Source organism: Stutzerimonas chloritidismutans AW-1 (assembly GCF_000495915.1).
GTDB lineage: Bacteria > Pseudomonadota > Gammaproteobacteria > Pseudomonadales > Pseudomonadaceae > Stutzerimonas > Stutzerimonas chloritidismutans.
The window spans coordinates 1-114,775 of the sequence record NZ_AOFQ01000016.1 but is presented as its reverse complement, the minus strand read 5'-3'; the positions used below and the strand labels follow the sequence as shown (position 1 = coordinate 114,775).

Sequence of the window (114,775 nt, the reverse complement as noted above, 5' to 3'; positions counted from 1 at the left end):
TTACACTGCGCGGCCGTTTTTTCAGTACCCGTGGAACACGCCATGCTCAACGCCTCATCCGCCCGCGCCTGCGGCATCGACTTCGGCACCTCGAATTCCACGGTTGGTTGGTGGCGCCCCGGCGTCGATCCGCTGATCGCGCTGGAAGGCGAGCAACCGACCTTGCCGTCGGTGGTGTTCTTCAATCTCGAAGAGCGCAGGCCGGTCTACGGTCGGCAGGCGCTGAGCGAATATCTGGAGGGCTATGAAGGCCGCCTGATGCGTTCGCTCAAGAGCCTGCTCGGCTCCAAGCTGCTGAAAAGCGAAACCACCGTGCTCGGCAGCGCCATGCCGTTCAAGGAAATCCTCGGCCTGTTCCTCGGCACCCTCAAGCAGCGCGCCGAAACGGCTGCCGGCCGGCCATTCGAGGAAGTCGTGCTGGGGCGGCCGGTGTTTTTCGTCGATGACGACCCGCAGGCCGACCGCGAGGCATCGGACACCTTGGCCGCTGCCGCCCGCAAGATCGGCTTCAAGGACGTGTCCTTCCAGTACGAGCCGATCGCCGCGGCCTTCGATTACGAGTCGCGTATCGAACGCGAAGAGCGCGTGCTGATCGTCGATATCGGCGGCGGTACCTCCGACTTCTCGCTGGTGCGGCTGTCGCCCGAGCGCCGGGACGTCGATGATCGACAGGCTGATATTCTCGCCACCGGCGGCGTGCACATCGGCGGTACCGACTTCGACAAGCAGCTCAGCCTGAGCGGGGTGATGCCGCTGTTCGGCTATGGCAGCCGGATGAAGAGCGACGCACCGATGCCGACCAGCACCCACCTCAACCTGGCCACCTGGCACACCATCAATGCGGTCTACGCGCCGGCCTCGCTACGGGCGTTGCAGAGCATGCGCTACGACATCGTCGACCCCACCGGTATCGACCGGCTGTTCCGCCTGATCGAGCAGCGCGCCGGACACTGGCTGGCGATGCAGGTGGAGCAGGGCAAGATCGAGCTGACCGAGGCGGAGCAGTTCGCCATCGACTTCCAGCGTATCGAGCCGCAACTGCAGGTCGAGCTGACCCGCCAGGGCTTCGAAGGCGCCATCGCCGCACTGCTTGACCGTATCGGTGGCAGCATCAATCAGCTGCTGGCGGATGCCGGCGTGCGCCATGATGAGGTCGATACGGTGTTCTTCACCGGTGGCTCGAGCGCCATTCCTGCACTGCGCGACAGCGTTGCCGGGCTGCTGCCCCGTGCACGGCATGTCGAAGGCAATCGCTTCGGCAGCATTGGCAGCGGATTGGCCATCGAGGCGCGCAAGCGCTACGGTTGAAATGGAATCCCGGCGTTGCTGACACAAATCTTCACATTGCCGGGATAACACCCGGCGTGGCGTGCGGGTCTCAATACGGATGCTCCAGCGGAGCGTGTCATTGAGGGATAACGCAAATGGCCTATCGAATACGCCCAGCGCGCAATGCTGCCAAAGAGGTGCGCAAGGCCGCGCTGGGGCGCATCAACAAGGCGATCCAGGCGCTCTGTGTCGAGCCGTCCGAGCGGGCCGAGGGCGTGCACCAGGCGCGCAAGCGCTTCAAGGAAATGCGCGCGCTGCTGCGGCTGGTGCGTGAACCGCTCGGTGCGCGTTTCAGCGTCGACAATCGTCGGCTGCGCGATGCCGGACGACGCCTGGCCGAGTCACGCGATGCCGCCGCTATGCTGGAAAGCTGGGACGCCCTGGCGCGCACCGATCAGCCACTGTTCGTCAGCGATGCGTTCCGCCAGATCCGTCTGCGCTTGCAGCAGCGCGCCGCGCCGGATGGTGAGGTGCATACCGGCTTCGATGTGGAAGTGACGCAGGTGCTGGGTGACCTGCGCGCACTGACTCGAGACGTGCAGCACTGGAAATTGCCGGGCAAAGGCTTCGGCTTGCTCGCCGCGGGCTTTCGGCGAACCTATGCCGACGGTGTGCGGGATCTCGCACGTGCGCAAAAGGCGGACTCGGATGAGTTGCTTCACGAATGGCGCAAGCGGGTGAAGGACCACTGGTATCACTGCCAGCTGCTGTCTCCGTGCTGGCCGGATGCGCTGGAAACTCGCGCGGAACAGCTCAAGCAGGTCGCCGACGCGCTGGGTGACGACCATGACCTGGCGGTGATGACTGAGCTGATGCAGGGCGCGCCCGAGCTGTTCGGTACACCGGATACCCGTGAAGCGGTGCAGCGCTGTATCGAACAGAGGCGGGCGCAATTGCAACAGCGCGCGCTGCGCCTGGGCCGCCGCTTGTATGCCGAACCGCCAAAGGCGCTGGCGGAGCGGGTCGGGGCGTACTGGCGTATCGCACGTAAGGAATCGGAATAATAAGAGCACGCCTCGACGAGGCCGTTCTCGGGGAAGCGCGGACCGCCTCGTTCAGGTCGGGAACGAGGTGGTCCAACCGCTGGCGCGTTGACCTGAACGGATGGTTTGGACACCGCCTTCAGGACACACGGGCAAAGCGCTGCCGGCTCAGCCGGCGACCAGCACCCGTATTGCCTCCAATCGCAAGGCGGCCTTTTCCAGTGCTGCCAGGCCGTCTTCGCGCTGCTGACGCAGGGCTTCGATCTCGCTGTCGCGCACGCTCGGGTTGACTGCCTGCAGGGCTACCAGTCGCGCCAGCTCCTCCTCCAGGCCGGCCTTGAGCTTGCGTTGTGCCTCGGCAACGCGCTCGCTGTGGCGCGGGGCGATCTTGGCTTCGGCGGCGGCGATCTGGGTGGCCAGCACGTCGCGCTGGGCCTGAACGAACTTGTTGGCGCTGGCCCGCGGCACGCTTTCCAGCTGATCGTTGAGCGTATCGAAGGCCACCTTCGAGGCCAGGTCGTTGCCGTTGCCGTCGAGCAGGCAGCGCAGCGCCAGCGGCGGCAGGAAGCGGCTCAGCTGCAGTGCACGCGGCGCCACCACCTCACTGACGAACAGCAACTCGAGCAGTACGGTGCCCGGCTTGAGCGCCTTGTTCTTGATCAGCGCGACCGCGGTGTTGCCCATGGAGCCGGACAGCACCAGGTCCATGCCGCCCTGCACCATGGGGTGTTCCCAGGTGAGGAACTGCATGTCTTCGCGGGCCAGGGCCTGTTCACGGTCGTAGGTGATGGTCACGGCTTCGTCATCGCCCAGCGGGAAGCTGGCATCCAGCATCTTCTCGCTGGGGCGCAGTACCAGGGCGTTTTCCGAGTGGTCTTCGCTGTCGATACCGAACGCGTCGAACAGCTGCTCCATATAGATCGGCAGGGCGAACTGGTCGTCCTGCTCCTCGATGGCTTCGACCAGCGCCTTGCCTTGTTCGCCGCCGCCGGAATTGAGTTCCAGCAGACGGTCGCGACCGCTGTGCAGTTCGGCTTCCAGACGCTCGCGCTCGGCGCGGGCCTCGTCGATCAGCAGCTGATAGGTGTCGTCGTCACCTTCTTCCAGCTGCCCCAGCAGACGCTGTCCGAAGCGGTGCTGCAGGGCGTTGCCGGTCGGGCAGGTGTTGAGGAAGGCGTTCAGTGCCTGGTGATACCACTTGAACAGGCGTTCCTGCGGACTGGTTTCCAGATACGGCACGTGCAGCTGGATGGTGTGCTGCTGGCCGATGCGGTCGAGACGGCCGATGCGCTGCTCGAGAAGGTCCGGGTGCGCCGGCAGATCGAACAGCACCAGATGGTGGCTGAACTGGAAGTTGCGGCCTTCACTGCCGATTTCCGAGCAGATCAGCACCTGCGCGCCGAACTCCTCGTCGGCGAAGTAGGCCGCGGCGCGGTCGCGCTCGAGGATGCTCATACCCTCGTGGAACACTGTGGCCGGAATGCCGGAGCGCACGCGCAGCGCGTCTTCCAGATCCAGGGCGGTCTCGGCATGGGCGCAGATGACCAGCACCTTGTACTTCTTCAGCATCTTCAGCGTGTCGATCAGCCATTCCACGCGCGGATCGAACTGCCACCAGCGGTTGCTCGCCTCGCCGTCGTCCTGCTGGCTCTGGAAGGCGACCTCCGGATACAGCTCGGCATGCTCGCCCAGCGGCAGTTCGAGGTATTCGGCCGGGCAGGGCAGCGGATAGGGATGCAACTGACGCTCTGGGAAACCTTGCACGGCGGCACGGGTGTTGCGGAACAGCAGACGGCCGGTGCCGTGACGGTCGAGCAGCTCGCGGATCAGCCGGCTGCTGGCCTCGATGTCTCCATCGGTGGCGGCGGCCAGCAGGGCTTCGCCCTCGGCGCCGAGGAAATCGTGGATAGTCTGGTGTGCCTGCTGCGAGAGACGGCCCTCGTCGAGCAGCTCCTGCACGGCTTCGGCCACCGGCTGGTAGCTGGAGCTTTCGGCGCGGAAGGCATCGAGGTCATGGAAACGATTCGGATCGAGCAGACGCAGACGGGCGAAGTGGCTGTCCAGACCGAGCTGTTCCGGAGTTGCAGTCAGCAGCAGCACGCCGGGGATCACTTCGGCCAGCTGTTCGACCAGTTTGTATTCGGCGCTGGCACCTTCCGGGTGCCAGACCAGGTGGTGCGCTTCGTCCACTACCAGCACGTCCCAGCCTGCGGCGAAGGCAGCGTCCTGGGCACGCTCGTCTTCCTTCAGCCATTCCAGCGATACCAGTGCCAGCTGGGTGTCTTCGAACGGGTTGCTGGCATCGCTCTCGATGAAGCGCTCGGCATCGAACAGTGCGACTTCCAGGTTGAAGCGGCGGCGCATCTCCCCCAGCCACTGGTGCTGGAGGTTTTCCGGAACCAGGATCAGCACCCGGCTGGCGCGGCCTGAGAGCAGTTGGCGATGGATGATCAGGCCGGCTTCGATGGTCTTGCCCAGGCCCACTTCGTCGGCCAGCAGTACGCGGGGGGCGATGCGGTCAGCGACTTCCTTGGCGATGTGCAGCTGGTGCGCGATGGGCTGCGCACGCACGCCACCGAGGCCCCATAGCGAGGACTGCAGCTGGGCGCTCTGGTGCTGCAGGGTGTGGTAGCGCAGGCTGAACCAGGCGAGCGGGTCGATCTGCCCGGCGAAGAGGCGGTCGCTGGCCAGGCGGAACTGAATGAAGTTCGACAGCTGGGTTTCCGGCAGGGTGCGGGCTTCGTTCTGCGCGGTCAGGCCGTGGTAGACCAGCAGGCCGTCGACGTCGTCGACCTCGCGCACGGTCATCTTCCAGCCTTCGAAATGGGTGATCTCGTCACCGGGCACGAAGCGCACCCGCGTCAGTGGGGCGCTGCGTGTCGCGTACTGGCGCGTTTCGCCGGTCGCCGGATAGAGCACGGTGAGCATCCGCCCATCCTGGGTCAGGATGGTTCCGAGGCCGAGTTCTGCCTCGCTGTCGCTGATCCAGCGTTGCCCCGGTAGATACTGCTGCGCCATGCTGCCTCCCGCTGTGAAAAAGCCGGCTATGGTAACGGAACGTCGCCAGCAGAGCGACGGCCGATGGCGACTGCGTGACGCATGAAGTGTAGCGGTCCTGTTAAAGTTGGCCGGTGCCGCGCCGATTCATCGGTAAAGAGGGGTAACCAGCATGCTGCCACCCATCCCATCAGGCGTATTCCCGGTCAACGCCCAGCAGGACGTGGTCAAGCCGCGCCCGGAGATCGCACCGGTGGCACCCGTGCAGCCGAGCTCGGACGAAAGTGCGGTTACCCTCGACCGACGTCATCCGCAGGAGAGCGCCGAGATGCTGCGCGACGAGCAGCGGCGGCGTCAGCGCCGGGGGTATACCCCGGAGGAACTGGCGACCGGCGAGACTGATGAACAGGACCAGGCCGAGCTCGAAGAGCTGCCGCGCCAGGGACTCTGGGTTGACGTCGAGGTCTGAGGTGTTCACGAACGACCCGAGCCACGCTTCATCGATCGAGTTGCCGGACGCCGCACTGGACTACTACCCGGGGTGGGTCGACAGCGAAACCGCCGATGCCTGGCTGGAGGACCTCGTCAGCGCCACGCCCTGGTCGCAACCCGAAATCCGAATCTATGGCCGCCAGGTTGCAGTACCACGCATGGTCGCCTGGTTCGGCGACGCGGACGCCGGGTATCGCTATTCCGGCCTGCGACATGATCCGCTGGCCTGGACACCGCTGTTGCGCGACATCCGTGAGCGTCTGCAGCACGAGACCGGTCAGCGCTTCAACGGTGTGTTGCTGAACCTGTATCGCGACGGACGCGACGCCATGGGCTGGCACAGTGACGATGAGCCCGAGCTGGGCGATTGCCCCACTGTCGCTTCGCTGAGCTTGGGCGCTGAGCGACGTTTCGATCTGCGGCGCAAGGGCAGTGGGCGGATTCAACACTCGCTCGTCCTCGCACATGGCTCGCTGCTGGTCATGAGGGGCACGACGCAGCATCATTGGCAACACCAGATCGCGCGGACCAGCAAGGTGCTGCAGCCGCGCCTCAACCTGACCTTCCGCCTGATCGAGACGAGGCCGAGCAAATGAGCAGCGACGAGAAGTTGATCGACTTCAGTGCCGAGCGCGCAAAGCGTATTCACGACCTCAACGACAAGCGCCTCGAGGAGATGCGCAAGACCTTCGAGCAGGTCCTGCCGCTGGGCAAGGCGAAGAAGAAGGGCAAACGCTCCCCGAAGAAGCGTTAATCGCGCCCCCCTTCAACATTGCACAGATCGATTCGCTATTAGCCGCTCGGCTAGCACCACACTTTTGCTCCTATCCTGCCGTTTTCCGCCTCAAACACCCCTGTTTTCTTGACCTGGATCAGTCGTTGCTCACGGCTGTGCGCGCTGCTTTGTGGCCATTGACCCGGGTCAATTTTTTTAGGGGGGAGCGGGTTTAACTTGAACCCATCGAATAGCGAATCAGGTTTCGGAGGTAGGTCTCATGTTTGTCGATGATGTGGTGCTCGCAGGGGTGGTCACGGTCGGCCTGATGGTCGCCTTCCTCGGAGGCTTCGGATATTTCATCTGGCGGGATGCGCACAAGAAGTAAGCGATTCCCGGCAGATTCAAAGAGCACGCAAGGCATTTAGGCGACCTATGGTCGCCTTTTTTTTTGCGCGCGATTTACAGACGTGTCTGAGGTTGGACGAATACGATCGTCGTGAACGCCGGTACCTCGAACTCCCCACTAGTGACCTTGGCCTGGCGGCTGATCGGGTCGACCGAACCATTCAGCACCGGGTGCAACTCGTAGCCGTCCGCGCCCGGCAGGCGAACCGGCCTGTCCGAGGCATTGATCACCACCATCAGCGAGCTGTAGCGGCGGTCCAGATCGCGGCCGTCACGCGGACCATCGGCCAGACTGAAGGCGATCACGCCGGGCTGCTGTTCGGGTCCAGTGTTGTGAAACTGTAGGCGCCGTTGCACCTCGCGGGCGCTGTCGAGCTGGAACAGTGCGCTGTCGCTACGGATTTTCAGCAGCTCGAGGAAACGTCGTTTCGCCGCGATGATGTCGGTGGTGCCCGGTTTGGCCTGCGGGTCGACAATGATCCTGCGAATCAGCGGCCAGTTGTCGCCGTCCTTGTCCGCGCGCGGCAGGCCCTTGTTCCAGTTGTTGTCCTGGTAGCTGAAATCCACCGCGTTGAACCAGTCGCCCGAATCGTAGCTGTCGCGCTGCATGGACTTCGATCGCAGGATGTCCGAGCCGAGATGGATGAACGGCACGCCCTGGCTGAACAGCGGCACCGACAGCGCCACCATGTGCAGGCGCACCCTGTCGGCAACCGACAGGCTGCTGGCCAACTTGTACTGGTTGTTGTCCCACAGCGTCTGGTTGTCGTGCTTGGAGACGTAATTGACGGTTTCCTGCGGGTCCAGCGTATAGCCGGCGGGCTGGCCGTTGTAGTCGATCTCGCTGCCTTTGCGCGTGCTGCCGTCGGCGGTCACGAATTGGAAGTCGCGTAGCCCGCCAGCAATACCGACGCGGATCAAATCGGTGGCGTGCAGCAGTTGCGCTTTTTCCTGAGCCCCGGCGCCGCTCAGCTCGTTGGGTCGCAGATAGAGGCCGTTGGCGAAGCCCTGGTTGCGGCGAATGCTGTCGCCGCCGTCGAAGGGGCTGCCGCCACGGACTGCATCACGTTGCCGATCATTGAAGGTACCGACGCCGGTGCCGGCCATGTTCAGTTGATTGGCGTTGATACCGCGTGCGTTGCCGGCAACCTCGCCGAATTCCCAGCCTTCTCCGTAGAAATAGGTGTCGCGATCGATGCGGCGAACGGCGTGATACGCATCGACGATCTGCTCGCGCATATGGTGACCCATCAGGTCGAAGCGAAAGCCGGCGATCTTGTAGTCGCGGGTCCAGACCTTCAGCGAGTCGATCATCAGCTTGGCCATCATGCGATGTTCGCTGGCTGTGTTCTCGCAGCAGGTCGAGGTTTCCACCGCGCCGGTCGTCGGGTTGCGGCGGTGGTAGTAGCCGGGTACGACCTTGTCCAGAACGGATTTGTCGGCCAGGCCGGAAGCGTTGGTGTGGTTGTAGACCACGTCCATCACCGTGGCGAGGCCATTGCCGGCCAAGGCCTGCACCATCTGGCGGAACTCGATGATGCGCTGCACGCCTTCGGCATCGCTGGCGTAGCTGCCCTCGGGCGCGGTGAAGTGGAAGGGGTCGTAGCCCCAGTTGAAGTCATCCAGGCCGCGCAGGTCGTTGTACAGCGATTGCGCCTGACCGCTGGCCGGGTCGAAGCCCTCTAGCACCTGACGGATGCTCGCCGCGCTGCAGTATTGCGCCCAGCGCTGGCGGGCCGCATCCGACAGGTCGCAGAGCTTGGCGAAGGGGGCGTCCAGGTTGATCCGCCGAGCGGGGTCTTCGTCGATGGTTGCGATGTCGAACACCGGCAGCAGCTGCACGTGGGTGAGCCCGGCCTTCTGCAGGTCGCGCAGGTGCCGCATGCCGTTGCTGTCATGTCGGGTAAACGCGGCGTAGGTGCCGCGCAGCGCGGCTGGCAGGCTGGCGTCGCTGGCGCTGAAATCGCGCAGATGGGTTTCGTAGATCACGTTCGCTTCGGGGTGCGCCGGGCGTGGCGGACGTACGGCATCCCAGCCGGCGGGCTTGAGATCGTCGGCGTTCAGGTCGACCACCTGGGCGTACTGGCTGTTGCGTGACAGGCTCAGGGCATAGGGATCGCTGACCAGCGTCGTCTCGACCCCGCCGGTGCTGGGTCGGTAGGCGGTGATTTCGTACTGGTAGTACTGGCGATCCAGTGAGCGCGGGCCTTCCAGACTCCAGACGCCGAGCCGCTCCCGCATAGGCTTCGGATAGCCGGGTAGCAGTCGTTTGGACGCATCGAAGACGTGCAGGCGAACCCGCTGCGCGGTCGGTGCCCAGAGCTTGAAGGACACACCGCTGGCATCGAGCGTCGCGCCCAGCTCACCGTTGTAGGCGAACAGCATGTCGAGGATGCCGGCGGTCTGCACTTCGGTGGCATCGATGACCCGGTCGTCCGCGTCGTAGGCGATCACCACCAGCTGACTCATCACGGCGTGGCGAATGTCTTTCACACCTGCCGTGATTCGGTAAGCAGAGGCATCGGCCAGATGCGGGTGTTGGCGCTTGAGTCCATTGCGCAGGCTGGACGGCTGCATCGCCAGGGCCTGCCCGCCGCTGACGGTTCGCGCCTCGCTGTCGATGCGGATGCTGGCGTCGCGGTCATAGCGCAGTTCCAAGCGGCTGGCGCCCGGCGCACCGCCCACCAGTGCGAGCGTGAACGGATCAAGCCAGTGCGCCCGCGCGCCCTTGATCGCCACGGCACTGCCACTCAGCGGCGTGCTGGACAGCTGTGGGTTGCCGCTGACCGTGAAGGCGCGACGGCCCAGTTCGTCGAAGCGCCAGGTCAGGTCGCCACCGCCCAGGTCCTTTTCGTCGCCCTTGTGCATGATCAGATTCAGGCAGCTGGCATTGGCGCTCAATGGAATGCGGTACAAGGCGCCGTACCGCGGGTCGGTATCCACCGCCGCGAGCGGTTGCGCCCAGCTGGTTTCAGTCGCGCTGCCGTTGCAGCTGGGGGTGTTCCACAGGTGCGGACCCCAACCGTTGTAGTCACCATCGGCGCGCTGATAGTAGAGCAGGGCCTCGTCGGGGCCAGGGTCGAGCGGGGTAGCCGAAGCGGATTGCATGGCCAGCGCGAAGCCGGCAAGGGCGAGCGCCGCCAGGCGTCGATAAGTGATCGAGCGAGTGAGCATGGGTGAGGGTCCCGTTGTTGTTCTTCTTGTACTGCTCGCTGGATGGTCGGCGCGGGGTATCCGATACGCATCCTCCGTTGGGGAACTGCTCGGGGCGTAGGCCAAGGCCTTAATGGCGTTCTGCTTGTCGCCCGTGCCGGGCAGACGGAGGGATTGCTGGAAATGAAGAGGGCGCCAATCAGGCGCCCTCAGCTTGCCTCCGTCACGCGACGGGACACTGAACGTGGAAAGGCTCAACCGATGGTGATCGGCGGCAACTCCTTCAGTTCTACGGTCTCCTGCTTGCGTGGCGCGAGCACTTCCGCCTCGCCATCGACCACCTGCTCATCGTTCTGGTTGAACACGCGGGTGGCGATGCGCACGCGGTTCTTCGGCAGCTTCTCGAGGATTTCCAGGCGCACGGTCAGGGTGTCACCGATCTTCACCGGGCGGGTGAATTTCATGGTCTGGCCGAGATAGATGGTGCCCGGGCCCGGCATGGTGCAAGCCACGGCGGCGCTGATCAGCGCGCCACTGAACATGCCATGGGCGATGCGTTCCTTGAACAGCGTACCGGCCGCGAACTCGGCATCCAGGTGGACCGGGTTGCGGTCGCCGGACATGGCCGCGAACAGCTGGATGTCCTTTTCCTCTACGTGTTTTTCGAAGCTCGCCTGCTGGCCGACTTCCAGTTCGGCGTAGGGCGTGTTGCTGATGGTGCTCATGGACAGTCCTCAGATGCTGGGGCGGGGCGCGTCAACTGCTGCGCCTGATCGAATCAGGTTCCGCGCAACCGGCACAGCCCGGTGCTTGCGCGCTGGGGCTGCATTCTAGAGGCATGCAGCACGATTGTCCCGAGTGCAGGCCGTCCCGGCAGCGTGACGAAAGATTCACGGCAGTGATTTGTGCGGCTTGGACTGTTGCGTCGCGACGCTGACCTGATAAGTTCGCCAGAGCCCGCTGTGCGCGGGCCAGACACTCTCAGGTAAAGAGGCCAATAACAATGCAGCCTGAATTCTGGAATGACAAACGCCCTGCTGGCGTGCCCAACGACATCGATCTAGGTGCTTACCGCTCGGTCGTCGAAGTGTTCGAGCGAGCCTGCAAGACCCATGCGGACCGCCCCGCATTCAGCAATATGGGTGTTACCCTCAGCTACTCCGATCTGGAGCGCCACTCCGCCGCTTTCGCCGCCTGGCTGCAGCACCACACCGATCTGCAACCCGGCGACCGCATCGCCATTCAGATGCCCAACCTGCTGCAGTATCCCATCGCGGTGTTCGGTGCGCTGCGTGCCGGCCTCATCGTGGTCAATACCAACCCGCTGTACACCGCGCGGGAGATGCGCCACCAGTTCCAGGATTCCGGCGCGCGGGCGCTGGTGTATCTCAATACCTTCGGCCACCACGTGCAGGAGGTGCTGCCCGATACCGCCATCGAGCACCTGATCGAAGTGCGCATCGGCGACATGTTGCCGCCGCTCAAGGGCGCGCTGGTCAACGCGGCGGTCAAGCACCTGAAGAAAATGGTGCCGGATTACAGCCTGCCGCAAGCCGTTTCCTTCAAGGATGTGCTGCGCGACGGCGCGCGCCACAGCCACAAGCCCGCGCCGCTGGAACTCGACCACGTCGCCGTGCTGCAGTACACCGGCGGTACGACAGGTGTGGCCAAGGGCGCGATGCTGACCCACGGCAACCTGGTGGCGAACATGCAGCAGGTGCGGGCCAACATGCAGCAGCTGGACGATCAGGGCCACCCGGTCATCCGTGAAGGTCAGGAAGTGATGATCGCGCCGCTGCCGCTGTATCACATCTACGCCTTCACGGTTAACTGCATGTGCATGACGGTGACCGGCAACCACAACGTGCTGATCACCAACCCGCGGGACATCAATGGCTTCGTCAAGGAACTGCAGCGCTGGCAGTTCTCCGCGTTCCTCGGGCTCAACACACTGTTCGTCGCGCTGATGGCTCACCCGCAGTTCAAGAAGATCGACTTCTCCCGACTCAAAGGCACCAATTCCGGCGGTACAGCCCTGGTATCGGCAGTCGCCGAACGCTGGAAGAGCCTGACCGGCTGCACCGTTGTCGAAGGCTACGGCCTGACCGAAACCTCGCCGGTCGTCTGCGCCAATCCTCATGGCGAACATTCGCGCCTCGGCACGGTGGGGCTGCCGGTGCCCGGTACCACGGTCAAGGTCATCGACGACGAAGGCAACGCCTTGCCGCTCGGCGAGCGCGGCGAGCTGTGCGTCAAGGGGCCGCAAGTGATGAAGGGCTACTGGCAGCGTCCCGAAGCTACGGCCGAGGTGCTGGACGAGGAGGGCTGGCTGAAGACCGGCGACGTCGCGGTGATCGACGAGGACGGGTTCGTCAGCATCGTCGACCGCAAAAAGGACCTGATCATCGTCTCCGGTTTCAACGTCTATCCCAACGAGATCGAGGACGTGGTGATGGCCCACCCGAAGGTCGCCGCCTGCGCCGCTATCGGTGTCGCGGACGAGAAATCCGGCGAGGCGGTCAAGCTGTTCGTCGTGCCCAGCGATCCGACCCTCACCCAGCAAGAACTGCAGGCTTATTGCCGGGAGAATTTCACCGGCTACAAGATGCCGCGGCACTACGTTTTCCGCGATGCATTACCGATGACGCCGGTGGGCAAGATCCTGCGCCGCGAGTTGCGTGAAAGCGCCTGATAACGACAGGCGCAGCCCGCAGAGGGCGGCTCAAATTGAGTGACCGGGACATATGTTCCGGTCACTTTATGTCGAATCAACGCGTTCCGGACTCTGTTCGCTCCTGGGCAAAGCTGCTAACCTCGGGCACGCTTTTAGCCCGATTAGTGGTACAAAAGTTAACAAATCACAACAAAACAGCTGCCATCGCGCAGTAATAAAGCTGTTGCTTAGGAGTGGGGTTCATGACCGATAACTTCTGGAAGGATAAGTATCCTGTTGGTGTCTCCAGCGAGATCAATCCCGACGAGTATCAGAACATCCAGGCTGTGCTCAAGCAGTCTTGCGAGCGTTTCGCCGACAAGCCGGCCTTCAGCAATCTCGGCAAGACCCTGACCTATGGTGAGCTGTACAAGCTGTCCGGCGATTTCGCCGCCTATCTGCAGCAGAACACCGATCTTCAGCCCGGCGACCGTATCGCCGTGCAGCTGCCCAACCTGATCCAGTACCCCATCGTGGTGTTCGGGGCCATGCGCGCCGGCCTCATCGTGGTCAACACCAACCCGCTGTATACCGCGCGGGAAATGGAACACCAGTTCAACGACGCCGGCGCCAAGGCGCTGGTCTGCCTCGCCAACATGGCGCATCTGGCCGAGGAAGTGCTGCCCAAGACCGGCATCAAGCACGTGGTCATCACCGAAGTCGCCGACATGCTGCCGCCGCTCAAGCGCATGCTGGTGAACGCGGTGGTCAAGCATGTGAAGAAGATGGTCCCGGCCTACAGCCTGCCGAAGGCGGTCAAGCTCAACGACGCGCTGGCCCTGGGTCGTGGCAAGGCAGTGCGGGACGTATCGCCGAGCAGCGATGAAGTCGCCGTGCTGCAGTACACCGGCGGTACCACGGGCGTTGCCAAGGGCGCGATGCTGACCCACCGCAATATTGTCGCCAACATGCTGCAGTGCAAGGCGCTGATGGGGTCGAACCTCAATGACGGCAGCGAGGTGCTGATCGCCCCTCTGCCGCTCTACCACATCTACGCCTTCACCTTTCACTGCATGGCGATGATGCTCAGCGGCAACCACAACATCCTGATCTCCAATCCGCGCGACCTGCCGGCGATGATCAAGGACCTGTCGAAGTATCGCTTCAGCGGCTTCGTCGGCCTCAACACGCTGTTCGTGGCGCTGTGCAACAGCGAAGACTTCCGCAAGCTGGATTTCTCCGCGCTCAAGGTCACCCTGTCGGGCGGTATGGCGCTGCAGCTGGCTACGGCTGAGCGCTGGAAGCAGGTGACGGGTTGCCCCATCTGCGAAGGCTACGGCCTGACCGAAACCAGCCCGGTGGCCTCGGTCAATCCGATAGAGCACATCCAGATCGGCACCATCGGCATTCCGGTTCCTTCGACGCAGTTCAAGGTCATCAATGACGATGGCCAGGATCTGGCGCAAGGCGAGATCGGCGAGCTGTGCATCAAGGGCCCGCAGGTGATGAAGGGTTACTGGCAGCGCCCCGAGGCCACTGCCGAAGTGATCGACGCCGAAGGTTGGTTCAAGTCGGGCGATATCGGTGTCGTTCAGGAAGACGGCTACATCCGCATCGTCGACCGCAAGAAGGACATGATTCTGGTCTCCGGTTTCAACGTCTATCCCAACGAGCTGGAAGACGTGCTTGCCGGTCTGCCAGGGGTGCTGCAGTGCGCCGCCATTGGCGTGCCGGACGAGAAGTCCGGTGAGGCGATCAAGCTGTTCGTGGTGGTCAAACCGGGGGAGAGCCTGACCAAGGAGCAGGTCATGCAGCACATGCACGATAACCTGACCGGCTACAAGCGCCCGAAGTCAGTGGAGTTCCGCGACAGCCTGCCGACCACCAACGTCGGCAAGATCCTGCGTCGTGAGTTGCGTGATGAAGAGTTGCGCAAGCTGGGCCACAAGAAGTAGTACTCGTACCTCGACGAAAAAAACCCCGCCTCGGCGGGGTTTTTTCGTTTTTGCGAACAACGTTCATCGGCAGCGCGCCGCGCGGCTTGAATTATCACTTGGTAGCGTTCTCCTCGTGATGTAGTCGGTGGCACAATGGCACTACTTAACCGCGTTTTTCATGGGGGATTACCAGATGCTGTCATCACTACGATTGTGAGTGAAGCTGCTCTTGCTTGCCCTTGGCCCGATTCTGCTGCTCGCTGTTCTGCTCAGCGGCGTTGCGGTGATCGAGCTGCAGGATCTGGCTGACCAGCAGGAAACGCAGACCCGCGCCAGTCTCATCCGCGACCGACGCGTCGAACTCGAAAGTTACGTGCAGCTCGCCCGCAATGCGATTGCGCCGATCTATGAGCGCTCCGCCGAAGGCGACCTGCAGGCCCGCGATCAGGCCGTGGCGCTGCTGGAAGGGCTGACCTACGGCCGCGAGGGCTACTTCTGGGGTTACGACGGGCAGTCCGTTCGCGTGTTCCAGGGCGCGACCCGCGAGCGTATCGGTGAGAACTTTGCCGACTTCAAGGACCCGAATGGCGTGTATGCGATTCGTGAACTGGTCAAGGTGGGTCAGAACGGTAGCCACTACGTCGACTACAGTTTCGCCGTGCCGGGCAGCAATGCACTGGTGCCCAAGGTCGGCTATGCCGAGTACCTGCCGAAATGGAACCTGGTATTCGGCACTTCGCTGAACCTGGATGACGTCGAGCGCGATGTCGGTGAGGCTCGGGCAGCCTTCCAGGCGCGCATCGACAGTCTCACGCTGATCATGCTTGGATCCGCGCTGCTGCTGCTCATCCTCGTTGCCGTGCTCGCGGTGCTGATGAGCAATGCCATTCTGCGGCCGCTGCTGCAGATCAAGCAGAACCTCGACGACATGGCCGAGGGCGATGGCGACCTGACTCATCGCCTGCCGGTTACCAGCCGTGACGAGCTGGGTGAGCTGTCGGCATCGTTCAACCGCTTCGTCGAGAAGATCCACGTGCTGGTGCAACAGGTCGCCGGAACCACCGCGCAGCTGACCGGCCTGGTGGGTGAAGTCGCCAGCCAGGCGCAGCGTTCGGAGCACGCCATGGCCGATCAGCGCAGCGAAACCGACCAGGTGGCCACGGCAATCAACGAGATGTCGGCCGCTGCCCACGAAGTGGCGATGAGCGCCCAGCGTGCCGCCGAGGCCGCGCGCGAAACCGATCAGCAGGGCGTTGCGGCCAAGCAGGTCGTAGACCAGAGCATTCACCAGATTCATGAACTGGTGGGCGAGCTGCGCGGCAGCGGCGAGTCACTGGAGGGGCTGCAACAGGACGTGAAAGGCATCGTCGGCGTGCTCGACGTGATTCGTGCCATTGCCGAGCAGACCAACCTGCTGGCGCTCAATGCCGCCATCGAGGCGGCCCGTGCCGGCGAGGCGGGGCGTGGGTTCGCGGTGGTGGCTGACGAGGTAAGGGCGCTGGCCAGCCGCACGCAGCAGAGCACCGGCGAGATTCAGGGCATGATCGATCGCCTGCAGAACGCAACTTCGAACACCGTCAGCACCATGCTGCGCGCCGGTGAGAAAGGCGAGAGCACTCGTGATCATGCCAATCAGGCCTGGGAGTCGCTGGATGCCATCTCCGCACTGATCGGCACCATCAATTCGATGAACGCGCAGATCGCCGCCGCCGCCGAAGAGCAGACCGCCGTGGCCGAGGAGATCAACCGCAGCGTGCACCATATCGCCGACGCGGTGGACGGTGTGGCCAGCGATGCCGCCCAGGGCGCGCAAACCGCACGTGAACTCAATGGTCTGGCGGAACAGCTCCAGCGGCTGGTGGGACAGTTCCGCATCTGATCGACAAGCCGCTCTAGGACGGGCTATCGCGAAACCCTGCCATGCAGGGTTTCGTCGTTCATGGGGTAAAGAAAGCTCCCGTCAGGTCGACAACCGAAGGTACTTGCGCAATTGGTGCTTAAGTGGCGCCTTTTTTTTGTCGCAATTTCTCTTGCTACAAGTACCTAAAGGGATCGATCAGAATGCTCTCCAATCTTCGTTTACGAATGAAGCTGCTGTTGCTCACGCTGGGCCCGATTCTACTGCTCTCCATCCTCCTCAGCGGCATCGCCGTCTATGAATTGCGCGCACTGGCCGAACAGCAGGAAGAGCACACCCGCAAGAGCCTCATTCAGGATCGGCGTGCCGAGCTCAAGCATTACGTCGAGCTTGCGCGCAATGCCATCGGGCCGATCCACGAGCGCTCCGCCGAAGGCGACATGCAGGCGCGCGATCAGGCGGTGGCCATTCTCGAGCGGATGTCCTATGGCAAGGACGGCTATTTCTGGGGCTATGACTCCCAGGCCGTGCGCATCCTGCAGGGCAACACCAAGGACAAGATCGGCCAGAGCTTCTACGACTACCGTGACCCGAACGGTGTCTACGCCATTCGCGAGCTGGTGCGCGCCGGCCAGGACGGCAGCCACTACGTCGACTACAGCTTCGTGCTGGGTGACAGCAGTGTGCTGGTGCCCAAGGTCGGCTATGCCGAATTCCTGCCCAAATGGAACATGGTCTTCGGCACATCGTTGAACCTGGATGGCGTCGAGCGCGACGTGCAGGCCGCGCGGGCAGAGTTTCAGGAGCGCATCGACGGGCTGGTAGCCATCATGCTGGTTTCGGCGTTCGCGCTGCTGGCGTTGATGGCGCTGCTAGCCGTCTTCATGAGCAATGCCCTGCTCAGTCCGCTGGTGCTGATCAAGCGCAATCTGGATGACATGGCCCAGGGCGACGGCGACCTGACCCAGCGACTACCGATCACCAGCCAGGATGAACTGGGTGAGTTGGCCATGTCGTTCAACCGCTTCGTCGAGAAGATCCATTCGCTGGTACAGCAGGTTGCCGGCACCACCACGCAATTGAGCGGGCTGGTCGGTGCGGTGGCCAGCCAGGCGCAGCGCTCGGAACAGGCTATGGCCGACCAGCGCAGCGAGACCGATCAGGTCGCCACAGCGATCAACGAGATGTCGGCCGCGGCCCACGAGGTCGCGATGAGCGCCCAGCGTGCCGCCGAAGCGGCGCAGCAGACCGATCAGCAGGGCGTTGCGGCCAAGCAGGTAGTCGATCAGAGCATCCACCACATTCACGAACTGGTGGGCGAGCTGCGTGGTAGCGGTGAGTCGCTGGAAGGGCTGCAGCAGGACGTGAAAGGCATCGTTGGTGTGCTTGACGTGATCCGCGCCATCGCCGAGCAGACCAACCTGCTGGCGCTCAATGCGGCCATCGAGGCAGCCCGTGCCGGTGAGGCAGGTCGCGGTTTCGCCGTGGTCGCCGACGAAGTACGTGCCCTTGCCAGCCGTACCCAGCAGAGCACCGGTGAAATCCAGGGCATGATCGACCGTCTGCAGAGCGCCACTTCCAACACCGTCGCCACCATGTTGCGCGCTGGCGAGAAAGGCGAGAGCACCCGTGACCAAGCCAACCAGGCCGGTGAGTCACTGGATGCCATCTCCGCACTGATCGGCACCATCAACTCGATGAACGCGCAGATCGCCGCCGCCGCCGAGGAGCAGACCGCCGTGGCCGAGGAGATCAACCGCAGCGTGCACCACATTGCCGATGCGGTGGACGGTGTGGCCAGCGACGCCGCTCAGGGAGCCCAGACCTCCCGCGAGCTGAATGGACTGACCGTGCAACTGCAGCAGCTGGTCGGTCAGTTCCGAATCTGATTCGACGTTCTCCGGCGGCAGGTGCAACGCCTGTCGCCGTTGCTGAACGGCGCTGTTTCCAGCGCCGCTCCGCCAAGAGTCAGTAAAGCGCCTTGATGAAGTTCCCTGCAACCCGATCAACGGTGCTACCGGCGGGCGGCTGTCTCAGAACCGAGACGGCGGCCGTTCGGTCTAGCTCCCTATGGCCGCGTCCGCTGAAAGCAGTAGGGGACGATGGCGCAAGCCACAGGCGGCCTGCCCATCAATCCGTTGCAAGGATGAGTTACCCATGCACAAAAAAAACAATGCTGTTCGGGTAGTTGCTTCTCTCGCATTACTTACCGGAAGTGTCGCTTTCGCGGCGCCGCAGGTAGACACCGCTCAATTCAATGACTTCTGGACGCCGGATAAGCCGAACGCCGCGCTTTGCCGTTCGCCCTTGCTGGTCGGTACGCCGGTCGGTTTGCCGCGCTGCATGCAGGCGAGCAATGTCATGAAGCACCTGGAGGCGTTGCAGGACATCGCCATGATGAACGACGGCAATCGTGCGTCCGGTCAGCCCGGTTATCAGGCGTCGATCGACTACGTGCGCAGCCGCCTGCAGCGCGCCGGTTATCGCGTCGAAGTGCAGGCCTTCCCGTTCCTCGCCTTCTATCCCGTCAGCCCCGGCACGCTGAGCGCCGTGGCGCCGCAGCCGGCCCAGTACGTCTGGGAGGAGGATTTCACCTACGCCGATCAGACCGATCCGGGCAATGTCACCGCACCGGTGGTGCCGGTCGACCTGGCTCTCGGCGCTGGCAACACCTCCACCAGCGGCTGTGAGCCCGAGGACTTCGCCGGCTTCCCGGCCGGTGCCATTGCCTTGATGCAGCGCGGCACCTGTCCGTTCGGGCAGAAGGCGAGCAATGCCGCGGCGGCCGGTGCGGCAGGCGCCATCATCTTCAATCAGGGGGACACCGAGGACCGCAAGGGGCTGCTGGTCGCAACCCTGGGCGAGGACTACAGCGGCGGCATCCCGGTGATGTTCTCGACCTACGATAACGGCGTGGCCTGGTCGCAGACCGCGGGGCTGCAACTGAGCATGAACGTCGACGTGGTGCGCGAGCAGACCGAGACCTACAACCTGCTGGCTGAAACGCGCCGCGGCGATCCGGGCAACGTGGTCATGGTCGGCGCGCACCTGGACTCGGTGTTCGAAGGGGCGGGCATCAACGACAACGGCTCGGGCAGCGCCGCGCTGCTGGAAATGGCCCTACTGATGAGCAAGGCGCGGCCGGAAAACAAGGTGCGCTTTGCCTGGTGGGGCGCGGAGGAGTCCGGCCTGGTGGGCTCGACCTACTACGTCACGCAGCTCCCGGACGAGGAGAAACAGCGCATCAAGGCCTATCTGAACGTCGACATGATCGGTTCGCCGAACTACGCCAACTTCATCTATGACGGCGATGGCTCCGACTTCGGCCTGCAGGGGCCACCCGGCTCGGCCGCCATCGAACGCCTGCTGCGCACCTACTTCCAGCTGCGCAATGCGCCGTCTGAAGGCACCGAGATCGATTTCCGCTCCGACTACGCACAGTTCTTCGAGGACGGCATCGCCTTCGGCGGTCTGTTCACCGGTGCCGAGGACATCAAGACCGAGGAGCAGGCGCAGCGTTACGGCGGCGCAGCCGGCCAGCCGTTCGATCCGTGCTATCACAACGAATGCGACAACCTCGGCAACATCTCCACCGAGGCGCTGGAGTTGCACGGTGATGCGCTAGCCTTCGCCACCAGCTGGCTGTCACTGTCGACCCGGATGATCGATGACGAGATCGCCGCAGCGGCGGAGCAGAGCATTGGTAGCATGCGCATCCAGCAGGTACAGGAGAAGTCGCGCTGGGGTCACTGGATCCGTTGATCGGCTGAACACCGCGCCGGCATGCCGGCGCGGTCCCTGCACAAACCCTTTCCCTTCGGCCGGCCGGGCAAATCTGCGACAATCGCGCCTTCTCGAATTGCCCCACGGCTGTCCATGACCGACGCAACGCTCGCTATCGATACCCTGCTGAAGAATCTCGACCAGGCCCTGTTCGCTGATCGCCACCGCCTGCGCCGGCAGCTGCACGAGCTGAGAAAACAGCCGGATGAGGCCAAACTGGCCCAGTGGCTGGAGCGTTTTCAGGCGTCCGCCGCCAAGGTCGAGGCGCGCAGGCAGAGTGTGCCGCGCATTCGCTACGACGATAGCCTGCCAATCGCCGCCAAGCGCGACGAGATCAAGGCCGCGCTGGAAAAGCACCAGGTGCTGGTGATTGCCGGTGAGACCGGCTCCGGCAAGACCACTCAGCTGCCGAAAATCTGTCTGGAAATCGGCCGTGGCGTACACGGGCTGATCGGCCATACCCAGCCGCGCCGGCTCGCAGCGCGCAGCGTCGCCACGCGGGTGGCAGAGGAAATCGGCACGCCACTCGGTGAACTTGTGGGTTATCAGGTGCGTTTCGAGGATCAGAGCAAGGACAGCTCGCTGATCAAGCTGATGACCGATGGCATCCTGCTGGCCGAGACGCAGCACGACCGCTTCCTCGAGCGTTACGACACGATCATCGTCGACGAGGCCCACGAGCGTTCGCTGAACATCGACTTCCTGCTCGGTTTTCTCAAGACCCTGCTGCCGCGCCGGCCGGATCTGAAGGTCATCATCACCTCGGCGACCATCGATCTGCAGCGTTTTAGCGAGCACTTCGACGGTGCGCCCATCGTCGAGGTGTCCGGGCGTACCTACCCGGTGGAAACCTGGTATCGGCCACTGGCGGCTGAGATCGACGAGGACGGCAACCGGGTCGAGGACGACCTGACCGTCGACCAGGGCATCCTCGCCGCGCTGGATGAAATTACGACCCACGAGCAGAGCGTCGGCAAGCGCCCCGGCGACGTGCTGGTGTTCCTGCCCGGCGAACGCGAGATTCGCGACGCGGCCGAGGTGCTGCGCAAGGCCAACTTGAAGTTCACCGAGGTGCTGCCGCTTTATGCGCGGCTGACGCCGGCCGAGCAACAGAAAATCTTCCAGCCGCGACCGGGGCGCAAGATCGTGCTGGCCACCAACGTCGCCGAGACCTCGCTGACCGTGCCCGGTATCCGCTACGTGATCGATTCCGGTACTGCGCGCATCAGCCGCTATAGCTACCGCGCCAAGGTTCAGCGCCTGCCGATCGAGGCGGTGTCCCAGGCCAGCGCCAACCAACGCAAGGGGCGCTGCGGGCGGGTCGAGCCGGGTATCTGCATTCGGCTGTACAGCGAGGAAGACTTCCTCGGCCGGCCCGAATTCACCGATCCGGAGATCCTGCGCACCAACCTCGCCGCGGTGATCCTGCAGATGCTGCATCTGCGCCTGGGCGACATCCAGGATTTCCCCTTTATCGAGCCGCCGGATGGCAAGGCCATCAGCGATGGCTTCAACCTCTTGCAGGAACTTTCGGCGGTCAACCGCGAGAATCAGCTGACCCCAATGGGCCGCCAGCTGGCACGCCTGCCGATCGACCCGCGACTGGGTCGCATGCTTCTCGAAGCCGCACAGCAGGGCAGCCTGGCCGAGGTGCTTATTGTCGCCAGCGCACTCTCAGTGCAGGACGTGCGCGAACGTCCGGCCGACCGCCAGCAGGCCGCCGATCAGGCCCATGCGCAGTGGAAGGACCCCGACTCGGACTTCGCCGCGCTGATCAATATTTGGCGCGGTTTTGAGGAAAAGCGCCAGGAGCTGGGCTCCAACCCGCTGCGCAGCTGGTGCCGGAAGAATTTCCTCAACTATCTGCGTCTGCGCGAGTGGCGTGACGCGCATCGCCAGCTGACCCTGATTGCCCGAGAACTCAAGCTTGGTTCGGGCAGGTCGGTGGATGGCTCCGGCCAAACACCGCGTGCCGATAAGGCACGTAGGGTGGAAGACGGCGAAGCCTCTTCCACGCGTCCGGCCGGGGCCAGCGCCCAACCCACACCAACCAAGGACACCAAGGTCAACGTCATCCTCCGCCAGCAGGCCGAAGCCAGCGATGAGGCGCAGAAGGCCAAGGGCTACGCGGCGGTGCACAAGGCGATCCTCGCCGGCCTGCTCAGCCAGATCGGCAACAAGACCGAGGAGGGCGACTTCCTCGGCGCGCGCCAGCGGCGCTTCTGGGTGCATCCCTCCAGTGTGATCGGGCGCAAGAAGCCCAACTGGCTGATGGCCGCCGAGCTGGTGGAAACCACCAAGCTGTTCGCGCGCATGGTCGCCAAGATCGAGCCCGACTGGATCGAACCGCTGGCCGGCCACCTGATCAAGAAGAATCACTTCGAGCCGCACTGGGGGAAGAAGCGCGGCCAGGTGGTGGCCTACGAGCAGGTGACGCTCTACGGCATGATCGTCGTCGGCCGCCGACCGGTGCATTACGGCCCCATTGATCCGCCAGCAGCGCGAGAGCTGTTCATCCGCGAAGGGCTGGTGCGCGGCGAGATGCACAGCCGCGCCCGCGCCCTCAGCGCCAATCGCGAGCTGCTCGAGCGTCTCGACGAGCTGGAAGCCAAGGCGCGCCGCCGCGACATCCTCGCCGATGAGGAAACCCTGTTCGACTACTACGCTGCGCGGCTGCCGGCGGACATCTACCAGACCGCCAGCTTCGAGAACTGGTACAAGCGCGAAAGCCAGAAAGACCCGCAGCTGCTGATCATGCGCGAGGAAGACGTGCTCGCCCGCGAGGCCAGCGAAGTCACCGCCGCGCAGTACCCGGACCACCTGAGTATCGGCGAGCTGCAGCTGCCGCTGGAATACCATTTCGAGCCCAACCACCCGCGCGATGGCGTGACCTTGCACGTGCCGGCGCCGCTGTTGCCGCAATTGCGCAGCGAGCGGCTCGACTGGCTGGTACCGGGGCTGCTGGAAACGAAGGCGGTGGCGCTGGTGCGCAACCTGCCCAAGGCACTGCGCAAGAACTTCGTGCCGGTGCCGGATTTCGTCGGCGCCGCGCTGGCCAAGATCACCTTCGGTGAAGGCGCGCTGCCGGAGGCGCTGGGACGTGAACTGCTGCGCATGACTGGTGCACGCGTATCGGACGACGCCTGGGCCGAGGCGGCAGCCGGTCTGGAAAGCCATCTGAAGATGAACATCGAGGTGGTCGACGCCCGCGGTAAGTTCCTCGGTGAGGGGCGTGATCTGGCTGAACTCACCGCGCGCTTCGCCGAGGCCAGCCAGGCCGCCCTGGCGCCGCAGCAGCAGAAGGCCGAACAGAAGCCGGTCGAAGCCAAGGGTTTTGCCCAGGTCGCAGAAAAGGCCCAGGCGAAGATGGCCGGGCTGTCGATGACCGTCTACCCGGCGCTGGTGGAAGAGGCAGGGGTGGTCAAGGAAGGGCGTTTCCCGACCCAGGCCGAGGCCGAGTGGCAGCACCGCCGCGCCCTGCAGCGCCTGTTGTTGCAGCAGCTGGCGGAGCCGGCCAAGTACCTGCGCAACAAGCTGCCGGGGCTCACCGAACTGGGCCTGCTCTACCGTGACATGGGCAAGGTCGATGCGTTGGTCGAGGACATCCTGCTGGCCAGCCTCGACAGCTGCATCCTCGACGGCGAAGCCCAGCTACCGCGTGACGGCGCCGCCCTGGCGTCACTGGCCGAACGCAAGCGCGGCGACTGGACCGCGCATGCCGAACGCCTGGCGCGCCTGACACTGGAAATACTCAAGTACTGGCACGGCCTGCAGAAGCGCTTCAAGGGCAAGATCGACTTGGCCCAGGCGGTGGCGCTCAACGACATCAAGGCGCAGCTGGGCAACCTGGTCTATCCGGGCTTTGTTCGCGAAACGCCTGCCGAGTGGCTGAAGGAGTACCCGCGCTACCTCAAGGCCATCGAGCAACGCTTCGAGAAGATCGGTGCGCAGCTGCAGCGTGATCGCGTCTGGTCCGGCGAGCTGGCCGGCTACTGGGAGCAGTACCAGACACGCCTGAAGAAGCACCTGCAGGAAGGCAAGCGCGATGCCGAGCTGGCGCTGTATCGCTGGATGCTCGAGGAATATCGCGTCTCGCTCTGGGCACAGCAGCTTGGCACCAGGATGGCGGTTTCGGACAAGCGCCTGAACAAGCAGTGGAGCCAGGTCGAGCCCTGAGGTCGGGGCTGGCACGAATCGTCAATCGCAGGAAGCCCATGGAAACTCGCAACAGGCTGGCGGGCGTCGCCGGCTCGCTCGCCGCATCGACGCTCTTCGCAACGCTGTATTACTACACGTCGCTGCTCGAGCCGCTGAGTGGCCAGCAGATCTACGGCTGGCGCATTCTGCTCACCGCACCCTGCCTGGCGTTGCTACTGCTCGCCATCGGTCGCTGGGGCGAGGTCCGCGAGATCCTTGTGCGCGTACCGGCAGAGGCGCGACTGTGGCTAGCGCTGCCGCTGTCTTCGGCGCTGGTCGGTTTGCAGCTGTGGCTGTTCATGTGGGCGCCGATCAACGGCCACGGGCTGGACGTTTCGCTCGGCTACTTTCTGCTGCCGCTGACACTGGTACTTACCGGGCGCCTGGTTTTCGGCGAAACGATCAGTCGCTTGCAACGCCTGGCCTGTCTGCTGGCGGCTGTGGGCGTGGGCAACCAGCTGCTACTGGCTTCGTCACTGTCATGGCCGGTACTCGCCGTTGCCCTGGGCTACCCGTGCTACTTCGTTCTGCGCCGCAAGCTCGGCACCGCCAGTCTTGGCGGGCTCTGGGTCGACCTGGTCATCAGCCTGCCGGTTGCTGCGCTGTTCGTCCTCGGCAGCGGTGACACGTTGAACCTGCTTGCCGGCAATCCCCGCCTGCCATTGCTGATCGCCGGCCTGGGCGCGCTCAGCGCGCTGGCGCTGGGGCTGATGATCAATGCCAGTAAGTACCTCAGCCTGACCCTGTTCGGCCTGCTCAGCTATGTCGAGCCGGTACTGTTGGTGGTCGTGGCGCTGCTGCTTGGCGAGAGCATCGCGCCGGACCAGTGGCTGACCTACGGGGCGATCTGGGCGGCGATTGTGGTGTTGGTCCTCGAAGGATTGCGGGCGCTGCGTCAGGGGCGAGGGTAGCGTTCGGTAGTGATTGATCAGCTGCCGAGGTTTCATCGGGCAGGCGCCGGCTGCTAGGGCAGAAAGCGGCACTGCATGGCCGCCGCTCAAGCCTGTTAGTTGCTAGATCATCTGCTGTGCAACCAGCCCGGCGACAATGGCCAGCCCCAGCGCGCCGAGCAGCATGCCAAGGCGCCATGCGGATTTACCTGGCTCACGAGCAGGAGCGGCGGCAACAGGTGCCGCCGCGTGCAGCGGGTTCGGCGTGGCAGGGCGGGGGCGGGAAGGTTTCGGCTGGGGGGCAACCGTGGCGGGCAGGTCGGTGGCGCGGACGAATACGGTAGCGTCTTCGTCGACGACTTCCGGGGTGCTGACCTTGGGCCCGATCACCAGCAGTGTGGTATTGCCCAGCTGGATCTGGTCTCCCGGCTGCAGCACAGCGGTCGTGACCTTCTCGCGGTTCACCAGCAGGCCGTTGGCTGAGGCCAGGTCCTTCACTTCCAGCACATCGCCCTTGAGGTAGAACTCGGCGTGGCGGCGGGACAGTTCCGCATCGCTGAAGCAGAGTTCGCATTTGACCGAGCGGCCGAAGGTCATCGAGCCAGTGATGTGGTACTTGTGGCCCTGGTTCTCGCCCTTGACCACCTGCAACAGCCAGCGCGGAGCGCTCGCCAGCTTGGTGCCGGCCTTGGCCGGATCGACGATCTGCAGTTCCAGCGCGCCCAGGCGCAGGCGGTCGCCGGAACGAATCTGGTAGCGCTCGCCGACCTTCTCGTCATTGACGTAGGTGCCGCCAGGCGTGCCGAGGTCGGTGAGGTAATAGAAGCGGTTTTCCAGCAGCAGTTCGGCGTGAAATGGCGCGACCCCGGCGTCGTTGGCCACCAGCTTGTTGCTGCGGTCCGAACCGAGGGTGAAGCGTTCATCGGCAAGCCAGACCGGACTCTGGCGATTGTCAGCGAAGTGGATCCTGAGCATGGCGCGGTACCTTTTAGCGGAGCGGGCGACGGTCTGAGCCGAACGGCACTCGGCGAATTATTGGTTGAATATCCGGTTCCACAGGCGCTTGACCGGGTTGGCTGGCGCTTGCGAGGTCTGCGTGTTGGACGGCGCGGCGCGTGAGGTGCTGGCCGTTGTGCGTTTCACCGGGCGCGGCGCCCGGGCCTTGGCAACCCGCTGAGCATGCGCGTCGTGCAGCGCGAGCAGGGGCGCATAGTCCGGGGTGGCTTCCAGCCCCTGCTGGATGTACTCCAGCGCCAGGGCGAACTCGCGGCGCCTGTAGGCTGCTTCGGCTAGCTCGACATACCGCTTGCTGACCTGCACCAGGCCGTTGCGGGCCACCTCGTTTTCAGGCAACCAGCCCAGCACCTGCTGGTAGTAGTGCACCGCGCTGTCTTCGGCGGGTTGCAGCAACTGATCGTTTGCCAGCCGTTGCGCCGCCAGTTCCAGTGCCTGGGCGATGCGTGCATCGAGCACGCGGCGTATGCCGTCGAGGGCCTCGACATTGTCCGAATCCAGGCGCAGGGCCTGGCGGTAGTAGTAGTCGGCATTGTCGAACGCCGGTGCAGTCAGTTGCCCCTCATCCAGGCGTGCCTCTGCGCGCGTGAGGTAGTCGTTGATGCGGCTGTATTGCAGCCACTGGTAGCCGCCGGCGGCCAATGCGGCGACTGTCACGATCAGCGCCGCGCCGATCACCGCCCAGCGGCCGATGCCACGACGGCGACGGCGGCGTCTGGTCGGCGCCTCGATGAATGCCGCCGGTGCGATGCGGGTCTGGTCCATGTCCGGCTCGGTGAGCGTGTCGATGGCCGCCAGCAGCTCACGGCAATTGCCGAAGCGCTCATCCGGCTGCTTGGCCAGCATGCGGTCGAGCAGTGGCTGGTAGGGCGCGAGCGCCGGCGGCAGTTGCGGCAAGGGCATCTGCAGGTGATTGAGCACGGTTTGCGGATAGCTGCTGGCGCGGAACGGGTTGGTCCCGGTGAGCATCTCGGCGAGTATCACGCCGAGGCTGTAGATGTCGCTGCGGGCATCGAGTGGCTGGCACTGCGCCTGCTCCGGGCTGCTGTAGGCAGGGCTGCCGACGGCGATGCCGAAGTGGGTGAGCTCGTTATCCAGCTCTACGGCCTTGGCTACGCCGAAGTCGGTGAGCACCACGCTGCCGTCGTCACGGAAGAGGATATTGGCTGGCTTCACGTCTCTATGGACTAGCCCGCCGTCGTGCACCACCGCCAGGCCGCCGGCCAGCTGACGGATGATGTCCAGCGCGCGCGATGGTGAGAAGACGATGCCGCGGTGTTGCGCCAGGTCGCCCCCGCCGAGGTACTCCATGGCCAGGTAGTGCCGGCCATCGGCGATCTGGCCGATGTCGTGGATGGTGATGATGGCCGGGTGGCGCAGCGAGGCGACGATATGGCCTTCCTGGATGAAGCGCTCGGTGAACGCTGCATCTTCCGTGCGCAACAGCACCTTGACGGCCACCTCGCGATCCAGCGACAGCTGGGTGGCCAGATAGACCTCGGCCATTCCGCCTTTTCCGAGCCGCTTGTGCAGGCGATAGCCCGGTATTTCCAGCATCCGATGCATTGTAGAAACTCGCGCTTGCTTACGACTTGAGGGGTTTTAACAGCATGTTGATGAAGCGCCGCCCGCGGGACTCGGCCGCCGGGAGGGGGGCGGTGCGGCCGATCACGATGCAGGAGATGTTGTCGCGGCCGCCGTGTTCATTGGCCTGGTCGATCAGCTGTTCCACCAGGTTCTCGAGGGTATCGGCAAAGGTGCAGCTGGCATGGATCTGCGCGTCGGTCAGCTCGTTGGTCAGGCCGTCACTGCATAGCAGCAGCAGCTCGCCGGGCTTGAGGGTGGCGCTGTGGGCACCGACTTCCAGCGGCGCCTCGCGTCCCAGGCAGCGCAGGATGATGTTGCGCCAGGCGTGGCCTTGAGCCTCGGCCGGCTTCAGCTCCCCGGCGTCGATCATCATCTGCACCCAGCTATGGTCCCGCGTAAGCTGCTCGATACCGTTGGAGGTGACCAGATAGGCGCGGCTGTCGCCGACCCAGGTGAGTTCGAAGTCGGCACCCTTGAAATGTGCTGCGACCAGCGTGGTGCCCATGCCGTCGTCCACAGCCGCGTCAAGTACTGCCTGGTTGGCGTGCTGAACCGCTGTCTGCAGCGAATCGCCGCCCTCGATCGCCTGCTGCAGTGCAGACAGTGCCAGGCTGCTTGCAACCTCCCCGCATTGATGCCCACCCATGCCGTCGGCGATGGCCCAGAGCCCCAGCTCCGGCGCGCAGAGCAGTGCATCTTCATTATGGCTGCGCCTGCGGCCTGGCGAGCTTTGCCCGGCGTAGTCCAGCAATGAATCAGAAAGGGTAGGTTGCATGCGAGGGCCCTGCGGCACGACGTCGAGCGAGCATGATGCGTGGGGCTCGTAGGGCTGTCATCGACCGGCACCGCGACAAGCGCAAAACTGTTAACTCGCGCAAAGGGCAGCTTTATTTTTCGGCTGTTATCCGCGAATGCTGGTAGCCCGATATGAGCAAGCGCGTTCACGCAAACCGGCCGGCTAAAAGTTACTACTGCTGGCGCTGCTTCCCTGTAGTCTCGGCTTCCGCTCCTCACTGACACACCTGTCGTCGCTACAACCATCCGTTTCAGTCACGAGGAGCAAACCATGCGCTTGGCCGATTTCATTCTGGAAAACATCGAACCCGTCCTTCAGCAGTGGGAAGACTTCGCCAAGACGATGACACCCGCCGCCAACGGCATGGATTCGGTGGCGTTGCGGGACCATGCGGAGCAGATGTTGCTGGCGATCGCCGCCGATCTGCGCACGGCCCAATCAGTGAAGGCGCGGATCGCCAAATCCCATGGGAAGGCGTCGCCGTCACGAGATGCCACTCCCGCGGAAACCCACGCCGACATCCGCTACTCCTCGGGCTTCACGATCGCGCAGGTCATTGCCGAGTACCGGGCATTGCGCACCAGTGTGCTGGTCCTGTGGATGTCGTCCGATGCAACGTCGAAAGAGCACGAGATTTCGGACATCATCCGCTTCAATGAAGCGATCGATCAGGCCCTCGCCGAGTCTGTGGTCTGCTATGCGGACGCCGTGGATGCCGCGCGAAATGTCTTTCTCGGCATATTGGGCCACGACCTGCGAAGCCCCCTCGGCGCCATATTGCTGAGTGCTGACGTACTGTTACGCACAGGGGATCTGCCTCCAAAGCCGACCATAAACGTGTCGCGTATCTATACGAGCGTGAAACGCTCGATCAAGATCGTCGGCGACCTGTTGGACTTTACCCGCACGCACTCAGGCGTAGGCATTCCGGTGCGCATGGACAGCGAAGATCTGGCGCACGCGTGTGAAGGCATGGTTGAAGAGGCGAGGGCGTTCAACCCCGACCGACAGATCGTCCTGCAGTCGGAGCCGAGCCTTCCTGGGCAGTTCGATAAATCGCGAATGGAGCAGGTGATTGCCAACCTGATTGGCAACGCCGTCGAGCATGGCGAGGCGGGGACACCGATTACGGTCAGCCTGAAAAGCGATGAGGGGATCGCCGCGCTGACGGTTCACAACGTCGGCCGGCCCATTGCCGAATCGGCAAAAAGCAGCCTCTTCAATCCGATGGTGCGTCACATCCAGAGCGGTAACGCCGAGTACGGTGCGGGTGCGGGGCTCGGCCTTGGACTGTATATCGCATCTGCCATAGTCGATGCTCACCACGGCAGTATCGAGTTTGAGTCGATGGCCGGTAGCGGCACCACGTTCACGGTGCGCATACCTCTGGGCGGCGAGCAGGCTGCATAGTGCAGCCCACCTCAAGCAGCGGCTATCTGCTCAATTCGTACGCGCACATGTTGACTGTTGCCGCCAGATTCAGCGATTCGATGGCGCCACACCCGGGAATCGTGAATGGCTGGGCTTTGAGTGAGGCCAGCTGTTCGCGTGGCACGCCGCGGGCTTCGTTGCCGAACAGGTAGCAATCGAAGGCGCGGAAACTCGCCGATCGCACCGACTCGCCGCTCATATCCAGGCAGGCGATGCGCTCGAAGCGGGTGTGCAACGAATCCAGTCCAACATCCAGCTCCATCGGCGCATGAAAGATAGCGCCCATGCTCGAACGCACGACCTTTGGGTTGTACGGGTCGACGCTGCCGGGGCTGAGCAGGCAGCGGAAACCACCGAACCACGCCAGCGTGCGCAGGATGGTGCCGAGGTTGCCCGGGTCCTGGATTTCATGCAGGTAGATGGCGCGCTCGCCCGCGAGGGGCGCAGCAACCGGCGCGCCTGTCGCTGGCATCGGCACCAGCGCAACGATGCCTTGGGGGGTTTTGGTATCGGCGATCTGCGCCATCTGGCGATCGCTGATCAGGTGGGTCTTGAACGGGCTTTGCCAGTGCTCGTAGGCGCTGGTCACATACAGCTCGCTGCGTTGCAGCAGTGGGTTATGCAAGCCCGCCTTCTGCAGCTCCAGCACCAGATGCTCGCCCTCCACCAGAAAATGCCCGAACTCGGCCCGGTACTTTTTCTGGTGCAGCTTCTTGATGTCGTCGAGTTTCATCAGGGCGGCGCTCAGTTGCTCTGCACTTCGGTGTGTTCCACTTCAGCCAGCATTGACTTGGCCAGCGCCTCGGCGACCTTGATGCCATCCACGCCTGCCGAAAGGATGCCACCGGCGTAACCCGCGCCTTCGCCGGCCGGATACAGGCCGCGCAGGTTGAGGCTTTGCAACGTCTCGTTGTCACGGGTGATGCGCACCGGCGACGAGGTGCGGGTTTCGATGCCGGTAAGCACCGCATCAGCACGATCGAACCCGCGGATCTGCTTGCCGAACGCCGGCAGCGCTTCGCGGATGGCCTCGATTGCATACTCGGGCAGCGACGGCGCCAGATCGCCCAGGCGCACGCCCGGTTTGTAGGAGGGCTCGACCTCGCCGAACGCGGTAGACGGCACGCCGCGAATGAAGTCGCCGACCAATTGCGCGGGTGCGCAGTAATCGCTGCCACCCAGCTCATAAGCGCGCGATTCCAGGCGCTCCTGCAGCTCCACGCCGGCCAGCGGGTCGCCGGGGAAATCCTGCTCAGGGTTGATGCCTACGACGATGCCGGCATTGGCATTGCGTTCGTTGCGCGAGTACTGGCTCATGCCGTTGGTCACCACGCGGCCCGGCTCGGACGTGGCGGCCACCACGGTGCCGCCCGGGCACATGCAGAAGCTGTAGACCGCACGGCCGTTCTTGGCGTGGTACACCAGCTTGTAGTCCGCAGCACCCAGCTCCGGATGGCCGGCGTACTTGCCCAGCCGGGCTTGGTCGATCATGCCCTGCGGGTGTTCGATGCGGAAACCGATGGCAAACGGCTTGGCCTCGATGAACACGCCCTGGCGATGCAGCATGCGCACGGTATCGCGGGAGCTGTGCCCCAGCGCCAGCACCACATGGCGACTCTTGATCGTCTCGCCGCTGGCCAGCACCACGCCTTCGAGCTGGCCATCGTTGATCACGAGATCGGTCACTTTGCTCTCGAAGCGCACTTCGCCGCCGAGGGCGATGATTTCCTCGCGCATGGTCGAGACCACACCGGTGAGCCGGAAGGTGCCGATGTGCGGCTTGCTCACATACATGATCTCGGCCGGTGCGCCGGCACGAACGAACTCGTGCACAACCTTGCGCGCGTAGAACTTGGGGTCCTTGATCTGGCTGTAGAGCTTGCCGTCGGAGAACAGCCCGGCGCCGCCCTCGCCGAACTGCACGTTGGATTCCGGCGTCAGGACCTTCTTGCGCCACAGTGCCCAGGTGTCCTTGGTACGGCTGCGCACATCCTTGCCGCGCTCCAGCACGATGGGCTTGAAGCCCATCTGTGCGAGCAGCAGCGCGGCGAACAGTCCGCAGGGGCCGAAGCCCACCACCAGCGGTCGCTCGCTCAGATTGGCTGGCGCCTGGCCTACCGGGTAGTAATTGGTGTCTGGCGCTGGACGCACGTTGTGGTCATCGGCAAAACGCGCCAGGATCGCCGCCTCGTCGCGGGCCTCCAGATCGATGATGTAGATGAACAGAATGACGCTGTTCTTCTTGCGCGCATCGTAGCTGCGCTTGAATACGGTGAAATTCAGCAGATCGGCGTCGCTGATGTTCAGGCGTTTGACGATGGCCTGGCGCAGCTCATCGGCGGAATGATCGAGGGGCAGGGACAGCTCGTTGATGCGAATCATGACGGTAATCCTGGCCGGTGACTCCGGCAGAGGAAGAAGAAGGGGCGGGGAGTAGGGCGCGGATTGTACCCGTCGCCGCTCGTGCCTGTCAGGCTGCGCTGATGGCCTTCCACGGCCTGTGTGCTGCGACCAGCGCCCGCGGGGCGGCATTATCGGCTTATAATCGCGGCCACTTTGCGTCCAATGGTTGTGCCTTGCTGCGCCTGTTGGTCCGCGTCTTACCTTGATTCTCCGTGGTTGGCTCTATCATGAAACGATCCAAAAGCAGCCGTCGTTGGCTGGATGAACACGTCAACGATCCCTTCGTCAAACGCGCCCAGAAGGACGGCTTGCGCTCGCGCTCCAGCTACAAGCTGATCGAGCTGAACGAGAAGGACAAGTTGATACGCCCCGGCATGCTGGTCATGGACCTCGGCTCCGCTCCCGGTGGCTGGTCGCAGGTGGCCGGCGGTATCGTCGGTGAAAAGGGCAGGGTGCTGGCGACCGACATTCTGCCGATGGGCGGGCTGGATAACGTCGACTTCGTGCAGGGCGACTTCACCGAGGATGCCGTTTTTCAGCAGATCCTCGACATGCTCGACGGCCGGCAGCCCGATCTGATCGTCTCCGACATCGCGCCGAACATCAGTGGCGTCGCCGCCGCTGACCAGGCCGCTTCGATGTACCTGGTCGAGCTGACCCTCGACATGGTTCGCCAGGTGCTCAAGCCCGGCGGCAACTATGTGGTCAAGGTCTTCCAGGGCGAAGGCTCGGACGACTTCCTCAAGGATGTGCGCAGCTCGTTCGAGAAGGTGTCGATCCGCAAACCGGAAGCATCGCGCCCGCGATCGCGTGAGGTCTATCTGGTGGCGAAGGGGTTCAAGGGCTAAGGGCACTTTCAGTGCCCTGCCGCGCGTTCCGCTCCCGCTACATCTGAGCTGGCTGATACATCGATGGGCAATCAATGCTGACCTACCTCGTGCGTTATCCCTCGGCAGCGCTGCTGTTTGTCCAGCTGCTCGGCATCCTGCTGTACCCCTTCATGGAAAACACCCCGCTCGGCCGCGCTGCCTTTGGTGCATTCGGCGTTGTAGTGCTGGTCCTGGCGTTGCGCATCGTCAACCGGAGCCCGACGCTGCATTCGCTGGCGTTCCTGATGGCCGCTGCGATCCTCGGACTGACGCTTGCCGTCGAACTGACAGCCATGCCCGGCCTGCACCTGGCGTTGGTCGTGACCGAGTCGATGTTCTACTTCTACGCGGCGGCTGGCCTGATCGGCTACATGATGGAAGACCAGCGCACGACGACGGACGAACTGTTTGCCGTCGGTGCCACCTTCACGCTGCTGGCGTGGGCGTTCGCCTACGCCTATGCGGCCTGCCAGCTCGTTGCCCCGGGCAGTTTCGTCGCTATCCTGCAGCCGGATGAGCCTCGCTCGTGGATGGAACTGCTGTTTCTCAGTGTCACCGTACTCTCCGGTGTTGGCCTCGGTGACATCCTGCCGCTGCGGCCTGTGGCGCGGGCGCTGGTCATGCTCGAGGAAATTGCAGGGCTGATGTACATCGCCCTGGTCGTCTCGCGGGTAATCGGGCTGACCATCCGCCGTTAATGACGCCTCCTGCAACGCCGCCCTTCCGAAGGCCCTGTCGCCGAGAGAAACGCCAGGCAAGGCCTTAGCCGATCGCCCGCAAGAACCGTCCAACCCGCTCCAGCACTACGTCCGGCTGCTCGCGATGCGGCACGTGGCCGACGTCGGGCAGCAGCGCCTGTTCGACATGGCCGCCGGCGTGCCGGGCGATCAGTTGCGGGTGGCGTTCGGAGCCGAATTCGTCGTTGTCGCCATGGATGGCCAGTGCCGGGCAGCGGACTCGAGGCAGGGCGTGGGCGAGGGTCCAGGAGGCGAAGTCGGGCGCGAGCCAGGTGTCGATCCACGCGCTGAGTACCCAGTCGCTGCGCTCGCCGTGGTAGCGGCGCAGGCGTTCGCGCTGTGCGGGGTCGGAGAACCAGCTTCTGGCCTGGCGGATGCCTTCCAGCGTGCGGGGTTCGACGAAGGTGACCGCCGACATCGTGATCATCGCCTGGCAGGCTGCGGGATATTGCGCGGCGCAATGCACCGCCATGCTGCCGCCGACGCTGTGACCGACCACCACAAAACGCTCGATACCCAGATGGTCCAGCACTTGGGCGAAGCCATGCGCGGCTTCATCCTCGACGAAGGTCGGCGCAGGCGGAGCGGTCAAGCGGTCGGAGCGACCGAAGCCCAGCCGGTCATAGGCGACCACCGTGCGGCCGGTAGCCTGGGCGAGCGCGGCGGGGAAATCCTTCCATTGGTCGATGCAGCCGAGCGACTCGTGCAGCAGCAGGATCGGTGCGCAGTTCGGGCGCAGCGCGCCGGCGTCGGGGAACCAGCTGCGGACGAACATCTGCCCATGCGTGCTCTGTACCCAGAGGTCTGCCGGGACGTTGCCGAGCGTTGCGCTAGTGGTCATGGAGGGCTTTCCTGAGCGGTGCGGACCACATAGCAGTACTGTTCTTTTACGTAAACGTCAACATGCAGTGACGGATGTATCGACAGTATGCTGCAGCCTTCGGGCAGGCAATGCAGCCGAAAGCCGCACTGATGCGCGGGACAACGCGCGGGCGTTCTGGAGGCAAATCAGGTCAGCGCAGGGTTGGAGCCTGGCGGCATGGCCCGCTACGGCAGGAGCACATCAGCGCAGATAACGCTGGAACCAGGCGATGGTGCGTTGCCAGGCCAGCTCAGCCGCCTGCTCGTCGTAGCGCGGGGTGCTGTCGTTGTGAAAGCCATGCTGGGTGCCCGGGTAGATGTAGGCCTCGTAGTGCTTGCCGGCCGCCTTGAGCGCGGCTTCATAGGCGGGCCAGGTTTCATTGACGCGCTCGTCGTGTTCGGCGAACTGGAACAGCAACGGTGCCTGAATCTTCTCCACATCCGCCGGATTGGCCTGACGGCCATAGAACGGCACTGCCGCCGCCAGTTCCGGGTATGCCACCGCGGCGGCATTGGCCACGCCACCGCCATAGCAGAAGCCGGTGATACCGACCTTTTCGGTGGTGGCTTCGTGGGCCATCAGCCATTCGATGGCGGCGAAAAAGTCGTTCATCAGTTTCTGCGGATCGACCGCGGCCTGCAGTTCGCGGCCCTTGTCGTCGTTGCCGGGATAGCCGCCGACCGAACTCAGCCCGTCCGGTGCGAGGGCGACGAAACCGGCCTTGGCCACGCGCCGTGCGACGTCTTCGATGTACGGGTTGAGGCCGCGATTCTCGTGGACGACAACGATGCCTGGCACCTTGCCCTCGGCCTTGGCCGGACGGGCCAGGTAGGCGCGCACCTCACCGTGGCCGTTGGGCGATGGGTAGCTGACGTATTCGGCGATGATGTCCGGATCGGTGAAGGCGACCTGCTGGGCCAACGCATAGTTGGGCGTGAGCGCATCGAGCACCGCCACGGCGGCCGTGCTGCACAGCGTGAAGGCCGCGGCGCGGTCGAGGAATTCCCGGCGGCTGAGCTTGCCGTGGACGTAGAAGTCGTAGAGCTCGAGCAGTTCGGGGGCGAAGTCTTTCGCGGTAAGACGTTCCATCGGCGGCTCCGTCGAGTATCGAAAGCGATGCTGGGTGTTTGCGCTGACAGCGGGTGCAGCAGCCAGTGTAGTCAGCCGGGCTGCAGGCGCTGCGTTTGCAGACGATCTTTACGGTTCAGCGCGGCGGGCGTGGGCGAGGTGGCTCGACGGGCGTCAGCTGGCCGTCCTTGCCGAGGTGCAGGCGCATGAAGTCTTCTGCAAGCAGCAGCTTACCGGCGTAAAGGGCGCTGGCTTCGGCGCACAGGTCGTCGATCGAGTGACCACGCCCGGCGTTCTTCTGATAGCGCGCGCTGAAGTGGGTCAGCACAAGATTCGGCAGGCCGACCGTTTGCGCAAAGCGCGCCACCGATGCCGCCGTGCTGTGGCCGAAGTCATTGCGCGCGTCGTTGGCCACCGCTTCGGTGTAGGTCGCCTCGTGCACCAGCAACTGGGCGCCGCGGCAGGCGTCGGCAAGCAGTTCGGGACGATCATTGTCGCCGCCGATGACGATGCGTTGCGGCGCACGGCTGAAGCTCAGGTAGTCGTCGCTGCGCAGTTTCCGGCCTTCGTGCTCGACATCGAAGCCGCGTGCCAGCTGGCCCCAGAGCGGCCCGCGGGGCACGCCGTCGCGTTCGAGGCGGTCGATGTCCAGCCGCGGATCAGGCCGGGCCTCGGTGAAGCTGTAGCCGTAGCAGGGCACACGGTGGGACAGGGCGGTGGCCTCGATGCGCATGTTCAGGTTGCGCCACTCGCCCAGCGATTCGACCGCGTGAAAGTCGAGGTCGTAGCCCAGCCAGCTCTGGCTCATCTCCAGCGTGGCGCGCACCCAGGTTTCGATGCCCTGCGGCGCGATGATCGTCAGCGCGGCCTTGCGTCCCATCATTCCGGCGCTGGCGAGCAGGCCGGGCAGGCCGTAGCAGTGGTCGCCATGTACATGGGTTATGCAGATGGCGCGCAGGTCGTGCAGAGACAGCGGCGTGCGCAACAGCCGGTGCTGGGTGCCTTCGCCGCAGTCAATCAGGTACCAGCTCTTGCCGGTGTCCTCCAGCAAGGCCAGGGCGGTGACATTGCGCGCGCGGGTGGGGGTGCCGGATGAAGTGCCGAGAAATAACAGATCCACGCCGCCGTTCCTTCCTGCCGTTCAACTGATCCGAGAAAGGTTGAGCCTTTGCCGGCGCCGCTGCAATTGCATTTTTGCGACGCCGCGGCCCTGACCAGCTGGCTGGCCGAGCGCCGCGGACCTCGCACTGTCGCAGGGCCGCTTCAGAGGTACTTCAGCCAGGCAATGTCCCTGCGCCGTGCCTTGAGTTCGGCGAACCAGCGCACCGCCGGGAACAGCAGCACCGCCAGCGCCAGGGTACACAGCCACAGCGGCCACACCGCATCGAAGCCGAAGTGATTGCCGCGGTTCAGACCCCAGATCGCCACGGCGGCGATGTAGAGTAGCTTCAGCACGTACAGGTGCAGCAGGTAGAAGAACATCGGGGCCGCGCCGAACACGCTGAGCGGTCGCAGCCAGGCGCGGTCCTGCTTGCGTTCGAAGTAACGCAGGAGCAGCAGGCTGCAACCCAGCGTCAGGCACAGGAACAGCAGCGACGGTGGGTACTTGGTGACGTTGAGCAGGCTCATCAGCGTACGCAGGCCGTCCTCGCCAACGACCCAGGGCTGCTCGCCGTAGCTGTTGATCAGCCGCAGCAGAACGAAGGTCAGCAGGGCTCCTTGAGCCCAGCCGCCCAGGTAGCGCTGGCGTCGCTCGGGGTCGGCGTTCCTGGCGAACCAGGGCCCGACAGCGTAGCCAAGGGCGATCACGCCGATCCACGGCAGCAGCGGGTAGGAAGTGCGCAGCCGCAGGTTTTCCGAAACCTCGATCCAGCCGCGGTCGTGCAGGATGGCCCAGGGGACATGCAACGTTGAGTCTGCGGAGAACTGCAGCGGGTCGAGCAGGTTGTGGCCGCCAATGATCACCAGTCCCAGCACGATCAGCGCAGGGCGCGGCAGCCAAAGCAGTGCAGAGAGCGCCAGCATGCTCAGGCCGATCGCCCAGATCACTTGCAGATAGATCACCTGCGGCGGGAACTGGAACGTCCAGGCGAAGTTGACCAGGGTGAATTCGAGCGCCACCAGAAACAGCCCTCGTTTGAGCAGAAAGCTCGACACTGCACGGCGGTCCTGGTGCTTTTCGCCATAAAGAAAGGCCGACAGGCCGGTCAGGAAGATGAATACCGGCGCGCAGAGATGCGCCAGGGTGCGGCTGAAGAACAACGCCGGCTCGGTGACCGCCACGTCCATCGGGTCGGACACCTGCATATGCAGCAGGAAGGTTTCGCGGACATGGTCCAGCAGCATGAACAGGATCACCAGGCCGCGCAGCGCGTCGATGGATTGCAGACGCGCCGCGGCTGGCGGAGTGAAATCGAGGGAGGGCATGAGCGGCTCACAGCAGGATGATCGCAATGCAGGCGCAGACTCGCTGCGCCCGCCGAAAGGTACGATACGTTATAACAAAAGTCGCTGCCTCTCCAGATGCGAATCAACCACGATAGTCCCCGGCGTAAAAGGGCTGAATGCTTCAGCCCTGCTCGCAGTTAACCATCCACGACACGCCGAAGCGGTCGGTGAGCATGCCGAAACGCTCGGCCCAGAAGGTTTTCTCCAGCGGCATGATCACCGTGCCGCCCTCGGCCAGTGCGGCGAACAGCCTTTCGCTTTCGTCAACGCTGCTCGGATGCAGGGAAACCGAGCAACCCTTGATGCCTTCGTACGGCCCGCCACCACAGGTGTCGGGCAAGGAGTCGGAGGCCATCAGCACACCATCGCCGAGGTTCAGGCAGGCGTGCATGATCCGCTCGCGGTACTCGGCGGGAAACTGCTCGGCATCCGGCGCCTGGGCAAAGGTCATCATTTCCAGCGTGCCGCCCAGCACATCCTTGTAGAAGGTGAACGCTTCGCGGGTGGTGCCGTCGAGGGTGAGGTAGGTGGTGATCTTCATTGCTTGCTCCTTGCTGTCATTGATTGAGTTGCGCGCGCAGGCGGTCTTCCTGCTCGCGCAGTTCGGGGGTGAACTCGGCGCCGAAATCTTCCGCTTCGAATATCTGGCGAATCTCGATTTCCGCATCGCCGATGGCCGACTGCGGGCAACGCTTGACCCAGTCGACGGCCTCCTGCAACGAGGCGGTCTGGAACAGCCAGTAGCCGGCGATCAGCTCGCGGGTTTCGGCGAACGGGCCATCGGTGACGCTGCACTGGCCGTCGTTGAAACGGATGCGCGCGCCCTTGCGGCTTGGCTGCAGGCCCTCGCCGCCGAGCAGCACGCCGGCATTGGCCAGTTCTTCGTTGTAGCGGCCCATCGCCGTGAGAACGTCCTCGCTGGGCATCTCGCCGGCTTCGGTTTGTGGGGTGGCCTTGATCATCACCATGAAACGCATCGGTGGACTCCTTCAGTGGAATGGAAAGAGCCTAGACGGGCATACGGCAATTTCCGCCGGCTCCGATCATTGGTCGAACGGGCGCCGGAGGAATCGACAGGTCGTTGAAAAAATATTGCTTAGCGCAGGGGATAGGTCAGCAACAGCAGGTGCAGGCTGTTGACCGCACCGTGCAGAAACACCGCGACCCACAGGCGATCACTGGAGTAATGGAAGGCCAGGCCGTAGCCCAGACCTGCCAGCGCGGCGAGTCCGGCGAAACCGAAGCCGGCCGGCAGGTGCGCGGCGCCGAACAGGGCGGTCGCCAGGCCGATGCCGGCGACCGCACCGAAGCGCCCGACTAGTGCACGCTGCAGCAGGCCGCGAAAGATCAGCTCTTCGGCCAGGCAGGTGATGCCCAGGTTGATCAGCAGCCAGGGCAGGAACAGCGCCGGCCCTTTCGGTTGCCAGCCCAGCACGCCAGAGGCCAGCGCCAGCAGCGGGACGAGAATCAGGCAGGCGCCTGACGCAAGCAGGGTGAGTCTGATCGAGCGCCAATCCGTTCGTGGCTGGCCCAGCCACCAGGCCAGCAGCAGTGCCGCGACCATTGCCTTGTCCGGGCTGATGCGCAATTGCCAGGGCGAGGCACCGCCCAGATCCTGCGGTGGGCCGAGCGGCAGCGGGCTGAAGCCGGGCAGCAGATGTGCGGCGAGCAACAGGGCGCCGAGCAGCGTACCGAACAGCCACGGCGAGTTGGGGATGTGCGGCTGAGCGACAAGCCAGCCAGCGAATAGCAGAACGGCCAGCGCGCCAACCGGCTCGATCATGCCGAGGGCCAGGCCGAGCGATAGCGCGACGACCGGAATGCAGTAGTGCAGCCTGCGAATCACACTATTGCAGCCGATAACGCGCGAGCTCCTTTGGCGTGAGCACGCGCATGCGCCACGGTTCGATCAGCTGCATGTCGTCCGCCAGCCGCGTATTGACGCCCATGTCCCGCAAGTAGATGCGTGGTGCGCGGTGTGGTCGCTGGCTGATGGACTGCGCCGACTCGCCATTGGCGACGTAGGGCCGATGCAGGCCGACATAGCCGCGCACGGTGCGCTGCCGTCCCGCCGCCAGCAGATAGATGCAGCTGCCCTGGCAGACCGCGGTCGCCGGCACCAGGGCGTCGAAGCCCGTCTCGCGCAGCAGATAGCCCATGCGCATGGCTTCCGCTGCGCTGCCGCCGATGTTGTCGAGGATCAGCAGCTTGCGCGCGTGTTTGCCAGGGTGGGCCATGATGCCCTTGAGCAGCGCCTCGTAGTCACCCGGCGCAATCTGTTCGGTAACGCGCGCGACCAGCACCAGGCCCTGATCTTCATGTTCCAGCGGCAGCACCTCGACCTTGGCGTGGGCAGTGCAGGCGAACAGCGCCAGTGCGCAGAGGGTGGCGAAGCGAAGCATCGAGCGGGCAGTCCTGAAATGGGAGGTGGCGAAGATACCCGCAGCGCCGGCTTTCGCCTACTGCGACCTTCGCCCCCCGCTCGGGCCTGGATAGCGTGTCAGCGTGCGGCGTCTTCGGCGGACAATGCGCGAATCATCGCCGTCGTCAGATACAGCCGCGGCGCGATGCTCGACAGCTCGATGTACTCGTCTTCCGAGTGCAGCCCGGCACCGACCACACCCATGGTTTCCAGCACGGCCGGCTTGTCGCTGTCCGGCACGTAGGCGTAGCCGGCGTCGGTGCCGAAGCGCATGGCGATCGGCTCGATACGCTGGTCGATCTCGCCGTACAGGCGCTGCGCGGTCTCGGCCAGGCGCTCCGATGCCGGGTTTTTCGCCAGCGGTGGGCGGCCCTTGTCGACGCGCAGCTCGACGCGGGTGTCGTCGATCAGCTTGTTCTCGATGATCTTCTGCGCATCGGCGAGCACGCGTTCGGTCTCGCTGATGTCGGAGTAGCGCATGTCCGCCTCGGCAGTCGCCTTGTTCGGGATGATGTTGCGCTTCTCACCGCCGGCGATCATGGTCCAGCTGACCGTGGTGCCCTTGTCCGGGTTGCCCAGGTCCTTGAGCTGCACCAGCTGGTGCGCCAGTTCCAGCACGGCGTTGCGGCCTTCCTCAGGTGCGGAACCGGCGTGGGAGGATTTGCCCTTCACCTCCAGCATCACCGCATTGATGCCATTGGTGGCGGTGGTCACCGCATCGCGATCCGGCGGCTCGTAGGAGAAGACGTAATCATGCTTGCGGGCCAGCTCGGCGATGATCTTCTTCGAGCCGGCTGAGCCCATTTCCTCATCCGGGTTGAACAGCACGGTGATCGTGCCGTAGGCGTCGAACTGCTGCGCCTTGAGCAGCTCCAGCGCGTGCAGAATCATCGCCACGCCACCCTTGGCATCGGCCACGCCGGGGCCGTAGGCGCGCTGTTCGTCCATGCGGAACGGGCGCTCCGCGGCGGTGCCTTCGGCGAACACCGTGTCGTAATGCACCATCAGCAGGAAGTCCTTGCCGCCGCTGCCCTTGAGGGTGCCGACGATGTTGTCGCCGGCCGATGGCGCGGCCGGGCTGGTGCTGACCTCGGCACCCAGTGCCTGCAGGCGCTCGACCAGCATCTGGCTGACCGTGGCCAGACCCTCGGCCTGGCCGGTGCCGGTATCCACCGCCACCAGCTGTTTCACGGTTTCGATATAGGCGCTCTGTTCGGCCTTGGCCTGTTCGAGCAGCTCGGCAGGTTTGATTTCGGCGGCCATGGCGGACAGCGATGAAAGGCAAAGCGCGACTGCAGCAGCAATCGGGGCGACGGCGCGTACGTGCATCGGAATAACCTCGGATCGCGGGGGTGATGAGCTTGAGAGCGCGGCCAGGCCCGCAACGTTCCGAAGCATCGCTGCACGGGTCGCAGCCGCACGGAGAATGCTAATGTCTGCCTTTTCCACTTGCCGGAGAACTCCAGGTGTCCCTGACCACGCCCTACGATCCGCAGAACATCTTCGCCCAGATCATTCGCGGCGATGCGCCCTGCTACAAACTCTACGAGGATGACGACGTACTGGCCTTCCTCGACCTGTTCCCGCAGTCCTTCGGCCACACGCTGGTGATTCCCAAGCGCTCGGCGGCCTGCAACATCCTCGATGTGGATACCGAAGCGCTGGCCAAGGTCATGGCCGTGGTGCAGAAGCTCACCCGTGTGATCGTCGACGAGCTGCAGCCGGATGGCGTGCAGGTCGCGCAGTTCAATGGTGCGCCGGCGGGGCAGACGGTGTTCCACATCCACGTGCATATCGTGCCGCGCTACTCGGGCGAGGGGCTCGGCATTCATGCCGCCGGCAAGGCCGATCCGGCCGATCTGGAACAGCTCCAGGCGCGCTTGCAGCAGCGTATCGCCACGCAGGGCTGAGCCAGGCTGCGATGTAGTGGCGGGGTCAAGCCCGCTGCGACCATCGCAGCAGCCAACAGACACCAAAGTACAATTCGTGCCCGCCTGGGGGCTTCGTACCCTGCGGGCATGATGCTTTCATTGCCCTTCCTCACCCCGTTCATTCTGCGCACTCGCCGTGCGCTGTTGGCGCTTGTATTGCTGCCCCTGTGGGCACAGGCGCAGGAGCTGCCGGTGCTGACCCTCAGCGTGCTGCAGTTCGGCACGCCGCACTGGGAGCTTGAGCATCTCAAGCGCCAGGGACTGGACCGTGCCAACGGTTTCGAGCTGAAGGTGCGACTGGTGGCCGATGTGCCGGCCTCGCGACTGGCATTGACCAGCGGTAGCGTCGACGGTGCGGTGAGCGATCTGCTCTGGGCGCAGGCGCGTTACCAGGCCGGCACGGCTTATCGCTACGTACCTTTCTCCTCCCAGATTGGTGAGGTGCTGGTGCCCGAAGGCAGCGCCATCCGCACGCTGGCCGACCTGCGCGGCAAGCGCATCGGTGTCGCTGGCGGGCCGGACGGGCTGGGCTGGCAGTTGCTACAGCATGCCGCGGCCCAGGACGGAATCGATCTGTCCAAACAGGCAACTGTTCAGTACGCCGCACCGCCACTGCTCAGCCAGGCGCTGCGCCGCGGTCAGGTGGATGCGCTGCTGACCTTCTGGCATTTCTCCGCGCGCATGCGTGGCGAGGGTGGTGTGCAGGTGGCGTTCAGTCTCGATGATCTGCTCCGATCATTGGAGCTTGATCCCCACCTGCCGGTGCTCGGCTATCTGTTTCCCGAATCCTGGGCCGTCGAGCATGAGGCGCTGCTGCAGCGCTTCGCCACGGCGTTGGGCCAGACCAAACACGAACTCGCCAGCGAGCCCGCGCACTGGCAGGCGCTGCGGCCGCTGATGCGTGCCGACGAGGATGGCGTGTTCGCCGCCCTGCGCGACAGTTTCCTCGCCGGCATCCCGCAGCCGCTGGATGAGCGGCGTATCGCCGACCTGCAGCGACTGCTGATCCTCACCGGTGCCGATCCGGCGAAACTGATGCCGGCCGCGTCGTTCCAGAGCACGCCATGAACGGCTCGCGCTGGGCCTGCTGGATCGCCCTGCCATGCGCGGTGGCACTCTGGACGCTGATTGCGCTGGTCGTGCAGACGCCGCTGCTGCCGAGTCCGGCCGCCGTGCTCGACACCTTCTGGCAGGCCACGCAGAGCGGTGAACTGCCCGAACATCTGCTGGTAACCCTACGCCGCGTGCTGTTCGCCTTCGTACTGGCGATGGCGCTGGGCACGCTGCTAGGCGTGTGGATGGGCCGCTCGCGGCTGGCCAATGCCGTGCTCGATCCGCTGCTGGTGCTGTTTCTCAACCTGCCGGCGCTGGTCACTATCATCCTGCTCTACGTCTGGTTTGGTCTGGTGGAAGCCGCGGCGGTACTGGCGGTGGTGATCAACAAGGTGCCGAACGTGGCCGTCACCGTGCGCGAGGGCGCACGCAGTATCGATCCCAAGCTGGAACAGATGGCGCTGGTCTACCGCTTCACCCGCTGGCAGCGGATCAGGCATGTCTGGCTGCCGCAGCTGTTTCCCTACCTGATGGCCGCCACTCGCGGCGGGCTGGCGCTGATCTGGAAGATCGTGCTGGTGGTCGAGCTGCTCGGTCGCTCGGATGGCATCGGCTTTCAGCTGCATATGGCCTTTCAGGTGTTCGACGTGGCGAGCATCCTCGCCTACAGCCTGGCGTTCATCGCCGTGGTCCAGCTGATCGAACTGGCGCTGTTGCAGCCGCTGGAGCGTCGCGCATCGTCCTGGCGCGAAGCGGGTGTACGCCATGCTTGAGCTGCGCCTGGATGGCCGTCATCCCGTGCTGGGCGTGATCGCTGCGCAGGTGCGCGAAGGCGGTCGCATCTGTCTGCTCGGGCCGTCCGGTGTCGGCAAGACGACGCTGCTCAACGGCATCGCCGGGCTCGATCCGCAGCTGCGGCCGATGATCGAGCAGCGCGCCGGCTTGCGCGTCGGCTACCTGTTTCAGGAGCATCGCCTGCTGCCCTGGCGCACGGTGCGACAGAACCTGGCGCTGGTCGGCGCGAGCGCGGCGGACATCGATCGGCTGCTGGCCGAGGTCGGGCTGAGTGGCGCGGCCGATAGCCTGCCGGATCAGCTCTCGCTGGGCATGGCGCGCAGGGCGGCACTGGCGCGCTGCCTGGCGATCAAGCCGGATCTGTTGCTGCTCGACGAACCCTTCGCCTCGCTGGATGCCGAGCGCGCCGCCGAACTGCGCGGCCTGATCGCCCGCCTGCTGGATCGGCACCCGGACATGGCGATGATCTGCGTGACCCACGATCCGCGTGATGCCGACGATCTGGCCAATCGTCTGTGGTACCTGAGCGGCGCCCCGGCGACATTGCGCTGCGATGAGCCGCCCGGCAGCCCCGTCAATCTCAGCGAACTGAGCGAGCGCCAGCGCCGCGCCTGAGCGGCATTCAGCCGGCCAGCAGCTGCGTCAGCACGTGTAGCGCCAGACCGACCAGCCCGCCGACCAGCGTGCCATTGATACGGATGTATTGCAGATCCTTGCCGACGCTCTGCTCCAACTGCTCGACCAGCTCACGGCTTTCCCAGTTTTCCACTCGCTGCGCGATATAGGCGCCTATCTGCCCGCGGTAGCGCTCCAGCAGGCCGGGTGCGGCGGCCAGCAGTTGCTCGTTGATCCAGTTGCGCATGGAATCGTCAGCGGCGAGGCCGTCGCCGAGGCCGCGACAGAGGCTGACGATGCGTCGGCCGATGCGTGAGTCGTCGCTGGCCAGGTCGCTCTCCAGCCAGGCCGTGAGTTCCTGCCAGAGATTGCCGAAATAGGCGCTGGTGGCGGGGTGCTCCAAGAGCTGCGCGAGAATGCGCTCGACCTCCAGGGCGTATTGCGGGTCCTGCTCCAGGCGCTCGATGTATTCACTGACGTGTTCGTCGAAGCGCTGGCGGATCAGGTGCTCCGGGTCGGCGGCGATCTCGGCGATCAGCGCTGACAGGCCGTCGACGAACTTGTTCGCCGACCAGCCGCTCACCGGCCGGCTCAGGCCGAGATAGCGCAGGGTGCGGATTTCCCGGCTGATGGCGTCGGCGACCAGCGCGCGGGTTTCCTCATCCTGCATGATCGAATCGAGGCGGATCAGCAACTCGTCGAGCATCGCCTGATGCCGGCCCTGGCTGGTCAGCACGCGCAAGGCCTGGGCCAGCGGGGCGGAGAGATCGAACTTGCGCAGCCGCGTGGTCACCTTGGCCTCGACGAAGGCGCGCACGCGTTCGTCGTGCAGCGCGGCGATGCCGAAATGTGCAACGCCGGTGAGCCGGCGGCCGACCGCCTCGGCATTGCTCGGGTGCCGCAGCCAGCCGGCCAGTCGCGAGGCGATATCGAGCTCCTGCAGCTTGGCCAGCACCAATGGCGTGGCGAGGAAATGCGTGGTGATGAAGCTCGACAGGTTCTGCCCGATGCGTGCCTTGCTGCGCGGGATGATCGCCGTGTGCGGGATCGGCAGACCCAGCGGGTGGCGGAACAGCGCGGTGACGGCGAACCAGTCGGCGATCGCGCCGATCATGGCGGCTTCGGCGAACGAGGCGACGTAGCCCCAGGCCGGATGGCTGGCTTCGAAGCGTGTCGCGACGATGTAGAGCAGGGCGGCCAGTAGCAACAGAAGGCCGGCGACCAGCTTCATGCGCGAAACCGGTGACTGCCAGGCGCTGATCATGGAACGCATGCAGGTCCTCGTCGTGTGGGCGAATGGAATCTCTAGGGGGTAGACAGCGAAGCAGGGCGATGAGGTCGGCGCTTGAATGAAACGCATGATGATGCGGATCGTCAGGCGGTTGGGCTAGCTGGGCTGAAACTTGCCTGCAGGATGGATTCGTACGGCAGCCTGGACCAGGCCGGTGCCGCTGCTTGAGACGGCACGGCTGCGCCGAGGTCCACCCGACGGACTCTGCTGAATCGCCGGGTGGATGTCGCTTCGCGCATCCACCGGAACACGCCAGGTGGAATGTAATCGCCGGAGGTGGATCAGACCTCGTCGTCCTCTTCCTCGCGGATCAGCACGTACTGGCCTTCGGCATCGTTCAGGCAGTCCCAGACGTAGAACATCGATACCTGGCCCGGGCTTTCCGTGACGGCGGCGTAGTCGCCGGGCACGGCAGTGAAGTAGACGCCGGAGTCGGGCGCTGCCTGGCAGGCGATGCGGGCGACGACGAAGGCTTCCGGCGCGGTGCCGTCGAAGTAGTCGTCACGGTCCTTGGCATCCCATTCGGCTGGCGCTTCAAAGGGGCCGCTGATGACGATGCGCGCGTCACCAAGATCCTGCTCTTCCGCTTCCTCGTCGTATTCGTCGGGGCGGTACAGGGTGCATTCCAGGGCTTCCGGGTTTTCGAGAATGGCCGCGCGGGATTGTGGGGTGAGTGTCTGCATGGAATCTCCGACTGCGGTTGGGTGTGAGTGGGCAGTGTGGTGGAGCGGCTCGGGCAGTGCAATCGGTTGCATGGTCGCGTGGCCGCCCCCGCCGATAGTGGCACGGGATCGGCCGGGCAATCCTGCGGCGGCGCCACGGCAACCTTCGGACCGCCGGTGTCGTGCGGTTCGAACGTCGCGTGGTTTGTCGCCTCCAATCGATATCAGTCATCCACCCGCGACAGCCGAGGCAACCATGAAGGCAGATGACCAGCAGGCAGGCGATGAGCCTGATGTGACCATGACCGATGGAGGCGAAAAGAACGCCGGCGAAGACCCGGACTACGACGATCAGCCTTCGCCGCTGGACGATCCTGACGAGCCTGAGACGCTGCCGGACGATCCGGACATCCAGGGAGAAGACGGTTCCGGCGAGCCGAGCTGACCCATCCGCCCACGACAATCGCCACCCCAGAGGAGTCACCATGAACATTTATCAGGTCAGGCCCACCGAAATGGGCTGGGAGCTGGAAGACCAGCAAACCCAGAAAACCGTGCTGCGAACCCTCACCAAGGACGAGATGTACAGCGCGCTGGATGCCTACATGGACGGCCGCGCCGCGTCGGTCGAGGTATTCGGTCGCGATGGCGAGCTGGAGGAGGCGCGTCCCTATCCGGGGAGCCATCACCTGTAGACATAGCCGCCTGTTTGGTAAGTTCAGTCGGGCAATTTCGGCGCCCATGGCCCCGATACTGTGTTGCTGCTCCTTGCCATAGCCCGCTATGACTCGCCGCAGCGCCTTGTCTCGGAGCCCTGTTCATCCGAACTTGCCTCAACCAACTCACTACACAGGCCACTAGGGCAATTTCCTTCAATACCATGCCCTGTCGGGCCCATAGCCTGCCCACCATCTTTCACTGGTAAGCAGAGTACTCATGGACCCCTATCTCTCGATGGCTGCGTTCGCCCTGGCCTCGTCGATCACTCCTGGCCCGGTCAACCTGGTCGCGCTCAACTGTGGCGCGCGTTTCGGCTTTCGCGCCAGTGCTCGGCACATCACCGGCGCAACTGTCGGTTTCACCCTGTTGCTGTTGCTGATCGGCCTCGGGCTTTACGAGCTGCTCGAGCGGGCGCCGATTCTGATGCGTGGCATCCAGTGGGGCGGGGTCGCCTTCCTGCTCTACATGGCCTGGAGGCTTGCAGTCGATGATGGCCGTCTGGAACCCGCTACGGCCGGCAATGGCCCGTCGCTGCTCGACGGCGCGCTGATGCAATGGCTCAATCCAAAGGCCTGGCTGGCGTCAGTGGCGGGCATGGGGCTGTTCGCGGCGAATGGCGATGTGCTGCGGGTCTGGCTGTTCGCCGGCCTGTATTTCGTCATCTGTTATGGCTCGATTGCCTGCTGGGCCGGAGCTGGCGCCTTTCTCAGCCGCTATCTGCAGGAGCCGGGGCGGGTGCGCTGGCTCAATCGAACGATGGCACTGTTGCTGGCAGGCAGTGCGTTCTATCTAGTGGCGGGCTGAGCCCGGCGCGATGCGATCCCGGTACTGCCCGGGCGTCGCCGCCAGCTGACGTTTGAAGGTGCGCTGGAAGTGCGCCTGGTCCGCGAAACCGGCGGCCAGCGCCACCTCGGCTAGGTCATGACCCTGGCGCAGCCAGTGCTGGCTGCGCTGGATGCGACGGTTGAGCAGATAGGCATGCGGGGTCATGCCGTAGTGCTGCCTGAAGGTGCGGATCAGATAGGACGGCGACAGCGCGGCTGCCTGGCAGATGTCTTCCAGACGCAGCGCCTGGGTACAGTGTTCGGCAATGTAGTCGGCCGCCCGTCGCAGCTGTTCGACGGGCTCTGCGCCCGGGCTGGCGGCTGCCGGGGCAAGGGTCTGCTGCAGCAGCGTGAAGTACTCGACCGCCGCGCTCTGCCGCTGCAGCGTGTCCGCCTGCGGGTCGAGCAGGGTGGCGTACAGCCTGGTCAGCCCGGTGAACAACGCCGGGTCGAGGCTCTGGATCGGCGTGTAGGGAATGAAGCGGCCGTCGGCGCTGACGCCCAGCTCATGCTGCAGCGCGCCCAGCCAGCCCGTGTCGACGTAGAACATCAGGTACGACCAGGGTTGGCCGTCGATGGGGTTGCAGGCATGCACCGTTTGCGGATTGATGATCACCACGGCGCCGCGGGCGATCCGCTGGCGTGCCGTGCCATTGAAGTAGGTGCTGGCGCCGGCGGTGATCGCGCCGATGGAAAAGGTCTCGTGACAGTGCGGCGCATAGCAGACCCTGCGCCCATCGGCGACCGCCCGCGCCTCGAGGAAGGGCAGGGCGGCGTCGCGCCAGAAGCGTGGCTGGCTGTCGTCCGGATTGTTCACGTTGTGCCTGCCGTCATCGATACGAAACTGTAGTCAGACTCTAGCAATCATTCGGCGCTCTGGCATGCTCGACGACCAGGTTCGCCATTTCAGTCCCGGCCAAGGAGTTTCCATGCGTCTGACCCTCGCTTTCACTGCACTGCTGTCGCTGGCTGGCTGTTCATCCTGGCAGCCCGATGCCGAGGACATCGAACCGGTGCCGGCCGAGCGGGTGCTGGCCTACCAACAGCCCCTGGAGAACGCCGGTGAGGTGGTGGTGACGCGGGATTTCGGCTTGCGTGGCGGCGGCTGCTACATCGCCGTGATGATCGATCGTGAGCTGGCTGCGCGCATCCACGTCGGCGAGGTGGTACGTTTTCAGGTGCCGGCCGGTGCGCGGATCGTCAGCATCGGCACCGATCCGCTGGACGACACGCTGTGTGGCAAGCTCAGCCTGCGCCGCGAGAAACTGGCGCAGGTGCAGGCGGGGCAGACGCTGGAATATCGCGTCATCAGCGACAACCGCATCGGCTTCGATATCGTGCCGGTCGAGCCCTGATGCGGCGGATTACTTGATCACCGTCCGCGCAGTCTTCAGATAGTCCGCGCCGTAGCTGCTGACTTCGTCGGCGCTCTCGGCTTCCGAGGCGATGTGGATTTCCTCCAGGGTGTCGTTCAGCCCGTCCATTTCCTCGACGATTTTCTCCAGCGCCGCTTTCAGCGTGTAGGTCAGTTCGTGGATCTGCGCCATGTTCTCCGGTGTCTGCTCCTGCGCCAGGGCCTGGTCGAGGCGGGTGTTGTATTCGGAGAATTGCTTCACCGCCTCGGCCAAGTTGCTAGGTGGCGGTGCCTCGGCGAAGGCATGGCTGGCGACGATGGTGGTCAGCGCCAGAGCGGCGGTCCGGATAAGCGTTTTCACGACAGGTCCCTTGCTGAATTTGGTCGGGCGCGAAGGTATCACCTGCGGGTACTGACGCTGTGTAGTAGCGCACAGTCTGCGCTGCGCCATTAGTCGCATGTCTAATCGCATGGACCGTCGGGGCAGTGAAGTTCAACGGCAGTGCAGGCGAGGCTACTGCCGCGTCGGTGAACCGACCTTGCTGCGCAATGTGCTGCCCGGCCGCTCTGGCATGCAGCTTGCGATGATTTTTCATTAAAGGGCGACCACGCTTGGCCGATATGATCTCGCGTGCTGGCATTTCGCCTGTGCTCGGCAGGCGTCTGTAGACCCAACAACAAGATCACGCTCCCGCTTCCTCTTCCGCGATTCGCGTCCTGCAACAGGACCACGCGGCACGTCCCTCGCCCGACGCGCCGGTTCGACCGTTATGCCTCACTTTTGCCAATTTGCCGCTCCTCACGAACGGCACGCCATATGGAAAAGAACGAATGATGCAGCAACTGACAATCCGTGCCCGCCTGCTGATTCTGGTCGGGGCCATGCTTGCGGCCTGCCTGGTGATCGGGCTGACCGGGCTCAATGCCCAGCAGCGCAGCGTCGCCGGGCTCAACACCGTGTACCTGGATCGCGTCGTGCCGCTGCGTGACCTCAAGCTGATCGCCGACCTGTACGCGGTGAAGATCGTCGATACCACCCACAAGACTCGCAGCGGCATGCTCAGCTATGGCCAGGCGCGTGACGAGGTGCGCAACGCCCGCGCCGAGATCAACCGTCTCTGGAGTGCGTACCTGAACACCCGACTGGTTGACGCCGAGCGACTGATCGCGACGCGCATCGAAACCCTGATGAAGGCCGCGGACGAACCACTCGATGCGCTCGAGCGTACGCTGGACCGGCACAGCGAAAAGCGGCTGGCGGCGTTCGTCATCAACGATCTGTATCCGCTGATCGATCCCATATCCGAAGGCTTTACCCAGCTGATCGAGCTGCAACTGGGCGAGGCCAAGGCCGAGTACGAACAGGCGCAGGCGCTCTATCAGCGTAATCGCCTGTTGAACATCGGCCTGTTGCTGGCGCTGCTGGTTGGCGGCGGTCTGTTCGCCACGGTGATGTTGCGCAGCATCAGCCGGCCGCTGGAGGAGTTGAAGCAGGCCGCGGCATCGGTGGCAGCGGGTGATTTGAGTCGCACCATCGAGTGTCGCGGCAAGGATGAAATTACCGAGGTGCAGCAGTCGATCCGTCAGATGCAGCGCACCCTGCGCGATACGCTGCAGGACATCCAGGGCTCGGCGACCCAGCTGGCGTCGGCTGCCGAGGAGCTGCACGCGGTCACCCAGCACACCGCCCAGGGCATCCATCAGCAGAACGAGGAAGTGCAGATGGCCGCCACCGCGGTCACCGAGATGTCCGCCGCGGTGGACGAAGTGGCCGGCAACGCCAACCGCACCTCCGATGCTTCGCGCGATGCCGAGACGGTCGCCGACGACGGACGCCGCCAGGTAACTGCCACGCGGCAGACCATCGACCAGCTGAGTGACAAGCTGCAGCAGACCGCGGCCACCGTGACCCACCTGGCCCAAGAGGCTGCGAGCATCGGGCAGGTGGTGGATGTGATTCGCGCGATCGCCGACCAGACCAATCTGCTCGCGCTCAACGCCGCCATCGAGGCCGCGCGGGCCGGCGAAGCTGGACGTGGATTCGCGGTGGTCGCCGACGAGGTGCGTAACCTCGCGCAGCGCACGCAGAGCTCGACCCAGGAGATTGAACGCATGATCGGCGCGATCCAGAGCGCTACCGAGCAATCGGTGCGCGACATGCAGCAGAGCAGTGAATTCGCTACGCGCAGCCAGACCATGGCCGGCGAAGCGGATCAGGCGCTGGGGCTGATCGCCGAGCGCGTCGGGCAGATCAACGAGATGAACCTGGTGATCGCCAGCGCCGCCGAGGAGCAGGCACAGGTCGCGCGGGAGGTGGATCGCAACCTGGTGGCCATCCGCGACATCTCAGAGCAGAGCGCCACCGGTGCGCAGCAGACCTCGGTGGCCAGCGACGAGCTGGCGCGCCTGGCGACGCAGCTCAACCAGCTGGTCGGGCGCTTCCGTCTGTAAGCGAAGAGAGATGGGCTGATGCGGTCGGGACATGCATTGTGGCAATCCGACCGCGAACCCGGCTGCACGAATGCATTCCTATGTACGGAGTTTCCCGATTCGTACCGAACAGGAGTCGCGCGTGAAAACAGCCGTGTCCGCCCTGGCGCTTGCCGCCGGTCTAACCCTGAGCCTGCCGCTGCTGGCCGAAAGCCGAACCGCCTACGGCCCGCAGCTGGAAGGCTTCAGCTATCCGCACCCGCTCAAGCACTACCGTTTCGAGTCCCAGGGCAAGGCGCTGGAAATGGCCTTCATGGACGTCGAGCCGCAGGGCAAGGCGAACGGCCGCACGGCGCTGTTGCTGCATGGCAAGAACTTCTGCGGGGCGACCTGGGAGCGCACCATCGAGGTGCTCAGCCAGGCCGGTTACCGGGTCATCGCTCCCGATCAGGTCGGTTTCTGCAGATCGAGCAAGCCCGAGGGTTACCAGTTCAGCTTCGCCCAGCTGGCGCACAACACCCAGGCGCTGCTGGAGCAGGAGAGCATCGAACAGGTCACCGTGATCGGCCATTCCATGGGTGGCATGCTGGCGGCGCGACTGGCGCTGAACTACCCACAGCGAGTCGAGCAGCTGGTACTGGTCAACCCCATCGGTCTGGAAGACTGGCAGGCCGAGGGTGTGCCCTACGCCTCGATCGATCAGCTCTATCAGTCGGAACTCAAAACCGATTTCGACAGCATCAAGGCCTACCAGCAGAAGTTCTACTACAACGGCAGCTGGAAGCCGGAGTACGACCGTTGGGTCGGCATGCTCGCCGGAATGTATGCCGGGGACGGCAAGGACCAGGTCGCCTGGAACCAGGCGCAGACTTCGGAGATGGTTTTCACCCAGCCGGTGATCCATGAGTTTTCGCGGATCAGGACGCCGACCTTGCTGCTGATCGGCGGGCTGGATCGCACCGCGCCGGGCGCCAACCGTGCGCCGCAGGATGTCGCCAAGCGCCTGGGCAACTATCCCGAGCTGGGTCGCCAGGCCGCCGCGATGATTCCCGACGCCAAGCTGGTGGCCTTCCCCGATCTGGGGCATTCGCCCCAGGTCGAGGCGCCGGAAGCGTTTCACCGTGCCTTGCTCGAAGGGTTGGAGGCCAAGCGCTAAGGCTGGCTAGCCGCGCTCCGCTGCTTTTGCCTGCGGCGGCTGCGTGGCACCCAGTCGCTGCTGCTCGCCGGATTCCAGCAGCGCCTGCAGCGCTCGGCCATAGGCGCCGAGCGCCACGCGCAGGCTGTTGTTGTGGGTGGCGCCTTCGACCAGCAGCAATTGCTTGGGTTGGCGCGCAGCCTGATACAGCTGCTCGCTGAAACGCGGCGGCACATAGCGGTCATCAGTGCCGTGCACCACCAGCAGCGGCATGCCGATCTGGTCGATCTTCTCTAGCGAATCGAACTTCTGCGACAGCAGCCAGCGCACCGGCAGCGTGGTGTCGGACACGGCTGTCGCCACGTCCGCCAGCGAGGTGAAGGTCGACTCGATGATCAGCGCGCGCGCCTCGGCCGGTACGTTGTCGCGCTCGGCCTGCTGCCCGAGTTCGGCGGCCAGGTCGACAGCCACCGCGCCGCCGAGGGAATGCCCGTAGATGAAGCGCTTGCCGGCGTCCGGCTGCAGCGTCTTCAGGCGCTCCCAGCCGATGCGCGCGTCGGCATAGACGCTGCGTTCCGACGGCAGATCGCCAAGGCTCTGGCCGAAGCCGCGGTAGTCGATGGCCAGCACCGAGAAGCCCAGCGCGCGCAGCTGTTCCAGACGAAAAAGGTGGCCGGTGAGGTTCCAGCGCACGCCGTGCAGGTAGAGCAGGGCGGGCGCATCGGCGTCGGCGGCCGGCCACCACCAGGCATGAATGTTCTGTTCGTCACCGAACGCGGAATCGGTCAGCTGCAGCTCCTCGACGCCACGCGGTAGGCCGCTGAACCAGGACGCGGTGCCCGGTTCGATACGGAACACCAGCTCACGCTCTTTCTGTTCGAGCACCGAACAGCCGACCGGCAGGCCAACGGTGAACAGGGTAATCAGCAGCAGGCAGAGCCGCCGGGCTTTGCTGCGGAACAGGAAGAAATGCTGCAAGGTCAGGGTCTCGAAATCAGGAATCGTAGATAGGACCCGCTTGCCGAATGATCTGCAAGGCGGGCCATCGCTTCACTGATTACTGCATGTTGCGCGCCATTGTCGTCACGAGCGGACGGCCGGCTTCGGCCTCAGGAGCAGCAGGTCGCCTGCCCGGCATCGGCGTCCTGTACCGCGCGCTCGATCTTCCAGGCCCAGGCGAACACCAGCAGACCGCCAACGGCGGTGGCGGCGCCGATATAGCCGGTGGATGTCCAGCCGAAACCGGCGGTGATCGCCAGCCCGCCCAGCCACGGACCAAGGGCATTGGCGATGTTGAAGGCGGCATGATTGGACGCCGCGGCGAGGGTCTGCGCATCGGCGGCGACATCCATCAGGTGGGTCTGCAGCGCGGGCGACAGCGACACCATCGTGCCCACCGCGAATACCGCCGGAAAGATCGTCCACACCGAGTGCGCTGCCAGCGGGAATACCAGCAGCACCAGCGCGCTCCACAGTAGCAGCCAGGCGACCGCCTTGAAGCGCAGCCGATCGAACAGCCAGCCGCCGACCAGATTGCCGACAATGCCGCCAAGGCCGAACGCGGCGAGGGCAAACGGAATCCAGCCGGCGCTAACGCCGGTGACGTTCAGCAACGTCGGCGCCATGTAGCTGAACACACAGAACATGCCGGCGAAGCCGATCGAGCTGATCGCCAGCGCCAGCCAGACCTGTGGCCGGTTGAACGCACGGATTTCGTGCAGCGGGCTGTTGCGCGGTTCGTTGCGGTTCGGCGGCAGGAACAGCGCCACCAGCAGCACCGTCAGCAGGGCGATGGCACCAACCAGGGCGAACGCATAGCGCCAGCTCGCCCATTGTCCGAGCCAGGTGGCCAGCGGGTTGCCGATCAGGATCGCCACGGTCAGCCCCATCAGCACGCGGGCGACGGCCTGGGCGCGTTTGTCCGGCGGCACCATGGAAGCAGCCACCAGCATCGCCACGCCGAAATAGGCGCCGTGGGGCAGGCCGGTGACGAAGCGAAAGATCATCAGCGTCGAGTAATCCGGCGCCAGGGCGCTGGCGAAGTTGCCCAAGGCGAAGAAACCCATCAGCAACAGCAGCAGGTGCCGACGGAACAGCCGTGAGCCGAGGATCGCCAGTAACGGTGCGCCCACCACCACGCCCAGGGCGTAGGTGCTGATCACGTTGCCGACCTGGGGTTCGCTGATGCCCAGCCCCTCGGCCACGTTCGGCATCAGGCCCATGATGGCGAACTCACCGGTGCCGATGGCGAAGCCACCCATGGCCAGCGCCAGTTCGAGCAGCAGCACGGCGCGGGCGGAAAGGGGCGGAGTCGCTGTGGTGGCTGGCGCCGTCATGGTTACCTCGTTGCGTTGAAAAGGGGCGGCATTATTCACGCTGGTTCGCGCAGGTAAAGCCCTACTGCCAAAGAAGGAGATGCACTGGGTGTTTGGGAGTGCTTCAGCCCGCGGGAGTTCGCCCGTCCCGAACGGAAATTCACGGCGCCTGCCGCAGCCAAAAGGCCCATCCGGATGGATGGTCGACTGGCGCCGTTTTCCTGGCTCCCGTTCTTGATCGTGGTCACGGTGACCGCTCGGTCGGCTCCGTATTTTGCGCGGCAACTCCCGCGCGCTCGGTTGCCACTCTCAGTCTGGCTTTAGCCAGGCGCCGCGTCCGGAGTGCCACGACGTCGAGCGGCGCCGTGCAGTGCCACGTCACGTCAGGACATGTCCCATGAAATTGCTGTTTTCCCCCGCCGAACTGTTGATGAACCGGCTCAGCTATCCGATCAAATTCGGTGTGCTGGGGCTGCTGGTCTTCCTTGCCTTCGCCAGCCTGATGCTGACCCTCGCCGGCCAGCTCAACCGCACCATCGAGCGAGCGGAGAGCGAGCTGGTCGCCACAGCGCTGGCGCGCCCCTTGTCGAGCCTGATTGAGCTGACCCAGCAGCATCGCGGCGTGTCCGCCATGCTGCTCGGCGGCAACACGGCCATGGCGGATCGGCGCTCCGCCCTGCAAACCCGTGTCGATACCGCCCTGGTGGAGATGAGTCAGGCATTGGCCGAGGACAAGCGCGGCACGCGCGAGTGGCAGGCGATCGGTCGAGACTGGGATGGCATCAAGCGGGCCGTGCGAAGCTGGTCCCAGCCGCAAAGCTATGACGCGCACACCGCGCTGATCGCCCAACTACTGGACTTCCAGACCCAGGTGGCGGACGCCTACGGCCTGACCTTCGATCCCGAGCCGCAGACCTATTACCTGATGACCACCGCGGTTAGCCGCATGCCGTTTCTGATCGAGCGGCTGGGCCGCCTGCGCGGTAGTGCGTCGGCGATACTGGCCAGGGGCGAGATGAGCGAGCCGCAACGCACTGCGCTGATTGTGCTGACCGAGCAAATCAAGTCGGCGACCCAGGACATGGAGCGCAGTATCGACAAGGTGGTTGCCGAGCGGCCGGAACTCCAGCCGCCGTTGAGCCGCGCCGTCGCCACCATGCGCGAACGTGGCCAGGTGATCGATGCGGCGGTGCAGGACATGGTGGTGCGTGCTGACTTCAGCAGCACCTCGTCAGCGCAGTTCTTCGACATGACCACCGAGGCGATCAGCATCGGCTATGCGCAGATGCGCGACGTGCTGCTGCCAAGCCTGGACGGCCTGCTCGAACAGCGTATCGAGGACGCCCGACAGGTGCTGCTCGGCAACCTGACCGTGCTGCTGGTGGTGCTGGCGGTGATCGGCTATCTCTCGGTGGGTGCCTATCTGTCGGTGATGGCCAGCATCCGCAGCCTGCGCGCCGGCAGCGAGCGGCTCGCCGCTGGCGATCTGACAACCCATATCGATCTGGCTGCGCGCGACGAGCTGCGCTTCGTCGCCGGCAGCTTCAACGACATGGCCGACGCCATGCGCGGGCTGATCGGCAGCATCAAGAACAATTCCGACCATGTCGCTGACTCGGCGCGCAGCCTGGTTACCGCCTCGGGGCAGATCCATGTCGCCTCGCAGTGCCAGAGCGACGCCGCGTCGAGCATGGCGGCGGCGGTCGAAGAAATGACCGTCGGCATCGAGAGCATCGCGCGCAACGCGGGCGAGGCCGATGCACTGGCGCATCGCTCTGGCGAACTGTCGCGTCAGGGCGGTGAGATCGTCGCCGCGGTGGTCGATGAAATCAGCCAGATCGCCGTATCGGTGGGCGACTCGGCGCGTACTGTGGCCGAGCTGGGCGAACGCTCCGGGCAGATCTCGGCCATCGTCGGGGTGATCGGTGACATCGCCGCACAGACCAATCTGCTGGCGCTGAATGCGGCGATTGAAGCGGCGCGGGCCGGTGACCAGGGGCGCGGCTTCGCCGTGGTGGCTGATGAGGTGCGCAAGCTGGCCGAGCGTACCGCCAATTCCACCAAGGAGATCGCGCAGATGGTTGCGGCCATCCAGCAAGGCACAGAGGGCGCGGTACATGGCATGGAGCAGGGTGTGGTGCGAGTCAACGAGGGCGTCGCACGCGCGCAGCGGGCCGGCGAGGCCATGGGTGGCATTCGCGAGGCGGCCAATCAGGTGCTGTCCACCGTGGCGGAGATCTCCAATGCCTTGCGCGAGCAGAGCGCGGCGTCCGCCGAGATCGCCCAGCAGGTGACCACCATTGCGCGCATGGCCGAGGAGAACGGTGAGGCGGTAGGCAGCAATCACCACACTGCCAGCCGCCTCAGCGACCTTGCTGGCACCCTGCTGGACAACGTCAGCCGCTTCAAGGCGAGTTGAGCACGTGTACAGCGACGGCGCCACGTGGCGCCGTCGGCCTTAACGCCAGGCGGTCATAGCAGCTCTATGCCGAAGGGGCGCATGAGCAGCGCGAACAGCCCGAAACAGACGACCGTGATGCCTGCGCTGGCCAGCAGTGCCAGCCAGAACCCCAGCCGTGGGAGCAGCAGCGGAAACGCCAGGAACATCGGCAGGGTCGGTAGGACATACCAGAAGGTATGCCAGGCGTGGTTGGCGATCTTCTCCGGCGATTGCTTCTCCAGGTACAGCCAGATCAGCGTGAGGAGGGTGATGAGCGGCAGCGCGGCAATGAAGCCGCCGAGCTTGTCGCTACGCTTGGCCACCTCCGATACCAGCACGACCATGGCAGCGGTCAGCGCGTATTTGGTGATGATCCAGGACATGGGTTTCTCCCGTACGAGCCGCAGCCCTGGCCGAGTTTGGCCAGTGCTGCGGTGGTTACGCCGAAAACGAAACTCAGAACACCTGTTCGATGGTGATGTATTCGCCATCGGTGCGCAGAGTGAGTTTCACCGTCTCGTTGGTGCGGTTTCGCCAGAACCAGCCGTGCTTGCCGTCGAACGCGGCGACCAGTTCACCCTGCAGCTCAGGCGCATTCTTGCCCTTGCCATAGCCATGGTAGAAGCCTTTCGGTGCCTTGTAGGGATCGCCGTGGGTGTCGTAGTTGAGGCGCCCGCCATTGGCCGTCCAGTGGAAGTTCGCCTTGGCGCCTTCCTTCATTTCCAGCTTGATCTCGGTGGCCTGGTTGGGCTTGAGTGTCAGGTTCACCTCGTGCTGCTGGGTGGCGACTTTTGGTGGCTCCGGTTGCGCAGGCGTTGGCGCTGCCGCCGGGGCTGGCTCGGCCTGTGCCGCCACCGGTTCATCCTTGTCCGGCGTTGTTGCGGCAGGTTCGGCTGGAGCGGCTTCGGCCGGCGGCTGCGCTTCGGTCGCGGCTTCCTCGGCCAGGGTCTGCTTCAGCTCGCCCATCTGGGTCAGGCCCAGCAGTCGGCCGGCACCGGTCGGATCGATGGCGTACTCGGCGGGCATCACCACGGTTACCAGCAGCACGCCGGCGGCGATCAGGGCGATGAGGGTGGAGCGCAGCAGCTGGCCGCTGCTAGGCAGCTCGCTCAGGTCGGGACGTTGGTTGTTGTACATGGGGCAAATTCCTTACGAAGACAGGGCCAGGCCGGTGAGCTGGTAGCCCATCAGCAGGAAACCGGCGCTCATCATGGCGACGTTGGCGGTGTAGGCGTGGCGCCAGAAGCCGGCGGTGCGCCGCCAGTAGCCCATGGCAATGAGGATGGCGCTCAGCGCCAGCAGCTGGCCGATCTCGACGCCGACGTTGAAGGCGATCAGGTTGGCGATCAGGCCATCGGCGGCAATCTCGTATTCGAGAATCTTGGTCGCCAGGCCGAAGCCATGGATCAGGCCGAACACCAGCGTCGCGGCGCGGGTATCGGGCTGATAGCCGAACCAGCGTTGAAAGGCGCCGAGGTTGTCCAGTGCCTTGTAGACGACCGAGAAACCGATGATGGCGTCGATCAGATAGGCGCTGATGCTGATCTCCATCAGCACGCCGAGCAGCAGGGTGACCGAGTGGCCCACTGCGAACAGGGTGACGTAGAGCCCGACGTCCTTGAGTCGGTAGAGGAAGAAGATCACCCCGAAAAGGAACAGCAGGTGGTCGTAGCCGGTGATCATGTGCTTGGCGCCGAGGTAGACGAACGGCAGCAGCATCACGCCGGAGCTTTCCTGGATGAAGCCCTTGTCGCCTTCGGCCACGCCATGGGCGAGTGCGTCGGGCACGAGGAAGAACAGCAGCATGCCGAAAACCGGCAGCAGCGGGTGGCGCAGGCGTGCGTAAAACGCAGCGAGCCCGCGCAGGGATTGCGAATGCATGGAATGGTCCTGAGCTGGTGAAAAGAGTCGCCTGAGGCGACCGCGGTCGCAGCAGGATCAGGCGCGAGGTGGGCGCTCGATGCGTGACACCGGCCCTTCAGGCAGCGCGCGCCGTGGCCAGGCTGGCAGGTCGGCGCGCTCGGGCTGCGCAGACAGGCTGAGCTGAAGCATGGGATGGGGTGTTTCGTGGATGTGATCGCCAAGCGCGTGCACGTGTTGCAGCTGGCACAGCGTGCAGTTGCCGGGCTGCCATTCATGGCTGGGAGCGTGATGATGGTGATCGTCGTGCCAGTGGGCGTCAGCACCGTGCTGAGCCGCGCCGTTCAGCCACGACAGCGCATGGCCGCCCCAGCCCATCAGCATGGCGATGAGCAGTGCGGATACCAGCGGGGTCTTGAGGCGTTGGCGGATCATCAGCGATCTCGTGTTGCAGGCGTCGCACGCAAAGCAGGGTATGCCGTTTCGCCTGACACCGCGCGCTGCGCATCGTCAGGTCGACGCGATTCTGGCAGCCATCGTCGGATCTGTCTGCGTGTACTGCCATTGCTCAATGGGCTAATTTCCCTTCCGCCTTGGTAGTAGTCTGAGCGCCCGCGGACGCTGGGCACCGGTGCCACTGGCTGCTCATAGCGGCCAGATCCAGAGAATCGCCGGTACGGCGCAGAGCACCACCAGAATCGACAGCGGCAGGCCCAGCCGCCAGTAGTCGCCGAAGCGGTAGCCGCCCGGTGCCATCACCAGCGTGTTTGACTGATGCCCGATGGGCGTCAGGAAGGCACAGGAGGCACCGATCGCCACGGCCATCAGGAACGGATCAGCCGAGACGTCCATCCCACGTGCCAGGCTGATCGCCACGGGTGCGGCGAGCACTGCCGCCGCGGCGTTGTTGACCACGTTGGAGATCAGCATCACTGCCACCATCAGCAGCGCCAGTGTCGCCGCCGCTGGCAACGACTGGCCCAGTTCCAGCAGGGTTTCGGCAATCAGCTGCGAGCCTCCGCTGCTTTCCAGCGCCTCGCCGACCGGTAACATCGCCGCGACCAGCACGATGACCGGCATGTCGATGCTGTCGTAAATGCGGCCCACGGGAATCAGCCCGACCAGGATCATCACCAGCGCGCCGGTGACCAGCGCGGTGGCTGCCGGCACCAGGCCGAAGGCAATACAGGCCAGCGTGATGGCGAAGATGGCACTGGCCAGCAGCACGTTACGCGGTGTGGTGATGCTCAGCCCGCGGGACGCCAGCGGCAGGCAGCCCAGGCTGTTCAGGCTCGACTGCAGCGCGTCCTCGCGGGCTTGCAACAGCAGGATGTCGCCGCTAGCAAAGCGAATCTTGCCGAGGCGCTGGCGCAGCCGCTGCCCCTGGCGGGCGACGGCCAGCACGTTGACGCCGTGGCGCTCGCGCAGGTCGAGGCCGCTGGCGGTCGTGCCCACCAGTATCGATCCGGGGGAGACGATGGCTTCGGCCAGGGTCAGCTCACCGTGCCGGCTCTTGTGATTCTTCTCGGTCTTCTCGTCTTCGACCGCCTGCTCGGCGGCCTCCTGCTCTTTCTGTGCTTTCTCCTCCTGCTCGTCGACATGGGCCGCCAGCGCAACGCCGGTGACGTCGAGCAGCGCCTTGAGGCTGTCCGAGTCGGCCTCCACCAGCAGGATGTCGCCCTCGCGCAGCACCTCGTAGGTCGAGGGCATGCGCTGGCGCTCATCGCCGCGCACCAGGGCGATCACCTGCACATCGGCTTCGTCCTCCACCGCATTGATCAGCGCGTGCAGCGTGCGTCCGGCGTATTTGCAGCTTTCCGGTACCCGCACTTCGGTGAGGTAGGCGCTGATCTCGAACAAATCGCCGTTGCCTTCCTGTTCCTGTCGCCGCGGCACCAGCCGCCAGCCGAGCAGGGCGATAAACAGCACGCCGGCGACGGTCACCGCAGCGCCCACCGGGAGAAAGGCGAACATGCCGAACGGTGCCTCGCCAGCCTCGGCGCGATAACCGGCGATGATCAGGTTCGGCGGGGTGCCGATCAGCGTCAGAGTGCCGCCGAGCAACGAGCCGAACGCCAGTGGCATCAGCAGATACGACGGTGAGCGCCCGCTCTGGCGCGACATCCAGATCGCCACCGGCATGAACAGCGCCAGCGCGCCGACGTTGTTCATGAAGCCCGAGCTGAGCGCGACGATTCCGGTCAGTGCGGCGACCTGCGCCCATGGGCGTTCGCCGACCTGCATCAGCCGCCGTGCTACGGAATCCACCACGCCGGCGTTGAGCAGGCCACGGCTGAGGACCAGCACCGCGGCCACCGAGATCACGGCGGGATGGCCGATGCCGGAGAACACCTCGTCCGCCGGCACGACGCCGGTCAATGCGCAGGCGAGCAGCGCGCCGAGGGCGACCAGGTCGTAGCGCCAGCGATTCCATACGAACAGCACCAGCGTTGCCGCCAGTACGCCAAAGACGATCAGCTGTTCGCCGGTCATGAACTTTTCTCCAAGCCGCCAGGAACCCGCAGCGCGTCGGCGCCTTGGTTCGGGGCGGTAATGCCAGTGGAAACCAGGATGAGGTATTGCGCTGCAGGCCACCTGGCTGCAGTGGTAATGCGGCTGTCATAAACAGACTGCGGTCGCTGCGCAAAGGTGCCGGCAGGTTATGGCAAAAATGTGCGCTGCGGGGCAAGGTGGCGGCACAACAATTCGAAAGGTCCTTGCCATGCCCGAGTCCGTTGCCCTGCACTGCACCGATGGTTTCACCCTCGCCGCGCAGCTGTGGCGGCCGGCAGGCGCCGAGCGCGGCGCGGTGATCATCAGCTGCGCCACCGGGGTGCTGTCGCGCTATTACGCACGCTACGCGAGCTTTCTCACTGAGCACGGTTTTACTGCACTGACCTACGACTTTCGCGGCATCGGCGGCTCGCGGCCGCAGCGCCTGCGCGACATGCGGATGCGCTGGCGCGACTGGGGCGAGTATGACTTCGATGCCGCGGTGCGCTATATGCGTGAGCGTGATCCGCACGGGCTGCTGGTTGCAGTGGGGCATAGCGCCGGTGGCTTCATGCCGGGCTTTGCCGAAGCCGCCAGCGGGGTGGACCGCTACCTCAACGTGGCCGGGCAGTACGCCTACTGGCGCGACTACGCCGCTGATCAGCGCCTGCGTATGTACGCCAAATGGCACCTGTTCATGCCCGCGGTTACCCGGCTGTCTGGCTATTTTCCCGGCCGGCGCTTCGGCTGGCTGGAGGATCTGCCGGCGGGCGTCGCGCTGGAATGGTCCCGGCGCGGCGCGCGCCTGGAAGACAGCTACCCGCCTGACGAACACGAACTGCTGTTTAGCCGCTTCGCCGCGATTCGCGCGCCGATCCTCGCGGTCAGCACCAGTGACGACGAGTTCGCCACGCCGGCCGCCATGCGCCGCGGGCTGGGCTACTTTCGCAACAGTCCGCGCCAGCTGGTGCAGCTCAACCCGCGTGCGCTGGGCTTCGAGCGCATCGGCCATTTCGGCCTGTTCCATGATCGGCATCGCAACGGTTTCTGGCGCGAGACGCTGGAGTGGATCGCCGAGGGCCGCAATCCCTGGCTGGCCGATGCGGTCATCGAGGCGGGTGCAGCGCCGAACAGCGACGCAGCCATTCCCTTCGGCGCGCCGTCGGGCTATAAGCCTGGCCCATGAACAAGACCGCCCTTCAGCAGCAGATCATCGCCACCCTCGAAGCCGACCGCGAGGTCGCCAGGACCGTGCTCGCCGCGACCCACGAGGCCGCCACCCATGCCGAGAGCAAGGCCGAGAACAAGTACGACACCCGTGGCCTGGAAGCGGCCTACCTCGCCGACGGGCAAAGACGACGTCTGCACGAGATCGAGACAGCGCTGGCCGCCTACCGCAACCTGCATCCGACCATCGGCTCGGACGAGTACGTGCGGGTCGGAGCGCTGCTTTGCCTGGAGCACGATGGCGTCGAACGCTGGTTCTTCCTCGGCCCGGATGCCGCGGGGCTGAAATTGCAGCATGAAGGCCGGGAGATTCTGGTGATCTCGCCGCGTTCGCCGCTGGGGCACGGGCTGCTGGGGCGCCGGATCGGTGACGAAGTGGAGCTGCGGGTCAACGGCCAGCCGCAGTGCTATGAGGTGCTGGAGATTCACTAGGGCAGCTGCTTGTTTCGGGCTGGTCTGGGGTAGGCGCGATTCGCGGTCAAGAACGCTCCCGCGCTGCGCCTACCGAGTCTGGAAAAGTAACCACCCCCGAGCTGTGGCTCAGTCTGCGGTTGCCGGCTTGCGTCGGCGAGCCGGTTTGCGTGGTGCGGCGCTGCGTTTCTTCTTCCATGGTTTTCCGCCGCGGCCGGCGGCCATCGGCGGGCCGCTGATGGTCATGCGCAGACCGGCGCAACGTTCGACCAGCTTGCTCATCCACGCCGACTGTTTGGCGACGAATTCTTCCAGCGGCATCTCGCCGCTCTGCACCATGTCCAGCGCCTGCTCCCAGATCGCCGTAGTCCCGGGATCGGCGATCGGCCGCGGCACGGCGTCGATCAGGCTGAACGCCGCCGGCGTCGCCGCCAGTGCCTTGCCCTGGCGAACCAGATAGCCGCGGTCGAGCAGGCCCTGGATGATTCCGGCGCGGGTCGCCTCGGTGCCGATGCCGGTGGTGTCCTTGAGTTTCTGTTTCAACCGCGGGTCATCCACCAGCTTGGCGACGCTCTTCATCGCCTTGATCAGGTCGCCTTCGGTGAAAGGCTTCGGCGGCTGGGTCTGCTGGTCCTTGAGCGTGATCTCGCCCACCGCGTAGTCCTGGCCTTGTTGCAATGCCGGAAGGCTCTGCGGCGCGGCTGCTTCGCGATTGCCCCGTGCCGGCGCCAGCGCTTCGGGCATGGCGCGTTTCCAGCCCGGTTCGACGATGCGCTTGCCCACCGCCCGCAGCGCCTGGCCGGCGCAGTCGAAGTCAGCCTGGGTGCGGTCGTACTCGTGGTTGGGCAGGAACTGCGCCAGGTAGCGCGCGCGGATCAACTCATACACCGCGTGCGGGCGCCCGGCCAGGCGTTCCAGACCACGCGCCGCGGCGGTGGGGATGATGCCGTGGTGGGCGCCGACCTTGGCGTCGTTCCAGGCCCGCGAGCGGCGCGACAGGTCCAGATGCGGCTGCAGCGCCGCGAGCGTCGGGTCGGCTTGAGTCAGCGCAGCGACGATGGCCCGGGCTTCGCCGTGCTGGCTCAGCGGCAGGTAGCCGCAATCGCTGCGTGGGTAGGTGATCAGCTTGTGGGTTTCGTACAGCGCCTGGGCGATGTCGAGGGTTTCCTGGGCACCGAGGCCGAGCTTCTTCGAGCAGACTTCCTGCAGCGTGCCGAGATCGAACGGCAGCGGCGCGGCCTCGCGCTGACGCTCGGTCTTGAGCTTCAGCAGACGGGCGCTGGCGGCGTTGCGCATGGCGTCCGCAGCCTGCTGCGCACGAGCCTGATCGAGGCAGCGGCCCTGGTCATCGCAATGGTCGTCCGGCGCCTGCCATTGCGCGGTGAACGCGGTGCCATCGGCGAGCAGCTGCACATCGATGGCCCAGAACGGCACCGGGATGAAGTCGGCGATGCTGCGGTCGCGGTCCACTACCAGACGCAGCGTTGGCGTCTGCACGCGGCCCACCGGCAGCACGCCCTGGTAGCCGGACTGGCGGCCGAGCAGGGTGAACAGCCGGCTCATGTTCATGCCGATCAGCCAGTCGGCACGCGAGCGGCCAAGGGCGGCATGGTAGAGATTGAAGGTCTCGGCGCCGGGTTTGAGCGCGGCCAGCGCCTTGCGGATCGAGGCATCGTCCAGGGCCGACAGCCACAGCCGGCGGATCGGCCCGCGATAGCGGCAATGCTCGACCAGCTCGCGGGCGATCATCTCGCCTTCGCGGTCGGCGTCGGTGGCGATCACCAGTTCGCTGCATTCGCCGAGCAGGCGCTTGACCGCCTTGAACTGGCTGGCGGTCTTCGGCTTGACCAGCATCTTCCAGCGCTCCGGCACGATCGGCAGGTCGGCCAGCACCCAGCGCTTGTAGCGCGGGTCATAGGCATCCGGCGGCGCGGTTTCCAGCAGATGGCCGATGCACCAGGTCACCGTCACCCCGGCGCCCTGCAGGCAGCCGTCGCCACGCCGGTTGGCGCCGAGCACCTTGGCGATGTCGCGGGCCTGGGAAGGTTTTTCGCAGAGATAGAGTTGCATGGAGGCTGTGACGGCAGCGGTCGATGGCGCGAAGCATGTGCACAAACGGCGCTTCAGGCAATCTTTATCTGTATGTGCATACAGTTGTTGTGCGCCGATACCGGTCGTTCTTGAGCATGATCAAGTCTGGCGGCGGCGAGGAGGCTTAGCCTGTGGCCACTGCAACAACGCCAGAAAAGGCACGCGCAATGGCCAAGAAATTTCCCCTCGAACCTTCCCACCCCGAACGTGTGTGCTGGGGCTGCGACCGCTATTGCCCGGCAACTTCGATGGCCTGTGGCAACGGCGCGGGCCGCACCCAGCATCCGGCGGAAATGTTCGGTGAGGACTGGTATCTGGACGAATGCTGGGGCATCGACCCGGAGCAGATCGCCAAGACCCGCAAGGAGTCGTCGACCTGATGCTGCGCTAGGCGCGATCGGCGAAACGCTGCACCACCACACTGCCGATGATGTCGCCCTCGACGTTGACCGCCGTGCGCACCGTGTCCAGCAGGCGGTCGATCGGCAGCAGGATCGCCACCGCCTCGGCCGGCAGGCCGACCGCCTGCAACACCATCACCATGGTCACCATGCCGGCGCTGGGAATTCCCGGCGCGCCGGTCGAGGCGATCATCGCCGTGAAGAACACCACCGCCTGCTGCGCCAGGCTCAACTCGATACCCATCAGGTTGGCGACGAACAGCGCAGCTGCCGCTTCGTAGAGCGCTGTGCCGTCCATGTTCATGGTCGCGCCCAGCGGCAGCACGAAGCCGGCGATGCCCGGGCGCACCTTGAGGTTGTCCTCCGCGCAACGCAGGGAGATCGGCAATGTCGCCGCACTGGAGCTGGTGGCAAACGCCGTGATCAGCGCCTCGCGGGTTCCACGGAAAAACCACAGCGGCGACTTGCCGGTCGTGAGGAAGAGAATGCCTGGCAGCACCACGATGCCGTGAAACAGCGTGGTGGCGAACACCAGCACGATGAAGCCGCCGACGGCGCTGAGCAGCGCCACATCCTGCTCGGCCACCAGCTTGATCAGCAGCGCGAGGATGCCCAGCGGCGCCAGGCGCATGATCCAGCTGATGATGCGCATCATCAACTCGAGAAATTCCTGCAGCACCACGAGGATATTGCGGTAGCGGTCGCCCCCGGCCACCAGCGCGATGCCGATGAACATGGCGAACACCACGACGGCCAGGATGCTGCCGTTGGCCAGCGCGGCGAAGGGGTTCTGGAACAGGTTGGCGAAGAAGTGCAGGAAGAACTCCGGCAGCGTCAGCTGACGCGCCTCGAAGTCGTTCATCGCCTCGGCGAACAGATCCAGCGACAGCCCCGCGCCCGGCTTGAAGATGTTCGCCGCGACCAGCGCCACCAGCATCGCCGCACTGGTGGTGAGGGTGAAGTAGACCAGGGCGCCGCCCCACACCCGGTGCACCTGATGGTGCGCCTGCAGATTGGCCACGCCGACCACGATGGAGGTGAAGATCAGCGGGATCAGCACCATCTTCAGCAGGCCGATGAAGATGCTCCCGGCCAGGGTGCTTGCATAGAGCACGCCCTCGCGTACGGGCGCTTCGGTCGGCAGTGTGCCGGTCAGCCAGCCGATGGCGACACCCAGGCAGGCCGCGACAAGAATCTGCAGGTTGAGACTGGGCAAAGGGGTGGCTCCTCGGATCGGTAGCGGTGGCGCTAAGCAAAAGAATGAACGCTGCGGCAAAAGTTCGCATCGCGCGGGGCGCAATCATACAGACGCAACGCAACCGACGTGCCAATGACCTGGCGTCGGCCGGCCGCTGACAAAAGCCGCGCAGCTGGGTTTTCATGACTGGGCAGGTAGAGGAGGGCGCGAGTCATGAGCGATCAGGACATCGAACAACGCATCGCCCGCGACATCGCCAGATGGCAGCGCGGCGTGCAGGAAAAAGGCGAACCGCTGGTGGTGGACGAAGGCTGGCTGCAGACGCCACCGGGCCTGCGCTTGCCGTTCTCGGTGCTGAAGAGCGCCGGGGTGCCGCCCCGGGAAGTGGAATTGCTGGCGCAGCGTGCCGCGTTGCGCGAACGGCTGGAGGCCTGCAGCGATACGCAGCAGTGCGCGCGGCTGGAGCGCGCGCTGAGCGAGCTGGAGCAGCACATTGCCTTCCGGCTGGAGGCGTTGCAGCGCCTGGGCCGCGGTTGAGCGCTGGTGACTGGTGTTCGCACGGCGCTGGAGTAGCATGCGCATTCGGTCAATTCCTAAGGGGAGAAGCACGTGGCTACAGCACGAATCGGATTTCTGCCGGCGGCGTTGATCGCCGCGGCAGTGGCCTTCGCCGGTTGGTCGGTGGGGCAGGGCGTTGAGCGTTTCCGCATGGCCGACCGCACGGTGACGGTCAAGGGCCTAGCGGAGATGGACGTGAAGAGCGACTTTGCGGTTTGGACGCTGGGCTTCCGCCGTGGTGGCGATCAGTTCGCCGAGGTGCAGAGGGGGTTGAGCGAGGATCGCCAGCTGGTGCTGGATTTCCTCCGCGAGCAGGGCTTCACCGACGCGGAGATCGAAGTGCGACCGTTGCAGGTCCAAGATCTGCTGGCGCGTGAATGGGCCTCGCGTGATGTGGCGCTGCGCTTCAATGGCCAGGGTCAGGTGCTGGTCAAGTCAGAGCGCGTCGACGCGGTGGGCAAGGCGGCCAATGCCATCGATCCGCTGATCTTGGCCGGTGTTCAGCTGGATACCGAGATGAACGGCTTTGCCGGGCCGCGTTATCAGTTGCGTGGGTTCAATGAGCTCAAGCCGCAGCTGCTGGAAGCCGCCACCAGCAATGCCCGTGAGCAGGCGACGCGTTTTGCCGAAGATGCTGGTGCCACGCTGGGGCGCTTGAAGAATGCCAACCAGGGGGTGATTCGGGTGATCGATGACGATGGCAGCGATATGGACAGTGGGCGGACCGTGGGGAAACGGCTGCGGGTGGTGAGTACGTTTGAGTACACGTTGGATTGAGCGCGGACTGTTTGGCCCCGGTGTGTTTGGGGGCGGCGAGCTTTGCTTTTGATGCCGATTGCCGAGTCGCTTGAGAGCTTGGTTTCGCCCTGCTGGGCGAGTCACTTTTTCCAGGCGCTGAAAAAGTAACCAAAAACGCTTTGCCCCTGCATCCGGCCCCGGCTTCGCCGGGGTTCGTTCTCTCCGCCGCCGCTCCGAGGGTCGCCGTACAAGGGCCATCCATGGCCCTATACGGCTCTCGCCGCATCCCTGCGGCTCGCCCCTCTCCACGACGACTCCGTTTACCCTCCTGAAGGGGCGAATTGGCGTCGCCTGATGGTTCTTTCAATCGATCAAAAAAACTACAAACTAAGCTTCTGACCTGTCAGGCAACTCGGACTCGTTCCCCGTCAGGAGGCCGAGCGCAGGCGTTGCTTAGGGGGACGCGAGGCAGGACGCCGAGCGAGGAGTGAAGGGACAGGGACGTCCCTTCGTGAGGGGGTGCCGAGCCCGGCCCCCCGGAGTAACGCCGGAGGGAGGGAAGTTTTGCGAAGCAAACCGGGGACGCCTAGTCCGGATGTCGGGGTGGCCTTCTCTTTGGTGACTTTCTCTTGGCCAGGGCGGCGCTCCGCAGACAAGAGAAAGTCACTCGGCCGGTGGGCCGAAACCAGATGTGTCGGCACACTCAGTAATACCTCTGATGTACAAGTTGCCAGCCTAGTAACGCCAGTAACGTTCCCGTTCCTTCCAATCCACCCGAAAAGCCTCAATGCCCCGGCTGCCAGGGCTGTCCCAGCGATACCGGCGCATACAACCGTGTGCGGATCGCATCCCGCGAGAGCAGCACCAGCACCAGGATGGTCGCCACATACGGCAGCATCGCCAGCAGGTTGCCGGGGATCGCCAGGCCGAGGCCCTGCGCCACCAGGTGCAGGATGCTGGCCAGGCCGAACAGGTAGGCGCCGAGCAGGACGCGGCTCACCCGCCAGCTGGCGAACACCACCAGGGCCAGGGCGATCCAGCCGCGGCCGGCGGTCATGTTTTCCGCCCACATCGGCGTGTACGCCAGCGACATGTAGCCGCCGGCAAGCCCAGCCATTCCGCCGCCGAACATTACCGCCAGAGCGCGCACGCGCAGTACCGGCAGGCCCATGGCACTGGCGGCGTTGGGGTTCTCGCCGACAGCCTGGATGATCAGGCCGATGCGGCTTTTCAGCAGCACCCAGGCCACCAACGCAAACAGACCGAAGGACAGGTACACCAGCAGATCTTGGGCGAACAGCATGCGGCCGATGACGGGGATTTCACTGAGCAGCGGAATGGCGATCGGCTCGAAGCCGGCCAGCGGCTTGCCGACCCAGCTGGCACCGACGAAGGACGACAGGCCGACGCCGAAGATGGTCAGCGCCAGGCCGGTGGCTACCTGATTGGCGTTGAAGCCCAGGGCCACCATGGCGAACAGCAGCGAGAGCAGCACACCGGCCAGGCAGGCGAACAGCACGCCGAGCCAGAGGTTGCCGCTGGCGAAGGCGACGATGAAGCCGATCACCGCGCCGAACAGCATCATGCCCTCCTGGCCGAGGTTGAGTACGCCGGTCTTCTCGCACACCAGCTCGCCGAGAGCGACCAGCAGCAGCGGCGTGCCGGTGCGGATCATGGCGTAGAAGATATTGGTCAGCAGATCCATGTCCATCGGTCAGGCCTCGAACTTCAAACGGTAGGCAGCGGGTGAAAGGGGGAGTAGCTGAGCGCGGACGATCATGTGGCCGGCTCCTCTTTGGCGCTGACAAGCGCTGGTTTGCGCGCCCACAGCTTCAGGCGCGGGCGATAGAGGATCAGCACGTCGCAGGCGAGCAGGAAGAACAGCACCATGCCCTGGAACAGCTGAGTGATGGATTGCGGCAGGTTGGCGGCCATCTGCGCGTTCTCGCCACCGAGGTAGAGCAGCGCCATCAGCAGACTGGCGAAGACGATACCGATGGGGTTCAGGCGACCGAGGAAGGCCACGGTGATCGCCGCGTAGCCATAGCCCGGTGAAACTTGCGGCACCAGTTGGCCGATTGGTCCGGTGACTTCGGCGACACCGGCCAGCCCGGCCAGGCCGCCGCTGATCAGCAGGGCGATCCACACCAGCTTCTTGTCGCGGAAACCGACGAAGCCGGCGGCGCGCTTGTCCAGGCCGAGCACCTTGATCTGGAAGCCGAGAAAGCTCTTCTGCAGCAGCACCCAGACCACCACCAGCGCCAGCAGGGCGAAGTAGAAACCGCCATGCACGCGCAGGCCTTCGATCAGCTCGGGCAGCCGGGTGGCGTCGCCGAACATCGCCGACTCTGGGAAGTTGAAGCCTTCCGGGTCCTTCAGCGGACCATGCACGGCGAACAGCAGCAGGTTCAGCGCAATGTAGTTGAGCATGATGCTGGTGAGGATTTCGTTGGCGTTGAACGCCGTCTTCAGCCAGGCGCAGAGCCCGGCCCAGGCGGCGCCGCCAAGGGTGCCGAGCAGCAGGGTCAGCACCAGTGCCCAGCGCGAATCCCAGTCAATGATGTTGACCGCCAGCGCGCTGCCGGCCAGGGCGCCGATGAGCAGCTGGCCTTCGGCGCCGATGTTCCAGATGCGCGCGTTGTAGACCACTGCCAGGCCCAGCGCGCAAAGCAGGATCGGCAGCGCCTTGACCAGCAGTTCGGAGACGCCGTAGAGATCGCCGAGCGGGTCGATCAGCAGCACCTTGAGGGTTTCCAGCGGCGGATGGCCGAGCAGCGCGAACAGCAGCGCGCCGCTCAGCAGCGTCAGCAGTGCCGCCAGCAATGGCGAGAACCAGAGCATGGCCCTTGAGGCCTCGCCGCGGGGTTGCAGGGATAACAGCATGATGGATTCTCGTCAGGCGGCAGAGGTGGAAACAGGGGTGTCGCTGGTATCGAACTGGCCGGCCATCCAGCGGCCGACTTCGACCGGGCAGGTACTGGCAGTAGCGCGCTGTGGCGACAGCCTGCCGTCGCTCAGGGCGGCGATGCGGTCGCTGATCTGGAACAGCTCCTCGAGGTCTTCGGAGATCACCAGGATCGCCGCGCCGGCATCGCGCAGTTCGATCAGCGCGCGATGAATTGCCGCCGCCGCACCGACATCCACGCCCCAGGTCGGGTGCGCGGCAATCAGGAGTTTCGGCTGCTGCAGGATCTCGCGCCCGAGGATGAATTTCTGCAGGTTGCCACCGGACAGGCTTGCCGCCGGGTTTTCTGCGTCCGGTGTCTTCACGGCGAAACGCTGGATGACCTGTTCGGCGAAGGCGCGCACCTTGCCGCGGCGGATCATGCCGTGCTCGACCATGCCGGTCTGCTGATAGGCGGTGAGCAGGCCGTTGTCGGCGAGGCTCATGCTCGGCACCGCGCCGTGACCGAGGCGTTCGGCCGGCACGAAGGCCATACCATGGCGACGGCGGGCGTCGGGGCGCAGATGGGCGACGTCGTCACCGAGAAAGCGGATGTGCATGGCCTGGGCGGCAGGCAGGCGCTGTTCGCCACTGAGCAGGGCAAGCAGTTCGTCCTGGCCGTTGCCGGCGACTCCCGCGATACCGACGATCTCGCCGGCGCGCACTTCCAGGTCCACCTCTTCGAGGGATACTCCGAACGGATCGGCGTTGTGCCAGGACAGCCGCTCGACCCGCAGGAACGGCGCGCGGCCCTCGCTCTTCGGGTATTCGGCTTCCAGCCCCTCGGCATCGCCGACCATCAGCCGCGCCAGTTCCAGGTCCGAGCACTCGGCCGGCACGCACTCGCCGGACACGCGGCCGGCGCGCAGCACCGTGGCGCTTTGGCACAGCGCGCGCACCTCGTTGAGCTTGTGGCTGATGAACAGGATGCTGCAGCCCTCGGCCGCCAACCGGCGCAGGGTCACGAACAGCTCGTCGGCCTCCTGCGGGGTAAGCACCGAGGTCGGTTCGTCGAGGATCAGCAGGCGGATGTCCTGCATCAGGCAGCGGATGATCTCCACCCGCTGGCGCTCGCCGATCGACAGGCTGTGCACCAGCCGTTGCGGCTCCAGCGGCATGCCGTAGCGCTGCGAGACCTGGCGGATCTTCGGCTCCAGCTGCTTTGGCGTACCGGCCTTGGCGCCCAGCGCCAGGGCGATGTTCTCCGCCACAGAGAGCGTCTCGAACAGCGAGAAGTGCTGGAACACCATGCCGATGCCGCGTTCGCGGGCCTGGGCCGGGTCGCGCATGGTCACCCGTTCGCCCTGCCAGTGGATTTCGCCGGCGTCCGGCTGGGTCACGCCGTAGATGATCTTCATCAGGGTGCTCTTGCCGGCGCCGTTCTCGCCGAGCAGGGCGTGTATCTCACCCGGCTGGATCGACAGGTCGATACGGTCGTTGGCCAGGCAGCCTGGGTACTGTTTGGTTATGCCGCAGAGCTTGAGGCGCGCGGTCTGGGATTCGGGCATGGAGGCGTCCGCTGGGTTTTTCATGACCAGGGTGTAGCAAAAAGCTGGCCAGGCAGTCAGGAATTGAGGTGCGACGTGGCCACGGCAGCTGCGCCACCGGATAGCCATGCGACGATGTTAGCCGGTGCATCGCTTTGGTGCTTCACTCGGTGACACCGTCGTGTCGATGCACTGCCTTGGGGCGGGACGACCGCGGGCCGGATGGGCTGCTAAGCTAACCGTCCTTTCCGCTTCCACCGGTTGCCTGCATGAACCAGATGGACCTTCATTCCGCCGAGGAAACGATTGCCCAGCGTGCTGCCCTGGCGCGGCTGATCGATGGCCTCTTGCGCGACGACGGTATGCATCCCACCGCGATTGACGATCTTTACCTGATCCGCTGCAGCGCGCCGAGCGAACTGGTGCACGGGCTGCACAAGCCGGCGCTGTGCATCATCGTGCAGGGCAGCAAGGAGGTGCGGCTGGGCGACGAGCTGTACACCTACGATGCGCTGCACTACCTGGTGGTATCGGTCACCGTGCCGGTGGCCGGTCGCGTGCTGGAGGCCTCGTCCGGCGAGCCGTACCTGTGCATTCGCCTGGATATCGACCCGGCAATGGTCGCTACCCTGGTGGCCGAAAGCGCGCCGTTGAGCCAGCCCGTGGAAGGGCCGGCGCGCGGGGTCTATCTGGATCGCATCGATGCGCCTTTGCTCGACGCCACGCTGCGTCTGGTGCGACTGCTCGCCAGCCCGCAGGACATTCCGGTGCTGGCACCGCTGGCCATGCGCGAGATTTTCTACCGCCTGCTTTGCGGTCGCCAGGGCCGCCACCTGCACGAGATCGCAGTGCGCGACAGCCAGGGCCATCGCGTCACCCGCGCCATCGAATGGCTGAACCGCAACTACGTCGAGCCGCTGCGCATCGAGGAACTGGCGCAGCGGGTCAACCTCAGCAGCTCGACGCTGCACCACCGCTTCAAGGCGCTGACGGCCATGAGCCCGCTGCAATACCAGAAGCAGCTGCGCCTGCAGGAGGCGCGGCGGCTGCTGATCGCCGAGGGGCTCGACGTTTCCAGCGCTGGCTACCGGGTCGGCTACGAAAGCCCCTCGCAGTTCAGCCGCGAGTACAGCCGCCTGTTCGGCGCCTCGCCGGTGAAGGATTTGGCCCGACTGCGCAGCACGGCTTAATTCAGCGCGGCGCCGGGTCCGGCACCTCGCGCAATGCCTGAGCGGCATCTATGGCGCGGGGAAAGCCGGCCGTCACGGTGGTCAGGTAGACCACCTCCTTCAGCTCCTCACGGGTGACACCCAGGCGCAACGCGTAACCGGCGTGCACCTTCATGTACTGCAGATTGCCTTGGGCGGCGAAGGCGGCGATCACGGCCAGCTGGCGGGTGCGATCATCCAGCTCGCTGCGCCCCCAGACATCGCCCAATGCGTACTGGGTGATGCCCTCGGCGAGAAACGGATAGTCCTTGCGCAACGCTTCGAGCACGGGTTGCCCGGCGCCGCCTGACAGGTGATCCATCACCTGGACGCCACGTTCGTGGCGCTCGTTGCCGGCGGCTTCCAGCGAGGCGAAGGTCAGTGATCCGAATACGGCCAGGTAGGCCGCGGCCAGTGTGGTGCTGGTACGAAGGGTCATGGTGGCGTCCTCAGTAGGGGCTGGCGGTGGGGCGCACCACCAGTTCGCTGACGTCGACATCGGCCGGCTGGTCGATGGCATAGGCGATGGCGCGTGCGATGGCGTCGGCCGGAATGGCGATGCGGCGGAAGTCGTCCATGGCCGAGCGGGCGGTGTCATCGGAAATGCTCTCGGCCAGTTCCGATTCGGTGACGCCAGGCGAAACCAGGGTCACGCGAATGTCGCCGCCGACCTCCTGGCGCAGGCCTTCGGAGATGGCGCGCACCGCGTACTTGGTGGCGCAGTACACCGCCGCGGTCGGGCTCACCGCGTAGGCGCCGATGGAGGCGATGTTGACGAACTGGCCGGCGCGCTGGCGCTGCATCAGCGGTAGGCCGGCGGCGATGCCGTGCAGTACGCCGCGGATGTTCACGTCGATCATCCGGTCCCACTCGTCGACCTTCAGTGCGTCCAGCGGAGACAGCGGCATGACCCCGGCATTGTTGACGATCACGTCGACGCGGCCGAAGCGCTGCTCGGCGAAGTCGACGAAGGCCTGGGTGTCCTCGCGGCTGGTTACGTCCAGCGCGCGGCAGGCGGCAACGCCACCGCGTTCGCCGATCTCGGCGACCAGCTTTTCCAGCCGTTCGAGACGCCGCGCGCCCAGCACGACGGTTGCGCCCTGGGCCGCCAGCAGGCGCGCCGTGGCTTCGCCGATGCCGCTGCTGGCGCCGGTGATAAGTACGATTTTGCCGGTGATGTTCGACATGGGGTTGTCCTCCGCAGATGGATTCGGGCGACGTCGGTGACGCCGTGGTTCGAATACTGCGATGGAGGACGGTGCCGGCGTTATGGCGATCCTGCCGGGCGCTTGCCTGATTCTGGCGCTGCTTACCAGATGCCTTCGTGCAGGGCGGCAGCCTCGTCCTCCAGCAGCGGGCCGAGTACCTCGACCTTGCGCTGGCCGGCGTCGAAGACGATGCGGCACGGCAGGTCCAGCGTCGGGTTTTCCGGATGGTTGCCGGTGAGGTCCTTCAGGCTGCGCTCGGAAAGACCGTACACCACGCGCCCAAGACCGACCCAGTAGGCGGCGCCGGCGCACATGGCGCAGGGTTCGGCGGAGGTGTACATGGTGCAGCGCGAGAGGAATTCCGGCGTGTAGCGGGTCGAGGCACGGGTCATCAGCACCCGCTCGGCATGGCCGGTCATATCGTGGTCGGGCATGTAGGCGTTGCCCTGTTCCAGCAGTACTTCACCGTCCGGCCCGACCAGGATGGTGCCGAACGGATGGGTGCCGTTTTCCAGCGCACGGCGGGCGACGTCGAAGCTTTTGCGCAGCAGGGCGAGATCGTCGAGAGGCATGGCGTTATCCAGACTGAGATGAAGAGGTGGTGGGCTTCAATGCCCACCCTTGGGCAGGCTCCAGGGAAAGAAGGCCTTCTGCAGCAGGCCGATCAGGTGGAACAGCACCAGGCTGATTACCACCAGCATCATCAGCGCAGCGAACGCCTGGGGCACCTGGAACATCGAGGTGGAGAAGTTGATGAAATAGCCCAGTCCTTTTTCCGCCGCGACGAACTCGGCCACCACCGCGCCGATCACCGCCAGGGTGATGGAAATGCGCAGTGCCGAGAACAGGTGTGGAATCGCATAGGGCAGACGGATGTTGCGGTACTCACGGGCTTTGGAAGCGCCGAGCGAGCGCGACAGCTCTACCAGCTCCTCCGGTGTCGCCAGTAGGCCGGTGACGCAGGACACCACGATCGGGAAGAAGGCGATGAGGAAGGTGATAAACACCCGCGGCAGGTCGCCGGCGCCCATCACCACCACGATGATTGGTGCCACCGCGACGATGGGCGTGGACTGCACGATCACCAACAGCGGATACAGCGTGCGCGACATCACCCGTGAAGAGGCCAGAGCGATGGCCAGCGGGATGCCGATCAGGATCGACAGGCCGTAGCCCATCAGCGTCACCCGCAGGGTGGCGAAGATATGCTCGGCCCAGGCACCGAGGCCGACCTTCTGCGTCGCCGCGAAGATGGCGCTGGGCGAGGGCAGCACGAAGCTCGGCAGCTTGAGCAGGCGGCAGGCCGCTTCCCAGATCAGCAGCAGAACGAGCAGGGCTAGCCAGGGCGCGAAACGGTCGGCCTGCGCCTTCAGGCGCAGAGCCCTGGGCTTAATGGGCGTCATGGCGCGAGAAGACTTTGCGGCGGATATGGTTGGCGAGCTCATTGAAACGCGGCTCCGTGAGGGTTTCCATGGACCGCGGGCGCGGCAGGTCGACATCGATGATTTCCTGCACGCGGCCGGGGCGCGCCGACATCACCAGGATGCGGTCGGCCAGCAGCAGCGCTTCGGGAATCGAGTGGGTGATGAACAGCACCGTCTTCGGACGCTGTGTCCAGATGTTCAGCAGCTCCAGGCTCAGCTCGTCGCGGGTCAGGGCATCGAGGGCCGAGAACGGCTCGTCCATCAGCAGGATTTCCGGGTCGTGCAGCAACGCCCGGGCAATCGACGCGCGCTGCTGCATGCCGCCGGAGAGTTCGTCCGGGCGCTTGTTACCGAACTCCTTGAGCCCCACCAGTTCCAGCAACTCTTCGCCGCGGGTGATTTCCTGTGCGGTGACGCGACCGTACTTGTGGCGCATTGGGAAGGTCAGGTTGTCGCGGATGTTCAACCAGGGCAGCAGGGTCGGTCGCTGGAAGACGATGCCTATCTCGTCACGCGGGCCGTCCACCGGACTGCCGTAGATGCTGACCTGGCCGTGAGTTGGCCGTACCAGCCCGGCGAGGATGCGCAGCAGCGTGGACTTGCCGCAGCCCGAGGGGCCGAGCACCGCGATGAACTCGTGGCGGCCGATATCGAAACTGGCGTTGTCCAGCGCCACCACCTCGCTGCCATCGGAGGAGGTGAAGACCTGACTGACTCGGTCGAAGCTGATGTTGGGGCGCGGCGTGGCGGGCAGGGCTACGGCGTTCATGGCATCACTCGCTCAGGCTGGTGTCGATGGCGCTGACCGGGTCGAGGCTGTCGATCTGCATGCCCTGCGCCTTGGCGACCCATTCCCAGGTAGTGGCCAGGCGTTTGGCGTCGAAACCGGTGCCCTCGGCGGCGCTGATCTCGTTCTGCATCAGGGGTACCGAGGCGGCGAATTGCTCCTCGGCCTGCTGCTCGTCGACCTCGGCGACCATCTTCTTCAGTGCGGCGGCCGCGGCAGCCGGGTCGGCGATGGCGTTCTTCTGCGCCTGCTGGTAGGCCTTGACGAACTTCTTCGCGACCTCGGGATGGCTCTGCACGAAGCGCTGCGACGCTACCAGCGACAGGCCGTAGCCTTCGAAGCCGTATTCCGACCAGGGGATGGTCTTCAGCGTCTTGTCCGCTTCACCGAGGGCACGGACGAAGCCGGGCGCGACGGTCAGCCAGTTGATGGTGGCGTCGACCTTGCCGGTGGCGAGCATCGGCGCCAGCGCGCCGGGGTCTAGCTTGAGCAGCTTGACGCTGGTCGGGTCGATGCCATTGCGCTCCAGCAGCAGCGGCCAGACGACGTTGGAGGCAGAGAAGGTCGGCGTGGCCACCGTCTTGCCGACGATGTCCTTGAAGCTCTCGATGCCTGAGCCCTCGGTGGTGAAGAAGGCGTCCGGTTGCTTGTTGTAGATCGGCGCCACGGCGACCACCGGCACCTCGCCCTGGGCCTTGGCCTGCAGCAGCGAGGCCAGGCCGGCCGAGCCGAAGTCCGCGCTGTTGGTGGCCAGCTTGCTCACCACGTCGCTACCGCCACGGGCACTGGCGATTTCCACTTCGATGCCTTCTGCGGCGAACAGGCCCTGTTCGACACCTAGGTAGATCGCGGCCTTGTCGCCGGCTGGCAACCAGTCGTTGAGCCAGCGCACCTTGTCGGCGGCCAGGGCGGATTGGCTGAACAGCGCGAGCAGGGTGCTGGCGAGCAGGGTTTTCTTGAACATGGTGAAGCTCCTTGAAGGTTCGGCGTGATAAGCGCGATGCAATAAACGGGTCAGTGCACGGGTTGAGGATGGCGAGCGAAGAAATCCAGCAGGGCAGCGAGCAGCGCGCCGGGCATGGCCAATTGCGGCGCATGGCCGCAATCGAGCACCACCCGCTCGGCGCCAGGCACCAGCTGCTGCATGCGCTGTTGCACCCGTGGCAGCACGGAGCGGTCCTGCGCGGCTTCGATGTACAAGCGCGGCAGACGACCGAAACGCGCGGTCGTCCAATGCGCGGCGATATCGCGGCCACCATCGGGCTGCACCGTCAGGCGGCGTGCGGCAGCGATGGCGGCCTGTGCCGGTGCATCGTGAAAGAACACGGCGCAGGCGGCATCGGCCGGTACGCGGTTGCCGCCGGGCGCGGCTTCGAGATAAGGGCCGATGCCGCTGACCTCGGGGAAGTCGCGGGCGAGTTCGGCGCAGAGTTCGCCGAAGCCCATGCCGCTGGGCAGCATCATGCCGGCGACATAGGCGACCCCGGCGATGCGCTCGGCATAAGCCTCGGCCACGGCAGTGGCAGTGACGCCGCCGCCGGAATGCGCCACCAGCTGAATCGGACCAGGCAGCGTCTCGATCAATGCGCCGACGTGTTCGACATAGCGCTGCAGCGAGACCTCGGCGAGTGGCGTGGCGTCATGGCCGTTGCCCGGCAAATCGATCGCTTGCGGTCGGTGACCGGCATCGCGCAGGCCATCCTGCAGCGCGTCCCAGACCCAGCTGCCGGCCCAGGCGCCGTGGATGAGGACGATGTCAGCCATAGGTCCTCCGGTACATCTCGCGGTGGTGTTCTTCCACCGTCACCGTGGGGTAGCGTGGCGACTCGCCCGGCGCGAGGCAGGTCGGCAGGCACTCGACCAGATGGTCCGGGTTGCCGCTGAAGAAGAACGGCACGCTATAGCGCTCGCGCCCGGAAATGTTGACCACCCGGTGTAGCGTCGAACGGTACTGGTCGTTGGTCCAGCGGGCGATCATGTCGCCCAGGTTGACCACATAGGTGCCGGGCACGGGCGCCGCGTGAATCCAGCTCTTGCTGTGGCGATCCCAGACCTGCAGGCCGGGGTTCTCGTCCTGCAGAAGCAGCGTCAGCCCGCCGAAATCGGTATGCGCGCCACAGCCCTTCTCGCCGGGCGCGGCGTTGGTCGGCTGCGGCGGGTAATGCAGCAGGCGCAGGGTGCTCATGGAGTCGCGGCAGAAGCCGGCGAAATGCTCCTCCGGCAGTTGCAGCGAGAGCGCGATGGCGCCCATCAGCCGTGCCGCGAGGGCGTTAATCGCATTGCGATAGCGCTCCATGGTCGGGCGAAAGTCCGCAAGCTCGGTTGGCCACTGGTTGGCACCGTGGTTGAAGCGACCGGCCAGTACCCGCGGGTCGTCCTCGGCCAACTCCTCGCCGATATAGAAGCCTTCCTTGAGATCGGCCGGCGCACCGGCTTCCAGCACCTGACCGCGCAACGGCTCATAGCCGCGATTGGCGTTCGAGAGCACCTTGTCCAGCGCACGCTTGCCTGCTTCCGGCTGGGAAAAGAAGGCCCGCGCCTGCTCGAACACCGCCTGTTGTAGCGCCGGGTCGACGCCGTGGTTGGCGACGCAGAAGAAGCCGACCTCGCGACAGGCCGCGCCGATGCGTTCGGCCACGGCAGTGCGCTCGGCAAGGTCGGGAGAAAACAGCCCGGCGATATCGATCAGCGGCAGCGCGGCGGCTTCGAGATGGCGGGCACAAAGGGACTGGTTCATGGCTCGATCCTGCTCTGCCGACGCGAAATGGCGGTCGGCGAGCGCAGTATCTGGCGGGTCATGCTGTGCGCAGAAGCAGAGAATATCGAGCAAGCCGATGCCGTTTCGGCATCACCGTGTAAAGCGAGAAAACGGTGCTCGCAGTGATCGTGAATGGTGCATCAGCGAACGCCCGGCATTCCTTTCTCGGGACCATATCGGCGGCGCCCAGATAGGCATGCATGCACATTGTTGGGGCATTGTTGGAGAGGTGGCGAGATGTGCAATTTTCCGCAGGCGGTCCACGCCTGCGCCCATGTTCGCTAGATCGAGAGGTTCAGAACTGCCGGCATCGTTGTAACCACCAGGATTACAGCCATGGAAACATTGAATGCCGAGGCAATCCGCGGCCTTCCCAGCCAGCGCCTGAACGTCAAGCCACCCAGCGCCCATACCCCCACACAAGGCACCGATATCGCCGCCAAGATGACAGCGGCGATGCATAAGTTGAGAAAGTGATTTTCAGGCGGGATGTAGGTTGCGGCCACGCTTATCGATAGTGCCCATGCCTTGGGATTGATCCATTGGAACGCCGCCCCACTTATGAGGCCCATTGGCGGCTTGGGATCCACCTGCATCTGCAAGGGGCCGCTGTTAGCGATTGCCCACGCGAGCCAAAGAATATAGGCCGCTCCGACAACACTCAGCGCGGTATGGAAGCCCGGGATTCTCTCGAACGCCGAGCCCAAGCCTGAGCCAACTATCGCGAGCTGCAAACCAATGCCAAGCGCGATGCCGCAAACAAGCGGCATGGTTCTCAAGACGCCGACTCGCGCACCTGACATGAGCACCATGAGGTTATTGGGGCCAGGTGTTCCAGTCATGACGATGGCAAACATCAGAAACGGCAGGAGGACTCCGAGATCGCTCATCAATACAACTCTTTGCTTTGAAATTGGTGCTGCAATTTTATTGTCCGGCTCGAGAATTGTTGTTGCATAATTTCGGCGCTGCTAGATATGGAAGCAACAAATGCTTGAGATTGATCGAATTGATAGAAAGATATTGTGTGAGCTTTCCGATGACGCTCGCCAGACCAACCTGAAACTGGCGGAACGTGTCGGTTTATCGCCTTCGGCGTGCCTCAGACGCGTGCAGGAGTTGGAGCGCAGCGGAGTTATCAAGGGCTACCGGGCGGTGATCGACAAGGCGCTGCTGGGCGCTGGCTTTGTCGTCTATGTGGCCGTTGGGCTTTCCAGCCATACCAAAGAAAGTTTGGGAGCCTTTGAGCGTGCTATCGCCGCCTCTCCCGACGTGGTCGAATTCCACACAGTCACTGGTGCGCTCGAGTATCTGTTGCGCGTAGAAGTTGCAGATATCAAAGCGTACAAGTTGTTCCACACCGAAGTGCTGGGCACCTTGCCCCACGTGTCGTCGATCACAAGCTACATCGTGATGGACACACCCAAGAGTGAGCGGGGCTAGGTCCTGCTGGTGCGAAAAACTCCTGGCTACGATCATTTAAATCGGGTCCAGGACAAGTGCAGAAAAAGGTTTCGCCAGAAGGTACGCCTTCGGCTATGGCTAGTTGCTGCTGTGCGATTTCAGTGGAGCCGCTGCGATCAGCTGTCAGCGCTGCCTGCTACTGGACCAGTTTGCGGCAGAAGCAGTAGACGAACTTCTGTTCGATCCCGCCGGGGGTGTGGTGCGATTCCTTTTCATGGCCGAGCAGCAGAAAGGGTTCGCCGAACTCGGCGTGCAGCTCGCTGGCGCCATAGCGCATGACCGGCAGGCCGCTGCATTTCTCCGGGCCATCCTCGGCGAAGGTGGCCACTATCACCAGCCCACCGGGCTTGACCGCGTGCAGCACCTGGCGCACATAGGCATGCCTGTCTTCTTCGCTGGTCAGAAAGTGAAAGACTGCTCTGTCGTGCCATACATCGAAGCTGCGCTCGGGTAGCGCGGCTTCGATGACATTCGCCTCCAGCCAACGGACGCTCGCCGCGTTGGAACCGAGTCTGGTCTTGGCCGTGGCCAGCGCCGCGGCAGAAAGGTCGAGCACTGTCAGGTTTCGATAACCGTTGGCCAGAAGATCATCGACCAGTGTCGAGGCGCCGCCGCCCACGTCGATGATCGATGCCGTCGAAGGCACGTCCGCATCGCGGATCAGTTTCAGCGACAGCTCGGCGTGTTCCTGAAACCAGCTGACCTCGTCAGCGGCCTTGGTGGAATAGACCTTTTCCCAGTGATCTTTCGGTTGCATGGCGGCATCCCTCGACACGTTTATTGTGATGCTGAGTGCGATGGACGGTAGCATGCAGGCCCAGGCGTGTGCAGCCTTGAAGCCAAAGTCGGGATTTCTGTAACGGAACGCCCATCAGGTGCGCTTGGAACGCAGGTTGTCACCACCGAATGCCCCCATCATCAATACAAGGAAGCAAGGATGTACCTAAAAGGATCTCTATGCGTGTTGGCGCTGGTTTGGCTGGCGACACCACCCGCACAGGCGGCGACCGAACTCAATGGCGTCATTGGCAGGGAGCTGATCGGACAGGATGTAATACCTACCGAGTACCACGGGCTCTGGGGAAGGGAAGGAAACTGCGCAGAGCTTCAGCAGCCGTTCTTCATGAATGCCGTATTCGTTACGAAAAAGAGCATGGCGCTCGATAAACGAACCTGTCCAATAAACACCGCGCTCGCCGAGGGCGATGAGTTTGAGGCCGCGTTCAATTGCATTACGGTTGGTGAGGATACGCTTCAGACGCTGCCCATACGGCTCACGCTGCGCGAGGCCAAGCTTTACGTGAAAGTCGGTGAAGAGCGTGAAGATGGCCCCTACCTCAACTGCAATGCGCCTGGTTTTGGCTCTAAGCGCTGAGTAAACCGGCTATCCCTGCCTGACGGGGTCGGCAAATACTGCACTCTCGATCGCCTCTCGCAACGAGGTTGCCAGCTCTTCGAGGCGGTAGGGCTTGGCGAGGACGTGCACGCCTTCTGCGGCGGCAGATTGCTGCGCAGCTTCGGCGTAGCCGCTGGTGAGCAGCACGGGAACACCGAGGGCGCGGGTGCGGATCTCCCGGGCCAGTTCAACACCGTTCATGCCGCCCGGCATCATCACGTCGGAGAATACGATGTCCACCTGACAGCCGTTCTGCAGCGCGCCCAGCGCGTCTGTGGCACTGGCGGCATGGGTGACGCGATAGCCGAGATGTTCGAGCATCTCGCCGACCAGGGCCGCGACTTCTTCATCATCGTCCACCAGCAGTACGGTACCGGCCGAGGCGTCGGAGCTGTCGTCTTCGGCAGGCCGTGCGCCGTCGGGCTGATCGGGCACACGTGCCGAGCGCGGCAGCAGCATGATCACGCTGGTGCCGCGATCGCATTCGCTTTCGATCCACACGCTGCCGCCGGACTGCCGCGCGAAGCCGTAGACCTGTGCCAGCCCGAGCCCTGAGCCTTTGCCGATCTCCTTGGTGGTGAAGAAGGGGTCGAATACGCGGGTGCGAACCTCCTCGGGAATGCCGGTGCCCGAGTCGGTCACCGTGAGGCGGACAAAATCGCCGGTGATGCCCAGCACCGCTTCGCCAGGTGCATTGCTGGCTTCGATCAGGATCGAGCCGCCGTCGGGCATGGCGTCGCGCGCATTCACGGCCAGGTTGAGGACGACCAGCTCCAGCTCGCCAGGGTCCACTTCGACCGGCCAGAGATCCGGCTCGAACTGCACTTCCACGTGCACGTCGCCGCTCAGGCTGCGGTCGAGCAGCTCGCGCATGCGGCCGATGCGCAGCACCAGGTCGACCGACTCGGGTTCCAGTGACTGGCGGCGGGAGAAGGCGAGCAGTTGCCGGGTGAGGGCGGTTCCGCGCTGCGCGGCCTGGCGCATGCCGTCCATCAACCGCTCGCGGCGTGCAGGATCGGCGCGGCGGTCGAGCATGTCGAGGCCGCCGGAGATCACCATCAGCAGGTTGTTGAAGTCGTGGGCGATGCCGCCGGTGAGCTGGCCGATGGCTTCGATCTTCTGCGCCTGGCGCAGGGTTTCTTCGATCTGCGCGCGCTCGGCCATCTGTGTGCGCAATTCCTGGTTGGCCTTTTCCAGTTCGCTGGTGCGCTCGACGACCAGCGCTTCGAGTTGATTCGAGGCGCGCTCACGGGCTTCGAGCAAGGCCCTGACTTCGTACTGGCGATGCCGCCCGCGCAGGGCGGCTTTCACCGCGCTGGTCAGGGTGATGCTCTGTACCGGGCGTTCCAGCAGGGAAACGTTGCGCAGCGCCGCCACCATGCGCTGACGCCATGCGGCGACTGCCGGCTGTTGATGCTTGCTGGTGAGGACCACGAATGGAAAGTCGGACCACGCCGGTTGCTGATCCACCCATGTGGCCAGTGCTTGGAGGTCCTGACCGAAGAGGCCTTCTTCGGCGATGAAAACGGCGTCGGCATCGGTTTCGGCGCGACGTAGCACCTCATCGACACTGTGGCAGACAACGGCGTCCATGCCGCTGCGGCTGAGCAGTTCGGCCGAGGCGGGACCGTCCCGGCCGATGGGGGCATAGACGACTACGATGGGGCCTTCTCGTTTAGTGGGCGTCGTCATGCTCGTCTGTCAGTAGCTGAGTCGCATCACCGGTGTATTCCGGTGTGCCCGATAGGATGCCGCTGAAGTGGCTGAGCGGCGGCCCGACCTCGAGGCCGGCGCTACTGAGGCGGTACTCACGGACGGTGTTTTCATGCCGTCCGCTGCGCTTTTTCACCACTGACAACGCCCGGCGAACGACGCCGGCATGCTCGAAGTAGCGCTGCATGATAACCGCATCGCTGAGATAGCTGATATCCACAGGCGTATCCATTGGGCCGACCAGGCCATGCTGGGCGAGCACCATGATGCTGATCACGCCTTTCTGGCCCAGATAACTCAACAGCTCGTGCATCTGCAGAATCAGGAATCGGCCATCAGGCATCGCGTGCAGATAGCCGTTGAGGCTGTCCAGAATCACCAGGCCGGCCCCCCGCACCTCTACGCTCTGGCGGACCGCGGCGGTGAACTCGCCGGGCGACAGCTCGGCCGGGTCGACCTGCTGCAGATGCAGCAGCCCCTGTTCGATCCACGGTTCCATGGGCAGCCCCAGCGCCCGCCCGCGCGCCAGCAGCGTGGCGATGTTTTCGTCAAAGACGAAAAAGGCGACCTGCTCGCCGCGTTTGCACGCCGCGACCGCATAGCTCAAGGCCAGCGAGGATTTGCCCACGCCGGCAGCGCCGACCAGCAGCGCGTTGGTGCCGCGTTCCAGGCCGCCACCCAGCATCTTGTCCAGTGCCGGATTACCGGACGAGGCCAGCTCACCGGAGAAGGACGAGTGGTGCTCGGCGGCGATGAGCCGGGGATAGATGCGCAGGCCGCCCTTGCGGATGGCGAAGTCGTGGTAACCGCCGCGAAACTGGATGCCACGCATCTTGATCACCCGCAGACGCCTGCGCTCGGCACCGTAGTCGATTGCCACCTGCTCCAGCATGACCACGCCGTGGGAGATGGAATGCAGTTGCAGGTCGCCCACTTCCGAAGTCTGGTCGTCGAGCAGGATCACCGTGCAGTTGCGGGTGGTGAAGAAATGCTTGAGCGCCAACACCTGCCGGCGGTAGCGCAGAGGGCTTTGCGCTAGCAGGCGCATTTCCGAGAGGCTGTCGAAGATCACGCGACTCGGATTGGTTTCGGTGACCCGATCGAACACCTGCTGCGTGGTTTCACTCAGCTCCATCTCCACGGGGTGCAGCACCGTCAGTTCGAGGTCCGGGTCCAGGCTGGTTTCCGGCGTGACCAGCTCGAACACATCGATACCGTCGAGGGACCAGCCGTGCCGCTTGGCGACCAGCTCCAGTTCGTCCTTGGTTTCCGAGAGGGTTACATAGAGAACGCGCTCGCCCTGGCGGACCCCTTCGAGCAGGAACTGCAGCGCAATGGTGGTCTTGCCCGAGCCCGGGCTACCTTCGTACAGGTACATGCGGTTGGGGTCGAGGCCGCCGCCGAGAATGTCATCCAGCCCCTCGCTGCCAGTGGAAATGCGAGGGGGTTCATCGTCTGGTTGGAAGGAAAGATTAGTGAAATCGGTCATTCCGTTCTCCTTAACGCAGGCGCCGCTGCGTGCTTCGTTCCCACTCCTGCATGTCCATATCGGGACAAAGGCGGAGGGGAACAGGCCCGTTTCTCGCCTGGTGGGCAGGTCGGGCTGAATGCCGCTCGAATCGTCGCCTGATGCGCTTCTGATGTGCCGAAAATTGCGCGTTTGGCGGTCGACGTTCGAGGGGCGCAGTCATTTAATCCGACTCGCCAGCCGCCTGCCCGTTCCGCATGAATTTGCTCGGCACCTCCGCTGCAGCGCGCTCTCCAGGCGGCGCGAACATCTGCTGCGCGGTCCCCCCGGGCGCTTCGCTCGTTGCCCTTGAGCTACTTCGAACCCCTCCGCTGCGCAACAGACTGCAACCATTGAACCTTGGATCATGGGCCGGGCTGCCCCATGATCAGCCTTTGCCTTCGCGGGTCGCCTGCATGTCTCGATTCTCTCGTCCGTCGGCTTCGGCACTGGGTCGCTTTCTGCAACTGGGCGGCACTGGCGCGCGCATTGCCGGCAACTTGTTGGTGCAGCGCATCACGCCAGGCAAGGCGCGTATCGACTGGGTGCCGGTCGGTGAACTGCTCGGTGATGCGCTTGGGCAGATGAAGGGCCCGGTGCTGAAGCTCGGTCAGCAGGCCTCGCAATGGCAGGACCTGCTGCCCGAACCGATCAGCGCGGCGCTGGCGCGCTTGCAGAACCAGGTGCCCTCGCTGCCGTTCGATGCACTGCAAGCCAATCTGCAGCGCGTCTATGACGGCAAGCTGTACGAACTGTTCGAGTCCATCGACCCGGAGCCCGCGGCGGCGGCCTCGCTGGGCCAGGTCCACCGCGCTCGGGATAGGCAGGGCAGGGCGCTGATCATGAAGGTCCAGTACCCCGGCATCCGCGCCATCTGCGATGCCGATCTGCGCCAACTACGCCGCTTGATGCCGCTCGGGCGACTGTTCGGCACGCCGCCCGCGCGTCTCGATGCGGTGTATATCGAGCTGCAACGGGCCATTGCCGAGGAACTCGACTACGAGGCCGAGCGCGCCAACCTCGAAGCCTTCCGCGAGCACTTCAGCAACTGGCCGGGCATCCGCATTCCCTTTGCCGCGGGCGAACTCTGCCGGCCCGGTGTGCTGGTGCTGGAAGACCTGCCGGGCCGCTCCATGGCCGAGGTCGAACAGGCCCCGGCGGAGGTGCGTCAGCGCCTGGCCGAAACCCTCTGCGAATGGCTGGCCGAGCAGGCATTCGGTCTGCAACGGCTGCATACCGATCCGCATCCCGGCAACCTCGCCTGGACCGAGTCCGGCGAGCTGGTGGTCTACGATTTCGGCAGTGTGCTGCGCTTGGAGCCGCGCTTGCTGGCCGGCTACGTGCAGCTATTCGAAGCACTGCGTGGCATCTCCAGCGAAGCGCTGGAACCGGGTTTTCAAGCCCTGGGCGGACGCCAACCGGGGAGCACGCCGCCGCACGGCCTGCATCGACGCATCCACCTGATGCTGCACCCGCTGCTGCAACCCGGCGCGCAGTGGGACTTCCGCGAGGCGGCGCTGCATCAACGGCTGTCCGAGCTGTTCCCCCTGATGATGTCCGCACTCGGCAGCCTGCAACCGGCTTCCGGCACCTTGCTGATCAACCGCACCCTGGAAGGCCATTACTGGAACCTCTACCGGCTCGGCGCTTGCCTGCCCATCGCCGACCTGCTCGCCGAACATATCAAACGCTGGCGCAGCGAAGCCGACGCCCGTCGACCGTAAATCTGGAGATCGTCATGCCGTTGGAATCATTCCCCGAAGGATTTCGTGCGCTGGTCATCGGCGCATCCGGTGGCATCGGCGCCGCATTGGTCAATGCCTTGCGCAGCGATCCGCACTGCGCATCTGTCATCGCCCTGAGTCGCTCGTCCGAGCCGGCGCTCGACCTGACCGATCCCGCCAGCATCGAACAGGCCGCGGCCAGCGTGGCGGGGCAGGGGCCGTTTCACCTGATCGTCAACGCCGCCGGCGTGCTGCACGGTGAAGACTTCATGCCGGAGAAGCGCCTGGCTGATCTCAACCAGGCGCAGCTGCTCGCCACCTTCCAGATCAACACCCTCGGCCCGGCCATGCTGCTGCGCCACTTCAGCGGCCTGCTCGACCGCCAGCGTGGCGTGTTCGCCATGCTCTCGGCCAAGGTCGGCAGCACCGGCGACAACCGCCTCGGCGGCTGGTACAGCTACCGCGCCTCCAAGGCCGCGCTGAACATGCTGATCAAGACTGCTTCCATCGAGGTGCGCCGTAGCCAACCGAATGCGGTGCTGCTGGCGCTGCACCCGGGCACGGTGAACTCACGGCTGTCGCAGCCCTTTCGGGGCGAAGAGATCGGCCGTCCCGCCAGCGATGCAGCGCGGGATCTGTTGAGTGTGATCGATGGTCTGGGGCCGGAGGCCAGTGGTGGGTTCTATGCGTATAGCGGGGAGGAGTTGCCGTGGTAGCGCCGGGCCCGCCTTGCAGGAAACGGCGTTCAGCGCGCAGCTAGACACCGCTACAGCCACCCCGCGTGACCTGCAAACCCCCGCTGCGCACCTACGCCTCGTCCCCATTGTCTATGTTGGTGATAACCGCCCCAGCCATCGCGGCGGCGGCAGTGACCACAAGAATAAGGATGAGCACGATGCGTTTGCTTCAGATCAGCAGGTTGACCCTTGGCGTGGCGATCGTCGCCACCGGCCACTTCGCCCACGGCGCGCTTCTGGAGGGCGGGGCGGTCGCAGCCCCCGATGAGTACAGCGCCAAGGTGGCCGCCCAGGTGCTCAAGGCCGGCGGCAATGCGGTGGATGCCGCGGTGGCGACCGCCTTTACCCTGGCCGTCACCTACCCCGAGGCGGGCAATATCGGCGGTGGTGGCTTCATGACGCTGTATATGGACGGCAAGCCCTACTTTCTGGATTACCGGGAAGTCGCGCCCAAGGCCGCCAGCAAGACCATGTACCTCGACGACAAGGGCGAGGTAGTCGAGAACCTGAGCCTGGTCGGCGCCAAAGCGTCCGGCGTGCCCGGCACCGTGTTGGGCATGTGGGAGGCACACCAGCGATTCGGCAAGCTGCCCTGGAGCGAGCTCATTACCCCGGCCGTTGGCTATGCCCGCGAGGGCTTCACGGTGGCCGATCAGCAATACCAGTACCGCGATGACGCGCTCGGTCTGTTCAACGGGACGACCAATTTCGAGGATTACTTCGGCGCCATGAAAGCCGGTTCCACCTTCCGCCAGGCGGAGCTGGCCGAGACCTTGGAGCGCATCGCCGACAAGGGGCCTGACGACTTCTACAAGGGCCAGACCGCCGACTTGCTGGTTGCGCAGATGCAGCGTGACGACGGGCTCATCACCAAGCAGGACCTGGCCGACTCCCGCGTCAAAGGGCGGGAGCCGATGCGTGTCGACTGGCAGGGCAACAGCCTCTACACCGCGCCACTGCCCAGCTCCGGCGGCATCGCCCTGGCGCAGCTGATCGGCATGAAGGAGCAGCGCGCCGCCGACTTCAAGGGCGTCGAACTGAACTCGGCACGCTACATCCACTTGCTGGCGGAGATCGAGAAACGCGTCTTCGCCGACCGTGCCGACTACCTGGGCGACCCGGACTATTTCGACGTGCCGGTCGCGAAGCTGACATCGGCTGACTACTTGAAGCAACGCGCTGCCGAGATCAATCCCACGGCCATCTCCGAAACCGAAAAGGTACGCCCGGGCCTTGAGCACAGGCAGACGACCCACTTCTCCATCGTCGACGCCGATGGCAACGCGGTCAGCAACACCTACACCCTCAACCTGGATTACGGCAGCGGTGTGGTAGTCAAGGGCGCCGGCTTCCTGCTCAACAACGAAATGGACGACTTCAGTGCCAAGCCGGGCGTCGCCAATGCCTTCGGTGTAGTCGGCAGTGACGCCAACGCGATCGAACCGGGCAAGCGCATGCTGTCGTCGATGAGCCCGAGCATCGTCACGCGCGACGGCAAGGTCAGCCTGGTGCTCGGCACGCCCGGCGGCTCGCGCATCTTCACTTCGATCTTTCAGGTGCTGAACAACGTCTACGACTTCAACATGCCGCTGGAAAAAGCCGTGGCCGCGCAACGCGTGCACCATCAGCTCCTGCCGAAGGACACCATCTACTACGACGCCCACGCGCCGCTAACCGGCAAGGTTGCCGACGAGCTGAAAGCCATGGGCTACACGCTGGAGGATCAAGGCTGGCTGATGGGTGATATCCAGGCGATACGCGTCGACGGCCCCCGCCTGCAGACCGGCTCGGACCCACGCGGTCGTGGTGTGGGGATGGTCGTTAAACCTTGATGGGCGAGGGGAGAGAGCAAGCGGAGGGAATCGCTGCCGTCTAGCGAACCGTCATGCGCCACTGCAAGCAGCGGCGTATGACGTTCAGCGTTCAGCGCCGCACATTGGGGCGGCGTTGAGCGGGGCGCTTACTGCGGGCGGTAAATGGCGCAAAGCTTGTTGCCGTCAGGGTCGCGCACATAGCTGAGGTGCAACGCGCCGAGGCTAGTTTCGCGCAGCCCCGGCGGGTCCTCGCAGGTGGTGCCGCCGTGGGCGACGCCTACATCGTGAAACGCCTTGACCTGCTCGGCCGAGCTGCACTTGAAGCCAATCGTGCCGCCGTTGCCGACAGTCGCTTCCTCACCGTTGATGGGCTCGGTGACACCGAACAGGCGGCCGTCGTGCCGATAGAACAGCCGCGTATGCCCGGACGGCCCCACATTGCGCAGCGGCTCGCCGGCGCCGAGTACGCCGAGCACGGCATCGTAAAACCGCTTCGACCGTTCAATATCATTCGAACCGACCATTACATGGTTGAGCATGGGGGCCTCGCTAGGTGATTTGGATTTGTGCGGCTATGGAGCGAGCACTCTAGCATTGGAAGGAAGAGGGCGGGCAATGGTGGGTTGCCGGCAGCTCGGGTGCTTAGTTCGTTTATGACCGACAGCTTTTCAGCCAGGAGCGGACGCTTGGGAAGGTGGCTCCGCCGAAACCAAGGGCTCAAACGGATAGCTCTTGAGCATCTTTACCAAATAGTGGCCATATGCTACTTAACAGGCCTCGTACCAGAGTCTGGCCTTGCCTTGCTCATCACCCTGCGCATGACGTGCCTTCAACATAATGGACTATGCGATGAACATTACCGATATCAAAAAATCCGTCTATATGCTAGTTCAGAGCGGAAACCTTTCAACTCAGGTTTTGAATGAACTGATCCAAGGCGGAAAGCCCGTGCCACGTGAATGTGAGTTGTGGGACTATAAAGAGCAATTCGAAGCTGACACTCAAGATTACGCCAAGACCGCAAAGTCGATCGCAAGTTTTTACAATACCTACGGTGGATATATAGTCTACGGCGTCAAAGAAACTGATAAAGATAAGTCTTTTGAGATAGCCGGAATTGTCACAGGCGAATTTAACCTTCAGAAACTTAAAGGCCAGCTTGACAAGTTTTTTGGCAAACGGCTCGATGTTAGCTATGTAGAGATCCCGTACGGTAATCCAGAAGTCACTATCGGACTTTTGCATATCCCTAAACGCCCGGATACCGTTCACACCATCTCTGCCACACGTCGCGCCGACGACGCGAGAAATAAGCAAATATTCTCTGAAGGTTCGACCCTTTACCGTACGGGCGACGAGTGCAAACAAGCTGTTACTTTTGCAGATTTCGAGTTCCTGACTAGCAGTCGAGATTTGGTTGCAGAGCTGGAGGGCCGACAGTTCAAAAAGATGGCCTTGCTTGACCATAACCTCCCTGATCGTAACTTCATCTGCCCTCACTTCGTAGGGCGCGTTGAAATCATCCAAAAACTATGGGCATGGCTTTCGGACGAGTTTCAGTACGCCAAAGTGCTCGCGGGTGAGGGAGGTAAAGGCAAAACCTCTATCGCTTATGAGTTCTGCCAGCTAATTGCCTCCACGGGCGCCCCTCTGTTTTTCCAAATAATCTGGCTTACTGCCAAGACCAAGCAGTTCAAGGCAGGTATTGATGACTTCATCGGAACTCCAGAGACGCACTATTCCGATCTGGAAACCCTGCTGATTTCAATCTGCCAAAAGACCGGGTCTCTGGACGATGAGCTGGATGATCTATCCATAAACCAGCTGAAGCGGCTCACTAGGCAGAATCTGCAAAGCGTTCCATCTTTTATCGTTATCGACGACGTCGACTCTACCGAGTTAGACGAGCAGAAAAGGATCATGGAGACAGCCCGCGAAATCGGAAATGGCAGCTCCAAGATTCTGCTGACAACGCGTGCGAACGTCAGTTACTCCTCCGACACCGCAATTGAAGTTCCAGGGCTGTCGGACGATGAATACGACGAGTACATTGACGAACTCAAGTCTTCAATGGGCTTCGAGGACATTAGTTCGAAATCGGTCAGAAAACTCGCTGCAGCTTCGGAAGGCTCGCCTTTGTTCACCGAATCCATCCTGCGTCTGTGCAGGGTTGGTTACTCGATAGACGATGCGATCGCCGAATGGGAAGGCAAGAAAGGTGAGGCTGTACGAAGCGCCGCACTGCGTCGCGAGATCGAACAGCTTAGCCCAGAGGCCAGGAAGGTGCTGCTAACCATTTCGTATATCGGTTCGTGCTCACTGGCAGAACTGCGCCACTATACAGAGCTAGAACAGCTGTTGATTGAAGACTCCATTGAAGAGCTCGGAAAACTATTTCTTCTTCAATCCGCATCATTCATTGAATCTGAGCCGCGATTCAAAAGCTCCCAGTCGATAGCCAATCTGACCCTGTCGCTGAAAGAGATCGTAGTCCCCAACGCTGATCGGTACCTTGGCTATGTCAAAAGCCGCGCACAAGGGCTGAAAGCAAATGCCAAACAAATTAACCAATCAGCCGTTGGCGAAGCCATCCGTCAATCTATCGCGCTGCTCAAGGAATCGGACTACGGAAGGTCCCGGGCGACGATCAAAGCGTTGCTGAAAAAGCAGCAATTTAAGAACAACCCGGACTTGCTGCTGGCCCTTGCAAAGGTCGAGGCGTTCGACCCCAAGGCCGACATCAAGATCGTACGCACGGCTTTCAAGGACGCGTACCAGCACGGCCAGAGGAAAGAGCTGCTGTTCGACCTCTGGTATCAGGTGGAGGCACAGGTAGGCAGCAAATCAGAGGTCGTTGAGATCTGTCGACGGGCTATCACGGATGGCCGCTTGGCGAACACCAAGTGGTATCGACGATCCGCCGAATCAAAGTTTCAGCTTTCGACCATTGTGGGTTCATTTGATCGGCAGTTGGAGCTTCTCAATGGAGCCTATGACGACGCATCAAAGTCAATGCGCAAAACCCATGGTGCCGTCAAACAAGAAATCAAGGAGCTATCAATGAAGTTACTAGACCGGCTATGGACCGTCAGTTCTTCTGAGCGCGCAGATTTCGTAGGCCTCAAAGCAATGAACAAAGCAATCAACGCCGGGGACATACGCAGCGTCAACTATTACAGGCTATCGGAAGCAGCCAACTCGGTTTTCAACATTTATAACTCGGACGCTACCCCTCCAAGACGCAAGAAAGAGATTGAGGCCAGCTATATGGAGTGCCAGCGAGTGCTTGCTGATGTCATAGAAAGCATCGATCTGACGAGAGTCGACGTGCATCATTCTCTAGAGACGACGTATTCGAAGTTCAAAGCTGCTCGGTAAGCGCTTAACAGTGCTGCGCCCTTGGTCCGAGTGGTGAAGGAGTAGATGCCGCTATTACATCGAGTCGGGCGCTAAAACGACCTAGCAACGACCTTAGAATCTTGAAAACCACCTAAACCAAACTATCCCCTTCATCACTGCCCATAGAACGTTGCCCTGTGCTTAGCCAGCAATGCGCGCAAGGCCGTATCGTGGCCGGTAACGCCCGTCGTCACCGGCTGCAATCGGTTGATAGTTACTGTTCGCCAACAGACAGCTAGGATCGGATTCCTGCCGCTGCTGAGAGGCAGCTACTGGCCAAACGCAGCCAGCCGCTGTTTCTAATCCAACCCCGGCAACCCCCTTTCCAACCTCAGACAAACCCACTCCACAAACGCCCCTACCCTTGGCGATAGCTGCAAGGCGTGCGGGTAGACCAGTTGGATCGGCAGGTCCTTTGGTTCGTAATCCCTGAGCACTCTTACCAGACGACCATCAGCCAGTTCATCGGCGACCTGATAGTGCATCAGCCGTGTGATGCCCAGGCCTTGCACGCAGGCCAGGCTGGCAGCCCGGATCTGGTTGCAGGTCAGGCGTGGGGTGATTTCTTCGGCCTGTTCCTTTTCGCCGTGGCGGTAGTACCAGTGGCGGCCCTGGGCGGCGAAGAGGATGCAGGCGTGATCCTGCAGTGCCGCCGGGGTGTCGATGGCGGGGGCGGTGCTCAAGTAGTCGGGGCTGGCACAGGTAACCAGCCGGGTGCTGCCGATCTGCCGCGCGACCATGGCTGAGTCGGGCAGGTGGCCGATGCGCAGGGCAAGGTCGAGGCGTTCGTCGAGCAGCGGGACGATCTGGTCGCTCAGGTTCAGCTCCACCCGGATCTCTGCATGTTCCTTGAGAAATTCATTCACCAGCGGCGAGACGTGACGCTGGCCGAACTCCACTGGTGCGGTGATGCGCAGTAGGCCGCGGACGGCGCCGTCGCTGGCCTCCAGGCGCTGCTCCATGTCGGCGAAGTCCGCCAGCATGCGCCGGCTCCAGGCCAGGTACTCCGCGCCCTCGTCGGTGAGGGCCATGCGCCGAGTGCTGCGGTTCAGCAGGCGCACGCCGAGGTGGCGTTCCAGCGCGGCCAGTGAGCGCACCACCGACGCCACGGACTGTCCGGTGGCATCGGCGGCCGAACTCAGGCTGCCGTTGTCGACGATGCGAACGAAGTTGGCCATTGCCTTGAGCTTGTCCATTGCCACCCCTGGATTTGTGCGATTGCTGCATAGATGTTGTCAGGCTCGCGGCATAGGTGAAACCCGCGTGGCGGCTGACACTGCAGGGACTGAGGTCTCCTGGAGTTTTGCACATGAATCAATCAGCCAGCCCCGCCCGCATTCTCGCCTACGACCACATCGGTATTCGTGTCAGCGACCGGCCGCGCGCGATGGCGTTCTACCAGGCGCTGGGCTTCGTCGAGAGCGCCAGCTTCCCGCTGTTCGAGGCGAACGAGATGCTCAGCCCGGATGGCGTGCGCATCAACCTGATCTTCAACGGTGCGCGTGCGCCTGATGCGCACAACGTGCTGCTGGATGCGCCGGTCAAGCGGCCCGGCATGACCCATCCGGCCTTTATCGTCGATGACCTCGCGGCGCTTCAACATTGGCTCGAGGCGCAGGGCATCGTCATCACCGAGGGGCCGCATCCCATCGGCCCGCGGCGGATCGCGCTGTTCATCCGCGACCCGGACGGCAACGTGCTCGAATTCAATCAGCTCATCAGAGGAGGTGCGCAATGAAACTGTATGACCTGGGCCCATCCGGCAACTGCTACAAGGTGCGGCTGTTCGCTGCGCTGGCAAATATCGACCTTGAACTGGTAGCTGTGGATTTCGCCAACGGCGCGCACAAGAAGCCGCCGCTGTCCGAGCTGAACCCGCTCGGGCAGTTGCCGGTTCTGGATGATGGCGGGCATATCGTCCGCGACTCGCAGGCCATTCTGGTTTACCTCGCCGGTACTTACGGCGGCCTGGCGTGGTGGCCGGACAACCCGCGCGGGCAGGCGGAGATCGTGCAGTGGCTGTCCTTCACCGCCAACGAGATCCAGCAGAGTCTGAATGCGGCGCGGCTGGTACAGAAGTTCGGCTATCCGCTAGACAAGGCCGCAGCGCTGGAAAAGTCACCGGCGGTGCTCAAGCTGCTGGACGATCATCTGCAGCGCCACGACTGGCTGGCGATCGACCGGCCGACCATCGCCGATTGCGCGGTCTACCCCTACGTGGTGCTGGCGCCGGAGGGCAGCGTCGACCTCGGCCCGTATGGCAACGTGGCGCGCTGGATGACCCGGCTGGAAAGTCTGCCGGGCTATCTGCCCAAGCCCTGACCTGCGCTGAATCAGGTGCGCTCCTGCCCCTCGGCCTTGAGGAAGTCGACGAAGGCCCTGAGGGGCGAGGGCATGTGGCGGCGGCCGTGGTAATAGAGGTAGGGGCCATCGAAAGACTGCCACCAGTCTTCGAGGATGGGCGTCAGGCGGCCATCGGCGAGCGGCTCGCGGATGAAGTCCTCGAAGGTGTAGATGATGCCCAGGCCGTTGATTGCCGCGCTGGTCTTCAGGTCATGGGAGGAGGTCACGAGCTGGCCTTGTGGCGGTACGCGCAAGGTTCGGCCGTCCTTCTCGAATTCGAAAATACCCACCTTGCCGCTTTCGAAACGGTGGCCGAGCAGTTGGTGCTCGGTCAGCTCGGATGGGTGCCGGGGCGTGCCGTGGGCGGCGAGGTATGCAGGCGCGGCGGCTGCGACGAAGCGTTGCCGGCGCGGGCCGACGGGAATGGCGATCATGTCCTTGGCGAGGCTTTCCTCGTAGCGCACCCCGGCGTCGTAGCCCGCCGCGATGACGTCGATAAAGGTGTTCTCCATCACCACTTCGACGTTCACTGCCGGGTAGAGCTTGAGGAAGCGGCTCAGTAGGTCCGGCAACAGGAAGCGAGCCACCGGCACCGGCACGTTCAGCTTGAGGGTGCCGACCGGCCTGTGGGAGTCATCGTCCAGATCGTTGAACGCGGCGCTTATTTCGTCGAGCGCCGGTCGCAGGCGTTCCAGCAGGCGTTCGCCTGCACTGGTCGGGGTGATGCTGCGGGTAGTGCGGTTGAGCAGGCGCAGGCCCAGATCGCTTTCCAGGCGGCGTATGCAATCGCTCAGCGAAGACGCCGACATGCCGCGTTTCTGAGCCGCGGCGCGAAACCCTCCGGCTTCGACCACGGCGGCAAACAGCGCGACATCACTCAGGTTGGGTTGACGCATGGAGCCTCCTTGAATTCGTCAACTGTACGATTGGGCGAACAGCCCGTCCATGTTTGCCTGGATTATCAGTATCTGATCGTACGCTGATACTCCATCCGTCGGCCGCCTCTGCCTGAGGCAAGCCATTCACGATGAAGAGGAAACGATCATGGCGCAGAGAAACGCAACCGAGCCGGGCGGCCATGCCCGGCCATTGATGAAGCTGGCCAGAACGCTGATCGCCGGGGTGGCGCTGGCTGGAACGCTGGCCGTCGAAGCCGCCAACCGGCCATCGCCGAAACCTGACTGGAGCCTGGACGACATGCCGGCTCAGACCGACCGCATCGTGCTGGTCACCGGCGGCACCAGCGGTATGGGTTACGAGGATGCACTGGCGCTGTCGCGCGCTGGCGCGGAGGTCATCATTGCCGCGCGCAACGCCGAGCGCGGGCAGGAGACGATCGAGCGAATACGCGAACAGGTGCCGGATGCCCGCGTGCAGTTCGAGGCAGTGGATCTGGCCAACCTGGCCTCGGTGCGCAGCCTCGCCGAGCGCCTTCAAGAGCGTTTGCCGCGCCTGGATGTGCTGATCAACAACGCGGCGATCATGGCACCGCCAGAGCGCGGCACCTCGGCCGATGGCCACGAGCTGCAGCTGGCGACCAACTACCTCGGCCCGTTCGCCCTGACCGCATTGCTGATGCCGCTGCTGCTGGAAAGCGACGATGCCCGGGTGATCAGCCTGTCCAGCATCGCGGCGGGTCGAGGCCGCTTGAACTTCGCTGACCTGCAGGCCGAGCAGGGCTACGACCCCTACGCCACCTACGCGCAATCCAAACTGGCGGTGCTGATGTGGGCAATGGAGTTGCAGCGCCACAGCGATACCGCCGGCTGGGGCATTCGCAGCATTGCCGCGCACCCTGGAGTCGCGGTCACCGAACTGGTCGAGCGCGGGCCGGGGCTGGATAGCGAGTTCGCCGCCAACTGGGCCAAGGACCGCGACGAATACCACTCCGCCGCCCAGGGTGCACTGCCGACCTTGTATGCGGCGACCGCGCCGGAAGCGGTCGGCGGCGCGTATTACGGGCCGACCGGCGAGGAGGAGAAACGCGGCCCGCTGGGCTTTGCCAGGGTTCCAGAAGCTGCCGCGAAACAGGCCGATGCCGCCGAACTGTGGCAGCTGTCGGAACGCCTGACCGGCGTGCGCTATCCCTGAACCCTCGGGCGCGGCCTTGCGCTCGCGCCCTGTTACCTCTCATCCTTTTTCAGGAGCGCGCCCATGAGCACACCATCCGTTGTGCATCGCCTGAGCGCCACGATCAATGCCGAGGAACACGAGCTGCGTCCGGCACTGAGTGGTTTCCTACTGTTCTTCTGCCTGTTCGCCGGCTACTTCATGCTGCGCCCGATACGCGAATCGATGGGCATCGCGGCGGGGGTGGAGAACCTGCAATGGCTGTTTACCGCCACCTTCTTCGTCATGCTGGCGGTCGTGCCTCTGTTTGCCTGGCTCAGCTCGCGCGTACCGCGGCTGCATTTCGTCGACTGGGTGTACGGCTTCTTCTGTTTGAACCTGCTGCTGTTCTCAGTGCTGTTTCTGCTGCAGGGCGAAAACCCCTGGCTGGCGCGGGTGTTCTACGTGTGGATCTCGGTCTACAACCTGTTCGTCGTGTCCGTGGCCTGGAGCCTGATGGCGGACGTGTTCGACGGCGCCCAGGCCAAGCGGCTATTCGCCTTTATCGCTGCCGGGGCGAGCGTCGGCGGGCTGGTCGGGCCCGCGCTCAGCGCGTTGCTGATCGGCAGTCTGGGAGAAGCGGGGTTGATGCTGCTCGCCGCGCTGCTGCTGGGCGGCGCGCTGGCACTCAAGTTCTCGCTCATGCGCTGGCGTGAAGTCGGCGGAGCAGGGCGGCCTGGCGCGACCCCGGCGGAGAGCACGCGCAAGCCGGTGCCGGGCAACCCGTTCAGCGGGATGACGCGGGTGCTGCAGTCGCCTTATCTGCTCGGCATCGCCGGCTTCGTGGTGCTGCTGGCCACGGTGACGACCTTTCTCTATTTCGAGCAGGCGCGTCTGGTGGCCGAACTGTTCCCCGACCGGGCGGCGCAGGTTCGGGTGTTCGGCACTATTGATGTGGTCGTCCAGGCCGGGGCACTGGTGTCTCAGCTGTTCATCACCGGACGGCTGGCGCAGACGCTGGGCGTGCGCGTGTTGCTTGCGATCGTGCCGCTGCTTGTCTGCGTCGGCTTTATTGGCCTGGCGCTGATGCCCAGCTTCGCTTTGCTCGCGGCGCTGATGATTGTGCGCCGGATCGGCGAGTACGCTTTCGTCCGGCCCGGCCGCGAAATGCTCTTCGCGCCGCTGGATGCGGAGAGCAAGTACAAGGCGAAGAACGTCATCGACACGGTCGTCTATCGCGCCGGTGATGCCGTCAGCGGTTGGGGAAAGACTGCACTGGACATGTTTGGTCAGGGCGCCGGCCTGGTCGCCGTGGCCGGCGCAATCTGCGCGCTGCTCTGGGGCTATCTCGGCTGGCAGCTCGGCAAGCAGGCGGACAGGCAAACCGAGGTAAGGGTGGGGGCAGTTGTGGGGAGTGGCGCTTGAGCGAAGCGCAGGCGGCGACCGGCTTTGCGCCCGGTCGCCGCGCTTCATGCGCCGGTCAGAAGCTGACCACCGTCTTCAGCCCTACGACCACCACGTCCTCCGCCTCGTCGAAGCCGCCGGGGCGGTGGAAGTACTGGATGTTCGGCGTCAGCGAGATGGCCGGCGTGAGGGCGACGCGGTAGTAGAGTTCGGCGGGGTATTCCACGTCCGGCACCGGCTCGCCCTGTTCGCGCAGGTGCTTGCGGGCGTCGTCGTTGATTTCCAGGCGGCCGAGGCCCAGGCCGAGCTCGTCATTCGGGCGCGAGGCGAAGGGGGCGGAGAGGATGCCGCCAACCTGCCAGATGCGCTCGATATAGGTCACGTCCGGGTCGGACTGGATGAAGTTGGCGAACAGCTTCAAGCGTCGCTCGGCCACCGCGCTGCTCTGCCAGAGCTGCTGTTCGGCCATCAGATAGCCGCCGGTGGCCTTGTCGTGTTCGGCGGCTGGCGCGCCGGAAAGCGCCATCGGCCGGCCGGCAGCGTCACGGTAGATGTCCTCGAAATCGCCGGTATTGCGCCAGAGGCCCAGACGGTAGGCGCCGGGTTGGCCGGCGAAGGTCGGCGTCCAGCCCAGTTCAGCAACGGCGTGGTAGCCGGTGGTGCCCGACGGGCTGCCGAAATTCAGGCCCTGCTCACGCTCGGTGAAACGCGGATTGACCTGATAAAGCGCGGTCTGCAGCGACCACTCTGCGTCCAGCTGGTAACGCGCGGTGGCGCCCCATTGGCTGATCGGCCAGGTGAACCAGTTCGGCGTGACATAGCCGGGCACCGTGCCGCAGAACCCGAGGTTCTGGAACGGGCAGGCGAAGGGGAAGATCTCGCCGCTCATGGGCAAACGGCCGAGCTTGACCAGCAGGCGGTCGTCCAGCAGTGCTTGCTGGTAATAGAACTGCACCAGTCGGGTGACGCTGCCGTAGCCGTGAATTTCCTGGGGTTGCAGCAGGACGCCGAGATCGGCCTCGGCGTTGAGGTTCTCGCCGTTGCGGTTGACCACGCTGAAGCGGAAACCGGCGCCGGACCAGCCGAGCAGTTTCTCCAGGTCCAGCGCGGCATCGAACATCAACTGATCGGAGTAGGTGCCGGTATGGTCATCGCCGCCCTGGGTGTTCCAGGCCAGTTCGTTGACGTAGGTGATCTGCAGGTCGACGCCGGCCTCATGCAGGCGGGTACGGCTGCCGTTCCAGTCGCCGAAGAGGAACTGATCGGGTGAATACTCGGCCGCGTGGGCAGAAGTGAACAGGCAGGCGGCGAGAACGCCGCTGCCGAAGCGCAGGCTTGTTGTCATTGTTCTGATCCTTCGGATGTAACGGTGCGGGTGCAGCGAATATCGTTAGTTGGAAGGCCTGTTACATGAACGATATTCGCGTGCGTTTCTGCTCATTGGTAACGCCTGGCTACATCTCTCGTAGGCGTTACCGGTTCAACGGTGTGGTTGGCGATTGAAAGTGGCCGGCTTAATGTCCGCCGCCAGACTTCACACCATCGCGCGCTTGCCGACGAACAAAATGGCGAATGCTCTCCAGCTCTGCATCTGTCAGGTCCGGGAACTTGGGCATGCCATTGGCAAGTAACGCACCGCCGCGCACAACACTCTCGAACGCCTTCTCACTGCCTTTGAGCAATATCGGCGACTCCCGCAGATCGGGTGCTTTCATACCCGCAACAGCTCCGGCGCCATGACAGCCAACACAGAGGTTCTCCGCAAAGACACCCGCGCCTGCCTCTGCCTTTTTGGCATCGACCTCAAACTTCTCATCAATAATCGGCTTGGCAAGTTGCGGTGCAGGCTGTTCTGGAACAACCGCTTTTCCATCTAGCGAGAACGTCATGATGCGGCGTTCGTGCACACCATATTTCCAGCCATGACTTTCAAATCCCAGCTCACCCGAGCCGCCGAAGTTGGAGGCCAGTGCACCACCAGGACCCACGAGCAGGGAAACCATCTGCTTGCCATCCAGCTTGTAGGTAATCGGTGGCGCAGAGATACCGAGGCCCACGTCATAGGACCAAAGTTCGTCACCGGTACGGGCATCGTAGGCTTTGAGCATGCCATCAGGCTGGCCCTGGAAAACCAGGTTGCCGGCTGTGGTCAAGGTTCCGCCACCCCATGGGCTCTTCTGATTTACTTGCCACACACGCTTGTTCCTGACCGGGTCCCAGGCCTGCAGGGAACCGCGTGACTCATGTGGGTCCTTGGTCAATTCCCAACCGGTCAACCCCAGGTAAAGCTTGTGGCTCGCCATCTTGTGGCCAGGCTTCGTATTTTTACCGTCGTCCTTGAAGGTGTTGCCTAAATGGTTGGTGGGGATAAAGGCAAGATTCAACTCGGGGTTATAAGACATCGCATGCCATGAGTGAGCACCGAATGCCGAAGGATAGATATTCTTCTCGCCGTCGGGATACCGGGCGTCCTCAGCAACAATATGGCGCTGTTCTTTCAGGTCGTATTTAGTTGACCAGTTGGCGTCAGTGAATTTTTCAGCGGACAGCACTTTGCCGTTGGAGCGGTCGATCGTATAGAAAAAGCCGTTTTTCGGCGCATGCAGTACCGCATCAACATCCTTGCCATCGACTTTCAGATCGGCCAGCACGATGTCCATGTTCGAGTTGTAGTCCCAGGTGTCGCCTGGTGCAGTCTGAACGTGCCATTTGTATTCGCCCGTATCCGCATCTACAGCCACGACCGAGCACAGGAACAGGTTGTCGCCGCCGTCCGGGCTACGCACTTTGATATTCCATGGCCCACCGTTGCCTGTCCCGAAGATGAGCTGGTTGTATTTCTCGTCGTAAGTCCAGCCATGCCAGGCATTACCGCCGCCGCCGTTTTCCCACCACCAGCCAGTCCAGGTTTTGGCGGCCATTTCCTGAGCGGCGTCTTCGAATCCATCTGCGGGATTGCCAGGGACGATATAGAAACGCCAAACCTGTTTACCCGTTTCAGTGTCATAGGCGGTCACATAACCGCGCATCGGCCCAAGTTCTGTTCCGCCATTGCCTACAAATACCTTGCCATCGAAGGCCTTGGGATGACCTGTGATATTCAACGGCTGGTCGTGATCGAAGGTTCGGGTCTGCCAGACTTCCTTGCCGTCCTTTCTGTTGATTGCAATCAGGCGGCCATCCCATGTGGCGATGAATAACTTATCCCCGTATGTTGAAAGGCCTCGGCTGTGCTTCCAGAAGACCTTCTTCATGTTGTTGTCGATGATCTCCTTGGAAACTTGTGGGTCATATTCCCAGAGCATCTTGCCCGTGCGTGCATCGAACGCACGTGTTCTGTTCATTTCACCAACGTAGTACATGACCCCATCGACGACCAAAGGTGTTCCGACGATATCGGAGCGATCCGGCAGCGGCGCGTACCATTCAGGCTTGAGCCCGCTGACGTTCTCTACGTTGATGTCTTTGAGGGGGCTGAATCGCTGTTCGGAGTGTGTTCGCCCGTAAGCCAGCCAATCAGTGGTGTTCGATTCGTCAGACAGTTCCTTGTCGGTAATGACTCTGTCTGATGCGTGCAGTGGCGTGATCGCAAGAAGCGAGGCGGCCATGATTATCTGTACCCTTAAACTCGACTGTTTGAATTTCATTTTTATTATTTCCTTGTATGGGGTTGTTTCTCGTTTCAGGCATTCCTTAAACGAGCGACCGCTGCTAGAACTCTTCTGATATTGGTTTTATTGGCAAAGCGGCTTCCACTGCTGCGCGCTGTAATGGCGAGCAACATGGGTGTGCGTATATCACTGCTTTTGGATTAGTTATTTAAACTTCTATAACTAGAAATCCGGTTTGGTTGCGTGTGGGTTGCCTGCGCTAATGACGGTAGCGTCGCTGCGGTAACGCTCCGCAGAGCGTCGCTGTACATCGTCCTAACAGGGTGTTGCTGCGTTGGAGCGGGTAAGGGGTGGGATGGCTCATGGTGTTTCCTCCGATGCATGGCCGGCCCGGATGGCCTGCCGTGTTGTTTTTATTCAAAGCAAGGGGGAGTGCCGTCCGGCGGCGAGGCCTTCGGGCAGATAAGTGCTGGCGCGGGCACCGAGTTCCAGGCCCTGCCAGGCGAGGACGCGCTGATAGCATTCGGGCAGGGATGCGGCGGTTGCCCAGGCATCGGCCAGTCGCTCGGCGAGCGCCAGATGGCTCGCGGCCTGGCAGCGCAGGTCGCTGGCGCAGGCGTGGTAGAAGCGGTTCACCACGTCGGCCATTGGCTCACGCCAGTCTTCGATCAGCAGCGCGGCATGCGCCAGCACCACCGGGCGACCGCCACGGCTGCGCCGCCAGCGCTGGGCGGTGCCGGCGACCTTGCGGCCCTCCAGGGTGAGGTTGAAGCGGCCGTCGCAGAATGCACCCGGCACCGCGCCCACACCGGCCTTGAGGCCGTTCTCCGCCAGCCACAGCGCCAGGGGTTCGAGCAGCCGTTCATAGGCGATGTCGATGCGCTTGCCGACCTCGTCGCCGCTAGGCAGTGCACAGGCCAGGGCAATGTTGAGCACGGCAGAGGATTGCGGCACCGGCTCGCCGCCGGTGTCGCGCAGCAGGATCGGCCAGCCCTGCGCCGCGCAGCGTTGGCTGGCCAGGGCGAAACCGGACCGTCGCTCGAAGCTGCCGGGCATCACCAGCGCCTGGCCGGTGGGGCGCCAGAGCAGCAACTGGCAGTCGAACAACCCGTCGCAGACGCGCTGTAACAAGGCCCGCTCGGCATTCAGGCCAGCGCCCACACTGAACCGGGCGATGCCGTTCATGCCGCGTACTCCTCGATACGCCGGCAGAGATCATCGAGAAACTCTGCCGCGGGCGAGCCGTTGACGGCGCGATGGTCGAAGGTCAGCGACAGGCCCATCCACTCGACTTCCACCAGTTCGCCGCTGGGCCCGAGTTCCAGCCGCCGCTGAATGCCGCCGACACCCAGGATCGCCACCTGCGGCGGGTTGAGGATCGGCGTGAAGTGGTGCACCCGCGACAGCCCCAGGTTGGAGACGGTGAAGGTGGCGCCGGTCAGCTCCTTGACCGGCAGCTTGCCGGCCAGGGCCTTGTCTACCAGCGCCTTGCGCGCCAGACACAGGCTTTCGCCGTCCAGCTGTTCGGCGTCGAACAGCGCCGGGGCGACCAGCAGATCGCCCGGCAGCGGGATGGCGAGGCCCAGATGCACCGCCACGTGCTGGTGGATCACCTCGTTCTCCAGCGTGGCATTGAGCCCGGGATGGGCCTGCAGCGTCTCGATCACCTTGAGCAGCAACAGGTCCTGCACGGACACCGCGCTGCCCTCGGCCTTCAGCTCGGCACGACGGGTTTTCAGCGCATCCAGCCGGCATTCGCTGTGGTGGGTCAGCTGCGCGGTGGTCTGCAGACTTTCGTGCATCTTCGCCGCGATCATCTTGCGCATGCCCTTGAGCGGCACCCGTTCGGGCGCGCGCTCGGGCAGGATTTCCAGTCGAGTCATGGCTATTCCACCTGGCCGATGACCGCACCCTTGGCGATCACCGCGTCTTCTTCCTCGATGATCTTCAGCACGCCGGCAGCCGGCGCCTCGATCTCGAACTGGGCCTTTTCCGACATGACCTCGGCGACCAGGTCTCCGGCGGCCACTTCGGCGCCGTCGCTGACCAGCCAGGAGGTGATCACCGCTTCGGCGTCGCCTTCCCAGAGGTCGTCTGCAATCACGATGGGGGTACTCATAAACGTCATTCCTTATGCATGGCGTGGTAGGCGGCCACGATCTTGTCGGCGTTGGGCAGGGCCCATTGCTCCATGACCGGGGTGAAGGGGATGGGGATGTCGGGGAAGGCCACCCGCTGCGGGCGCGCCTTGAGCATGCCGATGTCGTGCTCGACGACGCTGGCGATGATTTCGCCGCTTACGCCGAAGCTGTGATAGTCCTCGTCGATCACTATCAGCCTGCCGGTTTTGCGTACCGAGGCGATGACATGTTCGCGGTCCAGCGGCACCAGGCTGCGCAGGTCGATGACCTCGGCGCTGACGCCGTCCTTCTCCAGCTGCGCGGCAGCGCGCAGGGCGTGGTGCACGCCGGCGCCGAGGCTGACCAGGCTGACGTCGCGACCCTCGCGCACGGTCTTGGCCTTGCCGATCTCGACGATGTAGGGCTCTTCCGGCACCGGCACCGTGGCGCCTTTCTCGGTGCCCAACCAGCCCATGCCCTGCAGCGCCTTGTGGAAGAGGTACACCACCGGGTTGTCGTCGCGAATCGCCGCAGTCATCAGGCCTTTGGCGTCGTAGGCGTTGCTCGGCACCACCACCTTCATGCCCGGCAGGTGGGCGAAGGTGCCGTAGAGGCATTGCGAGTGCTGGGCGGCGTCCGAGTAACCGGCGCCGGTGGAGGCCATCAACACCATCGGCACCGGCACCTTGCCGCCGGAGAAGTAGGTGTTTTTGGCCATCAGGTTGTAGATCGCGTCCATGCAGACGCCGAAGAAGTCGACGAACATCAGCTCGACGATCGGCCGCATGCCGTCCGAGGCGGCGCCGACCGCGGCGCCGATAAAGGCCGTTTCGGAAATCGGCGTGTCGCGGATGCGCGTCTTGCCGAACTCGTCATACAGCCCACGGGTGTTGCCGAACACGCCGCCGAGCTGGCCGATGTCCTCGCCCATCACGAACACCTTCGGGTCCAGGCGCATCTCCTGCGCCACGGCTTCGGCCATGGCGCGGGCGACGGTTAGTTTTCTTTCCTTTACTGCTGTGGTCATGGGGTTCTCCTGCTCAGCCGGCCAGTGCGGCGGGGCTGACGATGATCTTGACGTTGCGGTCCTTGTGGTTGGCCAGCTCCTCGAAGCCCTGCTCGAGGATGTTGTCCAGGCCGATGCGGCCGGTGATCAGCGGGGTGACGTCCATGCGGCTGTCGGTGATCAGGGCGATGACGTCGGCGAATTCGCCGGCGTAGGCGAGCGAGCCGATCACTTGTTTCTCGGTGGCGACGATCTCGAAGAAGTTGAACTCCGAGGGTTCCTCGAAGATGCCGACCATCACGCAGCGACCGGCCTTGCGGATCACGTCGATGGCGAGCTTGGCGGTGGACTTGTGGCCGATACACTCGAAGGAGACGCCGGCGCCGTAGCCGCCGGTGAGCGCCTTGATTTCGGCGATGGCGTCGCACTCGCTGGGGTCGATGACCCGGTTGGCACCGACTTCCAGCGCCTTGGCCTTGCGCGCCGCGGACATCTCCAGCGCGATCACCTGGCCGGCGCCCGCAGCCTTGGCGCACATGATGGTGCACAGGCCGATGGTGCCGGCGCCGACCACCACCACGGTTTCGCCGAGCAGGCTGCCGGCCTTCTTCACCGCGTGCATGCCCACCGCCAGCGGCTCGATCAGCGCGCCGGCTTCCATTGGGAATCCCTCCGGCAGGCGGTAGAGTAGCTCGGCGGGTACGTTGACGAATTCGGCGAAGGCGCCGTTGTTCATCAAGCCGGTAAAGGCCAGCTGCTCGCAGAGATTGTACTGGCCGGTCTTGCAGAAGCGGCACTGGCCGCAGTGCTGGCAGGCATCGGCGGCGACCTTGTCGCCCGGCGTGTAGCCCTCGACGCCTTCACCGGTGGCGACGATCTCGCCGCAGAACTCGTGGCCGAGGATGCACTGGCCCTTGATGCCGGTGAGCGGGTGCGGCGCATCCACCGGAATGAACACCGGGCCGGCGAGGTATTCGTGCAGGTCGGAGCCACAGATGCCGCACCAGTGCACGCGAATCTGTACCCAACCCGGTTGCGGCGCGCCGGGCAGCGGGACCTGTTCCAGGCGGATGTCCTTGCGGCCGTGCCAGACGGCGGCGATCATGGTGGCTTGGCTGTTCATGGTGGTGTTCCTCTTGTTGTTCTGCTGGTGTCCGCGTTTCGCGAGCAGGCTCGCTTCTGCGGTCTTCGGGACTGACCTGTGCTACACGAAGACCTGCTCCAGCGCCTCTTCCGGCCGCGGGTACGGGCTTTCGCGGGCGAACTGCACGGCCTCGTCGATGCGGCCGCGGGCGCGTGCGGCGATGTCTTCGGCCTGCGCTTCGCTCATCACGCCTTCGTCGATCAGGCGTTGGCGGTAACCGGGGATCGGGTCCTTTTTCATCAGGCCGTCCTTCTCGCCCTCGGGGCGGTAGGTTTCGCCGTCGCCCATGAAGTGGCCGGCCAGGCGGTAGGTCTCGATCTCGATCAGGGTCGGGCCGCCACCGGCGCGGGCGCGCTCGATGGCTTCACCGGCGGCGCGGAACACGCCGTCCGGGTCGTTGTTCTCGACGAACACGCCGGGCATGCCGTAGGCCGCGGCGCGTACGTGGTGCTGCTCGATGCAGGTGGCGCTGGCCTTGGCCACCGAGATGCCCCAGGCGTTGTCCTCGATGACGAACACCACCGGCAGCTTCCACAGCGCGGCGAGGTTCAGCGTTTCGTGGAAGGCGCCCTGGTTGGCCGCGCCCTCGCCGATGAAGGAGACAGCCACGCCGGGCTTGCCCTGCATCTGCCGCGACAGCGCCGCGCCGACCGCCGGGCCCATGCCCTCGGCGATGATCCCCGAGCAGGAGAAATTCACCCGGCCATCGAACAGGTGCATGTGCCCGCCGCGGCCGCCGGACAGGCCGGTGGCTTTGCCGAAGATCTCGGCCATCATCTCGTTGAGGTTGACGCCCTTGGCCACGGCGATGTGGTGCGGGCGGTGGGTGGCGGTGACGATGTCCGCAGCCTCGAGGTGGGCGCAGACGCCCACGGCGCAGGGCTCCTGGCCGTTGGAGAGGTGCATCTCGCCGGGGATCGGCCCCTTGGCCATGTTGAACACCGGGGTCTTGCCTTCCATGTAGATGCGCTCGATGGATTCCTCCATGTAGCGGCTGGTCAGCATCTGCTCGTACATCCACAGGCGCTGCGAGTTGCTGGGCTGGGTCATGGGTGGACTCCCTTGTAGTGACGGGTCAGATCGCGCGTTCGTTGAGCAGCCGGCCGATCTGCTCGGCCTGGCGCAGGGCCAGCGCGACGATGGTGAGGGTGGGGTTCTGGCCGCCGCTGGTGGTGAACTGGCTGCCATCGGAGACGAACAGGTTGGGGATGTCATGGCTCTGGCCCCACTTGTTGACCACGCCGTCACGCGCCTTCGCGCTCATGCGGTTGGTGCCCATGTTGTGGCTGGCCGGGTAGGGCGGCAGCTCGATGATGTCGGTGGCGCCGGCGGCCTCGTAGCACCTGGCGGTGGCGGCGACGCCGTGCTTGCGCATGGCGGCATCCATCGGGTGATCGCTCTTGGTCACTACCGGAATCGGCAGGCCGTACTGGTCCTTCTCTGTGGCGTGCAGGGTGATGCGGTTGTTCTCCAGCGGCAGGTCTTCGCCGCACAGCCAGACGCCGGACATGTGGTTGTACTTTTCCATCCGCGACGTGAACTGCTTGCCCCAGCCCTTGGGCGTCGGGTCGAGGAAGGCGGAGAGGAAGGGCAGGCCGAGGGCAAGGATTTCCAGCCGGTAACCGCCGACGAAGCCGCGCGACGGGTCGTTGTAGGACTCGTCGGAGATGACCCCGGCGCAGGTGGTGCCGCGGTGCATGTTCACCGGCTTGGGCATCACCGCGAAAATGCCGGCGGTGGTGTGGGTCATGTAGTTGCGCCCGACCTGGCCGGAGGAGTTGGCCAGCCCGTCGGGGAACATCGCCGAGGCGGAGTTGAGCAACAGCCGCGGCGACTCGATGGAGTTGCCCGCCACGCAGACCACCCGGGCCTTCTGCCGCTGGATGGTGCCGCTGGCATCGGCGTAGACCACGGCATTGGCGCGGCCCTTGGCGTCATGCTCGATGCGCAGCACCATCGACTGCGGGCGCACTTCGCAATAACCGCTGGCTTCGGCGCGGGGAATGTCGGTGTAGAGCGTCGACCACTTCGCGCCCATCTTGCAGCCCTGCATGCAGAAGCCGAGCTGCTGGCAGGCGGCGCGGTCGTCATAGGGCTCGGTGTTGATCGCCATCGGCCCGGAGAGGATCTCCTTGTAGCCGACCCGCTTGGCGCCGGTGGCCAGCACCTTGAAGGAGTTGTGCCACGGGTGATAGGCCATGCCGGTGCTCGGCCCGGTCACGCCCATGTGCTTCTCGGCCTTCTCGTACCAGGGCGCCATCTCGTCCAGCGTCACCGGCCAGTCGAGCAGGTTGGCGCCGGCGATGACGCCATTGATGCTCTGCATCTTGAATTCGAAGTCGCGAAAGCGCAGGGCGATGCCGGCCCAGTGCACCGTGCTGCCGCCGACGCCCTTGACGATCCACGCGGGCAGGGTCGGGTTGTTCTCGGTCAGGTGCCAGCCACCGGCGGCCTGGCGTTTGTCGAGCCAGGAGATCTTCTTGAACATCGCCCACTCGTCGTTCTCGATGTCCTCCAGCGTGTGGCGCTTGCCGGCTTCCAGCACCACGCTGCGAATCTTCTGCTTGGCCAGCGCGTTGGCGAGCGTCCCGCCGCCGGCGCCGGAGCCGATGATCACCACGACGCCATCGTCATCCTGGGCAAAAATTGCCATGGGGTATTCCTCGTCTTGTTCTTGTTGTTATCCCGTGTGCACGGAGTGCTCAGAGCCAGTTCAGATCGTTGAAGCCGCGGTTGACGTAGCCGCCGTATTCCCAGGACGAACCCTCGTAGCCGAACAGCGGGAACAGCGCCTTGTTGTCGTACAGGCCGAACATCAGGCTGCTGCGCACGGCCTTGAAGAAGGGGGTGTTTTCGATCTCGGTCAGCAGGGCCACGCGCTCTGCTTCGTCGAGCTGTTCGAATGGCGAGCCATAGGCCAGGCGCGCCTGCTGTTGCAGGTCGTCCAGGCCGCTAGCGACCAGGGCCGGCTGCTCGTCCACCAGGCCGAGCAGGGGCTGCACGTAGTGGTGGTCGCTGATGAAGGCGTGGGGAAAGACGTCACGGCCCATGCGCAGAAGGCCATCGGGCAGGTCTGGCAGGCGTTCCTCGGCGAGCAGGTTCACCGGGATCAGTTGCGACAGGCTGAATGCCAGCAAGGACTGGCCGGAAATGGAAAGAAAACGTCGCCGGTTTAGCGTGCCGTGCGGGCGAGCTGAATCGTGCATGACATGGCTCCTGATTATTACCGGCGGTTCCGTGGTGCTCGGAATGCTGGCGATCTTGTTATGCGAAGAGTTTGTTCCGCAAAACAGTAGGAGCAGTTGTCATGCCAACTTTTAGTGAGAGCTTCAGATGTTGGTAGTAGATTGATAAATATGGTTTTTTGGTAACTTTACGGTGCTTATGTATTTAATGTGTAAAGCGCTTTAGGCGTTACACCTGTAAAGCGCTGTAAAGCGTTTTACAGTACGGCGACAAACAATATGAATAGAAAAAGTGCTTCTAAAGTTCAGGCTGGTCTGTCCGGGTCAATGGTTTATCCTTCGTTTATTGCAAAACAATAAAGCGTTTCACTGGAGTCGCCTGCGCTCGGTCTGGCGCGAGCACTTCGAGGAGGATGCATGAATCTGCTATCCGGTCCGGTCAGCCATATCGACGCGGTGCTATCGCTGGCCAATGCGCCGCACCTGCCCGGTGATCGTGATCCGATCATCGCGCGCTCCTGGCACCGCTGTGTGCACGACTACGGCCTGGATCCGGCGCGGCCTGCCGAAGCCCGCTTCGTCCCGCGGCAGGTGCTGCGCGAACATCAGGATCAGGCCGACGAGCTGATCAATGTCGCCCGCGCCGGCGTCGAGCAGCTCTACCGGCAGATCGCCGAGCTGGGTTACGTGATCCTGCTGACCGACAACCGCGGTATCGCAGTGCAGTTTCTCGGCGACCCGGCAGACGAAAAGGCGCATCGCAAGACCGGCCTGTTCCTCGGTTCGGACTGGGGCGAAGACCATGCCGGCACCTGCGCAGTCGGCACCTGCATCAAGGAGCAGCAGGCGCTCACCTGTCACCAGCAGGATCATTTCAGCGTCTGGCATACCAACCTCACCTGCACCGCGGTGCCCATGTTCAACCCGCACGGCCAGCTGCTGGCAGTGCTGGATATCTCCGCGCTGCATTCACCACCGACCAAGGATTCCCAGACCTTCGCCCTGCAGCTGGTCAAGCAGTACGCGCGGATGATCGAGGATGCCTATTTCATGCGCGTCTATCGCGAGCGGCCGATCCTCTGTTTCGACGGCTCCCGAGAGTTCGTCCTGATCAACCGCCGCTACCTGCTGGCACTGGGAGACGATGGCGAGCTGCTCGCCGGCAACACCGCCGCCCGGGGTCTGCTGGCCGAACACGGGTTGATGATGCCGGGCCCCTTTGGCACCCCGGCGCAGGCGCGCATCGATCAGCTGTTCGATTGCGAACTGAGCGATGTGCTGAGCATTCCCTACGCCAGCCATGACCAGGTTCGCGCCTTTCGCACCCATCGCCACCAGTTGTTCTTCGCCGCCTTGATGGAGCCGCGTCGCCGTGCACCGGAGCCGGCCGAACGCAGCGCGCCCGGTGGGCATGCCGCGCTCGATGCCCTGGCCGACGATGACCCGGTGATGCGCAAGATGCTGGCCCGCGCCAAGCGTCTATGCAGCGAGCCGCTGAACGTACTGCTCAATGGCGAGACCGGCACCGGCAAGGAACGCTTGGCCAAAGCGCTGCACGAAAGCGGTTGCCGGCGCAGCAAACCTTTCGTGGCGATCAACTGCGGCGCCATGCCCGAGTCGCTGATCGAAAGCGAGCTGTTTGGCTACGCCCCTGGCACCTTTACCGGCGCCCGTAGCAAGGGCATGCGCGGGCTGATCCAGCAGGCCGACGGCGGCACGCTGTTCCTCGATGAAATCGGCGACATGCCGCTGCACTTGCAGACCCGGCTGTTACGGGTGCTGGCCGAGCAGGAAGTGATGCCGCTGGGTGCCGAGAAACCGGTGAAGGTGGATATCCGCGTGGTGGCCGCCAGCCACCGCGACCTGCGGCAGATGGTAGAGAGCGGGGCGTTTCGCGAGGACCTGTTCTACCGCCTGAACGGCGCGTCGCTGAAGCTGCCTCCGCTGCGCGAGCGCGCCGACAAGGGCTTCCTCATCGAGCGGGTGTTCGCCGAACTCGCCGAGGGCCGGCCGGGCAATCCGCACCTGCGTGGCGATGCCATGAGTGCGCTGCTGGCCTATCCCTGGCCGGGCAACATCCGCGAGCTGCGCAACGTATTGCAGTACGCACTGGCGACCTGTGAGGGTGATGAGATCACCGTGCAGGATCTGCCGGACGAGTGCCTGCCACCGATTCTGGCGCGCTGTCGTCAGTCGTCGGCCCCGTCCGAACCCGAGTCGGCGTCGGCACTGCGCGACCAGCTGCGCCGGCATCGCTGGAACGTCAGCGCCGTCGCGAGGGAACTAGGCGTGTCGCGCCCGACGGTGTACCGGCGCATGCGCGTGCTGGGTATCGAAGCGCCGGTATGACCGGCGCCAGGGCTCTACTCGCTGACCGGCTGTTCCGCCGGCGAGGCTTTTTCAGCGGCGATATCGAAGGCAATGCTCCAGTTGTGCAGTGGGTAGGGCTGGTGCACCAGTGCCTTGATGTTGGCTTCGGCAGGCATGAGGTCGGGCAGGTATTCGTAGGTGGCGTCGGCGCGCATCGGGTCGCTGTCGCGCAGCTGGCCAGCGCCGCCGACCTGGTGGCTGGCGTAGCTGATGCGTGGCTGGCCGCTGAAGCCGCGACTGGCACGCAGCCGCACGACGGTGTCGGCGACGATGTCGACGGCTTCGATGGGCACTTCGCCGTTGTCGTCACGCAGCACGAAACCCTTGTTCTTCACGTCGCGGGCCTGGTGGCCGAGGTACGGCTGGTCGAACGCCAATGGCGGGGGGGGGCCGGGGGAA

102 protein-coding genes and 1 pseudogene are annotated in these 114,775 nt (G+C 64.2%); 44 read left to right on the top strand and 59 right to left on the bottom strand.

The genetic code is table 11. The features are described 5' to 3' along the window. Positions 1-42 precede the first annotated feature (42 nt). Both F753_RS30705 and F753_RS30700 read left to right on the top strand, forming a co-directional pair. On the top strand, positions 43-1,308 hold the full coding sequence (locus F753_RS30705) for an Hsp70 family protein (protein WP_023444477.1): 1,266 nt from the start codon (positions 43-45) through the stop codon (positions 1,306-1,308). Between the two features lie 116 nt (positions 1,309-1,424). Beyond that, positions 1,425-2,333 (top strand): CHAD domain-containing protein, encoded by a 909-nt coding sequence (locus tag F753_RS30700; RefSeq protein WP_023444476.1) that lies wholly within the window; start codon positions 1,425-1,427, stop codon positions 2,331-2,333. Between the two features lie 147 nt (positions 2,334-2,480). Here the strand turns inward: F753_RS30700 and rapA are convergent, their stop codons facing one another. Beyond that, on the bottom strand, positions 2,481-5,330 hold the full coding sequence (gene rapA / locus F753_RS30695; protein WP_023444475.1) for an RNA polymerase-associated protein RapA: 2,850 nt from the start codon (positions 5,328-5,330) through the stop codon (positions 2,481-2,483). A 151-nt stretch (positions 5,331-5,481) separates the two neighbouring features. On the opposite strand from rapA, the gene F753_RS30690 reads away from it, so the two are divergent. The 4 genes from F753_RS30690 (at position 5,482) to ccoM (ending at position 6,904) form a co-directional block, all read left to right on the top strand. After that, positions 5,482-5,778, top strand: coding sequence for a hypothetical protein (locus tag F753_RS30690; protein WP_014821194.1), 297 nt, complete (start codon positions 5,482-5,484; stop codon positions 5,776-5,778). 1 nt (position 5,779) lies between these two features. Further along, positions 5,780-6,397: an alpha-ketoglutarate-dependent dioxygenase AlkB family protein gene (locus F753_RS30685; RefSeq protein WP_023444474.1), complete on the top strand. Its 618-nt coding sequence runs from the start codon at positions 5,780-5,782 to the stop codon at positions 6,395-6,397. Next, complete coding sequence (locus F753_RS49705; RefSeq protein WP_014821192.1) at positions 6,394-6,555, top strand: hypothetical protein; 162 nt, start codon at positions 6,394-6,396, stop codon at positions 6,553-6,555. The genes F753_RS30685 and F753_RS49705 overlap by 4 nt, the downstream gene beginning before the upstream one ends. Positions 6,556-6,796: 241 nt before the next feature. After that, a complete protein-coding gene (gene ccoM / locus F753_RS50160) occupies positions 6,797-6,904 on the top strand; it encodes a cytochrome c oxidase subunit CcoM (RefSeq protein WP_023444473.1) in 108 nt (35 codons plus the stop codon). A gap of 74 nt (positions 6,905-6,978) precedes the next feature. Here the strand turns inward: ccoM and pulA are convergent, their stop codons facing one another. Continuing rightward, positions 6,979-10,098, bottom strand: a complete 3,120-nt coding sequence (pulA, locus tag F753_RS30675) for a pullulanase-type alpha-1,6-glucosidase (protein WP_023444472.1) — start codon at positions 10,096-10,098, stop codon at positions 6,979-6,981. A 233-nt stretch (positions 10,099-10,331) separates the two neighbouring features. After that, positions 10,332-10,802: a MaoC family dehydratase gene (locus tag F753_RS30670; protein ID WP_014821189.1), complete on the bottom strand. Its 471-nt coding sequence runs from the start codon at positions 10,800-10,802 to the stop codon at positions 10,332-10,334. Between the two features lie 278 nt (positions 10,803-11,080). On the opposite strand from F753_RS30670, the gene fadD2 reads away from it, so the two are divergent. The 7 genes from fadD2 (at position 11,081) to rarD (ending at position 25,416) form a co-directional block, all read left to right on the top strand. Next, positions 11,081-12,769, top strand: coding sequence for a long-chain-fatty-acid--CoA ligase FadD2 (gene fadD2 / locus F753_RS30665; RefSeq protein ID WP_023444471.1), 1,689 nt, complete (start codon positions 11,081-11,083; stop codon positions 12,767-12,769). Positions 12,770-12,993: 224 nt separating this feature from the next. Then, a complete protein-coding gene (gene fadD1, locus F753_RS30660; protein ID WP_023444470.1) occupies positions 12,994-14,685 on the top strand; it encodes a long-chain-fatty-acid--CoA ligase FadD1 in 1,692 nt (563 codons plus the stop codon). A 199-nt stretch (positions 14,686-14,884) separates the two neighbouring features. After that, the gene (locus tag F753_RS30655; RefSeq protein ID WP_023444469.1) at positions 14,885-16,546 is read left to right on the top strand and encodes a methyl-accepting chemotaxis protein; all 1,662 of its coding nucleotides are present in this window, start codon (positions 14,885-14,887) and stop codon (positions 16,544-16,546) included. Positions 16,547-16,728: 182 nt separating this feature from the next. Further along, positions 16,729-18,414, top strand: a complete 1,686-nt coding sequence (locus F753_RS30650) for a methyl-accepting chemotaxis protein (protein ID WP_031297331.1) — start codon at positions 16,729-16,731, stop codon at positions 18,412-18,414. Between the two features lie 268 nt (positions 18,415-18,682). Next, on the top strand, positions 18,683-20,287 hold the full coding sequence (locus F753_RS30645) for a M28 family metallopeptidase (protein ID WP_031297329.1): 1,605 nt from the start codon (positions 18,683-18,685) through the stop codon (positions 20,285-20,287). A gap of 114 nt (positions 20,288-20,401) precedes the next feature. Then, on the top strand, positions 20,402-24,484 hold the full coding sequence (hrpA, locus tag F753_RS30640; RefSeq protein ID WP_023444466.1) for an ATP-dependent RNA helicase HrpA: 4,083 nt from the start codon (positions 20,402-20,404) through the stop codon (positions 24,482-24,484). A 38-nt stretch (positions 24,485-24,522) separates the two neighbouring features. After that, positions 24,523-25,416, top strand: coding sequence for an EamA family transporter RarD (gene rarD / locus F753_RS30635; RefSeq protein WP_023444465.1), 894 nt, complete (start codon positions 24,523-24,525; stop codon positions 25,414-25,416). Between the two features lie 102 nt (positions 25,417-25,518). Here rarD and F753_RS30630 read toward each other — a convergent pair whose 3' ends face one another. The 3 genes from F753_RS30630 to F753_RS30620 are packed head-to-tail and all read right to left on the bottom strand — an operon-like array spanning position 25,519 to position 28,771. Next, the gene (locus F753_RS30630; protein WP_023444464.1) at positions 25,519-26,370 is read right to left on the bottom strand and encodes an FHA domain-containing protein; all 852 of its coding nucleotides are present in this window, start codon (positions 26,368-26,370) and stop codon (positions 25,519-25,521) included. Positions 26,371-26,427: 57 nt separating this feature from the next. Continuing rightward, the gene (locus tag F753_RS30625; protein WP_031297327.1) at positions 26,428-27,975 is read right to left on the bottom strand and encodes a serine/threonine-protein kinase; all 1,548 of its coding nucleotides are present in this window, start codon (positions 27,973-27,975) and stop codon (positions 26,428-26,430) included. 19 nt (positions 27,976-27,994) lie between these two features. Beyond that, on the bottom strand, positions 27,995-28,771 hold the full coding sequence (locus F753_RS30620) for a PP2C family protein-serine/threonine phosphatase (protein WP_031297326.1): 777 nt from the start codon (positions 28,769-28,771) through the stop codon (positions 27,995-27,997). A 291-nt stretch (positions 28,772-29,062) separates the two neighbouring features. Between F753_RS30620 and F753_RS30615 the strand changes: the two genes are divergently transcribed. Continuing rightward, on the top strand, positions 29,063-30,202 hold the full coding sequence (locus F753_RS30615) for a sensor histidine kinase (protein ID WP_023444461.1): 1,140 nt from the start codon (positions 29,063-29,065) through the stop codon (positions 30,200-30,202). Positions 30,203-30,224: 22 nt separating this feature from the next. On the opposite strand, the gene F753_RS30610 is transcribed toward F753_RS30615, so the two are convergent. Both F753_RS30610 and F753_RS30605 read right to left on the bottom strand, forming a co-directional pair. Further along, complete coding sequence (locus tag F753_RS30610) at positions 30,225-30,956, bottom strand: TrmH family RNA methyltransferase (RefSeq protein WP_023444460.1); 732 nt, start codon at positions 30,954-30,956, stop codon at positions 30,225-30,227. An 11-nt stretch (positions 30,957-30,967) separates the two neighbouring features. Then, positions 30,968-32,605 (bottom strand): NAD(P)/FAD-dependent oxidoreductase, encoded by a 1,638-nt coding sequence (locus F753_RS30605; protein WP_023444459.1) that lies wholly within the window; start codon positions 32,603-32,605, stop codon positions 30,968-30,970. Between the two features lie 248 nt (positions 32,606-32,853). On the opposite strand from F753_RS30605, the gene rlmE reads away from it, so the two are divergent. Further along, the gene (gene rlmE, locus F753_RS30600) at positions 32,854-33,474 is read left to right on the top strand and encodes a 23S rRNA (uridine(2552)-2'-O)-methyltransferase RlmE (RefSeq protein ID WP_003300908.1); all 621 of its coding nucleotides are present in this window, start codon (positions 32,854-32,856) and stop codon (positions 33,472-33,474) included. 74 nt (positions 33,475-33,548) lie between these two features. Continuing rightward, the gene (locus tag F753_RS30595) at positions 33,549-34,193 is read left to right on the top strand and encodes an ion channel (RefSeq protein WP_023444458.1); all 645 of its coding nucleotides are present in this window, start codon (positions 33,549-33,551) and stop codon (positions 34,191-34,193) included. A gap of 64 nt (positions 34,194-34,257) precedes the next feature. On the opposite strand, the gene F753_RS30590 is transcribed toward F753_RS30595, so the two are convergent. The 9 genes from F753_RS30590 to F753_RS30550 form a co-directional block, all read right to left on the bottom strand. Continuing rightward, entirely contained in the window at positions 34,258-35,073 is an 816-nt protein-coding gene (locus F753_RS30590; RefSeq protein ID WP_023444457.1) for an alpha/beta fold hydrolase, read from the bottom strand. A 222-nt stretch (positions 35,074-35,295) separates the two neighbouring features. After that, on the bottom strand, positions 35,296-36,183 hold the full coding sequence (gene yghX / locus F753_RS30585) for a YghX family hydrolase (RefSeq protein WP_023444456.1): 888 nt from the start codon (positions 36,181-36,183) through the stop codon (positions 35,296-35,298). A 115-nt stretch (positions 36,184-36,298) separates the two neighbouring features. After that, positions 36,299-37,282, bottom strand: a complete 984-nt coding sequence (locus F753_RS30580) for a ribonuclease Z (protein WP_014821171.1) — start codon at positions 37,280-37,282, stop codon at positions 36,299-36,301. 143 nt (positions 37,283-37,425) lie between these two features. Continuing rightward, positions 37,426-38,589: an acetyltransferase domain-containing protein gene (locus tag F753_RS30575; protein ID WP_023444455.1), complete on the bottom strand. Its 1,164-nt coding sequence runs from the start codon at positions 38,587-38,589 to the stop codon at positions 37,426-37,428. 142 nt (positions 38,590-38,731) lie between these two features. After that, positions 38,732-39,151 carry a VOC family protein gene (locus F753_RS30570; protein ID WP_014821169.1) on the bottom strand — a complete coding sequence of 140 codons (420 nt, stop codon included), beginning with the start codon at positions 39,149-39,151 and terminating at the stop codon, positions 38,732-38,734. Between the two features lie 16 nt (positions 39,152-39,167). Then, positions 39,168-39,587 carry a YciI family protein gene (locus F753_RS30565; protein ID WP_023444454.1) on the bottom strand — a complete coding sequence of 140 codons (420 nt, stop codon included), beginning with the start codon at positions 39,585-39,587 and terminating at the stop codon, positions 39,168-39,170. A gap of 119 nt (positions 39,588-39,706) precedes the next feature. Then, positions 39,707-40,456 carry a CPBP family intramembrane glutamic endopeptidase gene (locus F753_RS30560; RefSeq protein ID WP_023444453.1) on the bottom strand — a complete coding sequence of 250 codons (750 nt, stop codon included), beginning with the start codon at positions 40,454-40,456 and terminating at the stop codon, positions 39,707-39,709. Between the two features lies 1 nt (position 40,457). Continuing rightward, positions 40,458-41,012: a COG3904 family protein gene (locus tag F753_RS30555; protein ID WP_023444452.1), complete on the bottom strand. Its 555-nt coding sequence runs from the start codon at positions 41,010-41,012 to the stop codon at positions 40,458-40,460. A gap of 98 nt (positions 41,013-41,110) precedes the next feature. Next, entirely contained in the window at positions 41,111-42,361 is a 1,251-nt protein-coding gene (locus F753_RS30550; protein WP_031297325.1) for a M20/M25/M40 family metallo-hydrolase, read from the bottom strand. A gap of 137 nt (positions 42,362-42,498) precedes the next feature. Here F753_RS30550 and F753_RS30545 point away from each other — a divergent pair, with 137 nt between their 5' ends. From F753_RS30545 to F753_RS30530, 4 genes are all read left to right on the top strand, one after another. Further along, a complete protein-coding gene (locus tag F753_RS30545) occupies positions 42,499-42,942 on the top strand; it encodes an HIT family protein (protein WP_023444450.1) in 444 nt (147 codons plus the stop codon). 111 nt (positions 42,943-43,053) lie between these two features. Further along, the gene (locus F753_RS30540; RefSeq protein ID WP_156924025.1) at positions 43,054-44,031 is read left to right on the top strand and encodes an ABC transporter substrate-binding protein; all 978 of its coding nucleotides are present in this window, start codon (positions 43,054-43,056) and stop codon (positions 44,029-44,031) included. Then, the gene (locus F753_RS30535; RefSeq protein ID WP_023444448.1) at positions 44,028-44,789 is read left to right on the top strand and encodes an ABC transporter permease; all 762 of its coding nucleotides are present in this window, start codon (positions 44,028-44,030) and stop codon (positions 44,787-44,789) included. The genes F753_RS30540 and F753_RS30535 overlap by 4 nt, the downstream gene beginning before the upstream one ends. Further along, positions 44,782-45,426, top strand: coding sequence for an ABC transporter ATP-binding protein (locus F753_RS30530; RefSeq protein WP_031297323.1), 645 nt, complete (start codon positions 44,782-44,784; stop codon positions 45,424-45,426). Before F753_RS30535 ends, F753_RS30530 begins: the two co-directional genes overlap by 8 nt. 7 nt (positions 45,427-45,433) lie before the next feature. Here F753_RS30530 and F753_RS30525 read toward each other — a convergent pair whose 3' ends face one another. Together F753_RS30525 and F753_RS30520 are read right to left on the bottom strand one after the other, a co-directional pair. Beyond that, positions 45,434-46,699, bottom strand: a complete 1,266-nt coding sequence (locus tag F753_RS30525) for a DUF445 domain-containing protein (protein ID WP_023444446.1) — start codon at positions 46,697-46,699, stop codon at positions 45,434-45,436. Between the two features lie 299 nt (positions 46,700-46,998). Then, positions 46,999-47,400, bottom strand: a complete 402-nt coding sequence (locus F753_RS30520; protein ID WP_014821159.1) for a hypothetical protein — start codon at positions 47,398-47,400, stop codon at positions 46,999-47,001. Positions 47,401-47,635: 235 nt separating this feature from the next. On the opposite strand from F753_RS30520, the gene F753_RS30515 reads away from it, so the two are divergent. The 3 genes from F753_RS30515 to F753_RS30505 all read left to right on the top strand — a co-directional run bounded on the left by F753_RS30515 (position 47,636) and on the right by F753_RS30505 (position 48,903). Continuing rightward, positions 47,636-47,824, top strand: coding sequence for a hypothetical protein (locus F753_RS30515; RefSeq protein WP_014821158.1), 189 nt, complete (start codon positions 47,636-47,638; stop codon positions 47,822-47,824). A gap of 40 nt (positions 47,825-47,864) precedes the next feature. Next, complete coding sequence (locus F753_RS30510; protein WP_014821157.1) at positions 47,865-48,074, top strand: hypothetical protein; 210 nt, start codon at positions 47,865-47,867, stop codon at positions 48,072-48,074. A gap of 241 nt (positions 48,075-48,315) precedes the next feature. Further along, complete coding sequence (locus tag F753_RS30505) at positions 48,316-48,903, top strand: LysE family translocator (RefSeq protein WP_023444445.1); 588 nt, start codon at positions 48,316-48,318, stop codon at positions 48,901-48,903. Here the strand turns inward: F753_RS30505 and F753_RS30500 are convergent. After that, the gene (locus F753_RS30500) at positions 48,889-49,740 is read right to left on the bottom strand and encodes an AraC family transcriptional regulator (RefSeq protein WP_023444444.1); all 852 of its coding nucleotides are present in this window, start codon (positions 49,738-49,740) and stop codon (positions 48,889-48,891) included. The genes F753_RS30505 and F753_RS30500 overlap by 15 nt on opposite strands. Positions 49,741-49,852: 112 nt before the next feature. On the opposite strand from F753_RS30500, the gene F753_RS30495 reads away from it, so the two are divergent. Continuing rightward, a complete protein-coding gene (locus tag F753_RS30495) occupies positions 49,853-50,278 on the top strand; it encodes a hypothetical protein (RefSeq protein ID WP_023444443.1) in 426 nt (141 codons plus the stop codon). Between the two features lie 9 nt (positions 50,279-50,287). Here F753_RS30495 and F753_RS0124700 read toward each other — a convergent pair whose 3' ends face one another. Beyond that, entirely contained in the window at positions 50,288-50,638 is a 351-nt protein-coding gene (locus F753_RS0124700) for a DUF6746 family protein (protein ID WP_003283891.1), read from the bottom strand. Positions 50,639-51,108: 470 nt separating this feature from the next. Between F753_RS0124700 and F753_RS30490 the strand changes: the two genes are divergently transcribed. Continuing rightward, positions 51,109-52,728 (top strand): methyl-accepting chemotaxis protein, encoded by a 1,620-nt coding sequence (locus F753_RS30490; RefSeq protein WP_023444441.1) that lies wholly within the window; start codon positions 51,109-51,111, stop codon positions 52,726-52,728. 121 nt (positions 52,729-52,849) lie between these two features. After that, the gene (locus F753_RS30485) at positions 52,850-53,863 is read left to right on the top strand and encodes an alpha/beta fold hydrolase (RefSeq protein ID WP_023444440.1); all 1,014 of its coding nucleotides are present in this window, start codon (positions 52,850-52,852) and stop codon (positions 53,861-53,863) included. A 6-nt stretch (positions 53,864-53,869) separates the two neighbouring features. On the opposite strand, the gene F753_RS30480 is transcribed toward F753_RS30485, so the two are convergent. Together F753_RS30480 and F753_RS30475 are read right to left on the bottom strand one after the other, a co-directional pair. After that, positions 53,870-54,820: an alpha/beta hydrolase gene (locus tag F753_RS30480; protein WP_023444439.1), complete on the bottom strand. Its 951-nt coding sequence runs from the start codon at positions 54,818-54,820 to the stop codon at positions 53,870-53,872. Positions 54,821-54,951: 131 nt separating this feature from the next. Then, positions 54,952-56,178, bottom strand: a complete 1,227-nt coding sequence (locus tag F753_RS30475) for an MFS transporter (RefSeq protein WP_023444438.1) — start codon at positions 56,176-56,178, stop codon at positions 54,952-54,954. A 376-nt stretch (positions 56,179-56,554) separates the two neighbouring features. Here F753_RS30475 and F753_RS30470 point away from each other — a divergent pair, with 376 nt between their 5' ends. Next, positions 56,555-58,576 (top strand): methyl-accepting chemotaxis protein, encoded by a 2,022-nt coding sequence (locus F753_RS30470; protein ID WP_023444437.1) that lies wholly within the window; start codon positions 56,555-56,557, stop codon positions 58,574-58,576. 53 nt (positions 58,577-58,629) lie between these two features. Here F753_RS30470 and F753_RS30465 read toward each other — a convergent pair whose 3' ends face one another. From F753_RS30465 to F753_RS30445, 5 genes are all read right to left on the bottom strand, one after another. Continuing rightward, entirely contained in the window at positions 58,630-58,980 is a 351-nt protein-coding gene (locus F753_RS30465; protein WP_014821149.1) for a DUF3147 family protein, read from the bottom strand. 73 nt (positions 58,981-59,053) lie between these two features. Then, complete coding sequence (locus tag F753_RS30460) at positions 59,054-59,734, bottom strand: hypothetical protein (RefSeq protein ID WP_023444436.1); 681 nt, start codon at positions 59,732-59,734, stop codon at positions 59,054-59,056. Positions 59,735-59,746: 12 nt separating this feature from the next. Next, positions 59,747-60,478 carry a HupE/UreJ family protein gene (locus tag F753_RS30455; protein ID WP_023444435.1) on the bottom strand — a complete coding sequence of 244 codons (732 nt, stop codon included), beginning with the start codon at positions 60,476-60,478 and terminating at the stop codon, positions 59,747-59,749. A gap of 57 nt (positions 60,479-60,535) precedes the next feature. Then, positions 60,536-60,892, bottom strand: coding sequence for a hypothetical protein (locus F753_RS30450; RefSeq protein WP_023444434.1), 357 nt, complete (start codon positions 60,890-60,892; stop codon positions 60,536-60,538). 210 nt (positions 60,893-61,102) lie between these two features. Next, positions 61,103-62,950 carry an SLC13 family permease gene (locus F753_RS30445; RefSeq protein ID WP_023444433.1) on the bottom strand — a complete coding sequence of 616 codons (1,848 nt, stop codon included), beginning with the start codon at positions 62,948-62,950 and terminating at the stop codon, positions 61,103-61,105. Positions 62,951-63,179: 229 nt separating this feature from the next. Between F753_RS30445 and F753_RS30440 the strand changes: the two genes are divergently transcribed. Beyond that, positions 63,180-64,136, top strand: a complete 957-nt coding sequence (locus F753_RS30440; protein WP_023444432.1) for an alpha/beta hydrolase family protein — start codon at positions 63,180-63,182, stop codon at positions 64,134-64,136. Next, complete coding sequence (locus F753_RS30435; RefSeq protein ID WP_023444431.1) at positions 64,133-64,609, top strand: GreA/GreB family elongation factor; 477 nt, start codon at positions 64,133-64,135, stop codon at positions 64,607-64,609. Before F753_RS30440 ends, F753_RS30435 begins: the two co-directional genes overlap by 4 nt. Before the next feature lie 108 nt (positions 64,610-64,717). Here F753_RS30435 and F753_RS30430 read toward each other — a convergent pair whose 3' ends face one another. Further along, complete coding sequence (locus F753_RS30430) at positions 64,718-66,658, bottom strand: DNA topoisomerase III (RefSeq protein WP_023444430.1); 1,941 nt, start codon at positions 66,656-66,658, stop codon at positions 64,718-64,720. A gap of 188 nt (positions 66,659-66,846) precedes the next feature. Here F753_RS30430 and F753_RS30425 point away from each other — a divergent pair, with 188 nt between their 5' ends. Further along, complete coding sequence (locus tag F753_RS30425; protein WP_023444429.1) at positions 66,847-67,059, top strand: DUF3079 domain-containing protein; 213 nt, start codon at positions 66,847-66,849, stop codon at positions 67,057-67,059. A gap of 7 nt (positions 67,060-67,066) precedes the next feature. Here F753_RS30425 and F753_RS30420 read toward each other — a convergent pair whose 3' ends face one another. Beyond that, the gene (locus tag F753_RS30420; RefSeq protein ID WP_023444428.1) at positions 67,067-68,296 is read right to left on the bottom strand and encodes a dicarboxylate/amino acid:cation symporter; all 1,230 of its coding nucleotides are present in this window, start codon (positions 68,294-68,296) and stop codon (positions 67,067-67,069) included. 195 nt (positions 68,297-68,491) lie between these two features. Here F753_RS30420 and F753_RS30415 point away from each other — a divergent pair, with 195 nt between their 5' ends. Together F753_RS30415 and F753_RS30410 are read left to right on the top strand one after the other, a co-directional pair. Further along, on the top strand, positions 68,492-68,815 hold the full coding sequence (locus F753_RS30415; RefSeq protein WP_023444427.1) for a hypothetical protein: 324 nt from the start codon (positions 68,492-68,494) through the stop codon (positions 68,813-68,815). Between the two features lie 72 nt (positions 68,816-68,887). Further along, positions 68,888-69,613, top strand: coding sequence for an SIMPL domain-containing protein (locus F753_RS30410; protein WP_031297321.1), 726 nt, complete (start codon positions 68,888-68,890; stop codon positions 69,611-69,613). A gap of 745 nt (positions 69,614-70,358) precedes the next feature. Here the strand turns inward: F753_RS30410 and F753_RS30405 are convergent. The 3 genes from F753_RS30405 to F753_RS30395 all read right to left on the bottom strand — a co-directional run bounded on the left by F753_RS30405 (position 70,359) and on the right by F753_RS30395 (position 74,026). Next, positions 70,359-71,285, bottom strand: a complete 927-nt coding sequence (locus F753_RS30405; RefSeq protein WP_023444425.1) for an ABC transporter permease — start codon at positions 71,283-71,285, stop codon at positions 70,359-70,361. Positions 71,286-71,350: 65 nt separating this feature from the next. Beyond that, positions 71,351-72,457, bottom strand: coding sequence for an ABC transporter permease (locus F753_RS30400; RefSeq protein WP_014821136.1), 1,107 nt, complete (start codon positions 72,455-72,457; stop codon positions 71,351-71,353). A gap of 12 nt (positions 72,458-72,469) precedes the next feature. Continuing rightward, on the bottom strand, positions 72,470-74,026 hold the full coding sequence (locus F753_RS30395; RefSeq protein ID WP_023444424.1) for an ABC transporter ATP-binding protein: 1,557 nt from the start codon (positions 74,024-74,026) through the stop codon (positions 72,470-72,472). A 248-nt stretch (positions 74,027-74,274) separates the two neighbouring features. Between F753_RS30395 and F753_RS30390 the strand changes: the two genes are divergently transcribed. Beyond that, positions 74,275-75,195 carry an AraC family transcriptional regulator gene (locus F753_RS30390; protein ID WP_031297319.1) on the top strand — a complete coding sequence of 307 codons (921 nt, stop codon included), beginning with the start codon at positions 74,275-74,277 and terminating at the stop codon, positions 75,193-75,195. Between the two features lies 1 nt (position 75,196). Here F753_RS30390 and F753_RS30385 read toward each other — a convergent pair whose 3' ends face one another. The 9 genes from F753_RS30385 to F753_RS30345 form a co-directional block, all read right to left on the bottom strand. Further along, a complete protein-coding gene (locus tag F753_RS30385; protein WP_023444422.1) occupies positions 75,197-75,652 on the bottom strand; it encodes a carboxymuconolactone decarboxylase family protein in 456 nt (151 codons plus the stop codon). A 10-nt stretch (positions 75,653-75,662) separates the two neighbouring features. After that, positions 75,663-76,400 carry an SDR family oxidoreductase gene (locus F753_RS30380; RefSeq protein ID WP_023444421.1) on the bottom strand — a complete coding sequence of 246 codons (738 nt, stop codon included), beginning with the start codon at positions 76,398-76,400 and terminating at the stop codon, positions 75,663-75,665. Between the two features lie 122 nt (positions 76,401-76,522). Further along, the gene (locus tag F753_RS30375; protein ID WP_023444420.1) at positions 76,523-76,993 is read right to left on the bottom strand and encodes a nucleoside deaminase; all 471 of its coding nucleotides are present in this window, start codon (positions 76,991-76,993) and stop codon (positions 76,523-76,525) included. A 36-nt stretch (positions 76,994-77,029) separates the two neighbouring features. Continuing rightward, entirely contained in the window at positions 77,030-77,824 is a 795-nt protein-coding gene (locus F753_RS30370) for an ABC transporter permease (RefSeq protein WP_023444419.1), read from the bottom strand. Continuing rightward, positions 77,811-78,614 carry an ABC transporter ATP-binding protein gene (locus F753_RS30365; RefSeq protein ID WP_023444418.1) on the bottom strand — a complete coding sequence of 268 codons (804 nt, stop codon included), beginning with the start codon at positions 78,612-78,614 and terminating at the stop codon, positions 77,811-77,813. The genes F753_RS30370 and F753_RS30365 overlap by 14 nt, the downstream gene beginning before the upstream one ends. A 4-nt stretch (positions 78,615-78,618) precedes the next feature. Next, on the bottom strand, positions 78,619-79,596 hold the full coding sequence (locus F753_RS30360) for an ABC transporter substrate-binding protein (RefSeq protein WP_023444417.1): 978 nt from the start codon (positions 79,594-79,596) through the stop codon (positions 78,619-78,621). 50 nt (positions 79,597-79,646) lie between these two features. Next, on the bottom strand, positions 79,647-80,396 hold the full coding sequence (locus F753_RS30355) for an alpha/beta fold hydrolase (RefSeq protein ID WP_023444416.1): 750 nt from the start codon (positions 80,394-80,396) through the stop codon (positions 79,647-79,649). Next, positions 80,389-81,369, bottom strand: coding sequence for an isopenicillin N synthase family dioxygenase (locus tag F753_RS30350; RefSeq protein WP_023444415.1), 981 nt, complete (start codon positions 81,367-81,369; stop codon positions 80,389-80,391). The genes F753_RS30355 and F753_RS30350 overlap by 8 nt, the downstream gene beginning before the upstream one ends. A gap of 302 nt (positions 81,370-81,671) precedes the next feature. Further along, positions 81,672-82,280, bottom strand: a complete 609-nt coding sequence (locus tag F753_RS30345; RefSeq protein WP_023444414.1) for a LysE family translocator — start codon at positions 82,278-82,280, stop codon at positions 81,672-81,674. 100 nt (positions 82,281-82,380) lie between these two features. Here F753_RS30345 and F753_RS30340 point away from each other — a divergent pair, with 100 nt between their 5' ends. Then, entirely contained in the window at positions 82,381-82,833 is a 453-nt protein-coding gene (locus F753_RS30340; protein WP_023444413.1) for an Lrp/AsnC family transcriptional regulator, read from the top strand. A 157-nt stretch (positions 82,834-82,990) separates the two neighbouring features. Here the strand turns inward: F753_RS30340 and F753_RS30335 are convergent, their stop codons facing one another. Next, the gene (locus F753_RS30335) at positions 82,991-83,611 is read right to left on the bottom strand and encodes a class I SAM-dependent methyltransferase (RefSeq protein WP_015276270.1); all 621 of its coding nucleotides are present in this window, start codon (positions 83,609-83,611) and stop codon (positions 82,991-82,993) included. 66 nt (positions 83,612-83,677) lie between these two features. On the opposite strand from F753_RS30335, the gene F753_RS30330 reads away from it, so the two are divergent. Further along, positions 83,678-84,229, top strand: a complete 552-nt coding sequence (locus F753_RS30330; protein ID WP_152623954.1) for a hypothetical protein — start codon at positions 83,678-83,680, stop codon at positions 84,227-84,229. Between the two features lie 9 nt (positions 84,230-84,238). On the opposite strand, the gene F753_RS30325 is transcribed toward F753_RS30330, so the two are convergent. Together F753_RS30325 and F753_RS30320 are read right to left on the bottom strand one after the other, a co-directional pair. Next, positions 84,239-85,942, bottom strand: coding sequence for a response regulator (locus F753_RS30325; RefSeq protein ID WP_023444410.1), 1,704 nt, complete (start codon positions 85,940-85,942; stop codon positions 84,239-84,241). Beyond that, positions 85,926-87,452: an ATPase domain-containing protein gene (locus F753_RS30320; RefSeq protein ID WP_015276273.1), complete on the bottom strand. Its 1,527-nt coding sequence runs from the start codon at positions 87,450-87,452 to the stop codon at positions 85,926-85,928. Before F753_RS30320 ends, F753_RS30325 begins: the two co-directional genes overlap by 17 nt. A 434-nt stretch (positions 87,453-87,886) precedes the next feature. Between F753_RS30320 and F753_RS30315 the strand changes: the two genes are divergently transcribed. The 3 genes from F753_RS30315 to ggt all read left to right on the top strand — a co-directional run bounded on the left by F753_RS30315 (position 87,887) and on the right by ggt (position 91,763). Beyond that, positions 87,887-89,194 (top strand): ABC1 kinase family protein, encoded by a 1,308-nt coding sequence (locus F753_RS30315; protein WP_023444409.1) that lies wholly within the window; start codon positions 87,887-87,889, stop codon positions 89,192-89,194. Between the two features lie 14 nt (positions 89,195-89,208). Beyond that, positions 89,209-89,910: an SDR family NAD(P)-dependent oxidoreductase gene (locus tag F753_RS30310; protein WP_023444408.1), complete on the top strand. Its 702-nt coding sequence runs from the start codon at positions 89,209-89,211 to the stop codon at positions 89,908-89,910. A 179-nt stretch (positions 89,911-90,089) separates the two neighbouring features. Continuing rightward, positions 90,090-91,763: a gamma-glutamyltransferase gene (gene ggt, locus F753_RS30305; RefSeq protein ID WP_023444407.1), complete on the top strand. Its 1,674-nt coding sequence runs from the start codon at positions 90,090-90,092 to the stop codon at positions 91,761-91,763. A 128-nt stretch (positions 91,764-91,891) separates the two neighbouring features. Here the strand turns inward: ggt and F753_RS30300 are convergent, their stop codons facing one another. Then, a complete protein-coding gene (locus tag F753_RS30300; RefSeq protein WP_023444406.1) occupies positions 91,892-92,284 on the bottom strand; it encodes a VOC family protein in 393 nt (130 codons plus the stop codon). A gap of 310 nt (positions 92,285-92,594) precedes the next feature. Between F753_RS30300 and F753_RS30295 the strand changes: the two genes are divergently transcribed. Beyond that, a complete protein-coding gene (locus F753_RS30295) occupies positions 92,595-95,123 on the top strand; it encodes an RNA-binding domain-containing protein (RefSeq protein WP_023444405.1) in 2,529 nt (842 codons plus the stop codon). A gap of 320 nt (positions 95,124-95,443) precedes the next feature. On the opposite strand, the gene F753_RS30290 is transcribed toward F753_RS30295, so the two are convergent. Then, positions 95,444-96,340 carry a LysR family transcriptional regulator gene (locus F753_RS30290; protein WP_023444404.1) on the bottom strand — a complete coding sequence of 299 codons (897 nt, stop codon included), beginning with the start codon at positions 96,338-96,340 and terminating at the stop codon, positions 95,444-95,446. A gap of 113 nt (positions 96,341-96,453) precedes the next feature. Between F753_RS30290 and F753_RS30285 the strand changes: the two genes are divergently transcribed. Both F753_RS30285 and F753_RS30280 read left to right on the top strand, forming a co-directional pair. Beyond that, entirely contained in the window at positions 96,454-96,882 is a 429-nt protein-coding gene (locus F753_RS30285; protein ID WP_003300813.1) for a VOC family protein, read from the top strand. Next, the gene (locus F753_RS30280) at positions 96,879-97,466 is read left to right on the top strand and encodes a glutathione S-transferase family protein (protein WP_023444403.1); all 588 of its coding nucleotides are present in this window, start codon (positions 96,879-96,881) and stop codon (positions 97,464-97,466) included. Before F753_RS30285 ends, F753_RS30280 begins: the two co-directional genes overlap by 4 nt. A gap of 11 nt (positions 97,467-97,477) precedes the next feature. On the opposite strand, the gene F753_RS30275 is transcribed toward F753_RS30280, so the two are convergent. Beyond that, positions 97,478-98,383, bottom strand: a complete 906-nt coding sequence (locus tag F753_RS30275) for a LysR family transcriptional regulator (RefSeq protein WP_023444402.1) — start codon at positions 98,381-98,383, stop codon at positions 97,478-97,480. Positions 98,384-98,531: 148 nt separating this feature from the next. On the opposite strand from F753_RS30275, the gene F753_RS30270 reads away from it, so the two are divergent. Beyond that, positions 98,532-99,578: an SDR family oxidoreductase gene (locus F753_RS30270; protein WP_023444401.1), complete on the top strand. Its 1,047-nt coding sequence runs from the start codon at positions 98,532-98,534 to the stop codon at positions 99,576-99,578. A 63-nt stretch (positions 99,579-99,641) separates the two neighbouring features. Further along, positions 99,642-100,961: an NTP/NDP exchange transporter gene (locus F753_RS30265; protein ID WP_023444400.1), complete on the top strand. Its 1,320-nt coding sequence runs from the start codon at positions 99,642-99,644 to the stop codon at positions 100,959-100,961. Between the two features lie 55 nt (positions 100,962-101,016). Here F753_RS30265 and F753_RS30260 read toward each other — a convergent pair whose 3' ends face one another. The 10 genes from F753_RS30260 to F753_RS30215 all read right to left on the bottom strand — a co-directional run bounded on the left by F753_RS30260 (position 101,017) and on the right by F753_RS30215 (position 112,027). Next, positions 101,017-102,285: a carbohydrate porin gene (locus F753_RS30260; RefSeq protein WP_023444399.1), complete on the bottom strand. Its 1,269-nt coding sequence runs from the start codon at positions 102,283-102,285 to the stop codon at positions 101,017-101,019. 169 nt (positions 102,286-102,454) lie between these two features. Further along, on the bottom strand, positions 102,455-104,587 hold the full coding sequence (locus F753_RS30255; protein WP_031297316.1) for a PQQ-dependent dehydrogenase, methanol/ethanol family: 2,133 nt from the start codon (positions 104,585-104,587) through the stop codon (positions 102,455-102,457). 381 nt (positions 104,588-104,968) lie between these two features. After that, positions 104,969-105,736 carry a lipoate--protein ligase family protein gene (locus F753_RS30250; protein ID WP_023444397.1) on the bottom strand — a complete coding sequence of 256 codons (768 nt, stop codon included), beginning with the start codon at positions 105,734-105,736 and terminating at the stop codon, positions 104,969-104,971. Further along, positions 105,733-106,434, bottom strand: coding sequence for a 2-oxo acid dehydrogenase subunit E2 (locus tag F753_RS30245; RefSeq protein WP_023444396.1), 702 nt, complete (start codon positions 106,432-106,434; stop codon positions 105,733-105,735). Before F753_RS30245 ends, F753_RS30250 begins: the two co-directional genes overlap by 4 nt. Before the next feature lie 2 nt (positions 106,435-106,436). After that, a complete protein-coding gene (locus F753_RS30240; protein ID WP_023444395.1) occupies positions 106,437-106,670 on the bottom strand; it encodes a lipoyl domain-containing protein in 234 nt (77 codons plus the stop codon). A gap of 5 nt (positions 106,671-106,675) precedes the next feature. Next, positions 106,676-107,698, bottom strand: a complete 1,023-nt coding sequence (locus F753_RS30235) for an alpha-ketoacid dehydrogenase subunit beta (protein ID WP_031297315.1) — start codon at positions 107,696-107,698, stop codon at positions 106,676-106,678. A gap of 13 nt (positions 107,699-107,711) precedes the next feature. Next, entirely contained in the window at positions 107,712-108,782 is a 1,071-nt protein-coding gene (locus tag F753_RS30230; RefSeq protein WP_041207158.1) for a 2,3-butanediol dehydrogenase, read from the bottom strand. A gap of 99 nt (positions 108,783-108,881) precedes the next feature. Next, on the bottom strand, positions 108,882-109,871 hold the full coding sequence (locus tag F753_RS30225) for a thiamine pyrophosphate-dependent dehydrogenase E1 component subunit alpha (protein WP_023444392.1): 990 nt from the start codon (positions 109,869-109,871) through the stop codon (positions 108,882-108,884). A 25-nt stretch (positions 109,872-109,896) separates the two neighbouring features. Continuing rightward, positions 109,897-111,474 carry a GMC family oxidoreductase gene (locus F753_RS30220; protein ID WP_023444391.1) on the bottom strand — a complete coding sequence of 526 codons (1,578 nt, stop codon included), beginning with the start codon at positions 111,472-111,474 and terminating at the stop codon, positions 109,897-109,899. A gap of 49 nt (positions 111,475-111,523) precedes the next feature. Further along, positions 111,524-112,027, bottom strand: a complete 504-nt coding sequence (locus F753_RS30215; protein ID WP_023444390.1) for a gluconate 2-dehydrogenase subunit 3 family protein — start codon at positions 112,025-112,027, stop codon at positions 111,524-111,526. Positions 112,028-112,423: 396 nt separating this feature from the next. Here F753_RS30215 and F753_RS30210 point away from each other — a divergent pair, with 396 nt between their 5' ends. Further along, positions 112,424-114,355, top strand: coding sequence for a sigma-54-dependent Fis family transcriptional regulator (locus tag F753_RS30210; RefSeq protein WP_023444389.1), 1,932 nt, complete (start codon positions 112,424-112,426; stop codon positions 114,353-114,355). A gap of 14 nt (positions 114,356-114,369) precedes the next feature. On the opposite strand, the pseudogene F753_RS30205 reads toward F753_RS30210, so the two are convergent. Next, positions 114,370-114,775, bottom strand: a pseudogene (locus tag F753_RS30205) (phosphate ABC transporter substrate-binding protein); the annotation flags it as partial.

Coding starts and splice junctions, on each gene's coding strand:
- F753_RS30705 (WP_023444477.1), top strand. CDS start 43: ATGCTCAACGCCTCATCCGCCCGCGCCTGCGGCATCGACTTCGGCACC.
- F753_RS30700 (WP_023444476.1), top strand. CDS start 1,425: ATGGCCTATCGAATACGCCCAGCGCGCAATGCTGCCAAAGAGGTGCGC.
- rapA (WP_023444475.1), bottom strand. CDS start 5,330: ATGGCGCAGCAGTATCTACCGGGGCAACGCTGGATCAGCGACAGCGAG.
- F753_RS30690 (WP_014821194.1), top strand. CDS start 5,482: ATGCTGCCACCCATCCCATCAGGCGTATTCCCGGTCAACGCCCAGCAG.
- F753_RS49705 (WP_014821192.1), top strand. CDS start 6,394: ATGAGCAGCGACGAGAAGTTGATCGACTTCAGTGCCGAGCGCGCAAAG.
- ccoM (WP_023444473.1), top strand. CDS start 6,797: ATGTTTGTCGATGATGTGGTGCTCGCAGGGGTGGTCACGGTCGGCCTG.
- pulA (WP_023444472.1), bottom strand. CDS start 10,098: ATGCTCACTCGCTCGATCACTTATCGACGCCTGGCGGCGCTCGCCCTT.
- F753_RS30670 (WP_014821189.1), bottom strand. CDS start 10,802: ATGAGCACCATCAGCAACACGCCCTACGCCGAACTGGAAGTCGGCCAG.
- fadD2 (WP_023444471.1), top strand. CDS start 11,081: ATGCAGCCTGAATTCTGGAATGACAAACGCCCTGCTGGCGTGCCCAAC.
- fadD1 (WP_023444470.1), top strand. CDS start 12,994: ATGACCGATAACTTCTGGAAGGATAAGTATCCTGTTGGTGTCTCCAGC.
- F753_RS30650 (WP_031297331.1), top strand. CDS start 16,729: ATGCTCTCCAATCTTCGTTTACGAATGAAGCTGCTGTTGCTCACGCTG.
- F753_RS30645 (WP_031297329.1), top strand. CDS start 18,683: ATGCACAAAAAAAACAATGCTGTTCGGGTAGTTGCTTCTCTCGCATTA.
- hrpA (WP_023444466.1), top strand. CDS start 20,402: ATGACCGACGCAACGCTCGCTATCGATACCCTGCTGAAGAATCTCGAC.
- rarD (WP_023444465.1), top strand. CDS start 24,523: ATGGAAACTCGCAACAGGCTGGCGGGCGTCGCCGGCTCGCTCGCCGCA.
- F753_RS30630 (WP_023444464.1), bottom strand. CDS start 26,370: ATGCTCAGGATCCACTTCGCTGACAATCGCCAGAGTCCGGTCTGGCTT.
- F753_RS30625 (WP_031297327.1), bottom strand. CDS start 27,975: ATGCATCGGATGCTGGAAATACCGGGCTATCGCCTGCACAAGCGGCTC.
- F753_RS30620 (WP_031297326.1), bottom strand. CDS start 28,771: ATGCAACCTACCCTTTCTGATTCATTGCTGGACTACGCCGGGCAAAGC.
- F753_RS30615 (WP_023444461.1), top strand. CDS start 29,063: ATGCGCTTGGCCGATTTCATTCTGGAAAACATCGAACCCGTCCTTCAG.
- F753_RS30610 (WP_023444460.1), bottom strand. CDS start 30,956: ATGAAACTCGACGACATCAAGAAGCTGCACCAGAAAAAGTACCGGGCC.
- F753_RS30605 (WP_023444459.1), bottom strand. CDS start 32,605: ATGATTCGCATCAACGAGCTGTCCCTGCCCCTCGATCATTCCGCCGAT.
- rlmE (WP_003300908.1), top strand. CDS start 32,854: ATGAAACGATCCAAAAGCAGCCGTCGTTGGCTGGATGAACACGTCAAC.
- F753_RS30595 (WP_023444458.1), top strand. CDS start 33,549: ATGCTGACCTACCTCGTGCGTTATCCCTCGGCAGCGCTGCTGTTTGTC.
- F753_RS30590 (WP_023444457.1), bottom strand. CDS start 35,073: ATGACCACTAGCGCAACGCTCGGCAACGTCCCGGCAGACCTCTGGGTA.
- yghX (WP_023444456.1), bottom strand. CDS start 36,183: ATGGAACGTCTTACCGCGAAAGACTTCGCCCCCGAACTGCTCGAGCTC.
- F753_RS30575 (WP_023444455.1), bottom strand. CDS start 38,589: ATGCCCTCCCTCGATTTCACTCCGCCAGCCGCGGCGCGTCTGCAATCC.
- F753_RS30570 (WP_014821169.1), bottom strand. CDS start 39,151: ATGAAGATCACCACCTACCTCACCCTCGACGGCACCACCCGCGAAGCG.
- F753_RS30565 (WP_023444454.1), bottom strand. CDS start 39,587: ATGCGTTTCATGGTGATGATCAAGGCCACCCCACAAACCGAAGCCGGC.
- F753_RS30555 (WP_023444452.1), bottom strand. CDS start 41,012: ATGCTTCGCTTCGCCACCCTCTGCGCACTGGCGCTGTTCGCCTGCACT.
- F753_RS30550 (WP_031297325.1), bottom strand. CDS start 42,361: ATGCACGTACGCGCCGTCGCCCCGATTGCTGCTGCAGTCGCGCTTTGC.
- F753_RS30540 (WP_156924025.1), top strand. CDS start 43,054: ATGCTTTCATTGCCCTTCCTCACCCCGTTCATTCTGCGCACTCGCCGT.
- F753_RS30535 (WP_023444448.1), top strand. CDS start 44,028: ATGAACGGCTCGCGCTGGGCCTGCTGGATCGCCCTGCCATGCGCGGTG.
- F753_RS30530 (WP_031297323.1), top strand. CDS start 44,782: ATGCTTGAGCTGCGCCTGGATGGCCGTCATCCCGTGCTGGGCGTGATC.
- F753_RS30525 (WP_023444446.1), bottom strand. CDS start 46,699: ATGCGTTCCATGATCAGCGCCTGGCAGTCACCGGTTTCGCGCATGAAG.
- F753_RS30520 (WP_014821159.1), bottom strand. CDS start 47,400: ATGCAGACACTCACCCCACAATCCCGCGCGGCCATTCTCGAAAACCCG.
- F753_RS30515 (WP_014821158.1), top strand. CDS start 47,636: ATGAAGGCAGATGACCAGCAGGCAGGCGATGAGCCTGATGTGACCATG.
- F753_RS30510 (WP_014821157.1), top strand. CDS start 47,865: ATGAACATTTATCAGGTCAGGCCCACCGAAATGGGCTGGGAGCTGGAA.
- F753_RS30505 (WP_023444445.1), top strand. CDS start 48,316: ATGGACCCCTATCTCTCGATGGCTGCGTTCGCCCTGGCCTCGTCGATC.
- F753_RS30495 (WP_023444443.1), top strand. CDS start 49,853: ATGCGTCTGACCCTCGCTTTCACTGCACTGCTGTCGCTGGCTGGCTGT.
- F753_RS30490 (WP_023444441.1), top strand. CDS start 51,109: ATGATGCAGCAACTGACAATCCGTGCCCGCCTGCTGATTCTGGTCGGG.
- F753_RS30475 (WP_023444438.1), bottom strand. CDS start 56,178: ATGACGGCGCCAGCCACCACAGCGACTCCGCCCCTTTCCGCCCGCGCC.
- F753_RS30470 (WP_023444437.1), top strand. CDS start 56,555: ATGAAATTGCTGTTTTCCCCCGCCGAACTGTTGATGAACCGGCTCAGC.
- F753_RS30465 (WP_014821149.1), bottom strand. CDS start 58,980: ATGTCCTGGATCATCACCAAATACGCGCTGACCGCTGCCATGGTCGTG.
- F753_RS30460 (WP_023444436.1), bottom strand. CDS start 59,734: ATGTACAACAACCAACGTCCCGACCTGAGCGAGCTGCCTAGCAGCGGC.
- F753_RS30455 (WP_023444435.1), bottom strand. CDS start 60,478: ATGCATTCGCAATCCCTGCGCGGGCTCGCTGCGTTTTACGCACGCCTG.
- F753_RS30450 (WP_023444434.1), bottom strand. CDS start 60,892: ATGATCCGCCAACGCCTCAAGACCCCGCTGGTATCCGCACTGCTCATC.
- F753_RS30445 (WP_023444433.1), bottom strand. CDS start 62,950: ATGACCGGCGAACAGCTGATCGTCTTTGGCGTACTGGCGGCAACGCTG.
- F753_RS30440 (WP_023444432.1), top strand. CDS start 63,180: ATGCCCGAGTCCGTTGCCCTGCACTGCACCGATGGTTTCACCCTCGCC.
- F753_RS30435 (WP_023444431.1), top strand. CDS start 64,133: ATGAACAAGACCGCCCTTCAGCAGCAGATCATCGCCACCCTCGAAGCC.
- F753_RS30430 (WP_023444430.1), bottom strand. CDS start 66,658: ATGCAACTCTATCTCTGCGAAAAACCTTCCCAGGCCCGCGACATCGCC.
- F753_RS30425 (WP_023444429.1), top strand. CDS start 66,847: ATGGCCAAGAAATTTCCCCTCGAACCTTCCCACCCCGAACGTGTGTGC.
- F753_RS30415 (WP_023444427.1), top strand. CDS start 68,492: ATGAGCGATCAGGACATCGAACAACGCATCGCCCGCGACATCGCCAGA.
- F753_RS30405 (WP_023444425.1), bottom strand. CDS start 71,285: ATGGACATGGATCTGCTGACCAATATCTTCTACGCCATGATCCGCACC.
- F753_RS30400 (WP_014821136.1), bottom strand. CDS start 72,457: ATGCTGTTATCCCTGCAACCCCGCGGCGAGGCCTCAAGGGCCATGCTC.
- F753_RS30395 (WP_023444424.1), bottom strand. CDS start 74,026: ATGCCCGAATCCCAGACCGCGCGCCTCAAGCTCTGCGGCATAACCAAA.
- F753_RS30390 (WP_031297319.1), top strand. CDS start 74,275: ATGAACCAGATGGACCTTCATTCCGCCGAGGAAACGATTGCCCAGCGT.
- F753_RS30385 (WP_023444422.1), bottom strand. CDS start 75,652: ATGACCCTTCGTACCAGCACCACACTGGCCGCGGCCTACCTGGCCGTA.
- F753_RS30380 (WP_023444421.1), bottom strand. CDS start 76,400: ATGTCGAACATCACCGGCAAAATCGTACTTATCACCGGCGCCAGCAGC.
- F753_RS30375 (WP_023444420.1), bottom strand. CDS start 76,993: ATGCCTCTCGACGATCTCGCCCTGCTGCGCAAAAGCTTCGACGTCGCC.
- F753_RS30370 (WP_023444419.1), bottom strand. CDS start 77,824: ATGACGCCCATTAAGCCCAGGGCTCTGCGCCTGAAGGCGCAGGCCGAC.
- F753_RS30365 (WP_023444418.1), bottom strand. CDS start 78,614: ATGAACGCCGTAGCCCTGCCCGCCACGCCGCGCCCCAACATCAGCTTC.
- F753_RS30360 (WP_023444417.1), bottom strand. CDS start 79,596: ATGTTCAAGAAAACCCTGCTCGCCAGCACCCTGCTCGCGCTGTTCAGC.
- F753_RS30355 (WP_023444416.1), bottom strand. CDS start 80,396: ATGGCTGACATCGTCCTCATCCACGGCGCCTGGGCCGGCAGCTGGGTC.
- F753_RS30350 (WP_023444415.1), bottom strand. CDS start 81,369: ATGAACCAGTCCCTTTGTGCCCGCCATCTCGAAGCCGCCGCGCTGCCG.
- F753_RS30345 (WP_023444414.1), bottom strand. CDS start 82,280: ATGAGCGATCTCGGAGTCCTCCTGCCGTTTCTGATGTTTGCCATCGTC.
- F753_RS30340 (WP_023444413.1), top strand. CDS start 82,381: ATGCTTGAGATTGATCGAATTGATAGAAAGATATTGTGTGAGCTTTCC.
- F753_RS30335 (WP_015276270.1), bottom strand. CDS start 83,611: ATGCAACCGAAAGATCACTGGGAAAAGGTCTATTCCACCAAGGCCGCT.
- F753_RS30325 (WP_023444410.1), bottom strand. CDS start 85,942: ATGACGACGCCCACTAAACGAGAAGGCCCCATCGTAGTCGTCTATGCC.
- F753_RS30320 (WP_015276273.1), bottom strand. CDS start 87,452: ATGACCGATTTCACTAATCTTTCCTTCCAACCAGACGATGAACCCCCT.
- F753_RS30315 (WP_023444409.1), top strand. CDS start 87,887: ATGTCTCGATTCTCTCGTCCGTCGGCTTCGGCACTGGGTCGCTTTCTG.
- F753_RS30310 (WP_023444408.1), top strand. CDS start 89,209: ATGCCGTTGGAATCATTCCCCGAAGGATTTCGTGCGCTGGTCATCGGC.
- ggt (WP_023444407.1), top strand. CDS start 90,090: ATGCGTTTGCTTCAGATCAGCAGGTTGACCCTTGGCGTGGCGATCGTC.
- F753_RS30300 (WP_023444406.1), bottom strand. CDS start 92,284: ATGCTCAACCATGTAATGGTCGGTTCGAATGATATTGAACGGTCGAAG.
- F753_RS30295 (WP_023444405.1), top strand. CDS start 92,595: ATGAACATTACCGATATCAAAAAATCCGTCTATATGCTAGTTCAGAGC.
- F753_RS30290 (WP_023444404.1), bottom strand. CDS start 96,340: ATGGACAAGCTCAAGGCAATGGCCAACTTCGTTCGCATCGTCGACAAC.
- F753_RS30285 (WP_003300813.1), top strand. CDS start 96,454: ATGAATCAATCAGCCAGCCCCGCCCGCATTCTCGCCTACGACCACATC.
- F753_RS30280 (WP_023444403.1), top strand. CDS start 96,879: ATGAAACTGTATGACCTGGGCCCATCCGGCAACTGCTACAAGGTGCGG.
- F753_RS30275 (WP_023444402.1), bottom strand. CDS start 98,383: ATGCGTCAACCCAACCTGAGTGATGTCGCGCTGTTTGCCGCCGTGGTC.
- F753_RS30270 (WP_023444401.1), top strand. CDS start 98,532: ATGGCGCAGAGAAACGCAACCGAGCCGGGCGGCCATGCCCGGCCATTG.
- F753_RS30265 (WP_023444400.1), top strand. CDS start 99,642: ATGAGCACACCATCCGTTGTGCATCGCCTGAGCGCCACGATCAATGCC.
- F753_RS30260 (WP_023444399.1), bottom strand. CDS start 102,285: ATGACAACAAGCCTGCGCTTCGGCAGCGGCGTTCTCGCCGCCTGCCTG.
- F753_RS30255 (WP_031297316.1), bottom strand. CDS start 104,587: ATGAAATTCAAACAGTCGAGTTTAAGGGTACAGATAATCATGGCCGCC.
- F753_RS30250 (WP_023444397.1), bottom strand. CDS start 105,736: ATGAACGGCATCGCCCGGTTCAGTGTGGGCGCTGGCCTGAATGCCGAG.
- F753_RS30245 (WP_023444396.1), bottom strand. CDS start 106,434: ATGACTCGACTGGAAATCCTGCCCGAGCGCGCGCCCGAACGGGTGCCG.
- F753_RS30240 (WP_023444395.1), bottom strand. CDS start 106,670: ATGAGTACCCCCATCGTGATTGCAGACGACCTCTGGGAAGGCGACGCC.
- F753_RS30235 (WP_031297315.1), bottom strand. CDS start 107,698: ATGACCACAGCAGTAAAGGAAAGAAAACTAACCGTCGCCCGCGCCATG.
- F753_RS30230 (WP_041207158.1), bottom strand. CDS start 108,782: ATGATCGCCGCCGTCTGGCACGGCCGCAAGGACATCCGCCTGGAACAG.
- F753_RS30225 (WP_023444392.1), bottom strand. CDS start 109,871: ATGACCCAGCCCAGCAACTCGCAGCGCCTGTGGATGTACGAGCAGATG.
- F753_RS30220 (WP_023444391.1), bottom strand. CDS start 111,474: ATGGCAATTTTTGCCCAGGATGACGATGGCGTCGTGGTGATCATCGGC.
- F753_RS30215 (WP_023444390.1), bottom strand. CDS start 112,027: ATGCACGATTCAGCTCGCCCGCACGGCACGCTAAACCGGCGACGTTTT.
- F753_RS30210 (WP_023444389.1), top strand. CDS start 112,424: ATGAATCTGCTATCCGGTCCGGTCAGCCATATCGACGCGGTGCTATCG.